We start from the raw sequence: 115,343 nt of genomic DNA, 5'->3' as shown, positions 1-115,343 counted from the left end.
TTCATTTGCACAAAAAACAATAGAAGCTACTAATATTTTAAAAGATATAAAAGCAGGCAAATCTGTTTCTTATAAAAATGCAACAATTGTTGGGGTTTTAGATTTAACGTATATGGATGATGCCATGAAAAAATTACCAAATAAAAAGAAAAGTAGTTGGTGGAGCAGCGGAAACTCATCTAACGAGATAAAAAAAATAATTGATGTAAAAGTATCTTTCATTAACTGTACTTTTAAAAATGATGTTTTGGCTTATATACCAGATGAAGATTCTGGGTACACATTTACCGCTAGTTTTGAAGAAGATGTAATTTTTAAAAACTGTAACTTTGAAAGAAAAGCAATGTTTAAATACTCTCGTTTTGAAAGAAATACCGATTTTTCTGGCACTTCTTTTAATGATGATAGTACTTTTAAATATGCAAAATTTGATAATAGCATTAATTTTTCAAACACTAAGTTTGATGAAATTGCAACTTTTAAATATGCTAATTTTAGCAAAAATGTAAGTTTTGCAGATGCTGATTTTAAAGATTCTGCAATATTTAAATACACAAAATTTAATAACGGGGTTTCCTTTAAAAACACCAATTTTAAAGAAGATTTAAATATTAAATATATGAAAGTATCTGGAGATTTTAACATTACAAACATGAAAGTTAGCTATGAAATAGACTCTAAATACACGAAAATAAATGGTAAAAGTTTCGATAAATATTTACTAGAAACCAGATAAAAAAGCAAAAAAAAATTACAAAGAAAGGTTGATAAAATTATCAGCCTTTTTTTGTGTTTATAATTTAGTAATTTAAGTTATTATCAATACAAAAAACTCAAATTTACTAAGTTTTTTCTTTGGATAAACTTTAAACTATTTATCAATAAAAATAATTAAGATGAACATAGAAAACTTTATTAAAAAATAAAAAATTTAACAATAAAAAGAAAACGCAAAAGAACAATAATTATTGAAAACCATAAAATTTAACATCAAAATATAAATTATTCTTAAAATATAAAGTCTTTTAATATGTATTTGTAAATTACAAGTAATTTTACTACTTTGCAATGTACAAATTAGAACAACCTTATGCCTACAGAAATTACAAGATTATTTGATTTTCCTAACTATCAATTAGAAACTTATAATCTTAAAAAAGCTCTTTCCACAAAATATAATGGAAAATGGAAATCTATATCTTCACAAGAATATGTAGATAAATCGAATCAATTTAGTAGAGGTTTACTAAAATTAGGTATAAAACCTAACGATAAAATAGCCATAATTTCTACATCAAACAGAACTGAATGGAATATTTGCGATATTGGTGTATTACAAACTGGCGCACAAACTGTACCTATTTATCCTACAATTAGTAAAGAAGATTATGAATACGTTTTAAATCATTCTGAATCTATTTATTGCTTTGTTTCTGATGTTACTATTCTAGAAAAATTAAATCAAATTAAAAGTAAAACCAAGCTTATAAAGGTTTTTACTTTTGATGATATAAAAGGAGAAAATAGCTGGAATGAAATTTTAACTTTAGGAGAAGATACCAGCAATCAAAATGAAGTTGAAGAAAGAAAAAACGCAGTAAAAACAGACGACTTAGCAACACTTATATACACTTCTGGCACAACAGGAAGACCAAAAGGCGTAATGCTTTCTCATAAAAATATTGTTTCTAATGTTATTTCTTCTACTAAAAGAGTTCCTTTAGAATATGGAAATTCTAAAGCTTTAAGTTTTTTACCAGTTTGTCATATTTTTGAACGTATGATTTTATATTTATATCAATATTGTGGTGTAGATATCTATTATGCAGAATCGATTGAAAAACTATCAGAAAATGCACAAGAAATTAAACCAGAAGTAATGACTGCTGTACCTAGATTATATGAAAAAATCTATGATAAAATTGTACTAAAAGGAGAAGATTTAAAAGGTATTAAAAGAAATTTATTTTTCTGGGCACTAAACCTTGGCTTAAAATATGAACCTTATGGAGCAAACGGCTGGTGGTATGAAAAACAATTATCTATTGCTCGTAAACTTATTTTTACAAAATGGCAAGCTGCTCTTGGTGGCCAGTTAAAATTAATGGTTTCTGGAAGTGCAGCTTTACAACCAAGATTAACACGTGTTTTTGCTGCTGCAGGAATGCCAATTATGGAGGGTTATGGTTTAACAGAAACCTCTCCTGTAATTTCTGTTAATGATGTAAATAATGGTGGTTTTAGAGTTGGTACTGTTGGTAAAGTTATAGAAGGTGTAGAGGTAATAATTGCAGATTCTGGTGAAATTTTAGTAAAAGGACCAAATGTAATGCAAGGTTATTATAAAGATCCAGAAAAAACAGCTACTGCTCTTAAAAATGGTTATTTTTATACGGGTGATAAAGGAGAACTTGACAAAGATGGATTCTTAAAAATTACGGGTAGAACAAAAGAAATGTTTAAAACTTCTGGTGGTAAATATGTAATTCCGCCTTTATTAGAAGGAGATTTAAAACAATCTTTATTTATAGAACAAGTAATGGTTATTGGTGAAAACGAAAAAATGCCAGCTGCTATTATTCAACCAAATTTTGAATTTATTAGAGAATGGATTCATCATAAAAACTATACAATAGGTACTTCTAATGAAGAAATTGTAACTTCGGATATTGTAATAAAACGTATTCAGCAAGAAGTTGATAAATACAATAAAAACTTTGGTAAATGGGAGCAAATAAAACGTTTTGAATTAACTGCAGATGAATGGACTATTGAAAGCGGACATTTAACGCCAACTATGAAAATGAAACGTGTTATAATTCTAAAAATATATGAAAACTTATATAATAAAATTTATAGATAGTTTAAATTTTAATTAAAAAAAACTCCCACAAGTGGGAGTTTTTTTTGCTTTAAAAACACATAATAAAACCTTCTTCTATCAACATCGTTAATGAAAAATATTAGCATTAAAAACAATCATAAATTATAAAGCAATATATATAGTTTTTAAATATCAAAACATGATCTTCTAAAATTTAAAATATTCTATTTATTTAATTATTAAGACGTTAAACTTTTAAATTTTAAAATTTTCATTATTTAAAAAAAATATTACTTTAGCAACCCCCAACGTAATTCTTTAAATTACTGCAATTTAACTTCTCAAGTTAAATATGTATTATAAATTTTATAAATAAAATTTAATAATATAAATAATAATTCTTAACATTTCTCAATTTTATAAACATGAATAGCCCCCAAACTTTGGTAAAAATGAACCATATAAAAAAAACTGCTAATAAATTAATAATAATTAGTTGTGTATTTTTTAGCTTAGCTGTTATAATTAGTTGGTTTACTAAATCCGAAGAAATTTTATATTTTTTTACTAGTGGTGCAACAATGAAGTTTAATACCGCTTTAATATTTCTACTTTTAGGTATAAACTTATTCATTTTTGATAAAAAAGAAGAAATTTACAAATCACTTTACAAGTTATTTAGTACAATTACTATTTTACTTGGTTTATTTACTTTAGTAGAATATGGTGGATTTACTTTTTTTGAAATAGACAACCTTTTTATAAAGGATTCTTTTTCTAAAGTTAATCCTGGTAGAATGTCTCCTGCAACCGCAATTTGCTCTATTTTAATCGGTATTTCTTTTTTAACCTGTAAAACGAATAACGATTTACTTATACAATTTGGTAAAAGCACTAAAGTATTAGTAACAATAATTTCATTTATTTCAATCATTTCTTATATACTTATAATACCATCAGAAAATAAATCTTTTATTTTTAGAACAATGGCAATACATACTTCTGTATTATTTTTTGCTATTTCTTTATTATTAATGTTTAAAAGAGAAAACTCAATATTTAATAGTTTATTTTTTGATAAATCTATTGGAAGTAATATTTTTAGAAAATCGCTTCCTTTAATTATTTTAATTCCTGCAGTTATTGCGAATGCCATATTATTAGCTATAAACCAAAAATGGTTAAGTATCGATTTTGGCCTAGTTACTTTCACTATTATACTAACTCCAATTTGTATTATTTATCTTTCTAAATTGTCTATAAACCTAAATTTAATTGATACAAAAAGACAATTACTTGAAAATAATTTAAAATTAAAGAACAAAAATCTTGTAGAATTTAATGAAGCACTAGATTATACTGCGATCTTTTCTATTACTAATATTGATGGAAAAATAAAATATGCAAATGATTCTTTTTGTGAAATTTCAAAATATTCTAGAGAAGAACTTATTGGTAGCTCTCATACGCTGTTAAATTCTGGCTATCATGATAATAATTTCTTTAAAAACCTTTGGCAAACAATTATTTCTGGAAAAATATGGACTGGAGATATAAAGAATAAATCTAAAGACGGTAGTTTTTACACTGTAAATACCACAATAATACCAATTAAAAATTCTAGTGGAAATATCAGTGATTTTTTAGAAATAAATAACAAGTTCACAATTTCATCATAAAAATAATGTTTTTCTTCTTTTTTTATATTTAATTTATATTTTTCAATAAAAAAAACCTATAAAATTATCTATTTAACATTTTAATTGTTTATTTTTAGTTTGCTAAAAGAAAAAGAAATGAAAAAATACTTTTCAAATAAAACTATTGAAGATTACAATTTAAAAAATTCCTTTATAGACATTTATCAAAAAGCAGTTATTGCTATTTGCTTTTTAGTGAGTTTAACAGTAATGTTAGGTTGGTTTTTAGATATAAGATTCCTTTTAAGTATTTTACCTGAAAGTGCTACAATGAAATTTAATACTGCTCTAATTTTTTTTATTGCGGGTATTAATTTAGTTATTCTTAGAGCAAATAATAAATCTTTTAAAAAAGTTTATAATTTTTTAGCTGTAACAACAATAATTATTGGAGTTATAACATTTATTGAATATTTTGATATTTCTAGCTTTAAGTTTGATAATGTTTTTGTTGAAGACAATTATTCTTTAGAAAACCCAGGAAGAATGTCTCCCGCAACTGCCTTATGTTCAATTCTATTAGGTCTTGGTTTTTTAGGTAATAGCTCTAAAATAAAGATAATTAAAAAACTAAGTGAAGATACTGTTTTGTTCGTTGCTTTAATTTCTTTAATTGCATTAGTATCTTACTTTTTAATGATTCCTTTAGAAAAAAGAACTTACTTTTTTCAATCAATGGCATTTCATACCTCAATAGTCTTTTTTATAATTTCTATACTACTAATATTAAATAATAATAGCTTATACATAATAAATTTAGCAAAAGGAAAATCTGAATCTAATAAATTTTTTAGAAAATTACTTCCAAAAATTATCTATTTCCCTATAGCATTAGGTAGTGTATTATTAGTAGCAATAAACTTAGATTTGGTAAATTCAACATTTGGAATAAGTAGTTTTATATTAATACTTATTTTTATAAATATTATTTATATTTCTCATATTTCTAAAAATTATGATGTAAGTAATATAAAGGAAAATGTTTCTAAAAACACTAATAAAAAAGATCTCCAATAATTTTAAATTAACATCCTATAATCTTAAATTAAAGCTTTTATTAAAACTATCTGTTAAGATTAAACTTTAAATTGAGTTAAATGATGATCTAAATGTTTGTAAAAAGAATTATTCCATTCAGTAATTGTTAGTTTACCAAAAGAATGAGATTCTTTTCCATCAAAATATTTTTCACCTAATTTTTGAGTTTTATTTATAAAATCTATCAAACGTTTTTTTTCTTTTTCAAATTCTCGTTCATCAGAAATTATAAATTGCGGAGCAGTTCTACTATTTTTAGAGTAAGTTTTATCAGAAACAACAGTCTTTTTAACAAACATTTTTAACATCATTTTTACAAATGCATTTGGTTTTGGGTGTTTGTCTGTATAAACCATTTCGTAAGTTACACAACAATGAGCTAACATTTGTGAAACCGACATTTTACCCCAATTTGCTTGTGTGTTTGGAGATAAATTATTTATTCGTTTAACTATTTCGTCAACAACTTCCTTTGTAAATATATTTTTCATTTTAATGTAAAATTTTAAATAACAATTCTTTTAAAATATCTTCTTGTGTTAAATTTGCTCCAACACCTTTACTTTTTACATCTGCATCTCTTAAAAAAGCAATTACTTGCGCAACTTTGCGCATTGGGTAATTTCTACCAGCTAAAAAATATTCATCTACAAAATAAGGATTTACACCTAAAGCTCTAGCAACAGAATTTTTAGATTTATCTTTTAAACCATGAAATAATAAAAGTTGCGTAAAAAAACTATTTAACAAAGAAATCGTCATAACTGTTGGGTTATTCTTCGGATTTTCAGAAAAATAGTTAATAATTCTGTTCGATTTTAAAACGTTCTTCTCTCCTACTGCTTTTCGCAATTCAAAGTTATTAAAGTCTTTAGAAATTCCAATATTGTCTTCAATATGTTTGTCATCAATAATGGTTTCTTTTGGCAGAATAATCATTAATTTATCTAACTCATTCGATATTTTACTTAAATCAGTTCCTAAAAACTCCACTAACATTTGTGATGCTTTAGGTTCTATTTGATATTTTTTGCCACTTAAAACTCTTCGAATCCAATCTGAAACCTGATTTTCATACAACTTTTTACTTTCATAAATTAAACCAGATTTTACAATTGCTTTGTGTAATTTTTTACGTTTATCAAGTTTTTTATATTTATAATTTATAACTAAAACCGTTGTTGGTTGCGGATTTTCTGCATAAGACAACAATTTTTCTATGCTTCTACTTAAATCTTGTGCCTCTTTTATAATTAAAACCTGTCTTTCTGCCATCATAGGATAACGCTTTGCAGACGAAACAATATCTTCTACACTTGCATCTCTACCATACATTATTTGCTGATTAAAGCCTTTTTCTGCTTCATCAAGAACATTTTCTTCTATATAATCAGAAATTTTATCAATATAATAAGGCTCATCACCCATTAAAAAATAAATAGGTTTTAAGTTACCATTTTTAATATCTGAAACAATGTTTCTTATTTCGTTCATTTTCTTACTTTTGATTGATGATTAAACTCAACCTACCAACGTATAATTTCAAACTCAAAAGTAAAGAAAATAAGACGCTTATTTTTGATAAATTGAGAAAAAAATATATGGTTTTAACGCCAGAAGAATGGGTTCGTCAGCATTATGTTTCTTTTTTAATTGAAGAAAAAAACTACCCAACCTCTTTAATCGCTTTAGAAAAACAGTTAACAATTAACAATCGTAAAAAGAGAACAGATATTTTAGTTTTTAATACGGATGGAAATCCTGAAATTATTGTGGAATGTAAAGCGCCTTCAATTAAAATTACACAAGATACTTTTGATCAAATTGCGCGCTATAATTTAAAATTAAAAGCCAATTTTCTGATTGTAACAAATGGTTTAGAGCATTTTTACTGTAAAATGGATTTCGAAAATGAAACCTATATTTTTTTAAAAGAAATACCAGATTATAAATAACAAATCTTTCCTTTTTTATTAAGAAATAATTATCAGTAAACTAATTTTTAAACTGTAAATTCGCATCCTTGAAAACAGCAATTGTCATATTAAATTGGAATGGAAAAAAATTGTTAGAACAGTTTTTACCATCTATCGTAAAATTTAGCTCAGATGAAGCAGAAATTTACGTGGCCGACAATGCTTCGGATGATGATTCTATTTCTTATATAAAAAACGCTTTTCCATCAGTAAAAATTGTTAAAAACATAGAAAACGGTGGTTATGCACAAGGATATAATGATGCTTTAAAAAAAATTGATGCAGATATTTATTGTCTCATAAATTCGGATGTAGAAGTTACACAAAATTGGCTCTCTCCTATTTTAGATGTTTTTAAGTCTGATGAAAATACAGCTATTATTCAGCCAAAAATATTAGATTTTAAAGACAAAACTAAATTTGAATACGCTGGTGCAGCAGGCGGATTTATTGATTTATATGGTTATCCTTATTGCAGAGGTCGTGTTTTTAATGATTTAGAAAAAGACAGCAATCAGTATAATGATATTTCAGAAATATTTTGGGCATCTGGTGCTTGTTTATTTATCCGTTCTAAAATCTATTGTAAATTAAATGGTTTTGATGAAGATTATTTTGCACATCAAGAAGAAATAGATTTATGCTGGCGAACTCAAAATATTGGTTACAAAGTAAAATATGTTGGATCTTCAACTGTTTATCATGTTGGTGGCGCAACTTTACAAGAAACAAATCCGCAGAAAACATTTTTAAATTTTAGAAATAGTTTGTTAAATGTGGTGAAAAACGTGCCTAAAAAATGGTTTTTGTTTGTAGTTTTTTCACGTTTACTTTTAGACGGAATTGCAGGAATCAAATTTATTTTAGAACTAAGACCAATACATACTTGGGCAATTGTAAAAGCACATTTTAGTTTTTACAAAAACTTTTTTAAATTCTTAAAAAAGAGAAAAGTACTTCAAAAAAAATCTGATTATAATCTACACACAAGTATTGTTTGGCAGTATTTTGTTATGGGTAGAAAAAAATTTACAGATTTAAAGTAACTAATTTTAATTTGCTCTCAATACAATTCTACAAAAAAACTGAATCAATTAAACTAACAAATTAATTTACTTTCATACTTTTAAATTTACAGAGTAAACCTAAAGTATATCTAAACTTCCTTTTCCTTCTCTAATTACTTCTGGATAATCATCTGTTAAATCAATAATTGTAGAAGCGTAATTATCACCATAACCACCATCAATAACAACATCTACCAAATGATTCCATTTTTCAAAAATCAATTCTGGATCTGTTGTATATTCTAAAACATCATCATCATCCCTAATTGATGTAGACACAATTGGGTTTCCTAAACTTGTAACAAGTGCTCTAGCAATATTGTTATCAGGAATACGAATACCAACAGTTTTTTTATTTTTAAAAGACTTTGGTAAATTATTACTTCCTGGTAAAATAAAAGTATAAGGCCCCGGTAAGGCACGTTTTAAAAGCTTAAAAGTTGGCGAATCTATTTGCTTAACATAATCTGATAAATGACTTAAATCGTTACAAACAAAAGAAAAATTAGCTTTGTCTAATTTTATACCTTTCATCTGTGCTATTTTTTCTAAGGCTTTAGTATTCGTTATATCGCATCCTAAACCATAAACAGTATCGGTAGGATAAATAATTAATCCTCCTTTTTTTAAAATTTTAACAACTTTATCTATTTGTCTTTGATTTGGGTTGTCATTGTATAATTTAACAAATTCTGCCATAGTATAAAAATACAAAAAAACTCAACTTGAAGTATACAAGTTGAGTTATATTTTTGGGAAGCTACAAATATTAAGTCTTATCTACTAACCTAAATCCTTCTCCATGAATGTTTAAAATCTCAACATTCTCATCTGCTTTTAAATATTTTCTAAGTTTAGCAATGTAAACATCCATACTTCTAGAAGTAAAATAATTATCGTCTCTCCATATTTTTGTAAGCGCTAACTCTCTTGGCATTAAATCATTTTTATGAATAGCCAACATACGTAACAATTTACTTTCTTTAGGTGACAATTTAACAGGCTCACCATCTTTACCATCAGATAAATGACGTAATTTAGAATTAAAGAAAAGAGAACCTATATTAAATTCAAATTCTTCTGATTCTTTAGATTGATCGCTATCTTTTCTTTGTAAAATTGCTTTAATTTTGTGCAATAATACTTCAGAATCAAAAGGTTTATTTAAATAATCATCTGCACCAACAGCATATCCTTTTAAAACATCTTCTTTTAATGTTTTAGCCGTTAAAAAAATAATTGGCACTTCTTTATTTGTTACTCTAATGTCTTGTGCTAAAGAAAAACCATCTTTTCTTGGCATCATAACATCTAAGATACATAAGTCATAATCACTGTTTTTAAACATAATTAAACCTTCTATACCATCTTTAGCGTGTGTTACATTATAATCGTTTAACGCTAAATAATCTTTTAAAACTGTTCCGAAATTCGGATCGTCTTCTACTAATAAAATCTTTTTACTTCCCATTTTGTATACTTTTATATTAAAGGTAATTTTACTGTGAATATACTTCCTTCTCCTTTTTCACTTTCAACAAAAACTGTTCCATGATGTTTTTCTACAATTTCTTTTACATAAGCTAAGCCCAATCCATGACCTTTTACATCATGTATATTTCCTTTTTGCTCTCTATAAAATTTGTCAAAAACAAGTTTTTGTACACTTTTTGTCATTCCTATTCCGTTGTCTTTTATTTTAAAAATAAAAAACTTATTTGTACTTTCTGTGTAAACATCAATCTTCGGACTTTTTTCTGAAGAATATTTTATGGCATTTTCTAACATGTTAACAATAACATTTGTTAAATGAAATTCATTACCAGAAATCTCTGTAGTAATTGCCTCAAAATGTGTTTCTACAATTCCGTTTTTGTTATTAATTAACAAACTAACATGACTAATTGCGTCTTCAATTATTTCGTGAACATCAACAATATCCTTACTAAGTTCTAATTGATTTTTTTCTAACCTAGAAATACGTAACACATTTTCTACTTGCGTATGCATTCTCTTATTTTCATCACGAATCATTTGCACGTATCTCAAAACTTTTTCTTCATCATTTAGAATCTTAGGATTTCTTATAGAATCTAAAGCTAAATTAATGGTTGCTATTGGAGTTTTAAACTCATGCGTCATATTATTAATAAAATCAGTTTTAATTTCTGATATTTTTTTCTGCTGAAGTAATTGATATAATGAACTTGAAAATGCAACAATTATTATAAAAATAAAGAACAAAGACAACAATAATATATTAGAAAGACCAGATAAAATATGATCATTTTTAGTTGGGAATGTTATATATAATAAATATTCTGGTTCATCATTAGAATCAAAAAATAATGGAAACGAATAACTATCTTTCTTATTAATTGTATAATAACCAGATTTTAAATTAATTGCTAAACCATCTCTACCATAAACACCATATTTAAAATCTAAATCGATGTTTCTTTTCTTTAACTCTTCTTTTATTGTTTCGTTAAGCTCCCTATTACTTAATCTTTTATGAATAGGATTTATTCTATTATAATCTTTAAACCACTCAGAAAATTGACTTTTTTCTATATTTGTTAATCGTTTAGTATATGAATAACTTTTTTCATCGGTAGCAGAAAATAAATTATCTGGACCTTTTATTAATTTAGATTGAAAAAAATCTTTTTTACCTGTAACTCTTTTAAAAATAACTGAATCGTTAGATAAAAATTCTGTAGGAATTTCAATGTTTTCTTCTAAAATGGTAGATCCAAAAGAAATTTTTTGATGATTTGTTGTGTCTATCTCTTGAAAGAAAAGACTTTTAATTTGAGCTTTATTTGCTAATACTGCAGATTCAAGAATACCCTCAAACTTTTTATCAAAAAGACTTCGTTCTTTTTCATTTATCTTTTCGGTAACACTACCCAAAGATTTTTGAACATCATTTTTAAATTGTTCCTTTTTACTTTCTACGGCATTATTAATCCAATACAATTGCACAGCTATAATCCCAATTAGGGAAAAGCTCATTAATACTACAATAAGAACAAACATTTTCTTGCCCATAAATCAAAATTAAGCTATTCAAAAATTGAAATTCAGGTTTTATACGAAATTAATGCAATTTTAAGAGTGTTTTAACAGTATCAGTAAAAATACTTAAAGGTATCTATATTTTTCTGTTAAAATATTATGAATATAATTTACTTGTTTTTTGGAATCATCAAGGTTTTCATTGCAAATTATATAGTTAGATTGCAACAATTTTTTATCGTCTTTCCATTGATTTTTCATTCTACTTAACACTTCTTCCTTTGTTGATGTATCTCTTAAAGTAACTCGTTTAATTTTCGTACTTATATCTGCATAAACTGTTATAATAAAATTACAAAAAAGATTGCTTTTACTTTCAAAAAGAATTGCATTTTCATAAATAATATATGTTTTATCTAAATTCTTGTTAACAAAATCTTTAAAATGTTTTTTTACTTCCGGATGAACAATCGCATTTAAAGTAGCTAATCTTTTTGCATCATTAAATACAATTTCAGAAATATACTTTCTGTTTAATTTTTGATTAACAAAAGCTTGGTCTCCAAACTCTTTAATCAATTTTTCTTTAATCACTTCAGATGAATTCATTAATTTCTTAGCTTCAACATCAGCAATATAAATAGCAACATTTTTAAACTTAAAAAATAAATTAGCAACTGTAGTTTTACCACTTCCAATGCCACCTGTTAAACCAACTATCATGTTTTATTTTTGAATTAGAAAATCTATTTTTGTGGGTACAATTTTAAAGCTTTTTATAAAATCTGGCTTTGTTGTTACTTTGGGTATTAAATAAGAAAGGTTATTCTTTTCTGATATTTCAAAATCGCATTCTACTGTAAATGATGCTTCAGAAACTTTAGTAAAATTAGATAAAGCAACAATAAACACAACTTCTACATTATCAGAAAGTGTGGTTAAATTAATATGATCTGGAAGGTTTTTTGTTATAAACGGTATCTTTAATCTTCCTTCTGTAAATCTTTCTACATTTCCAGAAACAGTTGCTTTTGCAGTACTAAACTTAAGATTTTTACCTTTAGTTTGCTCAACAATCTGTACTTCTTCAGAAAAATTTTCTTTTAAATCATTTAATGTTATTTTTTTTAAATTAAGAGATGTTATTTTTTTTAGTTGATCTTCTGGACCAGAAATTACTATAGAATCTGGAACTACTTTTATATCACCTAAAAGAGCATAACCAATTTGATACTTAATGTCTAAATCTGGTTTTAAAACTACTTTCTTTGATTTTAATAACCCTAAATTTAAATAAATTGTGTCTTGTAAAATTTCTTGTAATTGAATACCCGATTTTAATTGTTTTTGAATTTTAGTAAATTGATTTTTAACTAATAAATAATACTTAGAACCTTTTTTTCTTTGTAAAACAGAAGACTCTAAATTAATTGTTTTATTATAAATTTTAGACCTTAAAAGTTTAAACCCAGACGATTTAACGGCAATATCAATTTGCTTAATTGGTGTTTCTTGCAACAACTTATCTTGCTGTATATTTATATAATTTACAGGACAAGTAATTACAGTAGAATATTCTTTTGAAAAGGTAATTAACAACCAAATAAAAAAAGAAGCAATTAAAAAGCCTATAAATGTTTTTGGTATTTTTTGGGTAGTTTTCACCTTATTTTTTTTATTGCAATCTAGTAAAAAGATACAAAACAAAAAAAGTGAGCTTCAACTAAAAAGAAAAAGCTCACTTTAATTATATTAATTAGTAAAATTATTTAATAGCAGGTGCTAAATATTTTTTACTTAATTCCATAGAAATAGCAGAACGTTCAAACTTAATTTTACCAGCTCCAGTTTCTATCGTTACAGTATTATCAGTATTATTTATTTCTACAATTTTACCATGTATACCGCTAGAAGTAACCACTTTTGTTCCTTTTTTAATTTCTGCTTGAAAAGCTTTCTCTTTCTTTTGACGATTCATTTGTGGTCTTATCATAAAAAAATATAAAACCCCTATCATTGCTACAAAAGGTAACATTGAAGCTAAACTACCGGTATCGAATTGTAATCCTATTGTTGAAAACATATATTTATTTACTTTTTGGTGTAACCATCCCTTTAATTGTTAACATTTCTCTACCTGCTTCTGTATTGGTAGTTAATGTAACTGTTTTTTGTTGTCTGTTTGGTTTACCGTTTGTGTTAAACTTTACTTGAACATCTCCAGTTTCGCCTGGTTTAATTGCTCCTTTTGGCCAAACAGGAATTGTACAACCACAAGTTGCTTGTGCATTAGTAATTACTAAATCTGTTTTACCCGTGTTGGTAACTTTAAAAACAGTTTCTACAATATCTCCTTCATTTACAGTACCAAAATCAAATTCTGATTTATCAAAAGAAATAGATGCTACTCCTTTTTTAATTTCTAAATCTCTAGATTTTGCATTGTCAACATTTTCTTTGTTAATTTTTTTTGCTGCATTATCTGCATTTTTACAAGCTGTAAAAAAACTTGCTGACAAAACAAAAGCTAACAAAATTGTTATTTTTCTCATGATGTTTAAAATTTTTTGTAAAAATACTAAATTAATTATCTAAAACAATATTTTATAGTAAGCCTCTTCCTATTTTAACAATTCTTTTATTATTTATAAATTCTTTAGAAATTTTATCTAAAACTCCGTTTATAAAGTAACTACTTTTTTCTGTAGAATAATCTTTAGCTATTTCTATATACTCATTTATAGTTACTCTTGTTGGTATAGACGGAAAACTAATAAACTCAGTAATTGCCATTTTTATTAAAATCATATCAATATCTGCAATTCTATCAGTTTCCCAATTAGGCGTTTTATCTGTAATATCTTGTTCGTAGGTTTGTTGTTTTAAAACCGTTTTCTTAAATAAAGCAGAAACAAAATCTTCATCATCTTTATCTTTATACAAACTACCTACAACAAAGATTCCAATCTCTTTAAATTTACTTAAAGACTTTACTACCCAAGTATTTACAAAAGGAATATCATCTACCCAAGAAATCATTTTGTCTTCGTAATACTCTGCCAACTTTTCATTAGGAGCAATAATTTCTTTAAAGAAATCAACAACAAAAGCTTTGTCTAATTTAAAAGAACTTTCTTTTGTGTTTAAATATTTATTGTATAAATCACTTTTTTGTAATTCATCTAAAATAATTTTAACATACTCAGAATCTAATTCCCAGTTATTAAGATTATTCATCTCAATATAACTCTCTACGCTTATGCTTTCTGCAATTGCGTTAATTACTTTATTGTCTAAAAATTTAGTGTTTGGGTTTAATTCTTCTTTTGTAACAAGAATTTTCTTTTTTGATAGCGCAATTCTTTTTGCTGCTAGTTTTTGAACTTCAACTAAAAGTTGAATGTTTAAAACATACAAATCGAACATTTTTAAAATACTATGCTTTAAAAATTTATCTTCTCTAATAATATCGTCATTATTAGATTGCTGCATTGCGTATACAGATTGCATTACTTTAACTCGAATATGTCTTCTGTTAATCATTGTAAAGAACTTAAATTGTTGGCATTTTTATTGCGCTGCAAAAGTAGTATTATTTTAGTTTTACAACAGCTTTTTTAATACTTTTTTAAGAAAAAGATTCTTTTTGAAACGCGTATCTTCGTGCTTTATTTCTTAACCCAATTTTCTTTGAAAGCTCTACAATATTTAAATAAATATTTTTCTAAATACAAATGGCGATTTTTAATAGGAATTTTAATTACAGTTCTTTCTAAAATTATAGCTTTAAAAGTACCTAAACTTGTTGGTAATTCTTTAAATATTGTCGAAGATTATTTAAAAGGAACTACTACTGATTTAGACATTGTAAAACATGAGCTTTTTATAAATATTTTACTCATAATTGGGGTTGCGTTTTTTAGTGGGTTTTTAACTTTTTTAATGAGACAAACTATTATTGTTACTTCTCGTTTAATTGAGTTCGATTTAAAAAATGAAATCTATCAGCAATATCAAAAATTATCGCTTAATTTTTATAAAAACAATAGAACTGGCGATTTAATGAACAGAATTAGCGAAGATGTTACAAAGGTTAGAATGTATGTTGGCCCTTCTGTAATGTACACCACCAATATGATTGTACTGTTTGCTGTTTGTTTTGCAGAAATGGTAAAAATTGATTTAAAACTTACCTTATACACTTTATTACCTTTTCCTTTACTTTCTTTTTCTGTATTCTTTTTAAGTAAAATTATACACAAAAGAAGCACAATTGTACAACAAAATCTATCAAAATTAACAACATTTACGCAAGAACTTTTTTCGGGAATTGATGTTGTAAAATCTTATGGAATAGAAAAATCGATGACCAAAGATTTTGATAAAATTTCTAATGATAACAAAGAAAAAAACATCCATTTAGAAAAGGCAAATGCACTATTTTTTCCATCAATAGTTTTATTAATTGGTATTAGTAATATAATTGTGGTTTATGTTGGTGGTTTACAATACATAAACGGAACTATAAAATCTGGAACTATTCTAGAATTTCTATTATATGTAAATTATCTTACTTGGCCAGTTGCAATTGTTGGCTGGGTAACCTCAATGATTCAGCAAGCTGATGCTTCTCAAGCAAGAATAAATGAATTTTTAAATCAAGTACCAGAAATTAAAAACGAAAACGATTCTCACACAGATATTTACGGTAAAATAACTTTTAAAGACGTAACATTTACTTATGATGATACAGATATTACAGCTTTAAAAAACATCAATTTTACAGTAAATCCAGGCGAAACACTAGCAATTTTAGGAAAAACGGGTTCTGGTAAATCCACAATTATCGAATTAATAACAAGATTGTACGACACTCAAAAAGGTATTATTTTGTTAGATGATAAACCAATTAAAGAAGCCAATTTATATGATGTTAGGCGTCAAATAGGTTTTGTTCCTCAAGATCCTTTTTTATTTTCTGATACAATTGAAAATAATATTAAATTTGGAAAAGAAGATGCTACTGAACAAGAAATTATTGAAGCAGCTAAAAATGCAGTTGTGCATGATAATATTATAGATTTTGCTAACGGATACAAAACCATTCTTGGAGAACGTGGTGTAACTTTATCTGGCGGACAAAAACAACGTGTTTCTATTGCGAGAGCAATTATTAAAAACCCTAAAATATTAATTTTTGATGATTGTTTATCTGCTGTAGACACAGAAACTGAAGAAAAAATACTATCTAATTTAGAAAAAGTTTCTAAAAACAAAACCACTCTTATTATTAGTCACAGAGTTTCATCAGCAAAAAATGCAGATAAAATTATTGTATTAGATGCTGGTAAAATCATACAACAAGGAACTCACAATCAATTAATAACAGTTAGTGGTTATTACAAAGATTTATACGATCAACAACTTTTAGAAAAAGAAATGTAATCTTTAACATTGCTACCTAAAATATTTTATTAGATTTGTAGGTATAACAAACAATTTATAACAACTATTTAAAAGAATTATGGCAGAGAGAGTTGAACAGGAAGAAATTTTTTCACAAGTATTAAGAGCAGGAAGAAGAACCTATTTTTTTGACGTTAGAGCAACAAAAGCAGATGATTATTACTTAACTGTTACCGAAAGCAAAAAATTTACGCACGATGATGGAACTTTTCATTATCAAAAACACAAAATTTACTTATACAAAGAAGATTTTACAGATTTTCACCAAATGTTAAGCAAAGCTACAGATTACATTCTTAACGAAAAAGGAAACGAAGTAATTAGCGAGCGCCATCAAAAAGATTTTAAGAAAGAAGAAACTACAGAACAAACTAAATCTACAGACAGTTTTACAGATATTTCTTTTGATGATATTTAAAGATAAAAAACATTTAATATTTGATTTTTAGTTTGTTAAAAACTAAGACAAATAAAACAATTCTTAATTCAAGTTTAATATATATTTTAGAAATCGTAAACATTTAATGTTTACGATTTTTTTTATAAAACACGTTTCATTACATTACTTTTAGAAACAGTTTCTTCCCATTCTTTTGTAGCATTACTGTCTTTTGTAATTCCGCCACCAATAAAAAGAGATGCTTTATTTTTGTTGATATTCATACATCTTAAATTCACAAACAACGAAGAATTTTGAATGTTAACTGTTGAATTTTCAATATTTAATTCCCCTAAAAAACCGGTATAAAAACTTCTTTTATAATATTCGTTTTCTAAAATAAATTTTTTCGCTTTTTCTCTTGGCAAACCACAAACAGCCGGCGTTGGATGCAATGCTCTTACCAACGTTTTTAAGTTTGATTTTTCATTTAAAACTCCTGTAACTTTTGTTTTTAAATGCAACAAACTACCAGCTTTTACAGTTTCTGTTTTATCAATTTTTAAATTTGATGAAATGTCTGTTAATTGATTTTTTATAAAATCTGTAACTAACTGTTGTTCTTCTAATTCCTTATTTTTCCAAACAACATTTTCGGTATTTTCATACACTTGAGTACCTGCTAAAGACATGGTTGTAAATACTGAATTTTCAATATTTAAAAGCGTTTCTGGCGTTGCGCCAAGCCATAAACCAACCTTTGGATGAAACCAAACATACGCAAATGCATTACTATAATTCTGCAATAATTTCTGATAAATTTCAAGCAAGTTAAAATCAGAAATTTCTACTTCTTCAGTTCTTGAAATTACTACTTTTTTAAAATCATTTTTTTTGATTTCTTTAATCGTTTTTTCAACTAATTTTATATGATTTTCTTTGGAAGCTTCATCCGCCGAAAAAGTTTTTTCATCAGTAATAAAAGTATCTAAAGAAAGTTTTTCTGTAATAAATTCAGATTTTTTAAATGGAAATAAAATTGCTTTTTGCTCGCTATCAAAAGGTGCAAAAACAAAACCAGATTCGGCAAAATTATCAGTAAAAAAAAGAGTTTCATCACGCATAAAAAAACCAGAAATAGTAAATGAATTTGGTTTTCTATATACCACAAAAGGTTTCGCCTCTTTATAAAAAGCAGTAATATTATTAAAAATTTTCAAGCTATTTTTTGTCTAAAATAATGTTGGTAAGTTTACAAATAGAAATTAAATTATCTTCTTCGTCGATAATTTTAATTTCCCATAAATGTGTTGTTTTTCCTTGATGAATTGGTTTTGCAATACCAAAAACAAATCCTTCTTTTTTACTTTTTACATGGTTAATACTTAACTCAATTCCTTTAACAATCTTCGTTTTTGTGTCTACAAAAAGCGCAGAAGCACAACTACCAACCGTTTCTGCTAAAGCTGCAGTTGCGCCGCCATGTAGAATTCCGTAAGGTTGATGAACCTTCGAATTTACAGGCATTTTTGCTGTAACATAATCAGTACCAACATCTACAAACTCAATATTTAGAGTTTCCATTAAGGTATTTTTGTTAAGATTGTTTAAAATTTCTAGGGTTTTTATTTTATCCATTAACAAGAAGTTTAAAAAGTAAAAATACGCATTATTTTTTTGTATTTTTGCATCAATATTTTGATTGATTTTTATGTATAAAATACGCATTATTTTAGATACCAAAGAAGACGTTATTAGAACTATTTTGGTTGACGAGAGCATTAATTTAGAAGATTTACACACAACAATTGCAGCTTCTTTTGGTTTTGAAGGACACGAAATGGCTTCTTTCTACAGAACTGATGATGAATGGAATCAAGGTGAAGAAATTCCGTTATTTAACATGGCAGAAGCTGGCGAAGAAATTTCTATGCAAACTTGTTTTGTTGATGAAGTTTTACCCCAAGAAAACAGTAAACTTATTTATGTTTACGATTTCTTAAAGATGTGGACCTTTTATGTAGATGTTGTAGAAATTTCATCAGAAAAAAATGAAAACCTACCTCAAACAATTTTATCTTTTGGTGAAATGCCAGAAAAAGAACCTAAAAAAGAATTTGTTGCAGAAAAATTAGAAGACGAGTTTGGCGATGAAGACATCGATGATTTTGATGATTATGATTTTAATGAATATTAAATAATTTTAAATTTATAAAAAGCTTAAGCGTTTATCAACTAATTTGATAAACGCTTTTTTTATCCAAAGAAAAAGAATCTCAAAAAAGCAACTTTTTAAAACTTTACAGAAATTATTTATTGATAATTAAAAAACTTTCAACTATAATTTTAATGAATAAATCAAAATTATTAATCGTAACAAAAAGTGATAATTAATAAATGATAACATATTTTTACGTAACAAAATTGTAAATTGGTCGTCTAAACTCTATAACCGACTAAAACAATTTCTTTGGAAACAATCTTATCTCTCAAAAATCTCGATAAAAAATACGGTAAAGTTCATGCAGTTAACAACCTTTCTTTTGATATTCAAAAAGGAAATGTTTACGGAATTTTAGGCCCTAATGGTAGTGGAAAATCTACAACTTTAGGTATTATTTTAAATGTTGTAAACAGAACTTCAGGAGAATTTTCTTGGTTTAAAGGACAATTATCTACACACGAAGCTTTAAAAAAAGTTGGCGCAATTATAGAACGCCCAAACTTTTATCCCTACATGACTGCAACTCAAAATTTAGCATTGATTTGTAAAATAAAAGGAATATCAACAGAGAAAATTGATGAAAAATTAGCAACGGTTAATCTTTTTGAGAGAAGACATAGTAAATTTAGTACATTCTCTTTAGGAATGAAACAACGTTTAGCAATTGCTTCTGCATTGTTAAATGATCCAGAAATTTTAATTTTAGATGAACCAACTAATGGTCTAGACCCGCAAGGAATTCACGAAATTCGTCAAATTATAAAATCGATAGCAGCAAACGGAACAACAATTTTATTGGCTTCTCATCTTTTAGATGAAGTTGAAAAAGTATGTTCTCACGTTGTTGTTATTAGAAAAGGAATAAAATTATATAGTGGTCGTGTTGATGAAATGACAGCATCTAATGGTTTGTTTGAGTTAAAAGTTGATGAAAAAGAAGATGAATTAATTAAATTATTAGAAAACCATGAAGCAATTGGTAAAATTACCAAAGATCATGAAACACTAATTACAACTTTAAATAACAATATTTCATCCGCAGAAATAAATGCTTATTTATTTAAAAATGGAGTTGTTTTATCTCATTTGGTAAAACGTAAACCTAGTTTAGAGCAACAATTTTTAGATTTAACCAACAACAATTAATCAACAAAAATCTTTACTAGTTTTTTACATCAATTTATAAAAGTTAAAAAACTATAAAATATTTTACCAAAACATAAAACGCCATGTTTAGACTTCTTACTATAGAATTTCATAAATTAAAATACAATAAAGCCAGTAAAGTGTTATCAATTATTTACTTTGGCTTGCTAACGTCAATCGCATTAATTGCTGCTATAAAGTTTGAATTCGGGGATTTTAAATTGCATTTAGCAGAAGCTGGAATTTTCAATTTTCCTTATATATGGCACTTTAACACCTATATTGCTGCCATTTTAAAATTCTTTTTATTGTTAGTAATTGTTTCCATGATGTCTAACGAATATAGTTACAAAACCTTAAAACAAAATTTAATTGATGGTTTAAGTAAAAAGGAATTTATCTTATCAAAATTTTACACTGTAATTACTTTTGCTTTAATTTCTACAATTTTTGTTTTCGTAGTTTCTTTAGTTCTAGGTTTAGTTTATTCTGATTATAATGAATTAGCAATTATTTTTTCTGATTTAGATTATTTATTAGCATTTTTTATAAAATTAGTTGGCTTTTTCTCTTTTGGATTATTCTTAGGAATTCTTGTAAAACGTTCTGCTTTTGCTGTTGGAGCAATGTTTATTTGGTTAATTGCAGAAAGTATGTTTAAAGGCTATTTATATTGGGTTTTTAAAGATGCAGAAAACACAGGAGATAAAGTAGATGGAGTTATGCAATTTTTACCTCTAGAATCTATGACTAATTTAATAAAAGAACCTTTTTCTAGATTAGGCGCAGTAAGATCTGCAGCCAATACAATGGGTGAAACTTTTACTAAAAGTTATGCGGTAGAATTCTCAACTATTTTAATCGTTTCTTTTTGGACTTTTATCTTTATTTACCTGTCTTACGCTTTGTTAAAAAAGAGAGATTTGTAATACTTTTTAAATATATTTGATGTTTTTATAATAAACATTAATAAATGAGAAAAATATTACTCTTTTTACCACTAATCTTTACATTAAATATATTTTCTCAAAAAGAAGCTAATTTTTGGTATTTTGGTGCAAATGCAGCATTAGATTTTAATTCTGGCCAACCTGTTCCTGTTGATGGAAGCCTTTTAAATACTGTTGAAGGTTGTTCTTCTTTTTCTAATGCAGATGGAGAATTATTATTTTATGTTGGTGCACCTTCCCCAACCACTAACAACCTAACAATTTGGAACAGAAATAATGAACCAATGCAAAACGGAGTTAGCATTCAAGGTGATGCTTCAAGCTCTCAAGCAGCATTAACAATTCCGGCGCCTGGTAACCCAAATTTATATTACCTTTTTGTTGTTGGTGCCGCATCTAGCGGAAATCAAGGTTTTTGGTATTATACAATTGATATGACCAAAAATAATAATTTAGGTGATGTAGTTAGTGGACCAAGAGATTTATCTGATGGTCTTATTGATTTTTGGTCTGAAAAAGTTACAGCAGTTAGAGGAAAAAACTGCAATGAATATTGGGTAATTTCTTTAGTTAGTAACACCTTTTATTCTTATAAAGTAAATAGTTCTGGGGTAGATTATAATAATCCTATTAAAAGTAATATTAGTAACTTTTTCAATAATGATTCTAGAGGATATTTAAAAGTTTCACCAAATGGCACAAAAATAGTTGCTGCAAATATGTCTGCAGGTTCTTTTTTATTAGACTTTAATGATGAAACAGGTATTGTAAGTAATATTAAAAAGCTAAATGTAGATGGTGATGGATATGGAGTAGAATTTTCAAGAAATAGTGAAAGAGTATATATATCTACAGGTCAAGTTTCTAATTCAATAGAAAACTTATTTCAATTTGATTTAACACAACCTTCAATAGATGCAATAAATGATTCAAGATATTTAGTTCATTCATATAATAATGCAAGAGGCGCCTTACAACTAGGGCCAGATGGTAAAATATATTGGACAAGTAATGGTTCTGAAAGAATAAATGTTATTAAAAACCCTAACGAATTAGGTGCTAATTGTGATTATTCTCATAGATCTGTTTTAATTACAACTCCTGGTTCTGGAGTAACTGCAAGTCAAGGTTTACCTCCTTTTATTTCCTCTTTATTATTACCTGTAAAAGTTACAGAAACTTCTAGCGGCAATAGTATAAACGACGAAATATTACAATTATGTACAGGACAAAATAAAGAAATAACATCAGAAAAAATTGTGGGTTCTGAAATTACTTATGAATGGAGTTTTATAAAAGACACTAACTCAACCATAATTTCTACCGAACCAAATTTACAACTAACAAATATTAATTTGGAAGATACAGGTAACTACACTCTTACTGTTAAATTAAAAGATGAATGCGATAATTTTACACAATATACAGCATCATTTCAAATAGAAGTTTTTGAATCTCTAACTGCAAATAAACCAAATGATATAAATTTTTGTGATTCTGATAATGATGGTTTTAATGAGTTTGATTTAGAAACTACAATAAATTCACAAGTTTTAAATGGACAAAATGCTTTAATATCAAATATATCTTATTACAATTCTTTTGAAAATGCTATAGATTTAGTAAACCCTATAACTTTACCTTATAAAAACCCTACAGCTTTTAGTAAAGAAACAATTTATGTTAGAATTCATAATAATCAAGCAATTAACACCTGTTTTGAAATTACAAATTTCGAATTGAATGTTTACGGAGAACCAATTATCCAGGATCCTACAGAGTATAGAGTTTGCGACAACACATCAATAGGTACAGATACAGACGGAATTGTTAATGATTTTATTTTATCAAATAAAAATTCAGAAATTCTTGGCAGCTTAGATCCAACAAAATACAGTATTTCTTATCACACAACACTTAACGGTGCTCAAACTAGTTCTTTAATAGATGTTATAGATAAAACAACCAATTACACAAATATAAAAGCAAATTCACAACCTATTTTTGTTCGTGTAGAAAACAATAGTAGCTCTACTTGTTTTAATGCTAGTAAAAGTTTTAATTTAGAAATAAGTCCGTTGCCAATTATCAATAGTAAAGTAGAATTAAAACAATGCGATAATGATACAGATGGTTTTTCTAACTTTAATCTTTACCAAGCTGCAACAAGTATATCAACAGATTATCAAAATGAATCCTTTACTTTCTACCCTACTTTAGCCGATGCGAATGCAGGTTCAAATGCATATTCTATTGATGAAACTACAACTTTTAGAAATAGAACTCAAAATACAGACACAGTTTGGGCACGTGCTAAAACTTCTTTTGGTTGTTACAGAATTTCAGAAGTTTTATTAACAGTTTCTACTACAGGAATCCCAGAAACATTTCAATATTCTTTTACTGAATGTGATGATTTCTTAGATTCTGATGGAAATTATACTATTTCAAATTCTGATACTGATGGAATTACAAATTTCGATTTTAGTTCTGTTAATGAAGAAGTAATTAAATTATTTCCTATTGGTCAGCAGATCACTATAACTTATTACAGAAATGAATCAGACGCATTAGCAGAAAAAGATCCAATTATAAATACAAGTAAATACAGAAATATCGGGTATTCAACTACTCAAAAAATATTTATTCGTGTAGATAGTGATTTAAACAATGATTGTTTAGGACTAGGACCTCACATAACCCTAAATGTAGATACCGTTCCTAAGGCAAACTCAGTACAAAATCTTGAAGAATGTGATAATATTAAAGATGGTAGTACTTCAAACGGAATTGTACAAAACTTTAATTTAGAAAGCCAAACTGCAACAATTTTAGGAACTCAAAATCCAGCAGATTTTACAGTTACATATCATGATTCTGCCGCAAATGCAAATTCTGGAAACGATCCTCTTTCATCTCCTTTTACAAATTCTGTAAGAGATTTACAAACCATTTATGTTAGAGTCACAAACAACTCAACTAGCTGTTTTACAGACCACATAACCTTTAATTTAATTGTAAATCCTTTACCAATTGCCAATTTTGTAGACGATTTAAACGTTTGTGATAATGATATAGATAATTCTGCTAGAAATGGATTTTCTAGTAGTATTGATTTAGAAAGTCAAACCTCAGGAATTTTAGGAACTCAAGATCCAAAAATTTATTCTGTAACGTATCACAATTCACTTGCAGAAGCACAAAATGGAAATTCACCTTTAGTTTCACCATATACTAATTTAACACCTTATCGAGAAACAATTTATGTACGTGTTTATAATGCTGATGCACAATGTGCAAATGGAATTTCTAATTTTGATGTAATTGTAAATCCGGAACCAACTTTCGAAACAATTTCTAATCTTTCTGAATGTGATAATAATGATGATTTTGATGATGCAAATAACATTATTCAAACCATCGATTTAGACGGGAAAATTCCTGAAATTTTAGGCGCTTCTCAAGATCCAGATGATTTTAATGTAACTTTTCATTCATCAAAAGCAAATGCAACATCTGGAAATTTGCCAATTTCATCTCCTTACGAAAACTCATCAGCAACAGAAACAATTTATGTTCGCATACAAAACAAAAAAACTGGCTGTATAAATGATGATGCCTTTTTTGATGTAATTGTAAATCCATTACCAGATTTTACGGTAACAACTCCGCAAATTTTGTGTTTAAACAATTTACCACTTAATATTTTTGTAGAAAATCAGAAAGGTACTTACGAATATGTTTGGAAATATCAAAACGGAGATACTGTTAGCACAGAAGACAATGTTAATATTTCCGTTGCGGGAACTTACACTGTAACTGCTACAACTACTAACGGAACTTTCTGTTCTAGAACAGAAACAATTGTTATAAACGAATCAAATATTGCAACTTTAGAAAATAGTTTTATCACCATTATTGATGAATCTAATAATATTGGTAGCGAAAGCAATTTATCTATAGCAATTAACACAATTGACAATGATTTAGGTCCTGGTGATTATCAATTTGCAATTGAAAACACAGATGAAAATACGAGAATTCCTTTTGCTGGTTTTCAAGACGATCCTCTTTTTGAAAACCTAGAAGGCGGAATTTATAAAATAATTGTAAACGATAAAAACGGATGCTCTCCAGACACAACTTTGTTAGTTTCTGTAATTCAGTTTCCAAAATTCTTTACGCCAAATGCTGACGGAGATAATGACACTTGGATTGTAAGAGGTGTAAACAAAACTTTTTATCCAACTAGCAGCATCAATATTTTTAACAGGTTTGGAAAATTAGTAGCTCAGTTACCAATTGACAGCCAAAGTTGGGACGGAACTTATGGAGGAAAAACGCTTTCTTCGGATGATTACTGGTTTAATGTTACGCTAATTCCTGCGGATACAACAAAACCAACCATCAACAAAAAAGGACATTTTTCTTTAATCAGAAAGTAAAAACACGCTTTTAAATCATAAATAAATACGGATACTTTTTTAGAAAGTATCCGTATTTTTGTAAAATGGAATTTAAGTTAGAATCAAAATTTTCTCCAACAGGAGATCAACCAGAAGCAATAAAACAACTTAAAGAAGGAGTTTTATCGGGCGAGAAATTTCAAACATTATTAGGTGTAACAGGGTCAGGAAAAACTTTTACAGTAGCAAATCTTGTTAAAGAAGTAAATAAACCAACCTTAGTTTTAGCACACAATAAAACGTTGGCTGCTCAACTTTACTCAGAATTCAAGCAATTTTTTCCTAAAAATGCAGTAGAATATTTTGTTTCTTACTATGATTATTATCAACCAGAAGCATACATCCCTGTTACAGGAACTTATATAGAAAAAGATTTATCTATTAATGATGATATTGAACGATTACGAATTAGAGCAACCTCTTCTCTACTTTCTGGCAGAAGAGATGTTTTAATTGTTGCATCCGTTTCTTGTTTATACGGAATTGGAAATCCCGTAGAATTCAAGAAAAATGTAATTCCTATTGAAGTAAATCAGCAAATTGCAAGAACAAAATTTTTACATCAATTAGTGCAAAGTTTGTACTCTAGAACCGAAGTAGAAATTAAAAGCGGAACCTTTAAAGTAAAAGGAGATGTCGTTACTATTTATCCATCTTATGGAGACTACGGCTATAGAGTTCACTTTTTTGGAGATGAAATTGAAGAAATAGAATCTTTCGATTTAGAAAACAATACAGTTATCGAAAGCTTTAATGAACTTACTATTTATCCTGCAAATTTGTTTGTAACTTCTCCGGATGTTTTACAAAATGCCATTCATCAAATTCAAGAAGATATGATGAAACAGGTAGATTATTTTAAAGAAATTGGCAAACATTTAGAAGCAAAACGTTTAAAAGAAAGAACTGAATTCGATCTTGAAATGATTCGTGAATTAGGTTATTGTTCTGGTATTGAAAATTATTCTCGTTATTTAGACGGTCGTCAACCAGGTACAAGACCATTCTGTTTATTAGACTATTTTCCTGATGATTATTTAATGGTTATTGATGAAAGCCATGTAACAGTTCCGCAAACTCATGCAATGTATGGTGGCGACAGAAGTAGAAAAGAAAACTTGGTAGAATATGGTTTTCGTTTACCTGCTGCTATGGACAATCGTCCTTTAAAGTTTGATGAATTTGAAGCAATACAAAATCAAACTATTTTTGTTTCTGCAACTCCAGCAGATTACGAATTGCAAAAAACAGAAGGCGTTTTTGTAGAGCAAATTATTAGACCAACAGGATTATTAGATCCAATAATTGAAATTAGACCAAGTTTAAATCAAATTGATGATTTAATTGAAGAAATTCAAATTAGAGTAGAAAAAGACGAACGAACTTTAGTGACGACTTTAACCAAAAGAATGGCAGAAGAGTTAACTAAATATTTAGCAAGAGTAGATATTCGTTGTCGTTATATTCATTCTGATGTTGATACTTTAGAACGCGTAGAAATTATGCAAGATTTGCGTAAAGGTTTGTTTGATGTTTTAATTGGAGTAAACCTTTTAAGAGAAGGTTTAGATTTACCAGAAGTTTCTTTGGTTGCAATTTTAGATGCTGATAAAGAAGGTTTTTTAAGAAGTCACCGCTCAATTACTCAAACAGTTGGTAGAGCTGCAAGAAATGTAAATGGTTTGGCAATTTTATATGCTGATAAAATGACGAACAGCATGCAAAAAACCATCGACGAAACAGAACGTAGAAGAGAAAAACAAATAGCTTATAATACAAAAAACAACATTACACCTACTCAAATCAATAAAAAAATTGATGATACTTTATCTAGAAGCGCCGTTTCTAGTTATCATTACGACAATGCAAAACAAATTGCAGCAGAGCAAGATTTACAATATTTACCTAAAGAAGAAATTGAAAAACGTATAAGAGACAAACGTAAACAAATGGAAGCTGCAGCTAAAGATTTAGATTTTATTGTAGCAGCAAAACTGCGAGATGAAATTACTACTTTAAAAGAAAGTTTGTAAGTTTTTAATTATAAATAATACTAAACTAATTACATAAACCAGATCAATAGCAAGTGCATAAAGAACATAAAATCTAAAAAAACATGAAATTTAACAGCATTATAGAAACCATAGGTAACACACCAACAGTAAAATTATCTAAATTATTTCCGAATGCAAATGTTTGGATAAAACTAGAAAAATCAAATCCTGGAGGAAGCATTAAAGATCGAATTGCCTTAGCAATGATAGAAGATGCAGAACAAAAAAAACTAATTACTAAAGATACAGAAATTATTGAACCTACTTCTGGAAATACAGGTATTGGTTTAGCAATGATTGCTGCTATAAAAGGATATAAATTAACATTAGTAATGCCAGAATCTATGTCTGTAGAACGAAGAGCATTAATGACAGCTTATGGCGCAAATATTGTTTTAACTCCAAAAGAATTAGGCTTAGGTGGCACAATAGCAAAAGCAAATGAAATGGTGGCTAAAAATAAAAATGCTTGGATGCCTTCTCAATTTACAAACCCTGCTAACCCGGCAATACATCGTAAAACCACAGCTTTAGAAGTAATAAATGATTTCCCAGAAGGATTAGATTATTTAATTACAGGTGTTGGTACTGGTGGTCATATTACAGGAATGACAGAAGTTTTAAAAGAAAAATATCCTTCTTTAAAAGTATTTGCTGTAGAGCCTAATGATTCTGCAGTAATTTCTGGAGACAAATCAGGACCTCATCCTTTGCAAGGTATTGGACCAGGCTTTATTCCCGAAACTTTTAATATTAAAATTATAGACGGGGCAATCAGAATTACAAAAGAAGAAGCTTTTTCTGAAGTTAAAAACATAGCAAAATCCGAAGGTATTTTAGTTGGTATTTCTACAGGTGCATCTTTAGCTGCTGTTAGAAAACAATTGCAAACTTTAAAAGGAGATGAAACTATCTTAACCATAAATTATGACACTGGTGAACGTTACATTTCTATTGAAGGATTATTGTCATAAAAATTTAGGTAATAGTATTGATTAAAATTTCTAATCTATTTCTATAACTAACTCCTAATAAACAAACTTAAGCAAGAGCTACAATAAAGTTTATAACTTTTATTGTAGCTCTTTTAACATCAAATATTAATCTATAAGCGACATAACTTGATTCAATTTATTGCCATAAATAATAAAAATTAAACTAGTTAATACCACAACAAATGTTTATATAACTTTTTTAAATAAGTACTTTTTACATGTTAATCAAGTGCTAAAAATTTTAATAAAACCTATATAACTTGACCAAGGGCAACCATTTTTGTAAATTTGCACAATGAATGTAAGCAATCAAAAACTACATAACTTTAGAATATTTATTTTTATTGATTTCAAAAATCAAATTAAAAAAAATCTCTCCACGTAAACATTTACCATAAATTGCTTTTTAAATTTTTAGTTTAAAAATTTAGACACTTTAATTAGAACATCTTTTTACAAGTTACATATTTAAATACTAATTATAAATAAATAACTTAGTAACAAAAGATATACATCTAAAAAAAATTCAATAATATTTAATAATAAAAAAAATGAAAATACTAGTAATTGGCGCAGGAAATATGGGGTTAACATATGCCCAAGGAATGTCTAAATCAAGATTATTAAAGAAAAAAAATATCATGGTTTTAGATAATTCAGTAGAAAAACAAGAAGCGTTAAATGAAATCTCACACTTTGATGCTTTTAAAGAACTAGAAGACTGCGTACCTAAAGCAGATATTATATTTATTGCGGTAAAACCATATCATGCAGAAAATCTATTTAAAGCCTTAAAACCATACACAAAACCAGGTCAAGTAATTGTATCTATTATGGCTGGTGTTCATATTGAGAACATTAAAAAATATTCTGGTTTAACAAAAATAGTTAGAGCAATGCCAAATCTACCTGCTCAAATTGGTAAAGGCCTAACCTCTTATGTAACATCAGAAGAAGTTTCTAGAATAGAAAAGCTAACAGTAGAAAGCTTGTTAGATACTACAGGAAAATCTATGGAAGTAAGCAACGAGAAATTAATTGATGCTTCTACAGGTATTTCTGGAAGCGGACCAGCTTATGTTTTTTACTTTATGCAAAGTATGATGGAAGCTGCGTTAAAAATGGGCTTTTCTAAAAATGATTCTACTGTTCTCGTAAGTCAAACTTTTATTGGTGCTGTAGAACTTTTTAATCAATCTAATTTATCACCAAATTCTTGGATGGAAAAAGTAGCATCTAAAGGTGGTACAACTCGTGCTGCTTTAGATTCTATGCAAGATAATAATGTAAATGAATTAATTAAAGAAGCCGCTTTTGCAGCGTTTAACAGAGCCATAGAACTTGGTAAAGAAAACTAGCAATAATTTTATTCTATATTATATTTTCTAATCAACAATAAAGTTAATTTATAATTTAAATTATAACATTTAGAAAATAAGCTAGTAAGTATACTAACCGTTTTATGTGTGTTTCAATGCACAATGGCACAAACCGATAATTTACAATGGTTAGACCTTCAATTATCTAACTATCAATATCCGTATAATGTTTCTTCTTTGGATTTAAAAATATTACCGCACCAACACTTTTAATTATTGGTACAAGAGATAGAACAGCACTTGGCAAGCCACTTGTTTCTGATGAAGTTAGAAAGACCATGGGACTTTATAATGAGTTAGGGAAACGAACTCAAAAAGAAATTCTAAATGCACAACTAGTAGAATTAAAAAATGTAGGTCATTTACCTCACATAGAAAAATTTGATAGTTTTATTAAACCATTAATTAAGTTTATTAAAGAATAAATATCATTTTAATATTTCTGTTTCTTAATTGCTAAGTTTAGTACTAAATGAGTTTTCAAAATAGTAATTTTGTAGCAATTTAAAAGATATCCTAAAAGCAGTAATTTTTATACATTTTGTACAAAAATTACTGCTTTTTACTGATATAAAAAATAGTAGTATTCAAAAAAATAACTTTTATGATTAATTTTATCCTCATATTTTAATTGATTCCTTGATTACACTTATTTATTAATAAATTGCTTTGGCAATTTTTATAAGCAGTTTTGTTTTCAAAATAAAGAAATAAATTTTACAGAAGTAAAAGACTTAACATCCTATTAAAACACACTTAAAACTTTCCATTTAAGCTAACAATTTAAAAGTTAATGGTGATAAAATTCAAGAAATAAAAAAAATAAAAAAACGCCTTACCAAAGTAAGACGTCTCTCTATACATAATAAACTAAAAATTAAGAAGCTTCTAAAACCTCTTGTACTTTATCTGCAGCTTCTTGAAATTCTGTAGCAGAAATAATTTCCATACCAGAATTATCAATTAATTCTTTTGCCTCTTTAGCATTTGTACCTTGTAATCTACAAATAATTGGCACATTAATTTTGTCTCCCATACTTACGTAGGCATCCACAACACCTTGTGCAACTCTATCGCAACGTACAATACCTCCAAAAATATTTACTAAAATTGCTTTTACAGCTGGGTCTTTTAAAATAATTCCAAAAGCAGTTTCAACTCTTGCAGCATCAGCAGTACCACCAACATCTAAAAAGTTAGCAGGTTCTCCTCCAGATTCTTTAATTAAATCCATAGTACCCATTGCTAAACCAGCACCATTAACCATACAACCAACATTACCGTCTAAATCTACATAGTTTAAACCAGCAGCTTTTGCTTCAACTTCAATTGGGTTTTCTTCACGTAAATCGCGCATTGCTGCATAATCTTTATGTCTAAATAATGCATTTTCATCTAAAGAAACTTTAGCATCAACTGCCATAATTTTATCATCAGAAGTTTTTAACACAGGATTAATTTCAAACATAGAAGAGTCTGAACCAATGTAAGCTCTATATAAATTAGTAACAAATTTTGTCATTTCTTTAAAAGCTGCACCAGATAAACCTAAGTTAAAAGCTATTTTACGCGCTTGAAAAGGCATGATACCTAATAAAGGATCAATTTCTTCTGTAAAAATTAAATGCGGAGTTTCTTCTGCAACAGTTTCAATATCCATTCCACCTTCTGTAGAATACATAATCATATTTTTACCAGTTGCTCTGTTTAAAAGTACAGATATATAATATTCATCTGGCTCAGAAGCTCCAGGATAATATACATCCTCACAAATTAAAACTTGGTTTACTTTTTTACCTTCAGCAGAAGTTTGTGGTGTAATTAACATCATACCAATAATCTCATCAGAGATTCTTTCTACATCTGCTAAGTTTTTTGCCAACTTAACTCCTCCTCCTTTTCCTCGTCCACCTGCATGAACTTGAGCTTTAACAACGTGCCAACCTGTTCCTGTTTCTTCGGTTAACTGTTTTGCTGCTTCTACAGCTTCTTTAGCATTACTTGCTACAATTCCTCTTTGAATTCTAACGCCAAAGCTGCTTAAAATTTCTTTTCCTTGATATTCATGTAAATTCATCTGTATCCCATTTAAAAACGCTCAAAAATACAAATTCAAAGGCAAAAGTTATACATTATTTAATAAAATAATTAGAAACACAAAACATGTTGCGCTTTCCTTAATTATTATAGGATTAAAAATACTTATGTTTTGTAAAAAAAATCTTTTTAAGAAATAATTAACATACCCAATCTGTAACACTTTAAATTTTGAAGTGTCTTTACCTATGTAGATACATTATTTTTTGATTTTTAAAAGTAATATAATAAATTTCAAGAATTTGTTTTTACACTAACAATCAACCAAAACAAAATGATAAAAAAGTTAGTATTACTAGTCTTAGTTGCTGCATTTTCAATTAAAATATCGGCACAAAACAATCAAAATAGAAAAAAAATTAAAGCTACAAGAGTCACTAAAACTCCTAAAATAGATGGAATTTTAAATGATGATGCATGGAAAAATGCAGAAATAATGACAGACTTTGTAGAATTAAGACCAGATAATGGAAAAATTGTTTCTGACGAATATCAAACAGTTGTAAAAGTTATGTATGATGATGATGCAATTTATATTTCTGGTCAAATGAATGACCCAGATCCAGCAGGAATTCCTAAAGAATTTGCAGTAAGAGATAATTTTAGCATTGCAGATTTCTTATTGGTAACAATAAACCCAAATGACGATGGTCAAAATCCTTTTGAATTTTTAGTTCAAGTTACAGGAAATCAAGGTGACGCAAAAGTATCTAACGGAAATGAAGATTTTAACTGGAGTGCAGTTTGGGAAAGTGCTGTTTCTACAGATGATAAAGGCTGGAATGTTGAAATGAAAATTCCTTACCGTGCTTTGCGTTTTGCAAATAGACCTATACAATCTTGGGGATTTAACTTTCACAGAAGACTTGAAAAACTAAATGCACAACATACTTGGACGCATATTGACAATTCGGTTGGAAGATGGACACAATATGATGGTTTAATTGAAGATTTTAAAGACATTAAACCACCAACAAGATTAAATTTCTATCCATATGCATCTGCAACTACAACATCTTATGAAGGAAAAACAGATTCTGACTGGAGTGTTGGAATGGACATTAAATACGGTTTAACAGATAATTTTACACTAGACGCAACTTTAATTCCTGATTTTAGTCAAGTAGGTTTTGATGATGTTGAACTAAATTTAGGTCCGTTTGAACAACAATTTACAGAACAAAGACAATTTTTTACAGAAGGAACAGAACTTTTTTCCATTGGTAATCTTTTTTATTCTAGAAGAATTGGTGGCTCACCAATAGATCAATTTAATGTTTCTGAATCTTTAGCTGCAGATGAAGAAATAATCGATTACCCAGGCAAAGTAAATATGTTGAATGCCGTTAAAATTTCTGGAAGAACAAAAGGCGGATTAGGAATTGGTTTTTTTAATGCAATTACAGAAACCACAAATGCAACCATCAAAAATAATTCTACAGGAGAAACTAGAGAAGAAGTTATTAATCCTTTTACAAATTATAACATTTTAGTATTAGATCAACAATTTAATCAAAATTCAACTATTTCTCTTATAAATACAAATGTTACTCGAGACGGAGGTTTTAGAGACGCCAATGTTACGGCATTAGATTGGCATTTAGAAACAAAAGACAGTAAATACAATGCAGATGGATCTGTAAGAATGAGTAACATTTCTGATGATATTTACAATCCAAATACTGGTTATACTTTTGATAATAGCTTTGGATATAATTCTGGACATTGGAATTGGGAAATTGGTTACAATTTTGAAAACAAAGATTTTAATCCTAATGATTTTGGAATACTTTTTAGCAACAATCAACAAACAATTTATAATAGTGCTGGTTGGCGAACTTTACAATCAACAAAAAGATTTAACTATACATATTTCAATTTTTATCAGCAATTAAATTTTCAGCATTATTCTGGAACTTACACTGGCTATAATGCTGGTTTTGGTTATGATGCACAAACTAAAAGTCGTTTTTCTTATGGTGCAAATTTAAATTACGGAACAGAAGAAAAAGATTTTTTTGAACCAAGACAAGGCTCTACAAGCGGAATCTATTTTTTACAACCAGAAAATAAAAATGTAAATTTCTATATTTCTACAAATTCTCAAAAGAAACTTGAATTAAATGTAGACGGTTACTACACAGGTTACAGTAACAATCCAAAAACTGGGTATGGTTTTAGTTTTGCTCCTAGATATCGATTTACAAATCAGCTTTCTTTAAGATATAATTTAAATTTTAACAAAACTAATAGCGACCAAGGATATGTGGATAAAGTTGATACCAACATTATTTTTGGTATGAGAGATCGTAAAAGCTACACAAATACCATTTCTGGTAGTTACAGTTTTAGCACTAAATCTTCATTATCTTTAAGTTTTAGACATTATTGGAGTTCTGCTAAATATAATAATTATTACAATTTAAACAGCGATGGAGAATTAGATATTAACAACTCATACACAGGCGATAACGTAAACTTTAATAGCTGGAATTTAGACTTAAATTACATCTGGCAATTTGCACCAGGAAGTCAGTTAATTGCGTTTTATAGAAATTCAATTTTTAATTCTGATACAAATTCTAATTTAAATTTTAAAGACAACTTAGACAATTTGTTTGATCAATCTCAAAGTCATACTTTTTCTGTAAGATTTGTGTATTTTATAGATTATAATAAAATAAAAAATATCTTTTAATACACAATAATTATAATATAAACGGATATACTTTACAAAGTATATCCGTTTTTTTATACTTTAGTGCCAGATAAATTTCTTATGATTACTACAAAAAATATCCATAAATATTATGGCGAAGTTCAGGTTTTAAAAGGACTGGATTTACACATTAAAAAAGGTGAAATTGTAGCTATTGTTGGTCCTTCTGGAGCAGGAAAAACAACTTTGCTACAAATTTTAGGTACTTTAGATAAACCTTTAAAAGAACAAGATTTCGAATTATCTATCAATAATATTTCTCTAAAAGATCTTTCTGATAAAGAATTGTCAAATTTTAGAAACAATCAAATTGGTTTTATCTTTCAATTTCATCAATTATTACCAGAATTTTCTGCCTTAGAAAACGTTTGTATTCCTGCATTTATCGGAAAAAAATCTAAAAAAGAAGCAGAAACGAGAGCAAAAGAGCTTTTAGAATTTTTAGGATTATCACACAGAATTCATCATAAACCCAATGAACTTTCTGGTGGAGAACAACAAAGAGTTGCCGTTGCAAGAGCATTGATAAACAACCCTTCTGTTATTTTGGCTGATGAACCTAGTGGAAACCTTGACAGTGAATCTGCTAAAAACTTACATGAATTATTTTTTAAATTACGCGATGAATTTGGCCAAACCTTCGTATTAGTAACTCATAATGAAGAATTAGCAAACATGGCAGATAGAAAACTAACAATGATTGATGGTAAAATAATTTAATACAATTTGAAGAAACTCACTCTCTTTTTACTTATAATTATTACACTCACCTCTTGTGCAACAATCTTAAATGGAAAGAAAACTGTAGTCAAAATTTCTGCAGATAAAGAGAGTAAAATTGTATTTGAAAAAGACACTATATCTATCAATAAAAAAGAAATAATTATATACCCTAATCGCTCTAAAAAGCCTTTAAAAATTATAGTTTTAAAAGATAGTTTAAGTCAAGATTTTTATTTTAATCGAAAATTATCAAGTCTATTTGCTCTTAATGTATTAAATAATTATGGAATTGGAATACTTGTAGACTTAACAAATAACAAACGTTTTACTTATAGACATAATTTACATTTTATTACAGATACAATTTCGAATAAAATACTATTAAGTAATAAAAAAGTAACTGTTTTACCTAAAAATAGTTTTCTTCTTTACACCTCTCCTCTACAATTTTTAGACTTGTTTTCTATACCAATGTTTACATTAGGTACTGAATACTTTATTAAAAATAATATTAGTTTAAGTGCAGAATTTGGGTATAAAATCAAAAATGCAACATCAAGCTATGAACATACTTCATACTTAAAAGACAATGCATTTACATATCGATTTGAAACAAAACTCTACAACGTTATAAACTTAACAAACAATGTACATTTAAACGAATATGTATCTCTAGAGTTTCGTAAAATTAAGAGTCAGTATAATGATTACATAGATTATACAGAAATAAATAATTCTGACATAGAGAATTACATTACAGATGATTTTGGCACGAAAAAAGATGTAACAATTATTAATTTAAAATATGGTCTTTTGGTTCCTTTGGGAGAAAGATTCTATTTTGATTTTTATTCAGGGTTTGGAATAAGAATTAAAAAATTTAACCATATAAATCTAGAATATAATAAGTCTATCCATCATATTAATTTTTCTGATTCTTTATCTTTATTTGATTTTAGAGAATTTAAAAGTTATGATAAAAAATCCTTCTTAAATTATTCATTAGGTTTTAAATTCGGAATCAAACTATAGAAAAATGAAAAAATCAGAACTCAAAGAATTTTTAGATGAAAAAGTAATTTTATACAATAATCCTAAATTTATTGAGTCTGATCCAATTCAAATTCCACATCAATTTTCTAAAAAAGAAGACATTGAAATCGCTGCATTTTTAACGGCTACAATTTCCTGGGGAAATAGAACAATGATTATTAAAAACGCCTTTAAAATGATGGAATTGCTAGACAATTCACCTCATGATTTTGTTTTAAACCATAAAGAAAAAGATTTAGAAGCATTTCAAAATTTTGTACATAGAACTTTTAATTATATCGATTTTAAACAGTTTATAAAATCACTACAAAACATTTACCAAAATCATGGCTGATTAGAAAATACACTTTCAATTAAAGACAATTCTACTAATTACCAAACAGCAATTCATCAATTTAAAAACATCTTTTTTGAGATTGAGCATCAACAAAGAACTCAAAAACATGTTTCTGACCCATTAAAAAATTCGGCTGCGAAACGTATAAATATGTTTTTACGATGGATGGTTAGAGACGACAAAACTGGTGTAGATTTTGGAATTTGGCAATCTCACAATCCAGCAAATTTATCTTGTCCTTTAGATGTACATTCTGGCAATGTGGCAAGAAAATTAAAACTGCTTTAAGAACACAAAACGATTGGAAAGCACTTTCTGAATTAGATAAAAACTTACGAAAATTAGACAAAAAAGATCCTGTAAAATATGATTTTGCTTTATTTGGATTAGGAGTTTTTGAGAAATTTTAGGGAAAATTTAATTTCCAAAAGTAAAAAAACTAGACAAAAAATAATGCTTTTTAAAATTTTTATTTGAAAATTTAATTAAAAATTTCTAAAGATTAGACACCTATTTACAAAGTTAATTCTATAAAAATTCCCTATTTTTGAATCAAATAGAAATACCATAAATGCAATTTAAAAACCCAGAAGTATTATACTTTTTAGCATTACTAATTATCCCTATTTTGGTGCATCTTTTTCAACTACAAAAGTTTGTAAAAGTGCCATTTACAAATGTTGCTTTTTTACAAAAATTAGTACAAGAAACACGTAAGAGTTCTCGCATAAAAAAGTGGTTAATTTTATGTGCAAGATTACTTTTATTTTCAGCGATAATTTTTGCTTTTTCGCAACCCTATTTAAGTCAAAAAAACACAACTCAAGATCAACATACCTTCATCTATTTAGACAATTCATTAAGTACAAATACAGAAGGAGAAAAAGGGAATTTACTACAAATATCAGCACAAGAAATTATAGAAAATGCCTCAAAAAAAGACATCTATTCTTTGCAAACAAATGATCATTTTTACAAAAATATTCCATATTCAGAATTAAAAAATGAGCTACTAAAAGTAAAAAATACATCAAAAAAATTAGCATTTAGCAATATTTTATTAAAAATAAGCAACACCAAAGAAAATAAAACAAACACTTCACATAAAAACATATTAATATCTGATTTTCAGAATAATTACAATTACAAGTTTACAAATGTAACACCTACTTTTTCAGCAATAAAACTAGAAGCTAGCACAAAAAATAATATTTCTATAGACAGCGTTTTTATAAGTAATAGAAACACCAATAATTTTACTGTTAATGTAGTTATTAAAAATCAAGGGAAAGAAAAAAACAACGTTCCTATTGCAATTTTTAACGGCACAAAACTAATCAGTAAACAGTCCTACTCTATTAAAAAGGACAGCAAAGAAATTGTACCTTTTGTTATTCAAAATCAAGCTGATTTTTTAGGCAAAATACACACAACTTTTAGCGACACTTTCTCATTTGATAATACTTTTTATTTTAGTTTAAATTCTACTAAAAAAATAAACATTTTAAGCATCGGAAATGAGGCTAATTTCTTATCAAAAATCTACACAGAAGATGAGTTTAATTTCACTCAAACTTCTTTGCAAAATGTGAATTATAATTCCATTCAAAAACAACAATTAATCATCTTAAATGAACTAGAAAAAATACCCGAAACTTTATCAAAAAGCATTTTAGATTTTTGTAATAAAGGAGGTAATATTGTAATCATCCCGAATGAGAATTCTGAAATTAAAACCTATAATAATTTTCTAGAAAAAATTTCAAGCTCAAAAATTTCTTCCAAAATTTCTGACACTTTAAAAATTACAACTATAAATTATGAGCATCCATTATTTAAAAATGTGTTCCAAAATAAAGTAAGTAATTTTCAATATCCAAACACGCAAAGTCACTTCCCTATTGTATCAAAAAATAGTAGTAAAATTGTTTCTTTTGAAAATAATTCATCTTTTATAAGTCAGATTAAAAACACCAATAACAACAAAATTTATTTATTTTCTAGTGCCATAAATAAGAACAATAGCAACTTTCTAAACTCACCTTTAATTGTGCCCGTTTTTTATAATTTTGGAAAAATGAGCTTTCAACAGTCAAAATTATATTACTATTTAGACGATGAAAATAAAATTGATATTGAAACAAGTTTAGATAAAGATGAAATTTTAAACATTTCAAATTTAGAATCCTCATTTATTCCCGAGCAACAAACATCTCAAAACAAAGTAAGTATTTTCACTAAAGAGCAACCTTATAATACAGGTTTTTATTATATCCTAAGAAAAAAAGACACGATTCAAACACTCGCATTTAATACTCCTAAAGAAGAAAGTTTATTAAATTTTATAAACTTAAATTCCTTAGAAGAAAATAACAGCAAAATCAGTTTTTCTACTTCTATTTCTGATGTTTTTAACGATTTGAATAAAAATAATAAAGTTCATTGGCTTTGGAAATGGTTTTTATCGTTGGCAATTGTATCTTTGCTTTTAGAAATTTTGATTTTAAAATTCTATAAACCATGAGTACGCTTCTTAAAAACGCAACTATTATAGATGCAAACAGTCCTTATCACAACCAAAAAAAGGATATTTTAATTAGTGATGGAAAGCTTGAAAAAATAGCCAATTCTATTCCACAAAAAGATAATTATACTGTTATAGATCTTGAAAACTTGCATGTTTCTTCTGGCTGGTTTGATACAAGTGTTTCACTTGGAGAACCTGGTTTTGAAGAAAGAGAAACCATAAAACATGGTTTACAGGTTGCAGCAAAAAGCGGGTTTACATCAATTGCTGTTAATGCAAACACAGATCCTGTAATTGATTCTAAATCTGATGTTGAATTTTTAATCAGTAAAGCTTTTAATTCACCTACAAAATTGTATCCTATTGCTGCTTTAACAAAAGAAAGTAAAGGTGTAGAAATTTCTGAAATGTACGACATGCAACAATCTGGAGCGATTGCTTTTGGAGATTACAACAAACCAATTGAGAATGATAATTTGATGAAAATTGCACTTTTATACGCGCAAAATTTTGATGGTTTGGTTTTAAGTTTTCCTAAAAATAATTCAATTGCTGGAGACGGAATTGCAAATGAAGGAATTAACAGCACAAAATTAGGACTTAAAGGAAATCCTGCTTTAGCTGAACATATTCAAATTGCAAGAGATTTATTTTTACTAGAATATACTGGAGGAAAATTACACATTCCAACAATTTCTACAGCTAAATCGATGAACTTAATAAAAGAAGCAAAAAAGAAAGGTTTAAAAGTAACTTGTAGTGCATCTGTACATCATTTAACTTTAACAGATTATGAATTACACAGCTTTGACAGTAACTTTAAAACAAACCCACCTTTAAGAACAAAAGACGACGTAAAAGCTTTACAAAAAGGTGTTGAAACAGGAGTGATTGACATCATTACTTCTGACCACAACCCAATAGATATTGAACATAAAAAAGTAGAATTTAGCGAAGCAAAAGAAGGTACTATTGGATTAGAATCTGCATTTGGGGCTGTAAATTCAATTTTAGATTTAGAAGATTTAATCAACTGTTTTACAACAAAACCAAAAACAATTTTCGGAATTGAAAACCATTCAATTCAAGAAGGAAATATTGCAGATATTACACTTTTCAATCCAGAAACTGAAACTATTTTTACTCACAAAAACATTTTATCAACTTCTAAAAACAGTGCTTTTATCAACAAAAAACTAAAAGGAGAAGTATATGGTATTTTTGCCAATAATCAATTAACATTAAATAAATAACAATGGAAAACTATACTGTAAAAGAAGGTAAAACAGCTGCAATTATTAGTTATTTTACTATTTTAGGTACCATTATTGCTTTTTTTATGAATAGTAATAAAAAGAATTCATTTACAAGTTTTCACATCAGACAAATGATAGGAATTTTTCTACTATCAATGATTAACAAATATATTATTTATGATTTTTTAGGAAATACCGTAGGTTATGTGGTGTTCTTATTTATTGTTGTACTTTGGGTTATTGGTTTTATTGGCGTTTTAAAAGGCGAAGAAAAACTAGTGCCTTTTGTTGGTCAACAATTTCAAACTTGGTTTCAAAACATATAAATTACCAAAATTAACTATGAGCTTAGATTACATTTCAAGAGAACCAAAAATAAAAACAGAAAATCCACCATTATTAATTTTATTACATGGTTACGGAAGCAATAAAGAAGATTTATTTTCTTTTGCTGAAGAATTACCAGACGAATTATTAATTATAAGTGCACAAGCGCCTTATGAAATGGGGTATGGAGGTTACGCTTGGTTTTCTATTAATATGGATTCTGCAAAAGGTAAATTTTATGATATTGATGAAGCAAAACAATCTGTAGATAAAATTGCTATTTTTATTGATGAAATAAAAGAAAAATACAAGACAAATCCTGATAAAACATTTTTACTAGGTTTTAGCCAAGGTGCAAGTTTAAGTTATGCTATAAGTTTTTTATATCCAAATAAAGTACAAAATGTAATTGCTTTAAGTGGATTTATAGTTACCGAAATGTTACCAAAATCTATTAGTAAAGATATTACTACCAAATATTATTCTTCTCATGGTTCTGTAGACCAAGTAATACCTGTAGAATGGGCAAGAAAAAGCAAACCTTTCTTAGATAAATTAGGTTTAGAAAACGTGTACTCAGAATACCCTGTTGGACATGGAGTTGCTCCTCAAAATTTTTATAGTTTTAAAACTTGGATTGAAGAAAACTTATAAATAATATCTTTTTATTTTATAAAAGATGAATTTAGAAACTATAAAATATTTAGCTTACGAGAAAGAACTTCCACAAGCAGGAAAACATATAATTGGTCAAACAAGAAACAATAATATAATAGTTTACCAAGCTTTTAATCTAAATATCTCAAAATGGGCCATCGAAAATCAAAAATTTGGTGGTAGCCATTATAAGTTTTCTAGAATGTCTTGGATAAAGCCTAATTTTCTTTGGATGATGTATAGAGCCGGATGGGCAAAAAAAGAACATCAACAAAAAATCTTAGCGATAGAAATTTCTAAAAGTAATTTTGAAGTTTTATTAGAAGAAGCTGTTCATTCTGACTTTAAGGAAGAAATTTACGTAACAAAAGAAAATTGGAAATCTCAATTAGCAAAATCTAAAGTAAGATTACAATGGGATCCTGATCATGGTCCTGATGGAGAAAAGTTAGAAAGACGAGCTATTCAAATTGGTATTAAAGGGGATTTACTTGAGAAATTTGGAAAAGAATGGATAATTTCAATTGAAGATATTACAGCATTTGCTCACGAACAAAAAACAATACTAGATTCTAAAAAACGAGAAAATCTACATGTTATAAAAGAGCAACCTATTATTATTGAAAACAAAAATATTATTGACAAGCTACAATTAAGTAAACTATAATAAAAAGGATAAATTAAATCAAAAAGATAAACGATTAAACTATTCTAATTTTTTAAATTATTATTCAAAATTTCTACAAATTGAGTACTTGTAAATGGTTTTGGAATAACACCTTTAAAACCAATTTTAAGATAACCTTTAACATCCTCAACAGAACTATTACCTGTTAATGCTAAAATAGGAGTTTCTGAATTAAATTCTCGATACGTTTCTTTCTGCTTAACCAAACTTGTTCCAGATAGATTTGGCATATTAATATCTAATAAAACTAAATTAAATTTTTCTTTTTGCAACTCAGACAGTGCTTCTATTCCGTCTTTTACCAATGTTAAATTAGCCTTCTCCTTATTTAAAATATGAGCCACAATCGTTCTATTTAAAAAGTTATCATCAGCAACTAAAATTTTACTGCCATTAATATAATTTTTATCTAAAACCTCTTCTAAATTTTCATTAACAATTATTGAATCATCAATTTGAAAAGGAATATCGACTTGAAAAACTGTACCAACATCAATTTTACTACTTACAGAAATTGTGCCGTTCATAGCAGAAACCAAACGTTTTACAATTGCCAAACCTAACCCCGCACCTTTATGAACTCGATTATCATTTAATTCATTTTGTTGATACTCTTCAAAAACTGTTGCTGCTTGGCTTTCGGTCATTCCTCTACCAGTATCTGTAACCTTAAAAGAAATTTTTACATTTTTTTTATCCGAAGAAATTACATTTACTTGAGTTGTAACTGCTCCTTTTTGGGTAAATTTTATAGAATTATTAATTAAATTGGTAAGTATTTGCAACAATCTAACATCATCTCCAAAAACAAATTTTGGTAGTTTTTTTGAGCAAGAAAATTCTAAACTTATATCTAAATCTCTATGACTACTTTTATAATTATTTCTAAGTTGCTCTACCAATAAAGTTAAATTTACAGGCGTATTACTTAATTGTAATTTACCTGCTTCTACTCTTGATAAATCTAAAATATCATCAACAATTACTTTTAAATTTTTACCAGAAATTGTTAAATATTTTAAATGTTCTTTTACATTTTTAGAAACTTCTTCTTCATTAATTAACTCTGTATAACCAAGAATAACATTTAAAGGATTTCTTACCTCATGACTCATCATCGCTAAAAAGCGAGACTTCTCTTCATTGGCTTTATCTGCTATTTTTCTTAATCTATCTAATTCAATATTTTTTTCGTGCAACTCTCTTTTTAAGAAAAAAAGATCATTTCTATTTTGATTTAATTGTGCTGCATATTTGTAAACATTTGTTCTATTGTGCACTAACACAGAAACCTCTTTTTCGGTCTTCAACAACTCAACATCAACATTATATTCTTTTTCATCAGAAACGATAATCATACCTTCAATTAAAAAAGGATCATTAATTATAAGTGCTTCTAATGTACCTTCTAAAAACGGACATCCTGAATATATAGATTGGTTTACTTCAAATTCATTAATAGCAAATTTTCCAGAAATAATATCTGTAAGAATACCAATATGATTTGTTCTTAATTCAATAAAAAAATGTTCAATTTTTGAGATTGCCAATTGATTTTAGTTTAGAGTTTGTTTTGCAAGTTCTTTAAATGCATCTTCTACATTTTCGTTATCTTTTGCACTTGTAATGAGATCTACAGAAATAGAAATTGATTTTTTAAGTTGTTCAATTTCATCTACAGATACCAAATCTTTTTTATTTCCTACAACTGTTATATTTTTTAAACCAGAAAGTTGCTTTACTACTTCAACTTGATTTTTTATACTTTTATAAGTTTCTTCTCTACTTAAATCGAATACAAACATTGCTGCACTTGCACCTAAAAAATAAGCTTTAGGTACTTTTTCGTCATCGCTTGTACCTGCCACATCCCAAATTAACAACTTAATTTCTTCTTTATCAATTTGTATAATTTTAGAACTGACTCGTACACCAATTGTACTAATATATTCTTCGGAAAATTCGTTAAGCACAAACCTTCTTATTAAAGAGGTTTTTCCTACACCAAAATTTCCTACTAATAAAACCTTTTTTGCGATCATTAATGGGGATTTCTATAAATTTTACTCGTTTTTTATAAGGTACTTTTTAATGACTTTATTAAGTCTTACTTCATCTACAAGATACGTTCTATCTCTTAAAATAACTTCTGCAAGATTGTTAATATCATCTAATAATTCATCTTCAAATTCAGGACTTATAACACCTGAAGTTGCGGTTGCAATGTAAATAGTTTTAAAATTTTGAATGGATAATTGAAAGTTTTCGAACTTAATATCTTCTATATCTTGACCTTCTTGAGAAAATGAGTCTTTAGCAAAAGATTTAATAGCGGTTAACATCCCAGAAACCATATCTTTATCTGCAATATTACCTCTAGAATAATTACCAGCAAGTAGACCTGAATCTTTATTAATAACAAAAACTTCTTCTATTATAGGTTCAAAAACTTCTTGCAAAACATCGTCTGCGTCTGTTCTTTTTCCTTTAAATAGCCGTTTAATAATTTGAGAAATAGAGAACTTATCGTTAATTGTTTCATTAATGCTCTCTGTTAGTTTGGTAATTTCTGCAATAATAAATTTCTTAACCAACTTACCCATAATTGGGTAAAGAGCTTCTACTACTTCATCTTGAGAGTCTCTAATTTGAACTTTAATAGTTTCTGTAATAGTATCGCCAAAATATTTAGGAAAATTTTCTTTTAAATCTTCTATTTTCTCATCAACTACAGGATCTACTTTTATCTTAAACTTTTCTCGTTCAAGATATTCTTCTTTTAATAAATTAAAGTCTTTTCTATCATCAGCTAAAAGAAGTTCTTTGAGTAACTCAAAACGATTGTCTTTATTATCTACAGTCGTTTTCTCCATCTATTCTTGCAACATCAATGCTATTTTCTCTAAGGCTTTACCAAGTTTTTTTCTATCTGCTTTTTCATCATCTAAATCTGCTAATCTTTTATCTAGATCTTCATTTAAATCTTGAAATTTATGATCCATTAAGCTTTCTAAATCAGACAGCTTATTTTCTAGCTGAATTACAGATTCTGCTAAATTACTTCTTGTTTGATTTTCTAATGCTTTTAATTTATCATAAACATCTGCAAACTCTGTATTATATTGTTGAATATTTTCACCAAATATAAGATCTCTTACTGCCGCTATTCTACTATCAACTTGTTGGTTTTTTATTTCAACTTCGTTGTCTTGTTGAGGGTTTTTTCCCATAAATTTTAACGTTAAATTAGTAATTGTAAACTATTAGTTACGAAAACTATAGCCTTATATACAAATATACATTAAAAAACAATCTATAAAAACCTAAACACTTATTTTTAAGCCATCATAAGCTAAATAAACATTTTTTGGTAAAGTTTCTGAAACTTTAGAGTGAAAACCTAATTTATGGCTTATGTGTGTAAAATATGTTTTTTTAGGCTTTATTTCTTTTACAAAATCTAATGCATCTTGTAAATTAAAGTGCGTAGGATGTTCTTCATGCCTTAATGCATTTACAACTAAAACATCTAAGTTTTTAAGTTTTTCTTTTTCTGACTTTAAAATTGACTTTACATCTGTTAAATAAGCAAAGTCTTGAATTCTATAAGCTAGTACAGGCAAATTACCATGCATAACGTGAATAGGAATTACCTGGACATCATCAAGAATAAAAGGTATTTTGTTAACAATATTAGATTGTACACTTGGTGCACCAGGATATCTATTTTCTTTACTAAAAATATAATCAAAACGCTGCTCTAAACTTTGTAATGTTTTCTCACTTAAATAAATTGGCATTTCTCCTATTTTGTAACAAAAAGGCCGTAAATCGTCTATACCAGCAGTATGATCTGAATGTTCGTGCGTAAATAAAACACCATTAATTAATTGTACATTTTCTCGCAACATTTGCTGCCTAAAATCTGGTCCACAATCAATTACATATGAAACTTCATTCCAAGAAATCATTATTGAAGAACGTAATCGCTTGTCTTTTTGGTCTTTAGACAAACAAACTGGGTCGTTACTTGCAATCATTGGTATTCCTTGAGAAGTTCCCGTACCTAAAAAAGTAATCTGTAAGAGTTTTTTATCTTTTTTCATTTAAACAAAAGTAAGATAAAAATTGACTGATAGTATTCTTATTCCTTACATTTGTTTAGACTAAAAACATTCATATATGGCAATTTCTTTAAGAGGAGATCAAGAAATTAGTAGTGTACCAACTATTAAAAGCAAAGCTTTAAGAATAAATTTAAACAGAGATATTTACGGAACATTTGCCGAAATTGGAGCAGGACAAGAAACTGCTCGTAATTTTTTTAGATCTGGCGCTGCTTCTGGTACAATTGCAAAGGCAATGAGTGCTTATGATAAAGATTTTTCTGATGCTATTTATGGTATGGAAGAAGATAAACGCTACGTTACACAACCTCGTTTACACACAATGCTTCGACATGAAATAGATTTAATAGAAGATCGATTAAGTAGACAAAAACATCCTGAAAAATTATTTTTTAGTTATGCAAATACTGTAACTACAATCGATTTTGCTAGACAATTTAAAGGTCATGGTTGGGTAGGAATTCGTTTTCAATTAGATCCACTAGAAGGTTATAATGAAATTGTTTTGCATTTACGTTTTAAAGAAACAGATGCTCGTTTACAACAAGAAACTCTTGGTGCTTTAGGTGTTAACCTAATTTATGGTGCTTTTTATTTAAATGATAGTCCTAAAGAATTGATAAAATCTTTTTATGACAATTTAGGAAATCATCAAATAGAAATTGATATGGTTAATTTCTCTGGACCACGTTTTATGTACGTAGACAATAGATTAATGAGTTTACAATTACTTAAAAATGGCATGACAAATGCAGTAATGTTTGGTGCTGATGGAAATAATTTATTACCAGCACAAGTACTTTATAAAAAGAACATTTTAGCTTTGCGTGGTAGTTTTAGACCTGTTACTAAAGTAAATATGGACATGTTTGAACTTTCTAAAAAAATGTTTTTAGAAGATAATAAAGTTGAAGAAAAAAAGACCCAAATTATATTTGAAATTACCCTAAGCAATTTAACAGAAGAAGGTAAAATTAACGAAAGAGATTTTCTTGACAGAGCCGAATTATTGTGTTCTTTAGGGCAAAATGTAATGATTACCAACTTTCAACAATACTTTAAATTAGTTGAATATTTTAGCGAATTTACAAAAGAAAGAATGGCTTTAGCAATGGGCGTATTTAATCTTATTCAAATTTTTGACGAAAAATATTATCGAGATTTAAGTGGTGGTATTTTAGAAGCATTTGGTAAACTTTTTTATAGAGATTTAAAAGTATATATGTATCCTTATAAAGATCCAGAAACTGGAGAATACATAAATAGCGACAACTTAAAAGTACATCCACGAATGAAAGAATTATACAAGTACTTTAAGCATAATGGTAAACTTGCAGATATAAAAGACTTTAACAAAGAACACTTAGAAATCTTTTCTAGAACTGTTTTAAAAATGATTATGGATGGCGAAAAAGGTTGGGAAGATATGTTACCAGCCGGAATTGCAGATACCATAAAACAAAAACGTTTATTTGGTTATTCTAGAGCAAGAGCTACTAGAAAATAAATTTAAAAGCAAATTACAATTAAACCTTTTAACCTTTTTTCTGTCTAACTATAAAATGAAGTTTTTTGACTGAAGAAATTACTTTTATTGCAGAACTTAAAAACGGTAAAACTAAAGAAAAAGCGTTTCGTGTATTGATTACTCAATACAAAGAACGCTTATATTGGCACATTCGTAAAATTGTAATTTCGCATGATGATGCAGATGATGTTTTACAAAATACTTTTATAAAAATTTTTAAAAATATAGATAAATTTAACGAGCAAAGTAAACTCTATTCTTGGATGTACAGAATTGCTACAAATGAAGCTATTACCTTTATCAATAAAAGAGCCAAGGATAGAAGTGTAGATATTTCTGATTATCAACATCAATTAGCCTCTACTCTAGAAAGTGATGTGTATTTTTCTGGTGATGAAATTAAAGTTATTTTACAAAAAGCAATTGCAACTTTACCACAAAAACAGCAACTTGTTTTTAACATGAAATATTTTGATGAATTAAAGTATAACGAAATATCAGAAATTTTAGAAACTTCTGTAGGAGCCTTAAAAGCATCTTATTTTCATGCAGTTAAAAAAATTGAAAATTATATAAAATCAGAAACTAATTAAACCTTTTTATAAATTAAAGGTCTAACTAACAATGGAAAGAGAAATTAAAAATAACGTAAATTACATCAGTAAAAAAACTGGCAAGAAAACTGGTTTTTCAACTCCTACAGACTATTTTAATAATTTGGAAGATGTTATTGCTACAAAAATATCCGAAGAAAACCTTAACAAAGAAATAGGTTTTAAAGTTCCTGACACTTATTTTAATAACTTAGAAGATACCATTTTAGCAAAAGTATCGTCAGAAAAAGAAACGAAAATTATTTCTTTTAAAGACAGACTTTTAAAAATGATTCCTTACGCTGCAGCAGCTTCTATTGTATTATTTATTGGGTTAAATTCTTTTGTCTTTAATACTGATAAAGAACTTACTTTAGACTCTCTTACAGATACTGAAATTGAATATTGGTTAGATGCCAATACATTAAACACAAACGACATTAGTATTGTTTTAGAAGATGATCTTTTAGATGAAAATGATTTCTACTTTACAACTCTTAATGATGAAACTATTGAAGATTATATTAATTCTATAGACAATATAGCTTTATTAAATGAAATAAATTAAAAATATTACAAAGATGAAAAAATTAATAGCTTTTATAAGTATCTGTTTTTTTTGTATTCTTTCTTTTTCTGCTCAAGAAAAAAAAGGTGGTAAAGAAAAAATTATAGCACTTAAAATATCTTACTTAACAGAACAATTAAACTTAACACCAGCAGAAGCTCAAAAATTTTGGCCAATTTATAATGCTTATAGCGAAGAGCAACATGATTTAAGAAATAAGCAGCGAAACGAGTTAAAAAAAGCACTTAAAAATAGTGATGAAATTGAAGCTTTAAATGAAAGTGATGCAGAAAAGTTAATAACATTAAAATTAACGATAGACAAAAAATTATATGAGTCTCAAAAAGACTTTATCAACGATGTAAAACAAGTAATTTCTTATAAAAAAATTATAAAATTACATGTTGCAGAAATGGAATTTGGCAGAAAATTAATGTCTAAATACAGACACAAAAAAAATTAGAATTCTAATAAACTTTTAAACCAAAAAAAGTATTGGTTTTAACTTATAAATTATAAACTTTTAATTGCATTTTTTTTGAACTTTTTTAATAAAAAACATTGCAGAAATCAAAAATGATATTATATTTGCAACCGCTTACCAATAATGCGAAAGTAGCTCAGTTGGTAGAGCGTCAGCCTTCCAAGCTGAATGTCGCCGGTTCGAACCCGGTCTTTCGCTCAAAAAAGACTTTACTTAATTGTAAAGTCTTTTTTATTTTTACAAATTCTTTAATTTATCACCAAAAAGCAATAACAAAATAATAGGAATTGCAAGCATAATAACTAATTGACTATTAGTTGTAAATAAAATAGGATTTAATATAAGTGTTAAAATAAACCCACCGATAGTTCCTCCTAAATGTGCAGCGTGTCCAATATTACCTACTTGTTTTTTCATACCATAAATAGAATATAATAAGTATCCTACAGCAAAAACATATCCAGGAATCGGAATTGCAAAAAACAATAACAATTGCATATCTGGAAATAACAAAATAGAAGAATATACAATTCCAGAAACTGCACCAGAAGCACCTACTGCACTATAATAAGGTTCGTCTTTATGATAATGTAATGTATATAAACTACCTGCTAATAAACTTCCAAAATAAATAATTAAGAAACTAATAGTTCCTAAAAAGTTAGTTACAAAACCACCAAACATATAAAGCGCATACATATTAAACCCAAGATGCATCCAATCTACATGTAAAAAACCAGAAGATAACATTCTAATTTTTTCTTTACCTAAAACTCTACCTACTTGAAATTTATATTTATCTAAAAAAGAATAATCATCAAAACCTTTCATAGAAAACAAAACGTTGGCGATAATTATTACTAAAACTATGGGATTTGAACCTTGCATCATGTTGCAAAAATAACAAAATCTCTTTGTATTATTTACCCTTTCTTTTTAATTTAAAATATAGATATTTGCATCTAAAATAAAACGTATGCAATTTTTAGCCTTTGCTATTACTTATCCTTTTATCTGGTTACTTTCTAGATTACCAATGCGCATTTTATATGCATTCTCAGATTTCTTTTACTTTTTAATTTACTATGTAATCGGCTATAGAAAAAAAGTAGTTTTAGAAAATTTAAAACTGGCTTTTCCAAAAAAATCCGAAGAAGAGAGAATTAAAATAGCTAAAGGTTTTTTTAAACATTTAACAGATCTAATTATGGAAAGTGTAAAAGCTTTTTCTATTTCTGATAAAGAAATTTCTAAACGTTATACTTACAAAAATCCTGAGTTAGTAAACAACTTTGTACAACAAGGAAGGAGTATTGCATTAGTTGCTGCACATCAAGCAAATTGGGAATGGTCTATAAGTTTACCATTAGTTTTAGAAGGTAATATTTTGGGTGCTTATACAAGATTAGGCAATTCTTATTTTGAAAAAGTAGTTAGAAATTCTAGAGAAAAATTTGGTATTCTAGGATACAAAACAAGTGAAACCGTAAGAGGAATGCAAAAGAATTTTTCGGAAAAAATGCAAGGTTCGTACGTATTATTAAGCGATCAATCTCCACAAGTACATAAAACATTTTACTGGAATGAATTTTTTGGAGTTAACGTTCCTATTCATACGGGTGCAGAAATGCTTTCTAAACGATTTAATTTAGTGGTCATAAATTACATCACTAGAAAAGTAAAAAGAGGTTATTATGAAACGGAATTTCAACTAATAACAGCTTCTCCAAAAGAGTTTGAGGATTATGAAATTACAGATAAATATATCAGCTTAACAGAAAAGAATATTAACCAACAACCTGAGCTTTATTTATGGTCTCATAAGAGATTTAAACACAGAAACAAATTTGAAGAATGGAAAAAAATAAAGGCTTCTAAACAGAAAACCAACTCTTAACCAACTCTTTTTCTATTGGTTCTACAGATTTATGTGCGTAATCATTCTTAATGGAATCGTAAGAATAATCTTGAGACCAATTTTCTATATTTTCTGATAATTCTTGTAGAGAATTACAAATAAAATCGAGTTCAGCATTTGTTACTGTTGGATGTAAAGACAAACGAATCCAACCTGGTTTTTGCGTATTACAACCGTGTAAAATTTCATCTTTTATTCTGTTTGATGTTGCTTGATCTACATTTAGTAAAAAATGTCCATACGTTCCTGCACAAGAACAACCTCCTCTAGTCTGAATTCCGAAACGATCGTTTAATAATTTTACAACTAAATTAAAATGATACTTTTCAAAATAGAAAGAAAAAATACTTAATCGTTCTTTATGATTTGGCGCTAATATTTTTACGTCTGATAAATTTTCTAAAGTAGCAAACATCACTTTATTAATTTCATCTTCTCTTTTTTTGATGTTCTCTACACCCATTTTGTTTTTCAACTGAATAGCCAAAGCAATCTTAATAGTTTGTAAAAAACCGGGCGTTCCACCATCTTCTCTAGTTTCAACATCATCAAAATAATCATGTTGTCCCCAAGGATTTGTATAACTTACAGTTCCTCCTCCAGGATTATCTGGCACTGTATTTTTATATAATTTCTTATTAAAAATTAAAACTCCAGCACTTCCTGGTCCTCCTAAAAATTTATGCGGAGAAAAGAAAATTGCATCTAAATATTCTTCCTCAATTTCTGGATGCATATTAATATCAACATAAGGTGCACAACAAGCAAAATCTACAAAACATAAGCCATTATATTCATGAATTAATTTTGCAACTTTATGATAATCAGTTTTTATACCTGTAACATTAGAACACGCAGTAATTGACGCGATTTTTATAATTCTATTTTCATGTTTTTGAATACATTTTTCAAAGCTTTCTAAACATACTAAACCTTCTTCGTTACAAGGAACAACCTCTACATCTGCAATTGTTTCTAGCCAAGAAGTTTGATTAGAATGATGTTCCATATGAGATACAAAAACAATCGGTTTTAAACCCTCTGGAATAGTTGTGTAATTTTTTAAACTTTCTGATACTTTTAACCCCAAAATTCTTTGAAACTTATTCACAACACCTGTCATTCCAGAACCTGTGGTAATTAAAACATCGTTCGAATTTGCATTTACATGACGTTTTATAATATTCCTAGCTTCATGATACGCAAGCGTCATTGCAGCGCCTGTTGTAGAAGTTTCTGTATGCGTATTTGCAACAAAAGGTCCTAATTCATTACAAATTTTTTCTTCAATTGACCTGTACAATCTACCACTTGCAGTCCAATCTGCATAGATTATTTTCTGCTCTCCATAAGGAGATGTAAATGTTTGATTTACACCAATAGTTTGTTGTCTAAACTGAGAAAAAAATTGTTCTAAATTCATTGTTTACCTTTAAAAAATATTAAATCTACCTCCAAAAAGAATTGTTCTTTCAAAAAAGGTAAAAGATTGTGTTGCTTTATCATCAGTACTAATTGTAGTTCTAACATCTGGCAGATTTATATATCCTAATTTTAAATCAGATTGTATAAAAAAATATTTAAAAAATGTTAGATTTAATCCTACAACTGCTGATGCTCCCCAACCTGCCAAATGAAATTCATCATGCCTGTCTTGCCCTAATAATGTTACGTCAGATCTTGGATATAAAATTCCTGTACCAAAACCTTCCGTAAGATTTACTTGAAAATTTTTATGGTTCAAACCAAATAAATGGCTAATATCATCAAATCTTCTAAACTCAACATTTACATAATTTAAACCATCTGTATGTTCTAACTTTAAAAAACCTTCTAACAACTCAATATCATCATTGTTATAAATTTTATCAAAAGTAGTTCCTGAATTTATTTCTCCATCAATTTTAACAGTTTGACCTGCATCCATTACATATTTCATGTGATCTACACCTATTGAAATCGTATAATTTTCCTTTAGAAAATAACCAATTCTATAATTATTTTGCGGAATTGTAATTCTTCCTGGATTTAAATAATCATTAAAACTAAACGGAGTTTGTCTGTCGTGTGCTGTTACATCATGTAACGTAAAATCGTAATTATTTCCTGTAAAATGAATATCAGAATTGGAATAATTAGCCCTATTCCATCCCCAATAGACAAAGAATTTTCCTTTATTAGTTATTTTTTCTGATTTTTCTTCTTGTGAAAAAGAAAAGACGCTCATTAACAAAAATGAAACTATGATTGCTTTTGTTTTCAAAATATTATGCTATTATTGCTTTAATTTCCTTGATAAATCTAACCGCTAAATCATCTGCTGCTTGTTGTGATTTTGCTTCTGTATAAATTCTAATAATTGGTTCTGTGTTCGATTTTCTTAAATGAATCCATTCATCAGCAAAATCGATTTTTACGCCATCAATTGTATTTACATCTTCATTTTTATAGGTTGATGCCATGGTTTCTAAAATTTCATCAACATTAATTTCTGGCGTTAATTGAATTTTATTTTTACTCATAAAATAACTTGGATATGAATCTCTCAAGGTTTTACAAGATACTTTTTGATGTGCTAAATGCGATAAAAACAAAGCAACTCCAACAAGAGAATCACGCCCATAATGTGACGCAGGATAAATGATTCCTCCATTTCCTTCACCGCCAATTACAGTATTTGTTTCTTTCATTTTTATTACCACATTAACTTCACCAACTGCAGATGCAGTATAGGTTCCGCCATGTTTTTCTGTAACATCTCTTAACGCTCTAGAAGATGATAAGTTAGAAACTGTGTTTCCGCCTTTTAATCGTCCTAAAACATAATCTGCACAAGCAACCAACGTATATTCTTCGCCAAACATAGAACCATCTTCAGAAACTAAAGCCAATCTATCTACATCTGGATCAACCACAATTCCTAAATCTGCTTTTTCTTTAACTACCAATTCAGAAATAGCTGTTAAGTGTTCTTTTAAAGGTTCTGGATTGTGAGGAAACTCGCCATTTGGTGTACAATATAATTCAACACATTCAACACCTAATTTTTTTAACAAAGCAGGAATAAAAATTCCTCCAGTAGAATTTACACCATCAACAACTACTTTAAATTTTGCTTTTTTAATGGCTTTTACATCCACTAAATCAAGATTTAAAACTTCTTTAATATGTTTTTTTAGGTATTTTTTATTCTTTTTATAAGAACCTAAATCATCAACTTCTGCAAACTCAAAATCTTCACTTTCTGCTAAAGCAAGAATTTGCTCACCTTCTTCTCCATTTAAAAATTCTCCTTTTTCGTTTAATAATTTTAAGGCATTCCATTGTTTTGGATTATGAGAAGCAGTTAAAATAATACCTCCATCAGCATTTTCTAAAGGCACAGCAACTTCAACAGTTGGCGTTGTTGATAAACCTAAATCAACTACATTAATACCTAAACCAACTAAAGTATTTGCTACCAAACTAGAAATCATTTTACCAGAAATACGAGCATCTCTACCAATTACAACTGTAATTTTTTCTTTGTTTGGGTTTCTACTTTTTATAAAAGCTCCATAAGCTGAAGCAAATTTTACAGCATCTATAGGTGTTAAATTATCGGCAGTTTTTCCACCAATTGTACCTCTAATTCCTGATATTGATTTTATTAATGTCATTGTCTTTATTTAAGCGAACAAATATAAAATTTTTCAATTGATTAAAATTGATTCTAACCTTATAAGTACTTTTTTATTGAATATTGCTTTCTTTTATTTAAGTCAAATCGCAATACCAAAAACTAGTATCGTGGTTTGCTCCTTCTTTTTTAGCTTGATAACAATTATCATCGTCATCGTCATGCAAGGTGTAAGAACGTAGCGTTTTTTCTCCAACAGTAAAATCAATTGGTTTTTTAAAAATAGGTCCATCAAAAACAAAGGTGTGAAACTCTCCATTTTCGCCACAAACATCTACATTTTCTGGTAAGTCTTTTATAAACTGTTCGTCAATAATTCTACCAACAAACTCCTCGCCTAATAACTTAGCATTTACACAAACAGTAATTGCTTTAAAGCCCAAATCTAGAAATTCTTGTAGTATTTCTTTTGTATCTTTTTTCCAAAGCGGATAAACTCCTTTAATATTAACTTCTGCTAATTTGGTATCTCTATACGCTTTTAAATCTTCTAAAAAGATATCACCAAAAATAGTATGCGAATATTCTTGTTCTACTAAAGAATCCATCGCTTTTTTCATGATTTCGGAATACAAATCCATCGTAACATCCGCAGGAAATTCTATAGTTTTTAGATTGATTCCTATTGATGCTGCTTGCTTCGATAACAATTCATTTCTAAGACCATGCATAGAAACTCTATCAAAATTTTTATTGACTGTGGTTACTAATAAATCTACATTATAATCTGAATCTTGTAAAACTTTATAAAGCGCCAATGCAGAATCCTTACCAGAACTCCAATTAAAATATGTTTTTTTCATCGTACTTTATTGTATAAAAAAATCCTACTTAGCGTAGGATTTTAAATTTTCTATTTTCTTTTCTGATTTAAAGAAACTGGTTTTTCTTGCTTTACAACTGGCGTACCATGTAAATCATAATCTCCAGCATCATGAATTTTAATATCAATAAATTCACCAATTTTAATATAATGTTCTTTCGCATCAACGACAACGTCATTATCTACATCTGGCGAATCATATTCTGTTCTTCCGTAGAAAAACTCTCCATCTTTTCTATCAAACAGACATCTAAACGTTTTACCAATTTTTTCTTGATTCAATTCCCAAGAAATTTGAGATTGAGTTTCCATAATTTCATTAACTCTTTTAAACTTCACATCCGCAGGAACATCGTCTTCTAAAACATACGCACCTGTATTTTCTTCGTGCGAATATTCAAAAACTCCTAAACGTTCAAAACGCATTTCTTCTACCCAATCTTTTAATTCTTGAAACATTTCTTCTGTTTCTCCAGGATAACCAACAATTAAAGTAGTTCTAATACCCATTTCTGGAACCGTTTCTCTAAATTTATGAATTAACGCGGTTGTTTTTTCATGCGTCGTTCCACGTTTCATCGATTTTAATAACTCGGTATTAATGTGTTGCAACGGAATATCTAAATAATTACACACTTTAGGCTCGCGTTTCATCACATCTAAAACATCCATCGGGAAACCTGTTGGAAAAGCATAATGCATTCTAATCCATTCAATTCCATCAACTTTTGCCAACGCTTCTAACAAATCTGCCAAGGCTCTTTTCTTATAAATATCTAAACCATAATATGTTAAATCTTGTGCAATTAACATTACTTCTTTAATTCCTTTTTCGGCTAATTTTGTAGCTTCTGTAACGATATCTTCAATAGGCGTAGAAACATGTTTTCCTCTCATTAAAGGAATTGCGCAAAAAGAACATGGTCTATCGCAACCTTCAGCAATTTTTAAATATGCATAATGTTTTGGCGTTGTTGTTAAACGTTCTCCAATTAATTCGTGTTTATAATCTGCTTCTAAAACCTTTAATAAATTAGGTAAATCGTGTGTACCAAAATATTGATCTACATTCGGAATTTCACTTTCTAAATCTGGTTTATAACGTTCACTTAAACAACCAGAAACAAAAACTTTATCAATTTCACCAGCTTCTTTTCTTTTTGCATAATGTAAAATAGTATCAATACTTTCTTCTTTTGCTTTACCAATAAATCCGCAAGTATTGATTACCACTATATTTCCATCATCATTTTCATCTTCATGAACAACCTCTTTTCCATTGGCTTTTAATTGCCCCATTAATACTTCAGAATCGTAAATATTCTTAGAACAACCTAAAGTAACAACGTTAATTTTATTTTTTTTGATGGTTTTTGTACGCATATTTGTGGCTTTTCGCCTTTAGCTAATTCGCTTTTGGCTGTAAATCTTAATTAATTTTTGTTTCAATTTAATAAAATTAAAACGAGTGCAAAAATAACCTTTTCATTATGATTTTATTACTTTCTTTACTGATATTTTTTTTATCGTATTTTTACTTTAAATAACTGATTCTCAAATGGTATTTTTTAAACCTTTAAAAAAAAGAGAAGTCTTATAGTACAAATATCTTATAAATGAATTCAACCAAAATATATTCGTTATTACTTTTATTTTTTTTCACATTTTCTTTTTGTTCAAAAAAAGATATTGAAGAAGAAATTATAGAAGAACCACAAACAGCAGAAATCTACTTTCCTTCTATAACAACAAATATTTGGGAAACAATACTACCTGAGGAATTAAATTGGAATCTTACCAAAATTGAAGATTTAAAAACATTTTTATCAGAAAAAAACACCAAAAGTTTTATGGTGCTTTACAACGGAAAAATTGTGATGGAAGAATATTTTAACAATCACACGGCAACTTCTAATTGGTATAGGGCAAGTGCGGGCAAAACATTAACTTCTACAGTTTCCGGAATTGCACAAGACGAAAATCTATTACATATAAATGATAAAGTTTCTGATTATTTAGGAACTGGTTGGACAAGCGCTACTTTGGATAAAGAAAACCTAATTACCTGCAAAAACCTTTTGTCTATGACTTCTGGCTTAGACGATAGTTTAGGTGATGCTGTTTCTCCAGATAATTTAAAATATGTTGCTGATGCAGGAACTCGTTGGGCGTATCATAATGTGTATGTAAAAATGCAAGATGTTGTTGCAAACGCAAGCAATACAACTTGGTCTAACTACTTTAATACAAAATTACGAGATAAAATTGACATGAATGGAGTTTGGACAGATGTAGGAAGTTTAAGTGTTTATTGGAGCACAACAAGATCTATGGCGCGTTTTGGGTTGTTAATTTCGGCAAACGGAAAATGGGAAAACACACAAATTGTTTCTGAAAGCTTTTTAAATGAAGCTACAAATACTTCTCAAAATATTAATACTTCTTACGGATATTATTGGTGGTTAAACGGAAAACCGAATTATCATTTACCACAAAGTCAGTATCAATTTAATGGCGAATTAATACCAAATGCTCCTGCTGATATGTTATGTGCTTTGGGAAAAAATGACCAGAAAATTTACGTTGTTCCAAGTAAAAAACTAATAATTATTAGAATGGGAGAAGCCGCAGAAGACTCTAATTTTGCATTGTCTAATTTTGATAATGAGTTGTGGGAAAAGATGAATGACGTAATTGAATAGAATTGTTTCTTACATAAATATGATTAAAAAAAGGTAGCTATACTTTGCCTTTTCTCCTTTTAAAAAGGTAACTTAACTATTAAGTTTATAGAAAGTTACATAAACATGTTAAAGTTGCCAATAATTATTGAAAAAGAAAAATATTAATGAATCTACGCCTTCTACTACTTCAATATATTTTACAGGAATTTTAAACTAGTCTGAAATATCAATTACAACTCCGTATTTGAGACTGTTCCGTCTAATTTTGTAACCGCTAAAAGAATTTTCTTTATTCTCCTTTTTATCTAAATCTAGTGATTATAAAGGTTTATGTTTGGGTAATTTTATAACCATGATTTACGTAAGTTTCTATGCGAACTGTCACATCGAGTGAAATTCTTTTTTCAAGAATTTTGTATCGAGATGTTTTGAATTAAAAGAAAAAGTTCTCGATACAATTTTTTCGTGCCTCAAAAATCACTCGAACTGACAAGTAGTAAGCATTTCTACTTTTAACTTATAAAATTATTATCTATATTCTATTTAAAAAAAGAATCTACAAACTCATGTTTGTTAAAAACTTGTAAATCGTCTATTCCTTCTCCTACTCCAATATATTTTACAGGAATTTTAAACTGGTCTGAAATTCCAATTACAACTCCGCCTTTTGCTGTTCCGTCTAATTTTGTAACTGCTAAAGAAGTAACTTCAGTTGCTAATGTAAATTGTTTTGCTTGTTCAAATGCATTCTGACCTGTAGAACCATCTAAAACTAATAAAACATCATGTGGCGCATCTGCTACCACTTTTTGCATCACACGTTTAATCTTCGTTAACTCGTTCATTAAGTTCACTTTATTATGCAAACGACCAGCAGTATCAATAATTACAACATCGGCATTTTGAGTAACGGCAGATGTTAAGGTATCAAAAGCTACAGAAGCAGGATCAGAACCCATTTCTTGACGAATAATTGGCACATTTGTTCTATCTGCCCAAACTTGTAACTGATCTATTGCTGCGGCTCTAAAAGTATCTGCGGCTCCTAAAACTACTTTTAATCCTTGTTTTTTAAACTGACTTGCCAACTTACCAATTGTGGTAGTTTTACCAACGCCGTTTACACCAACAACCATTATTACATACGGTTTTTTGTTTGCAGGAATTGTAAAATCGGTTTCGTTACCAACATTAGTTTCAGATAAAAGACCTGCAATTTCTTCGCGTAGAATTCTATTTAATTCGTCTGTACCAACATATTTATCTTTAGCAACTCTTTCTTCTATTCTGGTAATAATTTTTAGTGTTGTATTTACACCAACATCTGATGCTACTAAAATTTCTTCTAAATTATCTAAAACATCATCATCTACTTTAGATTTTCCTGCAACTGCTTTCGATAATTTACCAAAGAAACTTTCTTTCGATTTTTCTAAACCTTTATCTAAGGTTTCTTTTTTTTCTTTCGAAAATATTTTTTTAAAAAAACTCATAATCTGTTTTTATATGCTAAACGAACTACCTTAAAAAGTATGCCATTTATTAGGTTTGGTCAATTTGTCATTTAAGAAGTCGCGTTAATGATTGAAATGGCATCCTTTTTTTAGATACGAAAAAAAAAAGATATAACCTTTCGACTTCGCTCAAGATAAATTCTAAGCACGACCTTTAGGTAACGCCCAAAAATACGCAATTATTATCCATAAAAAAAGCTACTTTCTAAATTAGAAAGTAGCTTAAAATATTTTATATAGTAAATATTACTTTTTTGCTAAAAATTCATTTACTTTTTCTGGTATAATAATCGTTTCCACAAATGTATAAGCTCCAGATTTTGGAGATTTAACCATTTTTATAGCTTTAGTTAATCTTTTTGAAGATGTTTGTAACGATGCAACTGTTTTTTTTGCCATTGTCTAAATGTTTTTAATCTATATGCTCTTTTCTGAGTTCTAGATGTTTTAATTATTTAATTTCTTTGTGAACAGTCATTTTCTTTAAGATAGGATTGAATTTTTTAATTTCCATTCTATCTGGAGTGTTCTTTTTGTTCTTTGTAGTTATATATCTAGAAGTACCTCTTTCTCCTGAAGCTTTGTGCTCTGTACACTCTAAAATTACTTGAACTCTGTTTCCTTTTTTTGCCATCTCTGTATGTTTTTAATAGCTTTAGATTATTTTGTTAAAAATCCGTTAGCTTTCGCTTCTTTAATAACTGCAGAAATTCCTTTCTTGTTAATATTTTTTAAAGCTGAAGCAGATATTTTTAATGTAATCCATTTATCTTCTTCTGGAATATAAAAACGCTTGGTCATTAGATTAGCGTCAAATGTTCTCTTTGTTCTATTCATAGCATGAGAAACATTGTTCCCAACCATTGCTTTTTTCCCTGTTAATTCACAAACTCTAGACATTATCTTGACAGTATTTTTATTGTTATCTCTAAACGAGGTGCAAATCTACAATTAATTCTAATTGTGAGCAAAATAATTTTATTAATTTTTTAATATTTCTTTTAGAAGCATCTCTAACGACTTATTTACCGTTTTTTCAATGACTCTTTCTCTTGGTTGCCCAAAGTTAAACTCTTCTACGTAAACACCTGTATCTGTTGCTAATGCAATAAAAACAACACCCACACTTTTATCTGTAAGGTCTGTTGTTGGCCCAGCGTTTCCTGTTACTGCAATTGCATAATTTGTTTTTAACTTTTGTTTTGCTCCTTTTGCCATTGCCAAAGCAACCTCTTTACTAACCACAGAATACTTTTCTATCGTTTCTTTTGAAACATTTAGCAAACTATTTTTAACTTCTGATGAATAGGCTACAATACTACCTTTATAATAGGTAGAAGCTCCAGGAACTGAAACTATTGTTGACGCAATTTTTCCGCCAGTTAAACTTTCTGCTGTAGAAATCGTTTTTCCTTTTTCTGCAAGCAACTCTCCTATTCTTTTTTCTATCGTACCATTATCATCCAAACCTGTTATAATTTCTGGAATTAATGCATAAACTTCTGCTACTTTTTCATTTAACTCTTTTTCAAGAATTTCTTTTGTATCGCCTTTGGCGGATAAACGCAAACGAACTTTACCAAATGATGGCAAATACGCTAACTTTATATAGGATGGTAAATTGTTTTCAAAATTTTCTATTCTTTCTGCAATCATACTTTCACCTGCTCCATACGTCATAATTGTTTTATGAATGATAAAAGGCAACTTAAATTGTTTTTGAATTCTTGGTAAAACTTCATTGGTAATTAAACCTTTCATTTCATAAGGAACACCTGGTAGCGATATAAAGACAGTATTATTTTCATAAAACCACATTCCTGGCGCTGTACCAAAATTATTCTTTAATAAAGTAGCTTTTGATGGCAATTGCGCTTGATATCTTTGAACCTCATTAAATGGATGATCTAGTTTTTTGAACATCTCTTTTATATGTGCTATTACTTCTGGATATTCTATGAGCTTATCATCATTAAAATACTCGGCAATTGTTTTTTTGGTGATATCATCTTTTGTAGGACCTAAACCTCCTGTTAAAATTACAATATCTACTCTTTCTTGCGCTTCTTTTAAAGCATTTAAAATATGTTGTTTATCATCTTGAATGGAAGTTATTTGATAAACTGAAACTCCGATTTTATTTAATTCTATCCCAATAAATTGAGAATTTGTATCTACAATTTGACCAATAAGAATTTCATCTCCTATCGTTATTATTTCTGCTTTCATAGATTTATTTAAACCTTGATTATTCTACTAATATTTTATATTTCCGTTTTTCCTATTTGATCTATTAAACTATCATTTATAGGATTTTTATGCTCCCAAGTTTTCTCTAAATATTTATACAATAAATAACATCCTAAAAGACCAAATGGCATTGCAATTAACCCTAAAATATAATCGTTTAAGGTATTAGAAAAACTTTCGATTATAATTAATATAACTGTAGCGAAAATTATACTGACTGCGTAATAGACTACAATTCCTAGAATTGCATAACCCCACTGACTTTTATTATATTCTTCTGCTAATTTGTAAAACTTTTTTCCAAGCCAATAGATTAATATTAATCCTAACATATTTTTTATTTTATTAAGGTTGAAAGTTAAATATACCCAACTTTAATCTTCACCAATTTTATCTACTTCATTTTTTAATTTCTTTTTTTTACTCCAAATAAAATTTAAAATTTTAAATAAAAATACAACAAAAACAAAACCAGCAATTGACGACTTAAAGGATAAATTAGTTATTTCAAACTCATTGATAATTATTTCAGTAAAAAACCTGATATATAATAAATACAAAATACTACCCAAGAAAAATGAAGCAATACCTAAAAAACCACAAAGCCATTTATATTTATTATGATTTTCTGCAAGTCTATAAAAATAAAAACCTACATAAAATAAAAAAATATAACTAAGAAGTTTTATTGCCAATTTTAATTTACTTTACTCTAATATTAAAAGCTTCCTTACCTTCTATTACACCTTTTAATGTATCGTTTTCCACAACTCTACCAACTCCTGCTGGTGTTCCTGTAAAAATAATATCTCCTTTTTTTAAGGTGAAATATTGAGAAACATAAGCAATCAGCTCATCAGTTTTCCATAACATAGCATTTGTATTTCCATCTTGAACAATTTCATCATTCTTAAATAATTGAAACTTTAAATTATCTAAATCAAATTCTTCCTTCGGATAAAATTCTCCTACAACTGCACTTCCATCAAAAGCTTTTGCTTTTTCCCAAGGCAAACCTTTTTCTTTGCATTTTGCTTGCACATCTCTTGCTGTAAAATCGATTCCTAAACCAATTTCATCATAATATTTATGAGCAAATTTTGCATCAATATGTTTACCTACTTTATTTATTTTCACCAAAACTTCTACTTCATAATGAACATCATCAGAAAATGGCGGAATAAAAAACGGATTTTTTCTTGGTAAAATAGCAGAATCTGGCTTCAAAAAAACAACAGGATTTTCTGGTCTTTCGTTTGCTAATTCTTCTATGTGTTTTGCGTAATTGCGCCCAATACAAATTATTTTCATAAGCCCCTTTTAATTTCCCCGAAGGGGAAAACACTCTTCTCTTTATCGTTACGAAAAAACAATTATGTATTTTACTACTAAATTATTTTTTTTCGGAAATATATTTTATTCAAACGGTTTTTAACACAACAGTTTCTTCCCTTCGGGAAGATTAAGATGGGCTATTACTCTCCCGCTTCCGGAAAAACAATGGCTCTATTTCCTGAAACAATTATTTGATGATTTAAATGGTTTTTCACCGCTCTTGCTAACACCAATTTTTCGATATCTGCACCAATCCTCTTTAAAGTTGTTGGCGTACTTTCGTGCGTTACAGGTTTTACATCTTGCTCAATAATTGGCCCTTCATCTAAGTCTTCTGTTGCATAATGTGCTGTAGCACCAATTAACTTCACACCTCTTTCGTATGCTTTTTTATAAGGGTTTGCTCCTTGAAAAGCAGGTAAAAAAGAATGGTGAATATTGATAATTTTCTCTGGATAATGATTGATAAAATCCGAAGACAAAATTTGCATATATCTAGCCATAATTATCAAATCGATTTCATTAGCATCTAACAAATCAATTACCTGAGATTCTTGCGCCAACTTCGTTTCCTTAGTAACCGGTAAATAATGAAAAGGGACATTAAACATTTCTGCAATATATCTTAACTTATCATGATTACTAATAATCATTTTTACATTACAGGCCAATCGTCCTTCTTTAGAACGCTCTAGCAAATCATATAAATTATGACTTGTATGCGAAACCATAATGGCAACATTTTGCTTTTTATCATCATAATTTACAGACCAATCTATCTTTAAAGGAGTTGCCAATTCTAAAAAACTACTTTCTAACTCACTTTTAGAAAGTGTGGTTCCATCCGCATTTAAACGAATTCGCATAAAATAGGTGTTCTCAATCGCATTTACATATTGCTGTGAACTTACTATATTGAATCCTTTTTCATAAAAGAAACTGGTAATTTTTGCTACCAATCCTTTTTGATCTGGACATTTTATTAAAAAAGATACTACTTGTGATTTCATTTTACTTAATTACAAATTATAAATTTAAAATTACGAATTTTTGAAGTTTTCATAATTTTAAATTAAAAAAAAGGTTTCAACCGGGCTAAACCTAATAACTGATTACTAAAACCTCTATGGAATCCATCTTTTTGGAAAGTTAGGTTTTCTCTTTTCTAAAAAAGCATCTCTACCTTCTTTTGCTTCTTCAGTCATATACGCTAAACGTGTTGCCTCACCTGCAAAAACTTGTTGACCAACCATTCCGTCATCTGTTAAATTCATTGCAAATTTTAACATTTTTATGGATGTTGGCGATTTCGCTAAAATTTCTTGCGCCCATTCATAAGCAGTAGATTCTAATTCATCATGCGGAATAACTGCATTTACCATTCCCATTTCGTATGCTTCTTGCGCAGAATAATTTCTTCCTAAAAAGAAAATTTCTCTAGCTTTTTTCTGACCAACCATTTTTGCCAAATAAGCAGAACCATAACCACCGTCAAAAGAAGTTACATCTGCATCTGTTTGTTTAAAAATTGCGTGCTCTTTAGACGCTAACGTTAAATCGCAAACTACATGTAAACTATGTCCACCACCAACTGCCCAACCAGGAACCACAGCAATTACTGCTTTTGGCATAAAACGAATTAAACGTTGAACTTCTAAAATATTTAATCTGTGATAACCATCTTCACCAACATAACCTTGATGACCTCTTGCTTTTTGATCTCCACCAGAACAGAAAGAATACACGCCATCTTTTGTACTTGGTCCTTCGGCAGACAATAAAACCACACCAATATTAACATCTTCTCCAGCATCATAAAAAGCATCATACAACTCTTTTGTTGTTTTTGGACGAAAAGCATTTCTAACATTTGGCCTGTTAAAAGCTATCCTTGCAACTCCATTACACTTTTTATAGGTAATATCTTCATATTCTTTAACAGTTTTCCATTCGGGTTGTATCATAATTTTGTATTTTGTACGTTCTTTTAACAGAACAAAAGATCATTGCTTGCAAAAATAAACATTCTAACTTATGATTAAGAAATCACTCACATTATTATTTATACTTTTTTGTTTCTGCGGATATTCTCAAAAAATAATTCAGAAAAACTTAGAATCAACTTTTTTAGATTCTGATAGAAGCATCAGCATTTATATTCCTGAAGGATATGAAAAAGACAGCATTAAAAATTATCCTTTAGCAATTGTATTAGATGAAGATTATATGTTTGACATTTATGTTGGCAACTCCATTTTATTTTCAAAAAAAGACAAAGCACCAAAACAAATTGTTGTTGGTGTTTCTATGAAAGATACCAAAGGTGCTGATGTTTCATTTAATAGAAACACTGGGGAATTAACTGCTAGTGCACAAAATTTCTACACTTTTATAAGAGATGAAGTGTTGTTTTATATGGAAAGCACTTACAGAACATCGCCATTTATCACTTTGGTTGGCCAAGGTTATTCCGCCAATTTAATCTCACACTTTTTACAAGAGGACACTGCTTTTATCAATTCTTTTATTTGTATAAATCCTAGTTTTTCTGATTTTATTGGTGGCGAATTACAATCTTACAATCTACCAAAATTTGGACGAGAAGACAATACATTTTATTTTTACACAAATAATTCCACATCATTTTCTCCCGAAAAGCAAAATAAAATTAATCAAGTTCAAAAAGGATTATCTACCTTAGGCATTAAAAACTTTAACGTTAATAACGATGTTATTACTACTTCTAGCTCAATTTCTGCTATGAGCGAGGCAATACCTAGAGCACTTACAAAAGTTTTTGAAGTCTATTCTGGAATCACAAAAGAAGAATATGATAAATACATTAAAGAACTAGCTCCTTTAGATGCAATTTCTTATTTAGAAAATAAATACCTAGAAATTGAATTTCTTTTTGGTACTAATTTAGGAATTAGAGAAAGCGACATTTACGCTATTGAAAACATAATTATTGAAAAAGAAAATGGAGATCGTTTGCGCGATTTTGGTAAAATGATTTTAAAAATATTTCCATCTTCTCCTTTAGGCGATTATTACATCGGTAAATATTACGAAACAGGAAAAATGATTAAAAAAGCAATAAGACAATACAAAATTGGTTACGGTAAAATGGATCCATCAGACCCAAATGCAGATGCTTATTATGAAAATATTTTAAGACTTGGTGGGCAGTAAAATAGTTGACAGTATTTAGCCTATTAAAATGACTGAATACTGCAACCGAATACTGATACTGTAAACCGAACACTATAAAAGCTCTATTCTGTCTTCTTTAATAAGAATAAGCTTTTGTTTATATAAGTTTCCAACAGCTTTTTTAAATGCTTTTTTACTCATTTTCATATGAAAACGAATAGAATCAGGAGAACTTTTATCTGTTAATAATAAAAAACCTTCCCTACTATTTTTTAGTTTTACAAGTACTTTTTCTACATCAGAATTTATGACATTTCTAAAACCTTGTGGCCTTAAAGAAACATCGATTTTACCATCTTCTCTAATATTTTTGATATAACCAACAACTTCCATGTTTTCTTCTAACTCTTGAAAAACTTCACTTCTAAAAAGTAAACCATCAAATTCTTCATTAATTAAAACTGTATAACCTAAATTAGTTTCAGTCTCAATTATCAACTGCACTTTATCTCCTTCTTTCAAATTCATTTCTACTTCTTCGAAATCGTCGTGTTCTTGTATATCCATTATTGTATATATTTAAAATATGCTGTTAAAATTAAATCATTTTCTGCACTTGGTGTAAAAATTTCTAAAATTTTTGGTTTTTCTGATGTTTTATAGAAACCTTTCAATTCTTCTGTTACACTTTCGGATGAAAATGCTTTCTGATACTCAAACTCATACATTTTACACAAATGTTCTGCAGTTAAACAATGTGGCGTTTCAAAAAATGACAATGCATTGGTTAATTTTGGTCCGGGTAAAATTTTAAAAATTCCACCGCCAGAATTATTAATTAAAATAATTCTAAAATTTGATGGAATATTAGTATTCCAAAGTGCATTAGAATCGTAAAAAAAGCTGATATCACCCGTAATAAAAACCGTCTGATTTTTGTTTGCAAAAGCTGCTCCTATTGCTGTACTTGTGCTGCCATCAATTCCGCTTGTTCCTCTATTACAAAAAATAGTGTTTGTTTTATCAATCGTAAATAACTGCGCATATCTAATAATAGCACTGTTACTAATTTGCAACTGAGAATTCTTTGGAATACTTTCTAAAATTTGTTCAAAAACTTTAAAATCTGAATGTACTGTTTTTGATAAATATTGTTGATGTTTTACTCGTTTTTCATCACGAAGTTGCAACCATTTTTGCTGATAATTACTTTCCTTTTTTAATATTAATTTGTTGAAATTAGAAAAGAAATCTACTGGTTTTGTTTGTATAAATTCTGATAAACAAAAGAATGTATTTACTGCTTTACGTTCATCAATATTCCAATGATGTTTTGGTTGTTGTTTTCTTAAAAATTGTTTTATTTTTTTAGAAACAATCATTCCTCCAAATGTGATAAGAATTTCTGGTTTTAAATCTTGCAACTGACTTTCTTCCAAAGAAAAAATAAGCTGATCTATTGAATTTACAGCATTTTTATGATATAAATTTGAGGTTGTTTCTGTTAATATTAAAACAGATTTATCATCAGCATAAAAATCTATTAATTTGTGTAAACCTTCATCAGGATAATTTACTCCCACTAAAATCATTTTCTTTTCAGCTGCATTCCAAATTTTAGAAAAATTATCATAATTTATATGAGAATTATCTAAAGAACTTAAAGAAATATGAGGGAAATGAAATTCTTGCAATTCTGCGACCGTTTCATACAAAGGCTCATCAAAAGGAACATTTATATGCACAGGTCCTTTTTGTGAGGTTGCTATTTGTAAAGCTTCGCCAATTAATTGAGAATTGCGTGTTTTAAACTTTTCATTTTCTACCAAATTTGCAGAAAACAAAATATGATTTTCAAACACATTTTCTTGACGAATTGTTTGTCCGTCGCCAATATCAATTAAATGTTTTGGTCTGTCTGCAGAAATTACAACTAACGGAATATTGCTATAAAAAGCTTCTGCAATTGCAGGATAATAATTTAACAAAGCAGAACCAGAAGTACAAACAATTGCCACTGGTTTTTTGGTTTGTTGCGCAATACCCAAAGCAAAAAAAGCAGCACAACGCTCATCTACAACACTTAATGTTTCAATTTCTGTATGGTTAGAAAAACCAATTGTAAGTGGCGCATTTCGTGAACCTGGAGAAATAACAACCGTATCAATATGAAATTGATGACAAGCCGAAATTACCATTTGTGCTAAAGGTTTCTGTGGAAAAGCCCCTTTTAATTCCCCCATTTCGTCTGCGCTAAATGCAGGCTTAGAGGAAAAACCGTTTATGTTATTTATTTTGCGCAAAAAATCTTTTCTTTTGAGAAAAAAACTCCAAACTTTATAAATTTGGAGTTCTATATTTTTAATATTCGTTAAAAACGAGCAATTCTTTTAAATGTTGCTTTTAGCTTGCAAACAAATCTAGCCCTGATTGAGCGGTCTGTTTGAGCTCTTTTTTGCCTTTTTTAGCAAAAAAAGCGAGTAGCGAAAGCAGGAAATAGCTTCTAATAAATATTTCCATACCTCAATTCCTGCAACAGTTCCTTCCTTTTGGGAAGGTTAGGATGGGCTTCTTTTTAGTTTCCTTTTTTGTAATCTTCTAAAAATTTAGCCAAACCACTATCTGTTAAAGGGTGTTTTAACAAACCTTCTATTGCACTTAAAGGTCCCGTCATAACATCCGCGCCTAATTTTGCACAATTAATAATGTGCATTGTATGACGCACAGAAGCTGCTAAAATTTCAGTTTCGAAACCGTAGTTATCATAAATTAAACGAATTTCTTCAATTAAATTCATTCCGTCTGTAGAAATATCGTCTAAACGACCAATAAACGGAGAAACATAGGTTGCACCTGCTTTTGCTGCCAATAAAGCCTGACCAGCAGAAAACACTAAGGTTACGTTTGTTTTAATTCCTTTAGAAGAGAAATATTTACACGCTTTTACACCATCCTTTATCATTGGTAATTTTACCACAATTTGCGGATTTAAAGCAGCTAAAGCTTCACCTTCTTTTACCATTCCGTCGAAATCTGTAGCAATTACTTCTGCAGAAACATCGCCATCAACTAACTCACAAATTGCTTTGTAATGATTGATAATATTAGCTTCGCCAGTAATGCCTTCTTTAGCCATTAAAGACGGATTTGTAGTTACACCATCTAAAATTCCTAAAGCTTGTGCTTCTTTAATTTGCTCTAAATTTGCAGTATCTATGAAAAATTTCATCTTGAAAAGAGTTATTATATTAGTTAATAATTAATCTTACAAAGATAAAACAAAGATAACTAAGACATAAAATAATACTAATAAGTTTTTAACTAGTAATTAAAAAGTAGTATTTTTAAACTTTATTAAACTTTAAAGGTCTAATTATAACAAAAGATTAAAAAAAGCTAAACCATTAATAATAAAATAATTATGAAATTTTACAGATATATTATAACTCTTTTTTTTATATCTACTTTATTTTCTTGTGATGAAACAATTTTAATTACAGGAATTGAAGGTGAAATTATTTGCGATGTTTCTGAAATTGAGGTTTCTGCTTCAGACAATATTGTTATTGCTGATGATGAATCTCCTGTTTTTTGGCAAGGTACTTACACAGATAATTCTGTAAAAATTAGTTACACTAAAAATGCGGGCACAGATGGTGAAACAGAAACTTTAGCTTTTGTGTTTAATAAAAAAGACGGCTGTTTACAAATAGATCGTTGCTATAAATACTATTATGGTTCTGTTGCAGATATTTCTGCTGTTACAGAAATGCAAGTTTTTGAGTTTAAAATGAAAGATTGGGAAATTGACAAAAAATTTACTGGTCAATTAGTTTATAAAGATCATCATGACAAACAAACATATACAATTAATTTTTGGGTAGAATTTACTGAAGAAAATTATGAAGTAGAAGATACAAATTACACTTATTTTTCTGATTGTTTTGACAATCAATTACCAATTGACATCGACTTAAATAAAGATGGAATTACAGATTATAGCATAATTTCAGAAGAAAAATTTGACTTAGGAAATGTACCAAACTTTGCCTACAACAATATTAAATTAATTTCTGTTGATGAGTCTATAAACGAAATACATTCTCCTAAAAAAAGCTCAATACCTTACACAGTAATCTTTGAGCCTCCTTTTACATCCGAAGACACAAAAAAATATGACGCTAATAAATTTGATTCTGAAGAAGTAAAAAATTCTCTTGATGTTTTTTATGAATTTGCTGCTCCGTATGAAAGCTATAACTTTTTTCTACAAAATAACTTAACATATAAAAAAGAGTTATCAAACAATAAAGATGATTACTATATTGTAAAAATGGCTATTGATGAAAATAGTTATTACGGTTGGATAAAAATAGAGTTTAGCGCAACAGAATGCTACATTGCTGTAGTAGATACTTATTTAGAATCTATACCTAATAAACATATAAGTGTAGACTAAAGTTTATAATGATTCATTAATATTTTCTGATACATTTTATCTGGCAAAACACGTTTTAAAACGATAGAGAATTTCTCCATAAATCCACCAACTTTATAATGTATTTTGGGGTTTTCTGTATTGATGATTTTATAAACCGTTTTTGCCATTTCTAAAGGATTCATTCCGCCTTTAACATGCGCATTCATCAAATCTAAATTTGCTTGATAATTTTCTTTATAAGCAGAGTTTTCAAAAACTGGCGTGTGATATCGTCCTGCAGCAATATTTGTTGCAAAATCTCCAGGAGCGACATTTATAACTTTAATTCCAAAGTTTTTAACCTCCATACTTATAGCTTCTGTAACCAATTCTAAAGCTCCTTTTGTAGCAGAATATAATCCTCTATAAGGTAAACCCATATAACCAGCAATTGAAGTTACATTTAAAATCATTCCAGATTTTTGTGTTCTCATTTGTGGCAAAACAGCCTTCATTACATCAACAGCACCAAAAAGATTGGTATTAAAAACGGCTCTCATTTCATCCGTTGGCGTATCTTCAATTGGGCCCGTAATTCCCATTCCTGCATTATTAATTAAAACATCTAACCTTCCTTGTTTTTTGATGATATAAGCAACAGCACTTTCAATGGTTTCTACTTTTAGAACATCCAAAGCAATAAGTTCAAAAGAAAAATTTTCTGCATTTTTAGGATTTCTACTTGTTCCAAAAACTTTGTAGCCTTTTTCTTGTAAAAAAGTTGCGATTGATTTTCCTATTCCAGATGAAGCACCAGTAACTAAAATTACTTTAGACATAAAATTAAGTTCTTATTATAAGAGTACGAAGTAACAAAAAATAAATGTAAAGAAAATGAAGAAATCTAAATTTAGTAAAATTCCAGACGAAACTTTAGCGCATAAAAAAAGGCAAGCTACCTACATCACACTGCTACAACCTAATACCCTTGCTGTGTTCCCACCCTGGGGGATTCAAAGGGAGCTAGTTGTGTAGGACTTGCCTCTGCAAATTTACAACAGATTTTTATTATATCACTTAAAAAATTATTAAATTTTTTGTAACACTTTTAACTCACTGAATACTAATAAGATGTTTTTTAGTTTTAATCTTTTAATAAAAATAAAAACTTTAAAAAATGAAAATCATATATTTGTATCACTAACTAATTTAAACACAAAATGGAAAATCAAACGAATAGTAAAAGTATTATTTTAAACTACGGATTAATTCTAGGAGTTATAAGCATACTTCCTGGACTTATAAAATATGCAATGGGAGGTAATTATCTAGAAAACGACTGGATTTCTAGTGTTTTAAGCCTTGTTTTAACTGTAGCTTTTATAGTATTAGGAATAAAAAAATTTAAATCTGAAAATGAAGGTTTTTTATCTTGGGGACAAGGTGTAAAAGTTGGTTTAGGAATCGTTTTAATTAGTATGATTATTTCAATAGTATATTTACTACTTTTTACTAATTTCATAGAACCAGATTTTAAAAACAAAGTAATAGAATCATCAATAGTTAAATGGGAAGATGCAGGTATGTCTAGCGATCAAATAGAAATGTCTACAAAAATGACTAAGGATTATTTTGAATTATCTTTATATGGTAGTATTGTAGTTATGAGTTTATTTTTAGGATTCGTAATTTCTGCAATTACTGCTGCAATTATGAAAAAAACTGAAGAAGATACTTATTAAATTTATAGTTTAAAGTTTTTAAAGTAACAAATTTGAAAGTATTTCTTCAAGACTTTTTAACTTTACAACTTGTAACTTTACAACAAAAAATATGGATATCTCGGTAGTAATACCACTTCTTAACGAAGATGAATCTTTAATAGAATTACACGATTGGATTGCAAAAGTTATGCAATCCAATCGTTATTTATATGAAATTATTTTTATTGATGATGGCTGCAAAGACAATTCTTGGAATGTAATTGAGCAATTGTCTGCAAAAAACAAGAACGTAAAAGGAATTCGTTTTCAAAAAAATTATGGAAAAAGTCAGGCTTTAGATGCCGGCTTTCAACTAGCAAAAGGCAATGTAGTAATTACTATGGATGCCGATTTACAAGACAATCCAGAAGAAATACCAGATTTATATAACTTAATTATTGATGAAGATTTCGATTTAATTTCTGGCTGGAAAAAGAAAAGATACGATAATATTATCACTAAAAATATCCCTTCAAAATTATTTAATGCTGCCGCAAGAAAAACATCAGGATTAAAATTACACGATTTTAACTGCGGATTAAAAGCCTACAAAAACGAAGTTATAAAAACCGTAAAAGTAAGTGGCGAAATGCACAGGTACATTCCTGTTTTAGCTAAAAATGAAGGTTTTACAAAAATTGGCGAACAAGTTGTAAAACATCAAGCAAGAAAATATGGAGTAACAAAATTTGGTATAGACCGTTTTATAAACGGTTTTTTAGACTTAATTACAATTTCCTTTTTATCAAAATTTGGCAAAAGACCGATGCACATTTTTGGGCTTTGGGGTACTTTTATGTTTTTATTTGGAACAACATCTGCATTTTATATTGGCGCCTACAAACTTTATAAATTGTATAATGGTTCAAAAACTATTTTAGTTACAGACAACCCTTGGTTTTACATTGCATTAACCTCTATGATTTTAGGAACTTTACTTTTTTTAGCTGGTTTTATTGGCGAACTCATTATAAAAACAAAAAGCGACGAAAAACACTACACAATTAAAGAAAAACTTAATTTCTAAATAGTATATTTGTTCACCTAATTTAGTAACCAAAATTTAATTCTCTATGGAAGATATTTTAAACAAAGCAAAACAATGGCTAACATCAACTTTTGACGCCGAAACTCAATCAGAAATACAAGATATCATTAACAACAATCCAAGTGATTTAGCAGACAGATTCTACAAAAACATGGAATTCGGAACTGGTGGAATGCGTGGAGTTATGGGTGCAGGAACCAACAGAATTAACAAATACACATTAGGTAGAGCAACACAAGGATTATCTAATTATCTAATAGAAAACGTAAAAAAAGAAGAATTAAAAGTTGTAATTGCTTTTGATTGTAGACATAACAGTAAAAAATTCGCAAAAGTAGTTGCAGATGTTTTATCTGCAAATAATATTAAAGTATTTCTTTTTGAAGATTTACGTCCAACTCCAGAACTATCATATGCAGTTCGTCATTTAGGTTGTGATGCAGGTATTGTTTTAACTGCTTCTCATAATCCACCAGAATACAATGGTTATAAAGTATATTGGGCAGATGGTGGCCAAATTGTTCCTCCTCATGATGGCGGAATTATTGCAAAAGTAAATGACTTAGATTTTTCTGAAATTAAATTTGATGCAAATGAAAGTTTAATAGAAGTAATAGGTAAAGATGTAGATAGAGATTTTATTGAAGCATCTGTTAAAAATGGTTCTTTATCTGATAGAATTAATAGAGATAACTTAAAAATTGTATTTACTTCTTTACATGGTACTTCTATTGTTTCTGTACCAGATGCATTAGCAAAAGCAGGTTATACAGATATACATATTGTTGAAGAACAAAGAGTACCAAATGGAGATTTTCCTACTGTAAAATCTCCAAATCCAGAAGAACCAGAAGCTTTAAAAATGGCTACTGATTTAGCTAATAAGATTAATGCTGATATTGTAATTGGTACAGATCCTGACTGTGACAGATTAGGTGTTGCTGTTAGAGACCTTGATGGAAACATGAAGTTATTAAACGGAAATCAAACCATGGTTGTAATGACAAATTTTTTAATAAAAAAATGGAATGATGAAGGTGAAATTAATGGTAAACAATTTGTTGGTTCCACAATAGTTTCTACAGAATTAGTAAATAAAGTTGCTGAAACTTATAATGTTGAAACCAAAGTTGGTTTAACAGGCTTTAAATGGATTGCTAAAATGGTAAGAGATTTTCCAGAGCTTGATTTTATTGGTGGTGGAGAAGAAAGTTTTGGTTATATGGTTGGTGATTTTGTTCGCGATAAAGATGCTGTAACTGCTACTCTTTTAGCTTGTGAAGTGGCTGCGTATGCAAAACAACACGGAAGCTCTTTCTATGAAGAATTATTAAACATTTATGTTAAAAATAGTTTTTATAAAGAGCATTTAATTTCAATCACCAAAAAAGGAATGGACGGTGCTGCAGAAATTCAACAAATGTTAAGCGATATGCGTAACAATCCTTTAACTGAAATTGATGGAGAAAAAGTAGAGTCTCTTTCTGATTATGATGCATCAACTAAGAAAAATATTATAACTGGCGAAGTAACAGAAATTGATTTACCAAAATCGAATGTGTTAATTTATCAAACAGCAAACGGAACAAGAATCGCTGCAAGACCAAGTGGAACAGAACCTAAAATTAAATTCTACTTTAGTGTAAACACTCCTTTGGACGCAATAGAAAATGCAAAAACTGTTGAAGCTGAATTGGATGCTAAAATTCAAAGAATTATTAAGGAAATGAAATTGAATTAATGAATCATTTTAAAGACATTTTAAGATACGAGAAGAAATACAGAAAATTTACCCTTTTAAATATTATCTTCAATATTTTCTATGCTATTTTTAATGTCTTATCAGTTTTAGCTTTTATTCCTGTTTTAGGAATACTTTTTGGAACGGATAAAAAAGTAGTTACAAAACCTACTTATGAAGGATTTACTAGAATTGGCGGTTTTTTAAAAGACAGTTTTTATCATTTTATTTCTGAGAAAATAGAAAATGAAGGACAAATAAACACACTTTTCTTTATTTGTTTATTAGCACTTTCTATGTTCTTTTTAAAGAATTTATTTAGATATTTAGCTTCTTACGTAATTACTTTTTTAAGAACAGGAATTGTAAAGGATATAAGGGATAAACTCTACAATAAAATTGTAGAGTTGCCTATCTCCTACTTCACCGAAAAAAGAAAAGGAGATATTATTGCTCGTATGACTTCGGATGTTCAAGAAGTTGAAATTTCTATTCTAACATCTATAGAAACCATAGTAAGAGAGCCTTTAACAGTTGTGATTGCCATTTCTATCATGCTCTTTATGAGTTTGAAATTAACACTTTTTGTTTTTATTTTATTACCAGTTTCTGGATTTATTATTTCATCAATCAGCAAAAAATTAAAAGCAAAATCTATAAAAGCTCAAAAAGAAACAGGAACTTTTTTATCATTTATAGAAGAAACTTTAACAGGTTTAAGAGTGATAAAAGGTTTTAATTCTGAGAAAATTATTGAACGCAAATTCAATACCTCAACAGAAACCTTTAGATCTTTAATGACAAGTGTTTTTCACAGACAAACTTTGGCATCACCAATGAGTGAATTTTTAGGTTCTGCTACTATTATTGCTATTCTTTGGTATGGAGGAACAGAAGTTTTATCGAATACAAGTTCTCTGCAACCAGATGAATTTATGGGATATATTGTTTTGTTTTATACGGTTTTAAACCCTATTAAATTAATTACAACATCTTATTATAACATTCAAAAAGGAGAAGCTTCTGCAGAAAGAATTATGCAAATTTTAAATACTGAAAACAGTATTAAAGACAAACCTAATGCATTTATCAAAAAAGATTTTAAAAACGAAATTTGCTTTAATAACATTTCATTCAAATACAAAAATGATTATGTTTTAAAAGATTTTTCTTTAACCATTAAAAAAGGACAAACTGTTGCTTTAGTTGGGCAATCTGGAAGTGGAAAATCTACCTTAGCAAACTTAATTACGCGTTTTTATGATGTAAATAAAGGCTCTATTTCTATTGATGGAATAGAAATTAAAGACATCACAAAAAAATCTTTAAGAGGTTTAATGGGCATTGTTACTCAAGAATCTATTTTATTTAATGACACAGTAAAAAATAATATTAAATTAGGTACTGAAAACGCATCTGAAGAACAGATTAAAGAAGCTTCTGAAATTGCAAATGCTTATGAATTTATTAAAGATTTACCTCTAAAATTTAATACTAATATTGGTGATTCTGGAAACTCTCTTTCTGGTGGACAAAAACAACGTTTATCTATTGCAAGAGCAGTTTTAAAAAATCCACCAATTATGATTTTAGATGAAGCAACTTCTGCTTTAGACACAGAATCTGAACAATTGGTGCAAGTTGCTCTAGAAAAAATGATGCAAAACAGAACTTCTTTAGTCATAGCTCACAGACTTTCTACAATTCAAAAAGCTGATATTATTGCAGTTATGAAAAAAGGGAAAATAGTTGAACAAGGTAGACATGAAGAATTGCTTGCAAAAAAAGGCGAATATTTTAAACTAGTTTCTATGCAATCTTTTTAACAATAGCATTTAGTAGTTTTAAACACTAATAAAATAAAAAAACTTCAAATAATTCTTATGATTATTTGAAGTTTTTTTTATGTTAACAGTAACCACAATTAATTACAAAATAAGTTCTCTATACAATTTTTTACCAAAAATCACTCGAACTGACATTGCAATAATTTATATTATATCAGATTAATCAACATTATTTCAACTTAATAATTAAATCATCGGCATTTACCATCGTTCCTGCTTTTAAAACTATTTTATTTATCGTTCCGTTTTCATTTGCTGTAATGGTAGTTTCCATTTTCATAGCTTCAATTATAAATAACGGCTGATTTTTCACAATATCTTCTCCGTTTTTCACTAAAATCGTTGACAACAAACCTTGTAATGGAGCACCAATTTGTGTTGCATCACTTTTATCTACTTTTACATTGCTAACTGTTTCAACCTTAATAGAATTATCTTTAACTTGTACAATTCTACCTTGTCCATTTACTTTAAAATGCACAGTAACCATTCCTTCAGAATTTGGTTTTCCTACATAATCTAAAGTTACCAATAATGTTTTTCCTTTGTCAATATCAACGGTAATCTCCTCTCCTATTTCCATGCCATAAAAGAAGTTTTTGGTTGGAAGATTCGTTAAATTATCATATTTTAAATGATTATTATACGCATCTGTAAATACTTTTGGATATAATTTATAGGATAAAAAATCGGTAAAATCAATCTTTCTTCCTAAATCATTTTCAAATATTTTTCTGAATTCAGCATATTCTTTGTCAAAATCTGTTGGTGGAATATGAGCATTTGGTCTATCTGTAAAAGGAATTTGATCTTTTAAAATTAACTTCTGTAATTTCTTTGGAAACCCATTTACAGGCTGACCTAATTCGCCTTTAAAAAAACTAGCAACAGATTGCGGAAAAGAAATGGTGTCACCTCTTTCTAAAACATCTGTTACCGTTAAATTGTTGCTAACTAAATATTGCGCCATATCACCAACAACTTTAGAGCTTGGCGTAACTTTTACAATATTTCCAAACAATGTATTAACTTCTGCATACATTTTTGTAATTTCATGAAAACGATCTTCTAAACCTAAAGATTGCGCTTGTGGTTTTAAATTAGAATATTGTCCGCCAGGTATTTCATGCTGAAAAACTTCTCCAGAACCCGATTTTAATCCTGATTCAAAAGGATAATAATACTCTCTTACGGTTTCCCAATAATTAGAATACACATTTAATGAATTAATATTTATCGGATTTTCACGCTCATGAAACTTCATCATTTCTACAATAGAATTAAAATTTGGTTGAGAAGTTAAACCAGACAATCCGCCTAAAGCAACATCAACAACGTCAACTCCAGCTTCAATTGCTTTTAAATACGTAGCAGACTGAATTGATGATGTATCATGCGTATGTAAATGAACAGGAATGTTTAATTCGGCTTTTAATGCACCCACTAATTCTGATGCTGCATAAGGTTTTAATAAACCTGCCATGTCTTTAATTCCTAAAATATGAGCGCCAGAGCTTTCTATTTCTTTTGCTAAATCAACATAATATTTTAAGTTGTATTTGGTGTTTTTTACATCTAAAATATCACCTGTATAACAAATTGAACCTTCTGCCAAACCTTGCGTTTTTGTACGAACATGTTCTATACAAGGCGCAATAGATTTCATCCAGTTTAAAGAATCAAAAACTCTAAATAAATCAACGCCATTTTCCCAAGATTGTTCTACAAACTTACCAATTAAATTATCTGAATATGCTTTATAACCAACGCCATTAGAACCTCTAATTAACATTTGCAGCAAAACATTTGGCATTTTTGCTCTTAACAATTGCAAGCGTTCCCACGGATTTTCTTGTAAGAATCGTAAGCAAACATCAAAAGTTGCGCCTCCCCAAACTTCCATACTAAAAATATCAGGATTATTTTTTACATATCCTTCAGCAACTTTTAGCATATCAAAAGTTCGCATTCTGGTTGCTAATAAACTTTGATGCGCATCACGCATTGTAGTATCTGTATAATGTATTTTTTTCTCATTTTTTAACCACTGAGAAAATTTATCCGGACCTAATTCTGTTAATAGATCTTTTGTTCCTTTTGGAAATCTTGCATCAGCATCAAATTTAGGAATTCTTGGTTTTATAAATGTTTTAGTTGCATCAAATTTCTTAACATCAGGATTACCGTTTACAGTAATATCTGCCAAATAAGTAATTACTTTATTAGCTCTATTTCTTGGCGCTTTAAAAATAAATAAATCAGGATTTGATTTGATAAAATTAACAGTAATTGCTCCTTTTTTAAAAGTATCGTGTTTTAAAATATTATCTAAAAAAGGCATATTTGTTTTTACACCTCGTATTCTAAACTCGCTTAAAGCTCTTCTAATTTTTCTTGATGCTCCATCTAAAGTTCTACTATTTGCCGTAACTTTTACTAACATGGAATCAAAAAACGGGGAAATTTTAACACCTTGATACACACTTCCTGCATCCAGTCGAATTCCAAATCCAGAAGCACTTCTGTAAGTAGAAATCGTACCGAAATCTGGTTTAAAATCATTTTGCGGATCTTCTGTAGTGATTCTACATTGCAATGCGTAACCGTTAATTTTGATTGATTTTTGATTAGCAATTTTTATTTGTTGATCAGATAATTTATATCCGCCAGCAATAAATAATTGTGTTTTTACCAAATCAATATTTGTAACAACTTCTGTAACCGTATGTTCTACTTGAATTCTAGGATTTACTTCTATAAAATAAATAGAACCATCATCATCAACCAAAAACTCTACAGTACCAATATTATTATAATTTACAGCTTTACAAATAGTAATTGCATAGTTGTATAAATCATTTTTTGTTTCTTCTTTTAATCCGTAAGACGGCGCAAATTCTATTACTTTTTGATAACGACGTTGCACCGAACAATCTCTCTCAAATAAATGAACCGTATTGCCGTAATTATCTGCAACAATTTGAATTTCTATATGCTTCGGATTTTCTACAAATTTTTCTAAAAAAACAGTATCATCACCAAAAGCATTTAAGGCTTCTCTTTTACTTTCTCCGTAAGCTTTTTTTAATTCTTCTTCTTCTCTAATAACTCGCATTCCTCGTCCTCCACCACCAGAAGCCGCTTTTAGCATTAAAGGATAACCAATAATATTGGCTTCAAAAAGCGCAATTTCTAAACTTTCTAAAGGCTTTTGATTACTTCTAATAATAGGAATATCGTTTTCAATGGCTACTTTTTTAGCAGCAATTTTATCACCAAGAGATTTTAAAACAGATACTTTTGGACCTACAAAAATGATATTATTATCTTCACATTTCTGTGCAAATTCTGCATTTTCTGATAAAAAACCATAACCGGGGTGAATTGCATCTACATTATTTTCTAAGGCTACTTTTATAATAGCATTAATGTCTAAATACGGTTTTAGAGGTTGGTTGTCTTCACCAATTTGATAAGATTCATCGGCTTTGTATCTATGTAAAGAATATCGATCTTCGTATGTAAAAATACCAACCGTTTTTACACTAATTTCTGAACATGCTCTAAATATTCTTATTGCAATTTCTCCTCTATTTGCTACAAGTACTTTCTTTATTTTCATTTTTTTTTGAGTGTGATTAATTAGTACAAATCCTCAATAAATATATGAAATTAGCAATAAAAAAAGGTTTTATTTTAGAAAAATAGTTAAAAAAGGATGATTATTTTTTATTTTGATATTTTAAAAGCATTTCACCCATTTTGGCATGAATTAAATTTAATGCTTTTAAAGGTCTTAGCATTACTTTAAAACTGGTTATTTTGCCTTCATCATTCCAAGAAATCATATCGATTCCGTTTACGAGAATACCGTCAATCTCAACTTCAAACTCTAACAACGTTTCCGTTTCGTTTACAACCTCTCTAACATATTTAAAAGTATCATTAAAAAAAACCACAAAAGCTGCAGATAAATACATAAATGTAAGTTGTTTTCCTTTTTGTGGCGTATGTACAACAGGCGAATGAAAAACAACATCATCGGCTAAAATCTCTAATAATTTTGTTCTATCTTGATTAAAAATTACTGTATGCCAAGTTTCTAAATTTGCATTCATTTAAGATTGTTTTAACCCTAAAGATAAACCTTTTTCAATCATAAATTGATAAGATGCTTCGTGTTCATTCGGAATTTTGCCGTCTAAAATAGCTTCTTTTATAGCTTCTTTAATTTGACCAATTTCTCTACAAGGTTTTAAACTAAAGGCTTTCATAATTTCTTCTCCAGTAACAGGAGGTTGAAAATTACGAACTTTATCTTTCTCTTCTACCTCAATTATTTTAGCTCTTACTAACTCAAAATTTTGATGATAACGTTTAAATTTCTTCGGATTTTTAGTTGTAATATCTGCTTCGCACAAAGTCATTAAGGAATTGATATCATCTCCAGCATCAAAAACCAAACGTCTTACAGCAGAATCTGTAACTTCACTTGCTAAAACTATTGGACGAGAACTTAGCAACACCATTTTCTGAACAAATTTCATTTTGTTATTCAAGGGCATTTTTAACTTTTTAAATAACTTGTAAACCATTTTTGAACCTACAAATTCATGTGCATGAAACGTCCAACCCACTTTTTTACTAAACTTTTTTGTAGGTGCTTTTCCAATATCATGCAATAAAGCAGCCCAACGCAACCAAACATCATTGGTATTTTGAGCAATATTATCTACAACTTCTAGCGTATGATAAAAATTATCCTTATGTTTTTGACCTTCAACCTCTTCTACTCCTTTTAAGGCAACTAATTCTGGCAATATTTGAGGCAATAAACCTGTTTTCTCTAAAAGTAAAAAACCTATAGATGGTTTTGCTGATGATATTATTTTATTTAATTCATCAACAATTCTTTCTCTTGTTATAATCTTAAGTCGATTAGCATTTTTGCTTATGGATAAAAGTGAATCTTGTTCAATTTTAAAATTTAATTGTGTAGCAAAACGAATAGCTCTCATCATTCTTAAAGGATCATCAGAATAGGTAATATCTGGATCTAAAGGCGTTTTTATAATCTTATTTTTTAAATCTTCAATTCCGTTAAAAGGATCTAATAATTCACCAAATTTTTCTTCATTTAAACTGATTGCTAATGCATTTATGGTAAAATCTCTTCTATTTTGATCGTCTTGTAAAGTACCTTCAGAAACTTCTGGGTTTCTACTTTCTTCAGAATACGATTCTTTTCTAGCTCCAACAAACTCAATTTCTATATCTTTATAACGTAACATTGCTGTACCGTAAGTTTTAAAAACTTGAACTTTTGGTTTATTTGGTAATAATTTTGCTACTTTTTCTGCTAATTTAATTCCGCTTCCAATAGCAACAACATCTATATCTTTTGCTGTTCCTCTTTTTAAGAAATAATCGCGTACAAAACCACCAATTACATAACTTTTAATTCCTAATTGTTTTGACGCGTTAGATATTACACTAAAAATTTCTGATGAAACTGCTTCTGTATACTTCATATTTTTTACTAATCGCTAATTCGTAAATAATTAATCATTAAGACTGAATTCCTTTAATTTTATATAAAAAAAGGACTTTAAATTTAGAATAATTATAAACTTTAAAATTCTATGCTATTATATTTTCTTATTTTAAGAAAAAAAACAAATTTATTGTTTTCTCTACTTTTAATCATCAATTGATAAAAGAAAATTGCAATAACATTTGTATTTTTGTTTGAACCTCTTAAATAGAATTTAAATGATTATAGTTAAAATTATTGGCGGACTTGGCGGTCAAATGTTTCAATATGCTTATGCAAAAAACTTAGAACAAAGAGGTTACAAAGTAAAAATAGATATTTCTAAATCTAAAAGATTTAAATTACATGGCGGTTATCAATTAAATAAATTTAAAATTGATTTAAAAACCACTACGAACGTTTCTAATTTTCAATCAGAATTAGGTTTAAGAAAGTTTTTAAAAGAAAAAAGTTTACTTTTTAATGAGACTTTTTTAAACATTCCTAAAAACGAATATGTAAAAGGAAGGTTTCAAACAGAAAAATATTTTAAAGAAATAAGAGCAATTTTATTAGAACAATTTGTAATTAAAGAAAAACATTCAAATTCAACAGTTGCTTTTTCAGAAGAAATAAAATCAAAAGAAAACTCATGTTCTTTACATGTTAGACGAGGCGATTTTATTTCTGATAGAAAAACAAATAGCATTCACGGAACTTGTGGTTTGCATTATTATTCTGAAGCTATAAAATTAATAAATAAAAAATATAGTAACACTCATTTTTATGTTTTTTCTGATGATTTAAATTGGGCAAAACAAAGTATTAAAATAGAAAATGTAACTTATATAGATCACGAAGTAATACCTCATGAAGATATGCATTTAATGAGTTTATGCAAACACAATATTACTGCAAACAGTAGTTTTTCTTGGTGGGGAGCTTGGTTAAACACAAATAAAGATAAAACTGTAATTGCACCAAAAACATGGTTTACAGAAAGTGAAAACGAAGTCGCTTGCGAAAGTTGGATAAAACTTTAGAATTATACTAGAAATTCTTTATCAATAAAGTAATACAAGATTTATATATTTTGTTTTTTGTGCTCGTTTTTGGCTTAAAATTATGTAACCAAAACAATTCAAAAATGTACATTTGCATTTTTATTTAAAGAATATGTATAAAAAAATTCCAAATTATATAAAGTACATCTTTACAAATATTTTTTTCCTATTTGTTTTTAATATATTATTTAGAGTAATCTTCTATGTTTTTTTTGTAAACTTAGACGATATTACAAAATCAGAAATACAAAAAGCACTATTTTTAGGTATACGTTTTGATTTAAAATTAGCTATTCTTACTTTTTTTCCATTAGCAATTATTGTTTTAATTACTAATTATCGTTTTTTTGAAAAGACAGTTTACAAAAAAATAGCAACAATTTATTTAATATTATCCTACTTAATTTTAACGCTCTTTTATATATTTGATTTAGGTTATTATGAATATTTAGGAATTCGTTTAGATGCTTCTTCACTGCGATTTTTAGGGAATTTAAAAATTTCTAGTCAAGTATTGGCAGAAAGCTACCCGGTTTACAAAGGTCTTTTTGCATTGCTTATTTTAGGTTTTATCATCTATAAATTTGCGGGTTTTCTTTATAATTCATTCATTAAAATAACTATAAAAAACACTAAAAAAATAAAAACGATACATTTTATTGTAACTTTTTTATTATTATCTTTTGGTATTTACAATAGTGTAAATCATTATCCTTTAAGATGGAGTGAAGCTTTTTTCTCTAAAAAAAACACAGTAAATCAGTTTGCCTTAAACCCCGTTTTATATTTTTTTGATAGCTTTAAATTTAGAAGTGAAGGTGTAGATATTGAGAAATTTAAAACTTACTACCCAGTAATTGCAAAACATTTAAACTTACCAAAAGACACTATTAATTTTGCAAAAAAAGTAACTTTTAAAGACCATTATAAAGAAAAACCAAATGTTGTTTATGTAATGTTAGAGTCTACCGGAACTGCAACTTTAAGTAACTATGGAAATCCTTTAAATAGTTCACCAAAAATAGATTCAATAATCAAAAAGAGTTTAAGTTTTTCTAAATTTTATGTTCATAAACCAGGAACTGCAGGTAGCGTTTTTGCAAGTATAACCGGCTTACCAGATATTGAAGACGTAAAAACGGCTTCTAGAAACCCAATGATTATAGACCAACGCATTATTTTTGATCAATATAAAGATTATGAAAAACTATATTTTATTGGCGGTTCTGCCAATTGGGCTAATATTAGAGGCGTTTTTCAATCGAACATAAAAGACTTAATAATCTATGAAGAAGGTGGTTTTGAAGAAGAAAACCGAGCTGATGTTTGGGGAATTGATGATTATGATTTATTTAAAGAGTCTGATAAAAAATTAAAACAATTACATAAAAAAGGAAAACCATTTGTTGCGTACATTCAAACTGCAACAAATCACATGCCTTTTACTGTGCCAGATAAAAAAGAAAGTTATACACCTATTTTAGAAAGTGAAATTACTGAAGAAACAGTTTTAAAAGGTGGTTTTAGATCTTTAGACCAATTAAATGCAATGCGTTATTTAGATTTTAATGTTGCTCGTTTTTTAGAAAGAGCCAAAGAAGCTGGTTATTATGATAATACTATTTTTGTGTTTTTTGGCGATCATAGAGGAGGTATGAAAAAGCTAAATTTCTTAGACAATAATGAAGACGATTTAGGAATACAAGTACATCATGTTCCGTTTTTTATTAATGCTCCAAAATATATAAAACCTCAAGTTGTAGATAAGTACGCAAAATTAATAGATATTTTTCCTACAGCAACAAGTTTAGCAAAAGTAGATTATACCAATTATACTTTAGGAAGAGATTTATTAGATAGTACAACTGTAAACACTGCAGCATTTGTATACATACAAAGTAAAGGAGAAAAAGCTGTTGGTCTAATAAAAGATGGTTATTACTACGAAAAAACTAACATATCAAAAAAAGCAAGTTTATTTAGTTTAGATGTAAATAAAATTAAAGATATTAAACTAGAAAAACCAGCTATTACTACAAAAATGGATAGCCTTTTATCAGCTTATTATCACACCACAAAATATTTATATTTTAATAATAAAAAAGTTACTAAACCTGTTGTTAATATAAAATAGTTATTAATTTAAATAAAAGTGTTTTTAAGGTAAATTAATCATATTTATTTTGAAGCCAATTTTTGATATATTTCAGCTTATCATCAGGACATTGATCTAAACTTTGCATACAAAGAAATAGTTTATCTTGATCTTTATTAGCTCGTTTTAATTTACTTTTAATCCACCAAAAAGGTTTTTTATAATTCTGAAAATAAACTAATTGAAAATCATTTTTTAAAACATAAGTATTGTTTTGAATTTCTAAATGATTTGCCAAAGATTGATTGGTATATTGTTCTGGATGCCTAAAACGATGTTTTACATTTAGTTCTAAGATCTCTGGATATTTTTTATAATAATTATCATACGTAGAAACCCTTAACGGTGCTATTGTATGATCTAAACGAACATATTTTTTAAAACCTAAAATTTTAGCAATATTCTGCTGTCCTTTTTTAAAACCCCAAATATTTTCTTTACTTTCTTTTCCTAAAAATTTGTAAAGCTGTTTTTGAAGTTTTTTATACCAAATGTTTTCATAAAAATTAGTCCAAAACCCTCTAATAATAGGTTTTCCATCAATAAAAAAATCAGAAACTTTGGCTTCCCTTAGTAAAAAGAAATCATCGTTTAAGTACAAAAAATGTTCAGAAAGATTAGGAATTTTATATAATAAAGATTCTATAGGAAAACAATTAAAAGTAGGTAAATAGTGATAAAAACCTTCAAAAATAGTTTTATGATCTACAACAAAAACGGTTGGATATTCTTTTTGCGCCTTCTCTTTATCCTTTAAAAAATCTGGAGTTTGGTTATCTGTAACAATATAAATATTTCTTACAAATTTGGCATATTTTAAAATCGATTTTACAGAATATTCTATTTCATTAACTTGATCAAAACGCATTCTAACAGCCTTACTATTTATTGAACTCTTATTTTCAATATAGTTTTCCATTTTTTGTCGATGCTTAGGGTCATTTCCATCTACCCAAGCAATAACTGCATCAACTACCAAGTTTTCATTATTCTGCATTTAGTTTATTTTTCTATTTAACAGCCACAATTTAATATATCTTGTTAAAACTCCATAAGCTTGAGTTTTAGCTACTAAAAAACCTGCAAAACCATCTAAAAAACCAAGACGTATAAAATAATGAATAAAAAAACGTGCAGAAGGTTTAATCATAACATGATAAATATTTACTTTATCTCCTCTTTTATGTAATTCTTTTGCTCTAATTGCTGCATAATGATTCATTTTAGAAATATAATGATCATAATTTCTATAAGAGAAATGATCTATTTTATTTTTAAAAAAACCTAATTTTCCTGTTGTAGTAATTTTTTCATGAACATGCCCACTATATCTACAATGATCTTTTAAAAATAACCGAATTACTTTATCTCTCTGAAAACCACTATAATCAACTCGTTTATCACAAAAATAAAAAGTTCTTCTAACATAAAAACCCACACATTCATTTGGATTTTTAACAGCTTCTAAAATTTCTTTTTCAACAGCTAAAGTAACTCTTTCATCTGCATCTAAAATATAAATCCAAGGATGTTTTGCTTGTTCTATTGCAAAGTTTTTTTGAGAAGAAAAATCATCAAACTTTCGCTTGATGATTTTTACATTGTATTTTTCTGATAAAGTTACTGTATTATCTGTACTAAAAGAATCTATAATGATAATTTCATCAGCAAAACTTACAGATTTAATAGCTTCTTCTATATGAATTTCTTCATTTAAAGTAGGTATAATTGCAGTAATCTTTGTCATAGTTTTTTTAAATCTTAAACTGCAACGTCATACTCACGTAATGCGTCGTTTAAAGAAGTTTTTTTGTTGGTACTTTCTTTTCTTTTCCCAATAATTAAAGCACAAGGCACATTGTATTCTCCTGCTGCAAATTTCTTGGTATAACTTCCTGGAATTACTACCGATCTTGCAGGTACAACTCCTTTCATTTCTATAGGAGTATCGCCAGTTACATCAATAATTTTAGTACTCATTGTTAACACAACATTTGCTCCTAAAACAGCTTCTTTTTCTACTCTTACACCTTCTACAACAATACATCTAGAGCCAATAAAAGCACCATCTTCTATAATTACAGGCGCAGCTTGTAATGGTTCTAAAACACCACCAATTCCTACTCCACCAGATAAATGTACATTTTTACCAATTTGCGCACAAGAACCAACTGTAGCCCAAGTATCAACCATGGTTCCTTCATCTACATAAGCACCAATATTTACATAACTTGGCATTAAAATAGTACCTGGAGAAAGATAAGATCCTTTACGAGCAGATGCACCAGGAACTACACGAACTCCTTGTGCAGCATAATCTGTTTTTAAAGGCATTTTATCGTGATATTCAAAAATACCAGCTTCTAAAGTTTCCATTTTTTGAATAGGAAAATACAACACAACTGCTTTTTTAACCCATTCATTTACTTGCCATCCACCTTCAATTGGTTGTGCAACTCTTAATTCTCCTTTATCTAATAAATCAATTACTTTTCTAATGGTATCAATCGTGTTTTGTTCTTTTAATAACTCACGATTTTCCCAAGCTGATTCTATAATTTTTCTAATTTTTTCCATCTTAATAAATTCATTTTTGCAAATATAAATTTATCTACAAAAACTAATAGCGAAGATACATTTTTTAAACAGATATTCCTCCTTTGTTTAAAATACAAAAGCGTTTTCTATCTAACTTATTGATAATATTCTCATTAATTTATCTTATTAAAACTATAAACTTTATTTTTGCAAAAAAAGTATACAAATTGGGAAGAATTTTAGCGATTGATTTTGGAAAAAAAAGAACAGGAATTGCAGTTACAGACGAATTGCAAATTATTGCTTCTGGTTTAACAACTGTTAATACGGATGAAATTTTCGCGTTTTTAAAAGAATACATTTCTAAAGAAAAGGTAGAGCTTTTTATCGTTGGAAAGCCAAAACAGATGAATAATACGGATAGTGAAAGTGAAGCTTTGATACTGCCGTTTCTAGAAAAATTATCCAAAGAAATACCACAAATTAAAGTAAAAAGGGTCGATGAACGTTTTACTTCTAAAATGGCTTTTCAAACCATGATTGATGGAGGTTTAAAGAAAAATCAGCGTAAAAATAAAGCATTAGTAGACGAAATTAGTGCCACAATTATTTTACAATCTTACTTATATAATAAAAATTGATATCTTTACTATGTAACTGTTAAATTGCATGTTTAAAATGTAGTATTCTTAAATACAAATTTGCTTTACAACAGCGTTTTTATTTTAAAAAAAAATCTATCCTTTTAAATACCTTTAGTTTCTTAAAACCATAGTAAGTGCATAACTTGTTAAAATTATTGATTATTAAAATTCATAATTCAAAAATTGGTAATTCGTAATTCTAAATTGTACTTTTGCAATCAATAAAAAATTAAAAATGATATTACCAATTATAGCTTATGGAGATCCTGTTCTTAGAAAAGTAGGAACAGAAATTGACAAAGATTATCCAAAATTAGAAACATTAATTGCCAACATGAAAGAAACCATGTACAATGCTTCTGGTGTTGGTTTGGCGGCCCCTCAAATTGGACTTGCAATTCGTTTATTTATTATTGATGCTTCTCCTTTTGCTGAAGATGAAGATTTAAGTGATGAAGATAGAGCAACTTTAAAAACATTTAACAGAGTTTTTATAAATGCACAAATCGTTAAAGAAGAAGGTGAAGAATGGTCTTTTAATGAAGGCTGTTTAAGTATTCCTGATGTTCGCGAAGATGTATCTCGTCAACCAAAAATAACGATTGAATATCAAGATGAAGATTTTAACACACACACAGAAGTTTTAGAAGGACTAGCTGCTAGAGTTTTTCAACATGAATACGATCATATTGAAGGTATTTTATTTACTGATAAACTTTCTACACTTAGAAAAAGGTTATTAAAAAAGAGATTAGAAAATATTTCTAAAGGAAAAGTTAATGCAGATTACAGAATGAGGTTTCCTAATTTAAAAAAAGGTAAATAAAACTAACGTCTTTTAAATTTTACTATAAATCAAAAAAAAATGATTTATAGTAATAAATATACTTAAAAAAACAACAATTTTCAATTAAAAAAAACTCTCGATAATTATCGAAGAGACAAACAATATATAAAATATGGAATTTAATAAAATCATTTCTGTTAACGGTAAACCAGGTTTATACCAAGTAGTTTCGCAATCTAAAAATGCAATAATTGTAGAATCTTTAACAGACAAAAAACGTTTAGCAATTAACTCTACACAAAATGTTAGTTTGTTAGAAAATATTGCAATTTACACGTATGAAGAAGATGTGCCTTTATTAACTATTTTTCAATCAATGTTTGAAAAAACAGAAGGAAAAGAAGCAATTTCTCACAAGGAAAGTGGTAAAAAATTAGCTGCTTTTTTTGCTGAAATTTTACCAAATTATGATGAGGAGAGAGTGTATGCTTCTAACATTAAAAAAGTAATTCAGTGGTATAATTTATTAGTAGTTTCTGGAATGGATTTTTCTAAAACCGAAGAAACAACGACTGTAGAAGATACAGAGAAAGAGTAAATTATATAGTTGAGAGTATTCAATAGCAATAATTAGTATCAGTTTACAGCACCAAAACAGCTGTAAATAAATATACTGAATTCTTAATACTCTAAGGCTTTGAAACTTTGAAACTCTAAGAAAAAAAATGAATTCAAGAAAAGAACAATTAGCAGCTTTTAATCGTTTGTTAGATATTATGGATGATCTTCGTGAGAAGTGTCCGTGGGATAAAAAACAAACCTTAGAAAGTTTACGTCATTTAACAATTGAAGAAACGTACGAATTAGCTGATGCTATTCTTGATAACGATTTACAAGAAATAAAAAAAGAATTAGGTGATGTTTTGTTGCACATTGTTTTTTACTCAAAAATTGGAAGCGAGAAAAAAGCTTTTGATATTGCTGATGTTGCAAACGCTATTTCTGATAAATTAATTCATAGACACCCTCATATTTATGGCGATGTTGTTGTTAAAAATGAAGAAGATGTAAAACGAAATTGGGAACAACTAAAACTAAAAGAAGGAAAGAAATCTGTTTTAGAAGGTGTTCCTAAAAGTTTGCCAGCGGTTGTAAAAGCTAGTAGAATTCAAGAAAAAGTAAAAGGTGTTGGTTTCGATTGGGAAAAACCCGAACAAGTTTGGGCAAAAGTACAAGAAGAACTTACAGAATTAAACGAAGAAGTAAAAGCAGGCAATAAAGAAAATACCGAAAAAGAATTTGGTGATGTTTTATTTTCTATGATTAATTACGCTCGTTTTATTGGCGTAAATCCAGAAAATGCTTTAGAAAAAACGAATAAGAAATTTATAAATCGTTTTCAATATTTAGAACAAGAAGCTAAAAAAGAAGGCAAAGAACTATCTGAAATGTCTTTAGTAGAAATGGATATTTATTGGGAAAAATCGAAAGAATTTTTTAAATAATTTACAATAAAATAATCAAAAAAAAATCCTTCAAGTTTTAAACTTTGAAGGATTTTTTATATTAAAAAAAGTTATAATTAGCTCTTTATTTTTTCATCAGAAATTAAAGCAAAGAATTTGTCTAAATTTGGTAAAATTATAATTTTAGTTCTTCTATTTCTATCGTTGTTTTTTGAAGATTTACTTTAACATTTGTTTACTGACTCTCTAAAGCAACATACTTTTTTTTGGAAACACACGATGCTGCTACTAAAATTAGAGCTAAAATGGGGATGATTGTTTTTTTCATTATTTTCAGTTTTGTTTGTTATTATATAAAACTTGAAAGAAGTAAATACATTATACATTTAGATAAATCTTAACATTTTTTAAGTTTTAACTAAAAAACCATAATAGAAAGTCTATTATGGTTTTTTTAATTATAAAATATCTAAAATAAATCTTACTGCAACGAAGATAAACTACTTTTTATAGTTTCAATTTTTGCAATAGTATCTGCCTCTTTTTTACGTTCTAAAGCCAATACTTTTTCTGGTGCATTAGATACAAAACGCTCGTTAGAAAGCTTTTTATTTATTCCGAATAAGAAACCTTCTGCTCTTTTTAACTCTGTTTCTAATTTTTTAATTTCTGCTTCAACATCAATATTTTCTATAGAAATAGGAATAAAATACTCATTAGATTTTACTCTAAATGATGCTCCTTCTACTTTTTCTGAAACATAATTTATAGCTTCTGTATTTGTTAATTTTTGAATAACAGCATCAAATTCTTTAGAACTTTTTTCTGCATCAACAACAAATAATTCTACAGCGTCTTTAAAAGAAATATTTTTATCTTTTCTGATGGTTCTAATACCTGAAACTATATCTGTAGCGAATTCAAAATCAGCAATAATCTGAGTATCGAATTCTTTAATTTCTGGATATTTTGCAATAACTAAAGCTTCTTCTGTAGTTCTATCTGCAATATATTGCCAAATTTCTTCCGTTAAGAAAGGCATAAAAGGGTGTAAAACCTTTAAGTTATTTTCTAAAACTTCAATAATCGCATCAAAAGTCTTTTTATCAATTGGTTGTTGATATGCAGGCTTTACAATTTCTAATAACCATGAAGAAAAATCGTCATTAATTAATTTGTAAATTGCCATTAAAGCGTCTGATAAACGATATTTAGAAAAATGATCTTCAATTTCTGCCAATGTTTTTTGAAACTTAGCTTCATACCAAGTCAATCCAATTTTAGCCGTTTCTGGTTGTGGTAAGCTTGCATCAACTTCCCAACCTTTTATCAAACGGAAAGCATTCCAAATTTTATTTGCAAATCCTTTTCCTTGCTGACATAAATCTTCATCAAACATTAAATCGTTACCTGCGGCAGAACTTAATAAAAGTCCTACTCTTACTCCGTCTGCTCCATAATCGTCAATTAATTTTAATGCATCTGGCGAGTTTCCTAAAGATTTAGACATTTTACGTCTTTGCTTATCTCTAACCAAACCTGTTAAATACACATTCTGGAAAGGTTTCTCGTCTTTATATTCATAACCTGCAACAATCATTCTTGCAACCCAGAAAAATAAAATATCTGGTCCTGTAACTAAATCGTTTGTTGGATAATAATATTTAATTTCTTCGTTCTCTGGATTTCTAATTCCGTCGAAAACAGACATTGGCCACAACCAAGAAGAAAACCAAGTATCTAGTGCGTCTTCATCTTGTTTTAAATCTGATGTTTGTAAATTTGATTTTCCTGTTTTTTCTTTAGCTAAAACTAAAGCATCATCAATATTTTCTGCAACTACAAAATCCTCTTTTCCATCTCCGTAGAAAAATGCAGGAATTTGTTGTCCCCACCAAAGTTGACGAGAAATGTTCCAATCACGCACATTTTCCATCCAATGGCGGTATGTGTTTTCGAATTTCTTTGGATATAAATTGATTTCAGCATCTTCACCTAAAACAGCATCAATTGCAGGTTGTGCTAAATCTTTCATTTTTAAAAACCATTGATCAGACAATCTTGGTTCTATAACGGCTTTTGTTCTTTCTGATGTACCAACTTTATTTGTATGAACTTCAGTTTTTACTAAAATTCCTTTTTCTTCTAATTCTTTAGCAATTTCTTTACGAACTACAAATCTGTCTTTTCCTTGATAATGTAATCCAAAGGAATTTAAAGAAGCATCATCATTAAAAATATCAATAACTTCTAATTTATGCTTATCACCTAAATTCTTATCATTCTCATCGTGAGCAGGCGTCACTTTTAAACAACCTGTACCAAATTCTAAATCTACATATTCATCTTCTATAATCGGAATAATTCTTCCACAAAGCGGCACAATTGCTTTCTTTCCTTTTAAATGTGTAAAACGCTCGTCATTTGGGTTGATACAAATTGCAGTATCTCCAAAAATAGTTTCTGGACGTGTTGTTGCAATTGTTAAAGTATCTGTAGAACCTTCAATCTTATATTCTAAATAGTACAAGTTTCCTTGTCTTTCTTCGTGAATTACTTCTTCATCAGAAAGTGTCGTTTTAGCTTCAGGATCCCAGTTTACCATTCTGTAACCTCTATAAATTAAACCTTTGTTATATAAATCAACAAAAACTTTAATTACAGATTCAGACATTTCTGGATCCATTGTAAACGCAGTTCTTTCCCAATCACAAGAAGCTCCAAGTTTTTTTAATTGTTCTAAGATAATTCCTCCGTATTCATCTTTCCAATCAAAAGCATGTTGTAAAAACTCTTCTCGAGTTAAATCGCTTTTTTTAATTCCTTGTTCTTTTAACTTTGCAACAACTTTTGCTTCAGTAGCAATAGATGCGTGGTCTGTACCTGGAACCCAACAAGCATTTTTACCTAATAAACGTGCACGTCTTATTAATACATCTTGTATGGTATTATTTAACATGTGCCCCATGTGTAAAACTCCTGTTACGTTTGGCGGCGGAATTACAATTGTGTAAGGCTCTCTTTCATCTGGCGTTGAATGAAAATAGTTATTTTTCATCCAGTAATCGTACCATTTATCTTCTACTTGTTTTGCATCGTATTTAGATGGAATTGTCATACTTTGGTATCCTTTTTGATATATAGTTGGCAAAAATACAATTATCTATTTTGTAGAAAAAATAGATTGATTGATTTTTTAAAACAAAAAATAAGTTATAATTTTACACTATAAATTTCTAATTATGAAAAGCCTTACTTCTATTTTAGTTTTATTTTTAATTTCGTTTTCTATAAACGCACAAGAGTTTAAATTTGAAAAGGAAACAATTAATTATGGAAAAATTAATAAAGGTGCAGATGGTGAAAGGATTTTTACATTTACAAATATTGGCGATCAACCTATAATTATAAAAAGAATACAATCTTCTTGTGGTTGCACGGTTCCTAAAAAACCAGAAAAACCAATTATGCCTGGAGAAAAAGGCGAAATAAAAGTTTCTTACGATACAAAAAGAGTTGGTGGTTTTTCTAAATCTATTACTATTTTCTCTAACGCTACAGAAGCAATTAAAGTTCTTAGAATAAAAGGAATTATTAGCAATGGCGTATCTTTAGAAAAAGAAAAAAGTATGCTTTCTAATTCTGAAATCTAGTTTATATTTTTTTTTCTAAACGGAATTCAAATTTTAATTCTTCTCCGTTTCTATTAACAATAATTTTTATTTTCTTATTATCCTTTTCTTGAAATTTAAATATTATTTTATTTAAATTTAAATGATGAGCTGGTGTTCCATTTATTTTTAAAATAATATCATCTTTTAATAATCCTGCTTTTTCTGCTGGCGAATTTTTTAAAATACTTTTTATTTTAAAAGACGATTTAAACTTATAAGAAAAACTTGAAATATAATTTATAGAATTATTAAGGTTATATTCATTATTATTAGAATATGGCTTCAAAACTTGTTCTTCAACTAATTGTTTTCCATTATAAATTACATCTAAACCTGTCATATTATAATTAAATCCTTTAGTAAAAGAGCCATTTTTTTTAAACGTAATTTTTTTACTCGGATAATCAAACCATACTATAAATCTTTTTAAAATACCGCCACCAATACTACCATTTCTCTCCTTAAATCTTCTTGCGTTTTTTGTAGAAATTGTATCTAAAAAAGAAACAGTAGGGTTTTCAATTTCAAAATCTCCTAATTTAATTTTCGGAATTCTACTTCTATTTCCATAAATATGTCCGCTTAAACCTTCGCCTAAAATATCATTAAAAAAACGTATTGGTGTTTTTATTTCTTTTTTAGAATTTTCAAAAAGCCAAATAGCATCACTTCCTCCAGAATCTATTAATAATTTTACATCAGTTAAAACATTACTTATTGTGTCAATTTGAACTTTGGTATTTATATATGGTTTTTTCTGATAAAATTCTAAAGGGAAAACCTCACATTTTCTACATTTTTTATAAGCATAGCTTTTAGGATTATAGAAATCTATTTTTTTAGATTTATAATTTATTTTTACCACAAAATTTCTTAAAATATTGTATCCAATTATTCCGTGAATTGTAATACCCATTTTACTAGATAAATCAAAATAATCATTTAAAAGAACATAAATAGTTTCATTATTACTTGCAATATTTTTTATTTTGATATTATTTTTTCTAGATAACAAAGCACCAACTGGCTTGCCTTCTCCTAAACCTTGAAGCGAAAATTTTTCAACATCATTTAAACCAATACTATCATTTTGACTAATATTAAAAAGAATAGTTCTTGTTACACCAGAATCTAAAATAAAAGATAACTCTTTACCATTAATCACTAAAGGAATCACAATCAAATTATTAATCAACTTAAAATTAACACGTTGATGCTTTTTACTTTGATTTATAAAACGAAAACTTTCTTGAGCTTTTGCTTTTAAAAAAAAGTAAATAAAATAATTATAACTAGTTTTAATGTTCTTTTCAAAAAATAAAATTTAGATTTTAATGAAGATACAAATTAAGAAACTGATTTAAAAAGTTTTATTATAAATTTTACATTTAAAGAAACTTAATTTAAAATGCACATCTAAAAAATATTTCGCAAATTTGCATACAAATAAAGTAATTCAATATTATGCCAACAATATCTAAAAAAGGAATACAAATGCCAGAATCGCCAATTAGAAAATTGGTGCCATATGCAGAAGATGCTAAAAAAAGAGGTACAAAAGTATTTCATTTAAATATCGGTCAACCAGATATTAAAACACCACAAGTTGCTTTAGATGCTGTAAAAAACAATAATATTACAACATTATCTTATGCACGTTCTGAAGGTTCTGAAGAATACAGAACTAAACTTGCCAATTACTATAAAAACCATAATATTAATGTTAATGTAAATAATATTGTAATAACAACCGGTGGTTCTGAAGCCTTACTTTTTTCTATAGGAAGTATTACAGACCCTGGTGATGAAATTATAATTCCAGAACCTTTTTATGCAAATTACAACGGATTTTCTACTGCTTCTGGAGTTACTGTAGTTCCTGTAATTTCTTCTATTGATAATAATTTTGCTTTACCCAAAATTGAAGATTTTGAAAAACTTATCACAAAAAAAACAAAAGCAATTTTAATTTGTAATCCAGGAAATCCGACAGGATATTTATACTCTAAAGAAGAAATTGAAAAACTAAAACAAATTGTTTTAAAGCACGATTTATATTTAATTGCCGATGAAGTTTATAGAGAATTTACCTACGATGGTTTACAACACACTTCTATATTATCTATAGAAGGCTTAGAGCAAAATGCTATTGTAATAGACTCTGTTTCTAAACGTTACAGCATGTGTGGCGCAAGAATTGGTTGTATTGTTTCTAGAAACGAAGAATTTATTAAAACTGCTATTAAATTTGCACAAGCTAGGTTAAGCCCGCCAACATATGCATTAATTGCTAGTGAAGCAGCTTTAGAAACACCACAAAGTTATTTTGATGAAGTAATTGAAGAATATGTAGAAAGAAGAAATACATTAATTACAGAATTAAAAAAAATTGAAGGTATAAAAGTTGCCAATCCAAAAGGTGCTTTTTATTGTGTTGTAGAATTACCTGTTATAGATTCTGATGATTTTGCGCAATGGCTTTTAGAAGAATTTAGTGATAATAATGAAACCGTAATGGTTGCGCCCGCAAGCGGATTTTATTCTACTGCTGGCGAAGGTAAAAAGCAGATAAGAATTGCATACGTTTTAAATAAAAAAGACTTAATTAGATCTGTAGAAATTTTAGCTAAAGCTTTAAAACAATACAATTCATAAACTTATTTTTGAACAAATTCGGTTTATATAAATCGTATACATTCAAATAAAAAATATTTTTTTTTGAACATTCAACAAAACAAATCTTTAAAAAATTATAATACGTTTGGTATTTCTGTAAATGCCAAACGTTTTATTTCTATTGATTCTGTATATCAATTACAACAACTTTTAAAAGTTGAAAAAGACCTTTTTTTAATTTCTGGCGGAAGTAATATGTTGCTTACAAAAGATATTAAAGAGTTGGTTGTTCACATTAATATTAAAGGAATTTCTATTGATAAAGAAAATGAAAACGAAGTTTTTATTACGGTAAATGCTGGCGAAAGTTGGCACGAATTTGTAGTTTGGTGTGTTGAAAATAATTATGGCGGAATTGAAAACTTATCTTTAATTCCTGGTAATGTTGGTACTTGCCCTATTCAAAATATTGGTGCGTATGGCGTTGAAGTAAAAGACACAATTACAAAAGTTGAAGCACTAGAAATTGAAACTGGTAAATTAGTTTCTTTTTCAAATGATGAATGTAATTTTGGATATAGAAATTCTATTTTTAAAAACGAAGTAAAAGGGAAATATATTATTACTTCTGTTAGTTTTAAATTAACTAAAAATAAGCATCAACTAAACACTTCTTACGGTGCAATTGATGTTGAATTAGCATCCAAAGAAATAGAAAAGCCTACTTTAAAAAACATTTCTGATGCTGTAATTACTATCAGAAAATCGAAACTTCCAGATCCGAAAAAAATAGGAAATAGTGGTAGTTTTTTTAAAAACCCTGTAGTTTCTAAAAAACAGTTTTTAAAAATAAAAGAAGCAAATTCAAAAGTACCTTTTTATGAAATAAAACCTTTAGGCGACTCTAAAGGTGACGTTGAATATAAAATTCCTGCAGGTTGGTTAATTGAACAAGCTGGTTTTAAAGGAAAACGTTTTGGCAATTATGGTGTTCACGAAAAACAAGCATTGGTTTTGGTAAATTATGGCAATGCCACCGGATTAGAAATTTATCAGCTTGCTGAAAAAATAAAACAGACAATTCTTCAAAAATTTGGTATTTCTTTAGAAATTGAAGTAAATATTATCCTTTAAAAAACTCATCAGAAAATCTGATTAAAGCTTTATTTATAATTTACTATTATGATAAATTTATAAATAGAATTCTAAACTTATAAGAAATTAAACTAAGTTAAATTTATTTTTTCGGATAAAATACCCACATATTAAGGTAATTTATATGAAGTATTATTGTTGATTTTTTTGCTATTTTGATATTCTAAACACACAATAGTTTATAAGTTGAATTATTCAAATACTTCTAGAATGAAAAACAAGTTTTTACTAAGTACTTTATTATTATCGATTGTGATTTCTTTTACAGGATTCTCTCAAAAGAAAAAGCAACCAAATGTATTATTTATTGCCGTAGATGATTTACGTGCAGATCTTGGAACTTATGGTTCTGATGTTGTAATATCTCCTAATATTGATAAGTTGGCAAGTGAAGGAATTCAATTTAACAAAGCCTATGTTCAGCAATCTATTTGTGGGCCTTCTCGTGCAAGTATTTTAACTGGATCTCGTCCAGAAACAATTAATGTTATCGATTTATTTCAAGATTTTAGAGCAAACAGACCAAGTATTGTTACGTTACCTCAGCATTTTAAAGAGAATGGATATGAAACTGTTTATCTTGGTAAAGTTTTTCACGGAAAATATAACGACCAAGAATTGTCTTGGAGTAGAAAACCTACTATAGTAAAATTAAATGATAATATTCCTGAAACTTCTGGTGGTTATGCACTTGCAGAAAGCCAATTAATGTATTTAAAAAACAAGATTGCTTTAGAAGCTAAATATGGCGAAAAACTTATTCGTGAAAACTGGTTAGATAAAGGACCGGCTTTAGAATCTGCAGATGTACCAGATGAAACTTATGAAGACGGACATAACACACTTTCTGCTATTGCAACCTTAAATGAAATGGTTAAAAAAGACGACAAACCTTGGTTTCTTGCTTTAGGATTTAAAAAACCGCATTTAGATTGGATTGCTCCAAAAAAATATTGGGATTTATATGATGAAACAAAAATTCCTATTGCTACAAATGTAAATCCGCCAAAAGATGGTGCTGCAATGGGTTTATCTGAATCTTTAGAATTACGTGTTTCTGCTGATATACCTAAAACTGGAGAATTTAGTGTAGAATTACAGCAAAAATTACGTCACGGATATTATGCGTGTATTAGTTATATTGATGCTCAGGTCGGTAAAATGATTCAAGCTTTAAAAGATTCTGGAGAGTATGAAAATACAATTATCGTTTTTTGGTCTGATCATGGATTTAATCTTGGAGAAATGGGTTATTGGGGAAAAGCTACAAATTATGAAATTGCAACGAGAGTTCCTTTTATTATTTCTGCACCAGGAATTACTGATAAAACAAAAGGGCAAAAATCTGATGCGTTGGTAGAATTACTAGATTTATATCCTACTTTATGTGATTTAGCTGGTTTAGATAAACCAAGTAATTTAGAAGGTAAAAGTTTATTGAAAAATTTAAAAAAGCCAAAAACAAAATCTCAAAAACCTGCATTTAGTTTATTCCCAACTCCGGCATTAAGAGAATGGGCAGCAAGACCATTTACACCTCCTTTTAGAACTACTTTTTTTAAACCTTTAATTGTTAAAATTGAGAATAAAATTAAAGCTCAAATGGGAGAAAAATGGGATAAAAAAACTTTTGAACAATTTGTTATGGGCTATGCAATGAGAACAGATGATTATAGAATTGTAATTTGGAAAGATAGAAGAAAACCTAAAGAAACACCTTTATTTATAGAACTTTATGACCATAGAACAAACTCAGATGAATCTGTAAATGTTGCAGCTCAAAATCCTGAATTGGTAAAAAGACTTGTTAATCAATTTAATAAGATTTACTAGAAAATAATTAGTACAAAAAAAAAGTCCAAAACTATTAAATATAGTTTTGGCTTTTTTTTGGGGACTAAATTTAGAAATAAAATACGTAGAAAAATAGCTTTAATTTTCTACGGATTTCATTTCTAATTTACTAGTTTTTAATATTATAAATAAAACTTAAACCTAAAATATTCTTAGTATCAGGAAAATCTACATTTAGCTCTTTCTCAAATCGATAAAACAAACCTACTTTACCAATATTCTTAATTTTATAATCTGTGCCTAGCGTTAACCTATATTTATTAAAACCATTTTCTTCTCCTTCTTGAAAACGATTAAATATTTCTGCAGAAAATTTAGGGTCTAAACTCCAGTTATTAAAATTGTATTCTACAGATGTTTTAAAACGAATATTCTGATTTACATAATCTCCTTCATCCGCAGAAACACCTAACTCATTTTTGTTTTGATAACGTAATCGATATCCAAGGTTAAAATTATTTATTTTATGTTTATAAGCTGCATCAAACTGAAATCTAAAATGATCTTCATAACCTTGTATGTTTCCTGTGTTATCATTTTCTCTTATATATCTAATTCCTGCGCCTAATTTAAAATTATTAAACAGTTGATAATCTGCATTTAATTGTGTAAAAAAATTATCGGTTTCAGAAAAATTTTCTTTTAATCTAAATTGTTCTTCTAGACCAAAACTCCATTTTTTATTAAGCTTATACTCTACTCCTATTGTGCTCCAGGATGCCCAATCTGTTTCTCCTTCTGATTGTGCTAAATTTACACTCGTAAATAACACAATATTTAATAGTACTAATTTTAAAAATAACTGGTTGGTTTTATTGCTTTTCATCTTTAAAAAATTATATATTTATCTGTTTATTTTCATAATAATAAATAGTAAGCGTAGCAACATCTTTTAAGAAATCTACATTACCAACTGATATTGAATTAATAGTTATTCCTGTTCTGTTTTCTAAATCATTTTTTAGCAAATTGTAATTTTCTGGTTTAATATTCTCAATATTTTCATAAACAATAGTTTTAGAAACTACTTGTTTTAGAGCCCAATATTTTTCTATAAAAACTAGAACAACAACAATAATTGCATTTGCAGAAAGAATTTCTGCATAACTCATTTTTTTATTTGCTAATGAATTGATGATAGATACACCAATTACAACAAACAAATAAGTCATTTCTTTAATATCAACAGGATTAGTTCTGTAACGAATTATGCCAAAAATGGCAAAAAGACCTAATGCCATACCAATATCCATTTCATATTTTTTTAATGTAAAACATAGAAAAAACACAATAATGCTTATTAAATAGTAGGTAAAAACGTAATCTTTTCTTTTTGAATTTGGGTAATAAATAAATCTAATTATTAAAGTTAAAAATATAAAGTTTAGTGTAAATCTAAACATCATTTTAAAAAAGTCTTGGTCGAATAGTGGTATATCTAAAAATTCCATAAATTATTGAGCTATTATATTATTAATTTTGATTAATTTTTTTTTGAAAATATTATATTTTAAATCTTTGTAAAGACTTATCATTCCTATACAATACTTGCTAATGCTATAAGGGTTTTGCCTTAATGCTTTTAAGGCTTTTACGATTTCTGATTTTCTATTAAACCGTTCTTGCTTTAATTCTACAATTACTAGATTCTTAAAGTTTTTTTCTACTTCATTCATTTTATAAGAAAGATTTAAATCTAAAGTAACTCGTTCTTTCTCTTTAAGGTTTACCAACGTAATTCTATTAAAACCGTTCCATAAACTTGGTTTTAAATTATATTCTTTGTCTGTAGTTGATGTTATAAAATCTAAGGAAGTATTCGTTAAATCTAGTTCGAAATCATTAACTCTTATTCTCGATTTATTGGTTTCTCCTTTACCATTTTTTTGTTTTATTTCTAGAAAACAAAGATTAGATTCTACATATTTACGTTGTCTTATTTTAGTTCTATTAACTTTGCCGTTATGATGATCGTTATAAAATTTATTTTCAATAGTATCAAAATACAAAGATGAATAAGTCATTATTCTATCACTTTTAATTTCTAAAACTTTATAATCGCTATTTAAATTTTCTAGCATTAGAACCAATTGAGTTTTATTAATTACAAACTTTGTATCTGTTCTTTTCATTAAAGCAACACTATTCATTTCTTCTAAAGAAATGGGTAAAAATTCTGCTATTAATTTTTCAATATTTCTTTGCATACATAAAATTGATTTTAATATTAAATTATTGTTACTAAATTGTTACTTTAATTTAGATGCTGTTTACCTTAAAAACTTGTTGTTGTTTTGTTAAAAAAAACCTAATAAAAAACCATTTTAAATAAATTAAGAGCTGTAAAAAATATCTTTAAAAAACTTATGTAATATTTATTCTAAAAAAAGGCTCCATCAAATAAATGATGAAGCCAATTAACCAAACTCAACTAAAATGTTTTATATAATTTATTAATTTAAATAAGAAGTTACAACAGATTTACGAGATGTTGCATGTGCTTTTAATGTACTTACAGCCGATTGAAAATCTGAACTTGAATTTAAAAATGTATAACCACTAACTTCTGATGTTGCATATTCTTCTACTAAAGAAGCATAATTAGTGTATAATGCTTGAATTGTAGTTTCATTAAAAGCACCATTTATAACCTCTTCTACATAAGCATCATATTTTGCTTTATATACATCATCTTGATATAAATAACCTATTAAAGGCCATTGAGAAGAACTTAATCCAGAGAAATTTAAAGCTAAAGAACCACCTTGATTTCCTGTTTGTAGAGCTTCATTATTATCCCAAGGAATCCAATTTAATTTGCTTGTTGCAGGATTGTTGTACAAAAAGTAATTATGTGTCATTCTACCATAAGTATCCCAATTTTGGATAACCGTATTAACTGCTAAATATTTTATAAAAACATCTGTATCAAAAACTGTTTCTAAATTAGTTCTCCAAGTTTCTGCATCCGAAGTTCTAGAACCATCATGCAAAATTGTTAGTAAATTTTGTACATCAGTAAAATCTGCTTCATCTTCATTATTTTTTTTCACATATTCATCTTCATCAAAAGTTCCATTTGCAAAAGATGCAGCATCTCCATCTGGTTTGTATAAATTTCCATTATCATCAGAAAATTGATCATCTAAAACAGTGTCATCTACTTCTTCTACCAAAGTGTACAAACCAAAATATTGTGGTCCATTACCGTTATCAACATAAACAGTATAAAAAGCTGTATGAGAAACTGCTAAACCAGCATTTCTAAAAATATCTGCAGCAACTTTTTCTCTTAAGTTAGATTTGTCATTGTAATTATTTTTAAGACTTAATTTCTTAAATCCGTAGAAACGTTGATTTTCAATTTGTGGATAATCATCTTCAAACTCATCAAAATCTAATTTAAATGATAGTTTTAAAATTCCACTAGACCAAGAACTTACTAAACTTGAATTTCCTTTAAAACGAACACCAACTTTATACCATTCTTTACCATTATAAAAAACTTCACTTGGTACAAAAATTGGATCTTCATCATCATTTGAAAAACTTCCTCTACGAGAGCCAAAAGCACCATACATAGATGTCATATCTGATAACATACTTTGCCAATTACTTTCTGTAATTACAATATCTAATCTTTTTACAGCATTATCTTCAAATACTTCATCAAAATTTGGATCTGCGTCTTTACTATGAGTTTCGGTTGTCCAATCTGTAGCTTCAAAATCTGTATCATCTATATCAACAACAATTTCTTCTTCTTCTGCCGCTGCATCAACATCAGATATATCATCACTAGAACAAGATAAAAACGAGGTAACTATTAATGCAGAAAACATTATGGTTTTTAGATTTTTCATTGTTTTATTTTAAATTGTTATTATTTAATTTCTTGGTCTTTCATTTCTTTCTGGTTTTGGCGCATTTTTTAATTCTTCTTTAGAAATAAAACCATCATCATTTGTATCTATTTTAGAAAAACTTTGTGATAAAGGGCCTTTTGCTTCACTTTTAGAAATTTTACCATCTTTATTAGCATCCATTTCTGTAAAAATAGTTTCTAAATTTGGGCGTTCTCCACCTTTTCTTTGTCCTGATCTTTCTGTTCTTTCTTCTTTAGCATCTGCTGTAGATTTACAAGAAATTGTTAAGGTTGCTATTGTTAATAAACTTGCTATAATAATTGTACTTCGTTTCATGTTATTTTACTTTAAATTAATTTATTTGTTATGTTTTATAAGAGTTTAGATGCTCGTATTTTTAAAAACTTGTGTTGGTCTTTGTTAAAAAAAACTTAATAAAAAAAGTTTATTAAAATTTTTATTGAATCAAAAAAAACCCCATCAAATTAATGATGGAGCAAATCAACCAAACTCAAAATAAAAAAATTTCTATTCTTCTTTTAATGTTTTAATATCTGCAATTAATTGAGCTACAGAATTCTTATTTAAACCATTATAAATACCTCTTATATGTTTATTTGTATCAATTAACACAAAATTTTCTGTGTGTAAAAAATCATCAATTCCTTTAGGTTCTCCTAAATCTTCTTCAACAAAATAAAATTTTCTACCTAAATCGTAAATTTCTTTTTTATCACCTGTAACCAAATGCCAATTTTTTCCAACACCTTTTTCTATTGCGTATTTCTTTAATTGTAGTACAGAATCTATTGACGGAGTTACAGAATGTGAAAGCATTAAAACATTAGTATCATCTTTAAATGCTTCTTGCACTAAAGTCATATTTTTTGTCATCATGGGGCAAATTCCTGGGCAGGTTGTAAAAAAGAAATCTGTCACATAAATTTTATTCTCAAATGTTTTTTGAGTGATGTTTTTTCCATATTGATTTGTTAAACTAAAATCAGGAATTTTATGAAATGTTTTTAATTCATCGCTTTTAACATCTATCCATTTTGGTGTAAAAGAAGCTTCATTATAATAAGGAAGTGCATCAACTCTGCTTGTAACATCATCAGTTTTTACTTTTTTACAACTTAAAAAGAGTAAAATCCCTAGTAATAAAAAACTATTTTGTTTTATTTTCTTCAACTTTTTCATTTTTTAATTGATAACATAAAGTAGCGCGACTCATACCAAATGTTCTACCATTTTTTGCTTCGTAATTCACATAAATCTTTCCGTTTTGTAACCAAGCTCTTTGCAATCCATTTTCTTTACCATTTAGTAAATTTCTTTCTTTAGATAAGCTTCCGTCTGGAAACCATTGACGTTCAACTCCTTGTTTTTCGCCATTCTTATACGTACTTTCTAAAGCTAAAACCCCATTCATCCACCAAGCTTTATAACTATCTACAAGTACATTTTGATTGTAATGTGTTTCTAATTTCAACACTCCGTTTTCAAACCAAACTTTATAAACTCCTTGCTTTTTTCCATTAAAAAAACCAGTCTTTTCTTTTAGAGAATCATTTGAATAATATTTAACAGCAAACCCATTATACAATTTATTTTTATAATACCAATTGCCTTCATTACCATTTAAAACCAAGCTATCTTTATGAACAATATTGGCAGCATCAATTACTATTTTTTCTGATTGATCACTTTCTACATCGTTATTATTAGTTGTAGTATTACAACCAATAATAAAAATCAATAAAAATAACTTAACTGTTTTCATATTTAATATCCTTTATATGGACCTGCAAATGCAATATAAGAACCTGTTGTTGAGTATAATTCATTAATAATATGATAATGATATTCTTCTACTCCACCTGTATATTGAGTGGTAGTTATATGACCGCCTGAAGTATCTAAATCTTCTGGATATGTTCCTGTAGTATTACATTTTCTACCGTAAAGAAAAACGCCATCTAATAAAATACCAACTAAATTATCATCATCATTAGAAAAAGCTTTTGGCTCTAAATGATAATGATAAACTCCAGGCCCAATATGAGCTCCTGTCCAATCTAAACTTCCTGCAGCAGAACTTAAAGCTCCATTTCCTTCTTGATCATTAAATATTGATGCTCCACTTACAGCAATACCAATAGTATTTAACTCTGTGCTAACTGAACTACCTGTTAAATTAGGCGTTGCATCTACAGTAATAGTAGTAGCATTATTATTACTAGTCATTAATGATGGAGTTGTACTTACATCGGGTTCATCTTTGTATAATGAACTACTTGAACCCCAATACACACTTTCGTGATTTGGTAAACCTGTTGTTTCTATCGTTACTTTTGTACCTCCGCTAGATAAATAAATATCTGTTGCTTCTGTATTAAATTGAGCAAAAGCTGCATGTAATTCTGTAACGACAGTATCATCAGTAGCTGTTGTATCTGTATCCGTTAAACTTTCTGAGCTACATGAAACTAATCCTATAAATAATATCGATAAAAGTGTTGCTTTCTTAATAAATTGATTTTTCATTTTATGGTTATTTTTTGGTTTGTATTATTTTAGATGCCCATTTTTATAAAAACTTGTGCTGTTAACATAACTTTAACCAAACTAAAAAAAGCCTTGCTAACGAATTAGCAAGGCTTTTTTTTATGAATTTACCACAACAAAAGAATTATCTTGGTGGCGGTGGAGGCATTCCTCCTTCTCTTGGTGGTGGACCTTGACTTTGACCTTGATTACTTCCTCTTATAGCTTTATTAATAATTTTATCAAATTTTTCTTGTTGTTCTTTATTACAAATTTTTCTTACAGACTTAAAGAAACGAAAAACTTCTATTTCTTTTTTTGCTTGTATCGAACCAATTACCGTGCTTAAAGAATCGAAATTAATAGTTTCATTAGAAAAAGAATTGAACAATATATCTTTATTCCTTCTTATTTCATTTTCAAAACTCATCATGTTTTCTTTGTGAGCATTGTCTAAATTTATAAATTGATCTTTTTGATTATCAGAAAACTGAAGCTCTTCAATTAAAAAATTTCTTTCTTGTTGAGCCCCTAGATTTTGATGTGGTTTGTTAATCAACATAAAAATTAAAACACCATTCAATACAATTAAAAGTATTAATAGAATTGGAAGTAATTTTGTTTTCATAATCTCTAATTTAATAATGAAGTAGTTTCTGATTGTAAAGAATACTCTTGTGCAAAGGATTCTAAACTTGAATTAGAAGTATTTTTCTGTGATGAAAATGCATACAAAATTGCGCTTGCATTTAACAACAAAACGAATGCTAAAGTAGCCATTTGAAATTGCGGAGTAAACCAAGCAAAAAGGCTGGTTTTCTCTTCTTTCTGATTCTTTAATTGCTGAAGTACTTTATGCTTAAAAAAGTGATTTACTTTTACTTCTTCAATAGCATCTAAAGTATTAAAAGTAGCTTCAACTTGCTGATTTATATGTTCTTTATTTTTCATTTTTAATCAATTTTTAAAAACAATTACAACTATTTAGATGCAAGAAAGTATAAAAACTTGCGTTACTTTCTATTTTTTTTACTAAATAATTTATGATTTATCATTTTTATAAAAATTTTCTAATTTTACTTGTAACCCTTTTTTTGCTCTAAACAATATAGATTCTACAGATGATAAACTTTTACCTGTAATTTCTACAATTTCTTGATAACTTTTTCCATCAATTTTAGCCAATGTAAAAATTACTCTTTGATTTTCTGGCAACGTATGTATCGCTTTAAAAATAGTTGCTGATTTTTCTTTGTTTTCTAATAAAATACCTGGATGATCGAACTCTGTAAAATAACTCGTTTTATCTATTGGAATTTCATTTCCCATAATTGTTTGCATAAACGCAAAACGTTTTTTTGTATTCTTTTTTCTGATGAATTCTAGAGATTTATTGGTAGCAATTCTATAAATCCAAGTAGAGAGTTTAGAGTCTCCTTTAAAACTAGAAATCGATTTAAAAACTTCTAAAAAAACTTCTTGCGCAATATCTTCTGCATCTTCTCTATTAGGCACAAAAGAAATACAAGTACCAAAAACTTTCTGCTGATAATCATCTAAAAGTTGACTATATGCAGTTTGTTTTCCAGCCCTTAAATCCTTAATAAAACTTTTTTCTTCCAATGGATAATTTATCTGGGGTAAACATACAAAAAAAGACTGCTTGGTAAAACAGTCTTCTTTTAAAAAATGTATTTTTATAATTTATTTTGTCATAGTAACTACTCGTTGTGGCAAAGGTGCTTCATAATTAGCTTTTCCAAGAGCTTCTACTATTTCTTGTCTAGTATCCCAATATACTTCCCAATAATTTTCACAATTTACATAAGGTAAAGCTAATAACTCAACACTATTAACACCTAAATTATTTACAGCAACTCTTGGTGCTAATGCGCCTTCTTGTAAAATATATTTATCATTTTTTAAAACATCTAATACAATTTGTTTTGCTTTTGCAATATCAGAACCATATCTAATTGCAAACGGCATATCTATACGTAAGTTACCTATTTTAGTTAAATTGGTTATTTTATTAGAAGTAATTGAAGAGTTTGGAATGATTTCAGTTTCATTCTGAAACGTTTCTATAACGGTAACAAAAACAGATATTTCTTTTACAAAACCAAATGCACCATTTGTTTTAATTAAGTCTCCAACTCTAAATGGTTTAAAAATAAGTAACATAATTCCAGATGCAATATGTCCTAAAGAACCGTTAAAAGCTGCACCAATTCCTAGACCAACACCAGCTAATAAAGCTGCGAATGAAGCCACAGGGAAACCAACGATTCCTGATATAGAAACAATTAATAATAGTTTTAAAAGAAAACCAATTGTAGTTAATAAAAATGGTTGTAAAGTTTCATCTAATTTTGTTTTCTCAAACATTTTAGAAATACCTTTCATAATCATTCTAATAATCCAAAGCCCTATAACTAAAGCAGCAATTGCACCAATTAATTGAAGCCCCCAATCTCCTAAACCTGAAGAAATTGAATTGTAAAAATTTTTTAAAGATTCTGTAGTTGTTTCCATTATATATTATTTTTTAAACATTTATACTCTGTAATTTCGACACATACTTTTTTAAAAAGTCACTTTGCAAAATATTTACAGTAGAATTTTTTAAGAGAAAATAAGAATATGTATCTTTGCTTTATAATTACTTTTTATGAAATTATTATTGCTTACTTTAGGTTTATTATTACTTGCGGTTGCTGGAATTGCTATTAAAATTTGGGCAAAAAAAGACGGTAAATTTGCAGGTACTTGTGCTAGTCAAAACCCTGCGTTAAATAAAAGTGGAGAGTCTTGTGGTTTTTGTGGAAAAACTCCAGATAAATTTGATACTTGCTCTGAACCACAACATAATTAATCTGTTTAAATAAGTATGATTTTATCTGTAATTTTCTACGCCTTTGTAGTATGTGCAGTAATTCAGTTAACTTATTTATTTACTTTTTCTAGTTTTCTTTTTAAACCAAAAAGAAGTAGAAAAACTAAAATAGAAATTCCTGTTTCTGTAATTATCTTAGTTAAAAATCAGAGCGAAAAACTTCTAAAATTAATTCCTTTAATTTTAGAGCAATCTTATGAAACATTCGAAATTGTTATAATAAACAATGCTTCTTCAGATGATACCAATGATATTATTGAATTATTTTCAAAAAAACATACAAATATAAAAGTTGTACAAGTAGAAAACAACGAAGCTTTTTGGGCAAGTAAAAAATACGCCTTAACTTTAGGTATTAAAGCGTCTAAATACGATCATTTGTTATTTACAAATGCCAATTGCAATCCTGTTTCTAAAGATTGGATTTCTGAAATGAGTAAAAAATTTACTTCTAAAAAAGAAATTATATTAGGGTATAGAAAGTATAAAAAAGAAAAATCTATCTTCAATATTTTTGTACGTTTTGATAATTTATTAACTGCAATTAAATGCTTCGGATTTGCAAAAATGAATTCACCTTTTATGGCTTTTGAAGGAAATTATGCATATGATAAACCAACTTTTTTTAAAGTTAATGGTTTTATAAATCATATGAAAATTAATTTTGCCGAAGCAGATTTGTTTATTAAAGACGCTTCTCAAAAAGAAAATACAACTTTTTGTATTTCAGAAAGTAGCTTTACAGAAAAGGATACACCAAAATCATTTTCTAAATGGTTTTCTGATAAAAAAGATACAGCATTCATCAGAAAAAAATATATGTTTAAGCATCGTTTTTTATTAAATACATTTGCTTTCACTAAGATTCTTTTTTACATTTTAGCAACCATTTTATTTTTTACATATCCTTACCAAATAACACTATCAATAGTATTGTTTTATTGTTTGGTCTATTATATAATAATAGGTATCTCTGCAAAGAAACTTAAAGAACCTCAAATTATATTTTTCTTACCTTTTTTAGAAATTGGTTTATTATTGATTCAAATTACTATATTTATATCTAATTTGAATTCAAAACCATCTCATTGGAAATAAACGATAAAAAACTTGAACAAAATATATCTAAAGCTAAAGAAGGAAACCAAGCAGCATTTAGATATTTGTTAGAGACTTTTTGGCCTGTAGTATATAATTATCAATTAAAACGCACAAAAAGTGAAAATGATTCTGAGGATATTACGATTCAGACTTTCTCTAAAGCTTTTGATAAAATACATACTTTTGATGAAAATTACGTTTTTAAAACATGGTTAATTGCCATTTCTAAAAATGTACATATCGATTTATTACGCAAAAAAAATACTTCAATTTCTATTGAAACTACAAAAGAACAAGAAGAAAAAGTGTATTTAGTTGTTGATGAAAATCCTACTCCAGAAGATAAAATTATTGGAGAACAAAATTTAGCTAAGCTGTTAAAAGACATTAAAAAACTTAAACCTAAATATCAAGAAGTTATTCAATTACGATATTTTCAGGAACTTAGCTATAAAGAAATTTCTAAACAAATTAACGAACCAATGAGTAATGTAAAAGTAAAACTTTTACGAGCAAAAAAATTGTTGGCAGAAATTATAAAGAGAAATTAAGTACAAAAATACTATTCTTTTATTTTCTGATAAAAAACTCAAATATTGTTTTTTATCACATTGGCTTTAAAATTTATCTTTTGATGAAATAAAATTTGAAATCAGAAATAAAAGAAATTGAACAATCAGTTGAAATATCAGAAGAATAAAAAAAGCTATCTTTTTGAGATTAAAACTTACTTATCAGAAAAAAGTAAATCAATCTGAATTCTACACCTTTTAACATTTTTCATTCCTTTTTTTCTTCGTAAATTTGCTTTTCAATTACGATATAAAATGGCAATAGAATCTGTAATACTTCCTACTGAGAAACAAAAAAAACCAAAATGGTTACGTGTAAAATTACCTGTTGGTAAAAAATATACAGAACTTAGAACTTTGGTTGATAAATATAAGCTAAATACTATTTGTACAAGCGGAAGTTGCCCAAACATGGGAGAATGTTGGGGTGAAGGAACTGCAACATTTATGATTCTTGGTAATATTTGCACGCGTTCTTGTGGATTTTGTGGTGTAAAAACCGGAAGACCAGAAACTGTAGAATGGGATGAACCAGAAAAAGTTGCTCGCTCTATAAAATTAATGAGCATTAAACATGCTGTAATTACTTCTGTAGATAGAGATGATTTAAAAGATGGTGGTTCTATTATTTGGGCAGAAACTGTAGAAGCTATCCGAAGAGCAAATCCAACTACAACTTTAGAAACTTTAATTCCTGATTTTCAAGGAAACACAACTCAAATTGATAGAATTATAGAAGTTCATCCAGAAGTAGTTTCTCATAATATGGAAACTGTTAGAAGGTTAACTCGAGAAGTTAGAATTCAGGCAAAATACGATAGAAGTTTAGGTGTTTTAAAATACCTAAAAGAAAAAGGGATGCGTACAAAAACAGGTTTAATGCTTGGTTTAGGAGAAACGGAAGAAGAAGTTATACAAACAATGAAAGACTTACAAGGTGTAAATTTAGATATTTTAACAATTGGTCAATATTTACAACCTACCAAAAAACATTTACCTGTAAATGATTTTATCACTCCAGAACAGTTTAAAAAATACGAAACTATTGGTTTAGAAATGGGCTTTATGTATGTAGAAAGTGGCGCTTTAGTAAGATCTTCTTACAAGGCACATAAACATGCAGTTTAAAAATTAGCATTTTCTTTTAATTAGAAAATAATATTTATTAAATATAAAAACCATCTCATTTGAGATGGTTTTTATATTATAGACTAAATCTATATTTTAGTAATTTCTATATTTTTTTGTTTCCTCAAAAACATTTTCTAAAATTCGTTGTTCTACTTGATTGAAATTGATATTTCTACGTTTCATAACAATTTCTGCAACTTCAAAAACTTTATCGGTTTTATATTCTGTGAAGCCAGATGCGCCACCCCAACTAAAAGAAGGAACAAAATTTCTTGGAAATCCGCTTCCATAAATATTTGCTGAAACTCCAATAACTGTTCCTGTATTAAACATGGTGTTAATTCCGCATTTAGAATGATCTCCCATCATTAATCCACAAAATTGTAAACCAGTTTTTGTAAAACGACCAGTTTCATAATTCCATAGTTTTACTTCAGCATAATTATTTTTTAGATTAGAATTATTTGTATCTGCACCTAAATTGCACCATTCTCCTAAAACTGAATTTCCTAAATATCCTTCATGACCTTTACTCGAATATCCGAATAAAACAGAATTACTTATCTCTCCACCAACTTTACAATAAGGTCCTAAAGTAGTTGCTCCGTAGACTTTTGCACCCATTTTTAAAACAGAATGTTCGCACATTGCTAAAGCGCCTCTAACAACGCAACCTTCCATAATAACTGCATCTTTTCCAACATAAATTGGACCATTAGTTGCATTTAAAGTTGCAAAAGTAATTTCTGCGCCTTCTTCTATAAAGATGTTTTCTTTGTTTAAGAATCGAGTTCCTTCAGGAATTGGTTGAGATGTTCTACCTTCTGTTATCAAATCGAAATCTTGCTGAATAGCAACATTATTTAATGAAAAAATATCCCACGTATTTTTAATTTGAAGAAGCTCTTCATCAAATTCAATTTGTTTATACTCTTCAAAATTAACTTCTTCCTGAGAATCCGAAGTAAAAAAAGCAATTACATCTTCACCTTTAAAAATAGCTTCATTTTCTGATAAATTTTTAATTTTTTCTACCAAACTCTTTGTTGGACAAAAAGATGCGTTTATCAGAATATTTTGTTCCAACTCAACCATTGGATATTTTTCTTCTAAATATTCTTCTGTAACTGTCGTAGTTGTTGAGCCTAAATAATTTTCCCATTTTTCTCTAATGGTTAAAATACCTACTCTTAAATCTGC

General features: G+C 28.1%; 108 protein-coding genes, 1 tRNA gene, 1 other RNA gene and 2 pseudogenes (2 of these 112 running past the window's edge). 52 read left to right on the top strand and 60 right to left on the bottom strand.

Features of this window, described 5'->3' with window-relative positions; genetic code table 11:
* The 4 genes from BLT70_RS05330 to BLT70_RS05315 form a co-directional block, all read left to right on the top strand.
* On the top strand, window positions 1–736 hold the 3' portion of the coding sequence (locus BLT70_RS05330) for a pentapeptide repeat-containing protein (protein WP_091892371.1). It extends 50 nt beyond the left edge of the window; only the last 736 of its 786 coding nucleotides appear in the window; the start codon falls outside the window, past its left edge; the stop codon is at window positions 734–736.
* 354 nt (window positions 737–1,090) lie between these two features.
* Entirely contained in the window at window positions 1,091–2,863 is a 1,773-nt protein-coding gene (locus BLT70_RS05325) for a long-chain fatty acid--CoA ligase (protein WP_091892370.1), read from the top strand.
* A 413-nt stretch (window positions 2,864–3,276) separates the two neighbouring features.
* Window positions 3,277–4,503 carry a PAS domain-containing protein gene (locus BLT70_RS17315; RefSeq protein WP_197678381.1) on the top strand — a complete coding sequence of 409 codons (1,227 nt, stop codon included), beginning with the start codon at window positions 3,277–3,279 and terminating at the stop codon, window positions 4,501–4,503.
* 117 nt (window positions 4,504–4,620) lie between these two features.
* Entirely contained in the window at window positions 4,621–5,541 is a 921-nt protein-coding gene (locus BLT70_RS05315) for a hypothetical protein (RefSeq protein WP_091892368.1), read from the top strand.
* A 59-nt stretch (window positions 5,542–5,600) separates the two neighbouring features.
* On the opposite strand, the gene BLT70_RS05310 is transcribed toward BLT70_RS05315, so the two are convergent.
* Both BLT70_RS05310 and holA read right to left on the bottom strand, forming a co-directional pair.
* A complete protein-coding gene (locus tag BLT70_RS05310) occupies window positions 5,601–6,053 on the bottom strand; it encodes a DUF1569 domain-containing protein (RefSeq protein ID WP_091892366.1) in 453 nt (150 codons plus the stop codon).
* 1 nt (window position 6,054) lies between these two features.
* The gene (holA, locus tag BLT70_RS05305) at window positions 6,055–7,056 is read right to left on the bottom strand and encodes a DNA polymerase III subunit delta (protein ID WP_091892365.1); all 1,002 of its coding nucleotides are present in this window, start codon (window positions 7,054–7,056) and stop codon (window positions 6,055–6,057) included.
* A 17-nt stretch (window positions 7,057–7,073) separates the two neighbouring features.
* Here holA and BLT70_RS05300 point away from each other — a divergent pair, with 17 nt between their 5' ends.
* Window positions 7,074–7,517 (top strand): type I restriction enzyme HsdR N-terminal domain-containing protein, encoded by a 444-nt coding sequence (locus BLT70_RS05300; RefSeq protein WP_091892364.1) that lies wholly within the window; start codon window positions 7,074–7,076, stop codon window positions 7,515–7,517.
* A gap of 68 nt (window positions 7,518–7,585) precedes the next feature.
* Window positions 7,586–8,584 (top strand): glycosyltransferase family 2 protein, encoded by a 999-nt coding sequence (locus BLT70_RS05295; protein WP_091892362.1) that lies wholly within the window; start codon window positions 7,586–7,588, stop codon window positions 8,582–8,584.
* A gap of 99 nt (window positions 8,585–8,683) precedes the next feature.
* Here BLT70_RS05295 and BLT70_RS05290 read toward each other — a convergent pair whose 3' ends face one another.
* From BLT70_RS05290 to nusB, 8 genes are all read right to left on the bottom strand, one after another.
* A complete protein-coding gene (locus tag BLT70_RS05290) occupies window positions 8,684–9,304 on the bottom strand; it encodes an L-threonylcarbamoyladenylate synthase (protein WP_091892360.1) in 621 nt (206 codons plus the stop codon).
* 70 nt (window positions 9,305–9,374) lie between these two features.
* The gene (locus BLT70_RS05285) at window positions 9,375–10,076 is read right to left on the bottom strand and encodes a response regulator transcription factor (protein ID WP_091892358.1); all 702 of its coding nucleotides are present in this window, start codon (window positions 10,074–10,076) and stop codon (window positions 9,375–9,377) included.
* Between the two features lie 11 nt (window positions 10,077–10,087).
* Window positions 10,088–11,623, bottom strand: coding sequence for a sensor histidine kinase (locus BLT70_RS05280; protein ID WP_368086345.1), 1,536 nt, complete (start codon window positions 11,621–11,623; stop codon window positions 10,088–10,090).
* A gap of 129 nt (window positions 11,624–11,752) precedes the next feature.
* Complete coding sequence (gene coaE / locus BLT70_RS05275) at window positions 11,753–12,349, bottom strand: dephospho-CoA kinase (protein ID WP_091892355.1); 597 nt, start codon at window positions 12,347–12,349, stop codon at window positions 11,753–11,755.
* A 3-nt stretch (window positions 12,350–12,352) separates the two neighbouring features.
* The gene (locus BLT70_RS05270; RefSeq protein WP_091892353.1) at window positions 12,353–13,291 is read right to left on the bottom strand and encodes a CdaR family protein; all 939 of its coding nucleotides are present in this window, start codon (window positions 13,289–13,291) and stop codon (window positions 12,353–12,355) included.
* Between the two features lie 100 nt (window positions 13,292–13,391).
* Window positions 13,392–13,709 (bottom strand): preprotein translocase subunit YajC, encoded by a 318-nt coding sequence (gene yajC, locus BLT70_RS05265; protein WP_091892351.1) that lies wholly within the window; start codon window positions 13,707–13,709, stop codon window positions 13,392–13,394.
* A gap of 4 nt (window positions 13,710–13,713) precedes the next feature.
* Entirely contained in the window at window positions 13,714–14,178 is a 465-nt protein-coding gene (locus BLT70_RS05260; RefSeq protein WP_091892348.1) for a DUF1573 domain-containing protein, read from the bottom strand.
* A gap of 52 nt (window positions 14,179–14,230) precedes the next feature.
* On the bottom strand, window positions 14,231–15,169 hold the full coding sequence (nusB, locus tag BLT70_RS05255; RefSeq protein WP_091892346.1) for a transcription antitermination factor NusB: 939 nt from the start codon (window positions 15,167–15,169) through the stop codon (window positions 14,231–14,233).
* A 147-nt stretch (window positions 15,170–15,316) separates the two neighbouring features.
* Here nusB and BLT70_RS05250 point away from each other — a divergent pair, with 147 nt between their 5' ends.
* Together BLT70_RS05250 and BLT70_RS05245 are read left to right on the top strand one after the other, a co-directional pair.
* Window positions 15,317–17,071 carry an ABC transporter ATP-binding protein gene (locus BLT70_RS05250; RefSeq protein WP_091892344.1) on the top strand — a complete coding sequence of 585 codons (1,755 nt, stop codon included), beginning with the start codon at window positions 15,317–15,319 and terminating at the stop codon, window positions 17,069–17,071.
* 79 nt (window positions 17,072–17,150) lie between these two features.
* Window positions 17,151–17,510: a PUR family DNA/RNA-binding protein gene (locus tag BLT70_RS05245; RefSeq protein ID WP_091892342.1), complete on the top strand. Its 360-nt coding sequence runs from the start codon at window positions 17,151–17,153 to the stop codon at window positions 17,508–17,510.
* 122 nt (window positions 17,511–17,632) lie between these two features.
* Here BLT70_RS05245 and BLT70_RS05240 read toward each other — a convergent pair whose 3' ends face one another.
* Both BLT70_RS05240 and BLT70_RS05235 read right to left on the bottom strand, forming a co-directional pair.
* Window positions 17,633–18,691 carry a chorismate-binding protein gene (locus tag BLT70_RS05240; protein WP_231962824.1) on the bottom strand — a complete coding sequence of 353 codons (1,059 nt, stop codon included), beginning with the start codon at window positions 18,689–18,691 and terminating at the stop codon, window positions 17,633–17,635.
* A gap of 1 nt (window position 18,692) precedes the next feature.
* Window positions 18,693–19,109: a PaaI family thioesterase gene (locus BLT70_RS05235; protein ID WP_091897424.1), complete on the bottom strand. Its 417-nt coding sequence runs from the start codon at window positions 19,107–19,109 to the stop codon at window positions 18,693–18,695.
* A 73-nt stretch (window positions 19,110–19,182) separates the two neighbouring features.
* Between BLT70_RS05235 and BLT70_RS05230 the strand changes: the two genes are divergently transcribed.
* The 8 genes and pseudogenes from BLT70_RS05230 to BLT70_RS05195 form a co-directional block, all read left to right on the top strand.
* On the top strand, window positions 19,183–19,668 hold the full coding sequence (locus BLT70_RS05230; RefSeq protein WP_091892340.1) for a hypothetical protein: 486 nt from the start codon (window positions 19,183–19,185) through the stop codon (window positions 19,666–19,668).
* A 273-nt stretch (window positions 19,669–19,941) separates the two neighbouring features.
* A complete protein-coding gene (locus BLT70_RS05225; protein WP_091892338.1) occupies window positions 19,942–20,841 on the top strand; it encodes an ABC transporter ATP-binding protein in 900 nt (299 codons plus the stop codon).
* A gap of 83 nt (window positions 20,842–20,924) precedes the next feature.
* Entirely contained in the window at window positions 20,925–21,770 is an 846-nt protein-coding gene (locus tag BLT70_RS05220) for an ABC transporter permease (RefSeq protein ID WP_091892336.1), read from the top strand.
* Window positions 21,771–21,814: 44 nt separating this feature from the next.
* A complete protein-coding gene (locus BLT70_RS05215) occupies window positions 21,815–26,236 on the top strand; it encodes a T9SS type B sorting domain-containing protein (RefSeq protein WP_091892333.1) in 4,422 nt (1,473 codons plus the stop codon).
* Between the two features lie 65 nt (window positions 26,237–26,301).
* Window positions 26,302–28,290, top strand: coding sequence for an excinuclease ABC subunit UvrB (uvrB, locus tag BLT70_RS05210; protein ID WP_091892332.1), 1,989 nt, complete (start codon window positions 26,302–26,304; stop codon window positions 28,288–28,290).
* 83 nt (window positions 28,291–28,373) lie between these two features.
* Window positions 28,374–29,285, top strand: coding sequence for a cysteine synthase A (gene cysK / locus BLT70_RS05205; protein ID WP_091892330.1), 912 nt, complete (start codon window positions 28,374–28,376; stop codon window positions 29,283–29,285).
* Between the two features lie 572 nt (window positions 29,286–29,857).
* On the top strand, window positions 29,858–30,664 hold the full coding sequence (proC, locus tag BLT70_RS05200; protein WP_091892328.1) for a pyrroline-5-carboxylate reductase: 807 nt from the start codon (window positions 29,858–29,860) through the stop codon (window positions 30,662–30,664).
* Between the two features lie 203 nt (window positions 30,665–30,867).
* Window positions 30,868–31,110: pseudogene (locus BLT70_RS05195) on the top strand (alpha/beta fold hydrolase); the annotation flags it as partial.
* 452 nt (window positions 31,111–31,562) lie between these two features.
* Here the strand turns inward: BLT70_RS05195 and sucC are convergent.
* Window positions 31,563–32,762 carry an ADP-forming succinate--CoA ligase subunit beta gene (gene sucC, locus BLT70_RS05190; RefSeq protein WP_091892325.1) on the bottom strand — a complete coding sequence of 400 codons (1,200 nt, stop codon included), beginning with the start codon at window positions 32,760–32,762 and terminating at the stop codon, window positions 31,563–31,565.
* Window positions 32,763–33,056: 294 nt separating this feature from the next.
* Here sucC and BLT70_RS05185 point away from each other — a divergent pair, with 294 nt between their 5' ends.
* The 9 genes and pseudogenes from BLT70_RS05185 to BLT70_RS05145 all read left to right on the top strand — a co-directional run bounded on the left by BLT70_RS05185 (window position 33,057) and on the right by BLT70_RS05145 (window position 43,048).
* On the top strand, window positions 33,057–35,480 hold the full coding sequence (locus BLT70_RS05185) for a DUF5916 domain-containing protein (RefSeq protein ID WP_091892323.1): 2,424 nt from the start codon (window positions 33,057–33,059) through the stop codon (window positions 35,478–35,480).
* 81 nt (window positions 35,481–35,561) lie between these two features.
* Window positions 35,562–36,221 (top strand): ABC transporter ATP-binding protein, encoded by a 660-nt coding sequence (locus tag BLT70_RS05180; protein WP_091892321.1) that lies wholly within the window; start codon window positions 35,562–35,564, stop codon window positions 36,219–36,221.
* A 6-nt stretch (window positions 36,222–36,227) separates the two neighbouring features.
* Complete coding sequence (locus BLT70_RS05175) at window positions 36,228–37,256, top strand: hypothetical protein (protein WP_091892319.1); 1,029 nt, start codon at window positions 36,228–36,230, stop codon at window positions 37,254–37,256.
* Window positions 37,257–37,260: 4 nt separating this feature from the next.
* Window positions 37,261–38,024, top strand: a pseudogene (locus BLT70_RS05170) (TIGR02757 family protein).
* A 161-nt stretch (window positions 38,025–38,185) separates the two neighbouring features.
* A complete protein-coding gene (locus BLT70_RS05165) occupies window positions 38,186–40,138 on the top strand; it encodes a BatA domain-containing protein (protein ID WP_091892317.1) in 1,953 nt (650 codons plus the stop codon).
* Window positions 40,135–41,394, top strand: coding sequence for a dihydroorotase family protein (locus BLT70_RS05160; RefSeq protein ID WP_091892315.1), 1,260 nt, complete (start codon window positions 40,135–40,137; stop codon window positions 41,392–41,394). The genes BLT70_RS05165 and BLT70_RS05160 overlap by 4 nt, the downstream gene beginning before the upstream one ends.
* A gap of 2 nt (window positions 41,395–41,396) precedes the next feature.
* Entirely contained in the window at window positions 41,397–41,723 is a 327-nt protein-coding gene (locus BLT70_RS05155) for a hypothetical protein (RefSeq protein ID WP_091892313.1), read from the top strand.
* A gap of 16 nt (window positions 41,724–41,739) precedes the next feature.
* A complete protein-coding gene (locus tag BLT70_RS05150; protein ID WP_091892311.1) occupies window positions 41,740–42,378 on the top strand; it encodes an alpha/beta hydrolase in 639 nt (212 codons plus the stop codon).
* A 25-nt stretch (window positions 42,379–42,403) separates the two neighbouring features.
* Window positions 42,404–43,048 (top strand): DUF4291 domain-containing protein, encoded by a 645-nt coding sequence (locus BLT70_RS05145; RefSeq protein WP_091892310.1) that lies wholly within the window; start codon window positions 42,404–42,406, stop codon window positions 43,046–43,048.
* Between the two features lie 44 nt (window positions 43,049–43,092).
* Here the strand turns inward: BLT70_RS05145 and BLT70_RS05140 are convergent, their stop codons facing one another.
* From BLT70_RS05140 to BLT70_RS05120, 5 genes are all read right to left on the bottom strand, one after another.
* Entirely contained in the window at window positions 43,093–44,619 is a 1,527-nt protein-coding gene (locus BLT70_RS05140; RefSeq protein WP_091892308.1) for an ATP-binding protein, read from the bottom strand.
* Window positions 44,620–44,625: 6 nt separating this feature from the next.
* Window positions 44,626–45,111: a Rab family GTPase gene (locus BLT70_RS05135; RefSeq protein ID WP_091892306.1), complete on the bottom strand. Its 486-nt coding sequence runs from the start codon at window positions 45,109–45,111 to the stop codon at window positions 44,626–44,628.
* A 21-nt stretch (window positions 45,112–45,132) separates the two neighbouring features.
* Window positions 45,133–45,942, bottom strand: a complete 810-nt coding sequence (locus tag BLT70_RS05130; RefSeq protein ID WP_091892304.1) for a hypothetical protein — start codon at window positions 45,940–45,942, stop codon at window positions 45,133–45,135.
* Complete coding sequence (locus tag BLT70_RS05125) at window positions 45,943–46,299, bottom strand: hypothetical protein (protein WP_091892302.1); 357 nt, start codon at window positions 46,297–46,299, stop codon at window positions 45,943–45,945.
* A 93-nt stretch (window positions 46,300–46,392) separates the two neighbouring features.
* Complete coding sequence (locus BLT70_RS05120; RefSeq protein ID WP_091892300.1) at window positions 46,393–47,175, bottom strand: MBL fold metallo-hydrolase; 783 nt, start codon at window positions 47,173–47,175, stop codon at window positions 46,393–46,395.
* Between the two features lie 76 nt (window positions 47,176–47,251).
* On the opposite strand from BLT70_RS05120, the gene BLT70_RS05115 reads away from it, so the two are divergent.
* The 5 genes from BLT70_RS05115 to BLT70_RS05095 all read left to right on the top strand — a co-directional run bounded on the left by BLT70_RS05115 (window position 47,252) and on the right by BLT70_RS05095 (window position 50,567).
* Window positions 47,252–48,703, top strand: coding sequence for a nicotinate-nucleotide adenylyltransferase (locus BLT70_RS05115; protein WP_091892298.1), 1,452 nt, complete (start codon window positions 47,252–47,254; stop codon window positions 48,701–48,703).
* Window positions 48,704–48,768: 65 nt separating this feature from the next.
* On the top strand, window positions 48,769–49,317 hold the full coding sequence (locus BLT70_RS05110; protein WP_091892296.1) for an RNA polymerase sigma factor: 549 nt from the start codon (window positions 48,769–48,771) through the stop codon (window positions 49,315–49,317).
* Between the two features lie 31 nt (window positions 49,318–49,348).
* A complete protein-coding gene (locus BLT70_RS05105) occupies window positions 49,349–49,885 on the top strand; it encodes a hypothetical protein (RefSeq protein ID WP_091892295.1) in 537 nt (178 codons plus the stop codon).
* Window positions 49,886–49,898: 13 nt separating this feature from the next.
* Window positions 49,899–50,348 carry a hypothetical protein gene (locus tag BLT70_RS05100; protein WP_091892293.1) on the top strand — a complete coding sequence of 150 codons (450 nt, stop codon included), beginning with the start codon at window positions 49,899–49,901 and terminating at the stop codon, window positions 50,346–50,348.
* Window positions 50,349–50,494: 146 nt separating this feature from the next.
* Window positions 50,495–50,567 (top strand) — tRNA-Gly (locus BLT70_RS05095).
* A 39-nt stretch (window positions 50,568–50,606) separates the two neighbouring features.
* On the opposite strand, the gene BLT70_RS05090 is transcribed toward BLT70_RS05095, so the two are convergent.
* Entirely contained in the window at window positions 50,607–51,257 is a 651-nt protein-coding gene (locus BLT70_RS05090; RefSeq protein ID WP_172824445.1) for a rhomboid family intramembrane serine protease, read from the bottom strand.
* Between the two features lie 88 nt (window positions 51,258–51,345).
* Between BLT70_RS05090 and BLT70_RS05085 the strand changes: the two genes are divergently transcribed.
* Complete coding sequence (locus tag BLT70_RS05085; protein WP_091892289.1) at window positions 51,346–52,266, top strand: lysophospholipid acyltransferase family protein; 921 nt, start codon at window positions 51,346–51,348, stop codon at window positions 52,264–52,266.
* Here BLT70_RS05085 and BLT70_RS05080 read toward each other — a convergent pair.
* The 5 genes from BLT70_RS05080 to rimO all read right to left on the bottom strand — a co-directional run bounded on the left by BLT70_RS05080 (window position 52,244) and on the right by rimO (window position 58,172).
* Window positions 52,244–53,710 (bottom strand): aminotransferase class V-fold PLP-dependent enzyme, encoded by a 1,467-nt coding sequence (locus BLT70_RS05080; protein WP_091892287.1) that lies wholly within the window; start codon window positions 53,708–53,710, stop codon window positions 52,244–52,246. The two genes, BLT70_RS05085 and BLT70_RS05080, sit on opposite strands and share 23 nt — an antisense overlap.
* A gap of 9 nt (window positions 53,711–53,719) precedes the next feature.
* Entirely contained in the window at window positions 53,720–54,514 is a 795-nt protein-coding gene (locus BLT70_RS05075) for a hypothetical protein (RefSeq protein ID WP_091892285.1), read from the bottom strand.
* 40 nt (window positions 54,515–54,554) lie between these two features.
* A complete protein-coding gene (glmM, locus tag BLT70_RS05070; protein ID WP_091892283.1) occupies window positions 54,555–55,946 on the bottom strand; it encodes a phosphoglucosamine mutase in 1,392 nt (463 codons plus the stop codon).
* 97 nt (window positions 55,947–56,043) lie between these two features.
* Window positions 56,044–56,769: a diphthine--ammonia ligase gene (locus tag BLT70_RS05065; RefSeq protein WP_091892281.1), complete on the bottom strand. Its 726-nt coding sequence runs from the start codon at window positions 56,767–56,769 to the stop codon at window positions 56,044–56,046.
* Window positions 56,770–56,819: 50 nt separating this feature from the next.
* Window positions 56,820–58,172 carry a 30S ribosomal protein S12 methylthiotransferase RimO gene (rimO, locus tag BLT70_RS05060; RefSeq protein WP_091892279.1) on the bottom strand — a complete coding sequence of 451 codons (1,353 nt, stop codon included), beginning with the start codon at window positions 58,170–58,172 and terminating at the stop codon, window positions 56,820–56,822.
* A 233-nt stretch (window positions 58,173–58,405) separates the two neighbouring features.
* Here rimO and BLT70_RS05055 point away from each other — a divergent pair, with 233 nt between their 5' ends.
* Window positions 58,406–59,491, top strand: coding sequence for a serine hydrolase (locus tag BLT70_RS05055; RefSeq protein ID WP_091892277.1), 1,086 nt, complete (start codon window positions 58,406–58,408; stop codon window positions 59,489–59,491).
* 521 nt (window positions 59,492–60,012) lie between these two features.
* On the opposite strand, the gene ftsY is transcribed toward BLT70_RS05055, so the two are convergent.
* The 10 genes from ftsY to BLT70_RS05005 all read right to left on the bottom strand — a co-directional run bounded on the left by ftsY (window position 60,013) and on the right by BLT70_RS05005 (window position 66,536).
* Window positions 60,013–60,966, bottom strand: a complete 954-nt coding sequence (gene ftsY, locus BLT70_RS05050; RefSeq protein WP_091892275.1) for a signal recognition particle-docking protein FtsY — start codon at window positions 60,964–60,966, stop codon at window positions 60,013–60,015.
* A 267-nt stretch (window positions 60,967–61,233) separates the two neighbouring features.
* Window positions 61,234–61,386: a DUF4295 domain-containing protein gene (locus tag BLT70_RS05045; RefSeq protein WP_091892273.1), complete on the bottom strand. Its 153-nt coding sequence runs from the start codon at window positions 61,384–61,386 to the stop codon at window positions 61,234–61,236.
* 52 nt (window positions 61,387–61,438) lie between these two features.
* A complete protein-coding gene (gene rpmG / locus BLT70_RS05040; protein ID WP_026775116.1) occupies window positions 61,439–61,621 on the bottom strand; it encodes a 50S ribosomal protein L33 in 183 nt (60 codons plus the stop codon).
* A gap of 26 nt (window positions 61,622–61,647) precedes the next feature.
* On the bottom strand, window positions 61,648–61,887 hold the full coding sequence (gene rpmB / locus BLT70_RS05035) for a 50S ribosomal protein L28 (RefSeq protein ID WP_091892271.1): 240 nt from the start codon (window positions 61,885–61,887) through the stop codon (window positions 61,648–61,650).
* A gap of 81 nt (window positions 61,888–61,968) precedes the next feature.
* Complete coding sequence (locus BLT70_RS05030; RefSeq protein ID WP_091892269.1) at window positions 61,969–63,216, bottom strand: competence/damage-inducible protein A; 1,248 nt, start codon at window positions 63,214–63,216, stop codon at window positions 61,969–61,971.
* Between the two features lie 35 nt (window positions 63,217–63,251).
* On the bottom strand, window positions 63,252–63,569 hold the full coding sequence (locus tag BLT70_RS05025; protein WP_091892267.1) for a hypothetical protein: 318 nt from the start codon (window positions 63,567–63,569) through the stop codon (window positions 63,252–63,254).
* A 42-nt stretch (window positions 63,570–63,611) separates the two neighbouring features.
* Window positions 63,612–63,932: a hypothetical protein gene (locus BLT70_RS05020; RefSeq protein ID WP_091892265.1), complete on the bottom strand. Its 321-nt coding sequence runs from the start codon at window positions 63,930–63,932 to the stop codon at window positions 63,612–63,614.
* A gap of 7 nt (window positions 63,933–63,939) precedes the next feature.
* On the bottom strand, window positions 63,940–64,548 hold the full coding sequence (locus tag BLT70_RS05015; protein WP_091892263.1) for a fumarylacetoacetate hydrolase family protein: 609 nt from the start codon (window positions 64,546–64,548) through the stop codon (window positions 63,940–63,942).
* A gap of 164 nt (window positions 64,549–64,712) precedes the next feature.
* Window positions 64,713–65,582 carry a formyltetrahydrofolate deformylase gene (gene purU, locus BLT70_RS05010; RefSeq protein WP_091892261.1) on the bottom strand — a complete coding sequence of 290 codons (870 nt, stop codon included), beginning with the start codon at window positions 65,580–65,582 and terminating at the stop codon, window positions 64,713–64,715.
* Between the two features lie 114 nt (window positions 65,583–65,696).
* Window positions 65,697–66,536: a 1,4-dihydroxy-2-naphthoyl-CoA synthase gene (locus BLT70_RS05005; RefSeq protein ID WP_091892259.1), complete on the bottom strand. Its 840-nt coding sequence runs from the start codon at window positions 66,534–66,536 to the stop codon at window positions 65,697–65,699.
* Window positions 66,537–66,606: 70 nt separating this feature from the next.
* Here BLT70_RS05005 and BLT70_RS05000 point away from each other — a divergent pair, with 70 nt between their 5' ends.
* Entirely contained in the window at window positions 66,607–67,764 is a 1,158-nt protein-coding gene (locus BLT70_RS05000; protein ID WP_091892257.1) for an alpha/beta hydrolase-fold protein, read from the top strand.
* A 72-nt stretch (window positions 67,765–67,836) separates the two neighbouring features.
* Here the strand turns inward: BLT70_RS05000 and BLT70_RS04995 are convergent, their stop codons facing one another.
* The 3 genes from BLT70_RS04995 to fsa all read right to left on the bottom strand — a co-directional run bounded on the left by BLT70_RS04995 (window position 67,837) and on the right by fsa (window position 70,954).
* Entirely contained in the window at window positions 67,837–68,292 is a 456-nt protein-coding gene (locus BLT70_RS04995; protein ID WP_091892255.1) for a DNA-binding protein, read from the bottom strand.
* Entirely contained in the window at window positions 68,292–69,968 is a 1,677-nt protein-coding gene (gene menD / locus BLT70_RS04990; protein ID WP_091897421.1) for a 2-succinyl-5-enolpyruvyl-6-hydroxy-3-cyclohexene-1-carboxylic-acid synthase, read from the bottom strand. Before menD ends, BLT70_RS04995 begins: the two co-directional genes overlap by 1 nt.
* A 332-nt stretch (window positions 69,969–70,300) precedes the next feature.
* Window positions 70,301–70,954 carry a fructose-6-phosphate aldolase gene (gene fsa, locus BLT70_RS04985; RefSeq protein ID WP_091892253.1) on the bottom strand — a complete coding sequence of 218 codons (654 nt, stop codon included), beginning with the start codon at window positions 70,952–70,954 and terminating at the stop codon, window positions 70,301–70,303.
* A 192-nt stretch (window positions 70,955–71,146) separates the two neighbouring features.
* Here fsa and BLT70_RS04980 point away from each other — a divergent pair, with 192 nt between their 5' ends.
* Window positions 71,147–72,184 carry a hypothetical protein gene (locus tag BLT70_RS04980; protein WP_091892251.1) on the top strand — a complete coding sequence of 346 codons (1,038 nt, stop codon included), beginning with the start codon at window positions 71,147–71,149 and terminating at the stop codon, window positions 72,182–72,184.
* Here BLT70_RS04980 and BLT70_RS04975 read toward each other — a convergent pair.
* Together BLT70_RS04975 and ffs are read right to left on the bottom strand one after the other, a co-directional pair.
* On the bottom strand, window positions 72,181–72,984 hold the full coding sequence (locus tag BLT70_RS04975) for an SDR family oxidoreductase (RefSeq protein WP_091892249.1): 804 nt from the start codon (window positions 72,982–72,984) through the stop codon (window positions 72,181–72,183). The genes BLT70_RS04980 and BLT70_RS04975 overlap by 4 nt on opposite strands.
* 106 nt (window positions 72,985–73,090) lie before the next feature.
* Window positions 73,091–73,189: signal recognition particle sRNA small type (gene ffs / locus BLT70_RS04970), an RNA gene on the bottom strand.
* Window positions 73,190–73,365: 176 nt separating this feature from the next.
* Between ffs and BLT70_RS04965 the strand changes: the two genes are divergently transcribed.
* The 4 genes from BLT70_RS04965 (at window position 73,366) to BLT70_RS04950 (ending at window position 78,523) form a co-directional block, all read left to right on the top strand.
* Window positions 73,366–73,887: a DUF4199 domain-containing protein gene (locus BLT70_RS04965; RefSeq protein ID WP_091892247.1), complete on the top strand. Its 522-nt coding sequence runs from the start codon at window positions 73,366–73,368 to the stop codon at window positions 73,885–73,887.
* A 91-nt stretch (window positions 73,888–73,978) separates the two neighbouring features.
* On the top strand, window positions 73,979–74,935 hold the full coding sequence (locus BLT70_RS04960) for a glycosyltransferase family 2 protein (protein ID WP_091892245.1): 957 nt from the start codon (window positions 73,979–73,981) through the stop codon (window positions 74,933–74,935).
* A gap of 46 nt (window positions 74,936–74,981) precedes the next feature.
* A complete protein-coding gene (locus BLT70_RS04955; RefSeq protein ID WP_091892243.1) occupies window positions 74,982–76,697 on the top strand; it encodes a phospho-sugar mutase in 1,716 nt (571 codons plus the stop codon).
* A complete protein-coding gene (locus BLT70_RS04950; protein ID WP_091892241.1) occupies window positions 76,697–78,523 on the top strand; it encodes an ABC transporter ATP-binding protein in 1,827 nt (608 codons plus the stop codon). The genes BLT70_RS04955 and BLT70_RS04950 overlap by 1 nt, the downstream gene beginning before the upstream one ends.
* A gap of 190 nt (window positions 78,524–78,713) precedes the next feature.
* Here BLT70_RS04950 and BLT70_RS04945 read toward each other — a convergent pair whose 3' ends face one another.
* The 3 genes from BLT70_RS04945 to BLT70_RS04935 form a co-directional block, all read right to left on the bottom strand.
* On the bottom strand, window positions 78,714–82,166 hold the full coding sequence (locus BLT70_RS04945; RefSeq protein WP_091892239.1) for a pyruvate carboxylase: 3,453 nt from the start codon (window positions 82,164–82,166) through the stop codon (window positions 78,714–78,716).
* A 100-nt stretch (window positions 82,167–82,266) separates the two neighbouring features.
* Window positions 82,267–82,662 (bottom strand): nuclear transport factor 2 family protein, encoded by a 396-nt coding sequence (locus BLT70_RS04940; protein ID WP_091892237.1) that lies wholly within the window; start codon window positions 82,660–82,662, stop codon window positions 82,267–82,269.
* Complete coding sequence (locus BLT70_RS04935) at window positions 82,663–84,075, bottom strand: CCA tRNA nucleotidyltransferase (RefSeq protein ID WP_091892235.1); 1,413 nt, start codon at window positions 84,073–84,075, stop codon at window positions 82,663–82,665.
* A gap of 241 nt (window positions 84,076–84,316) precedes the next feature.
* On the opposite strand from BLT70_RS04935, the gene BLT70_RS04930 reads away from it, so the two are divergent.
* Both BLT70_RS04930 and BLT70_RS04925 read left to right on the top strand, forming a co-directional pair.
* Complete coding sequence (locus BLT70_RS04930) at window positions 84,317–85,120, top strand: alpha-1,2-fucosyltransferase (protein WP_091892233.1); 804 nt, start codon at window positions 84,317–84,319, stop codon at window positions 85,118–85,120.
* A 133-nt stretch (window positions 85,121–85,253) separates the two neighbouring features.
* The gene (locus BLT70_RS04925; protein WP_091892231.1) at window positions 85,254–87,275 is read left to right on the top strand and encodes an LTA synthase family protein; all 2,022 of its coding nucleotides are present in this window, start codon (window positions 85,254–85,256) and stop codon (window positions 87,273–87,275) included.
* A gap of 34 nt (window positions 87,276–87,309) precedes the next feature.
* Here the strand turns inward: BLT70_RS04925 and BLT70_RS04920 are convergent, their stop codons facing one another.
* From BLT70_RS04920 to BLT70_RS04910, 3 genes are read right to left on the bottom strand one after another with little or no spacing between them, the layout of a single operon-like run.
* Window positions 87,310–88,293 carry a Stealth CR1 domain-containing protein gene (locus BLT70_RS04920; protein ID WP_091892229.1) on the bottom strand — a complete coding sequence of 328 codons (984 nt, stop codon included), beginning with the start codon at window positions 88,291–88,293 and terminating at the stop codon, window positions 87,310–87,312.
* Window positions 88,294–89,043: a glycosyltransferase family 2 protein gene (locus BLT70_RS04915; protein ID WP_091892227.1), complete on the bottom strand. Its 750-nt coding sequence runs from the start codon at window positions 89,041–89,043 to the stop codon at window positions 88,294–88,296. It abuts the gene before it with no gap.
* Between the two features lie 14 nt (window positions 89,044–89,057).
* Entirely contained in the window at window positions 89,058–89,873 is an 816-nt protein-coding gene (locus tag BLT70_RS04910) for a 2,3,4,5-tetrahydropyridine-2,6-dicarboxylate N-succinyltransferase (RefSeq protein WP_091892225.1), read from the bottom strand.
* A gap of 188 nt (window positions 89,874–90,061) precedes the next feature.
* On the opposite strand from BLT70_RS04910, the gene ruvX reads away from it, so the two are divergent.
* The 4 genes from ruvX to mazG all read left to right on the top strand — a co-directional run bounded on the left by ruvX (window position 90,062) and on the right by mazG (window position 92,770).
* Window positions 90,062–90,475 carry a Holliday junction resolvase RuvX gene (gene ruvX / locus BLT70_RS04905; RefSeq protein WP_091892224.1) on the top strand — a complete coding sequence of 138 codons (414 nt, stop codon included), beginning with the start codon at window positions 90,062–90,064 and terminating at the stop codon, window positions 90,473–90,475.
* A gap of 238 nt (window positions 90,476–90,713) precedes the next feature.
* Window positions 90,714–91,304, top strand: a complete 591-nt coding sequence (gene def / locus BLT70_RS04900) for a peptide deformylase (protein WP_091892222.1) — start codon at window positions 90,714–90,716, stop codon at window positions 91,302–91,304.
* Between the two features lie 133 nt (window positions 91,305–91,437).
* Entirely contained in the window at window positions 91,438–91,863 is a 426-nt protein-coding gene (locus tag BLT70_RS04895) for a DUF5606 domain-containing protein (protein ID WP_091892220.1), read from the top strand.
* Window positions 91,864–91,990: 127 nt separating this feature from the next.
* Window positions 91,991–92,770, top strand: a complete 780-nt coding sequence (gene mazG, locus BLT70_RS04890) for a nucleoside triphosphate pyrophosphohydrolase (protein WP_091892218.1) — start codon at window positions 91,991–91,993, stop codon at window positions 92,768–92,770.
* A 442-nt stretch (window positions 92,771–93,212) separates the two neighbouring features.
* Here mazG and BLT70_RS04885 read toward each other — a convergent pair whose 3' ends face one another.
* Window positions 93,213–95,849, bottom strand: coding sequence for a valine--tRNA ligase (locus BLT70_RS04885; RefSeq protein WP_091892216.1), 2,637 nt, complete (start codon window positions 95,847–95,849; stop codon window positions 93,213–93,215).
* 124 nt (window positions 95,850–95,973) lie between these two features.
* Here BLT70_RS04885 and BLT70_RS04880 point away from each other — a divergent pair, with 124 nt between their 5' ends.
* Window positions 95,974–96,384: a DUF1573 domain-containing protein gene (locus BLT70_RS04880; protein WP_091892214.1), complete on the top strand. Its 411-nt coding sequence runs from the start codon at window positions 95,974–95,976 to the stop codon at window positions 96,382–96,384.
* A gap of 1 nt (window position 96,385) precedes the next feature.
* Here BLT70_RS04880 and BLT70_RS04875 read toward each other — a convergent pair whose 3' ends face one another.
* Entirely contained in the window at window positions 96,386–97,600 is a 1,215-nt protein-coding gene (locus BLT70_RS04875; RefSeq protein ID WP_231962822.1) for an aspartyl protease family protein, read from the bottom strand.
* A 269-nt stretch (window positions 97,601–97,869) separates the two neighbouring features.
* On the opposite strand from BLT70_RS04875, the gene BLT70_RS04870 reads away from it, so the two are divergent.
* The 3 genes from BLT70_RS04870 to BLT70_RS04860 all read left to right on the top strand — a co-directional run bounded on the left by BLT70_RS04870 (window position 97,870) and on the right by BLT70_RS04860 (window position 102,009).
* Window positions 97,870–99,060, top strand: coding sequence for a pyridoxal phosphate-dependent aminotransferase (locus tag BLT70_RS04870; RefSeq protein ID WP_091892210.1), 1,191 nt, complete (start codon window positions 97,870–97,872; stop codon window positions 99,058–99,060).
* Between the two features lie 63 nt (window positions 99,061–99,123).
* Window positions 99,124–100,155 (top strand): UDP-N-acetylmuramate dehydrogenase, encoded by a 1,032-nt coding sequence (murB, locus tag BLT70_RS04865; protein WP_091892208.1) that lies wholly within the window; start codon window positions 99,124–99,126, stop codon window positions 100,153–100,155.
* A gap of 231 nt (window positions 100,156–100,386) precedes the next feature.
* Window positions 100,387–102,009 carry a sulfatase gene (locus BLT70_RS04860; RefSeq protein WP_091897418.1) on the top strand — a complete coding sequence of 541 codons (1,623 nt, stop codon included), beginning with the start codon at window positions 100,387–100,389 and terminating at the stop codon, window positions 102,007–102,009.
* Window positions 102,010–102,139: 130 nt separating this feature from the next.
* On the opposite strand, the gene BLT70_RS04855 is transcribed toward BLT70_RS04860, so the two are convergent.
* The 12 genes from BLT70_RS04855 to BLT70_RS04800 all read right to left on the bottom strand — a co-directional run bounded on the left by BLT70_RS04855 (window position 102,140) and on the right by BLT70_RS04800 (window position 110,978).
* Window positions 102,140–102,856 carry a DUF2490 domain-containing protein gene (locus tag BLT70_RS04855; protein ID WP_091892206.1) on the bottom strand — a complete coding sequence of 239 codons (717 nt, stop codon included), beginning with the start codon at window positions 102,854–102,856 and terminating at the stop codon, window positions 102,140–102,142.
* A gap of 10 nt (window positions 102,857–102,866) precedes the next feature.
* Window positions 102,867–103,433, bottom strand: coding sequence for a DUF4956 domain-containing protein (locus BLT70_RS04850; RefSeq protein WP_231962820.1), 567 nt, complete (start codon window positions 103,431–103,433; stop codon window positions 102,867–102,869).
* 51 nt (window positions 103,434–103,484) lie between these two features.
* Window positions 103,485–104,237 carry a polyphosphate polymerase domain-containing protein gene (locus tag BLT70_RS04845; RefSeq protein ID WP_091892202.1) on the bottom strand — a complete coding sequence of 251 codons (753 nt, stop codon included), beginning with the start codon at window positions 104,235–104,237 and terminating at the stop codon, window positions 103,485–103,487.
* Window positions 104,238–104,483: 246 nt separating this feature from the next.
* On the bottom strand, window positions 104,484–105,893 hold the full coding sequence (locus tag BLT70_RS04840) for a CotH kinase family protein (protein ID WP_091892200.1): 1,410 nt from the start codon (window positions 105,891–105,893) through the stop codon (window positions 104,484–104,486).
* A gap of 24 nt (window positions 105,894–105,917) precedes the next feature.
* Complete coding sequence (locus BLT70_RS04835) at window positions 105,918–106,232, bottom strand: EF-hand domain-containing protein (protein ID WP_091892198.1); 315 nt, start codon at window positions 106,230–106,232, stop codon at window positions 105,918–105,920.
* Window positions 106,233–106,424: 192 nt separating this feature from the next.
* Window positions 106,425–107,096: an SCO family protein gene (locus BLT70_RS04830; RefSeq protein WP_091892196.1), complete on the bottom strand. Its 672-nt coding sequence runs from the start codon at window positions 107,094–107,096 to the stop codon at window positions 106,425–106,427.
* On the bottom strand, window positions 107,065–107,679 hold the full coding sequence (locus tag BLT70_RS04825; RefSeq protein ID WP_091892194.1) for a toxin-antitoxin system YwqK family antitoxin: 615 nt from the start codon (window positions 107,677–107,679) through the stop codon (window positions 107,065–107,067). Before BLT70_RS04825 ends, BLT70_RS04830 begins: the two co-directional genes overlap by 32 nt.
* 2 nt (window positions 107,680–107,681) lie before the next feature.
* Window positions 107,682–108,443 carry a YHYH protein gene (locus tag BLT70_RS04820; RefSeq protein ID WP_091892192.1) on the bottom strand — a complete coding sequence of 254 codons (762 nt, stop codon included), beginning with the start codon at window positions 108,441–108,443 and terminating at the stop codon, window positions 107,682–107,684.
* 145 nt (window positions 108,444–108,588) lie between these two features.
* Window positions 108,589–109,071 (bottom strand): hypothetical protein, encoded by a 483-nt coding sequence (locus BLT70_RS04815; protein ID WP_091892190.1) that lies wholly within the window; start codon window positions 109,069–109,071, stop codon window positions 108,589–108,591.
* A gap of 5 nt (window positions 109,072–109,076) precedes the next feature.
* The gene (locus tag BLT70_RS04810) at window positions 109,077–109,394 is read right to left on the bottom strand and encodes a hypothetical protein (RefSeq protein ID WP_091892188.1); all 318 of its coding nucleotides are present in this window, start codon (window positions 109,392–109,394) and stop codon (window positions 109,077–109,079) included.
* A 90-nt stretch (window positions 109,395–109,484) separates the two neighbouring features.
* A complete protein-coding gene (locus tag BLT70_RS04805; RefSeq protein ID WP_091892186.1) occupies window positions 109,485–110,066 on the bottom strand; it encodes an RNA polymerase sigma factor in 582 nt (193 codons plus the stop codon).
* A gap of 81 nt (window positions 110,067–110,147) precedes the next feature.
* Window positions 110,148–110,978 carry a mechanosensitive ion channel family protein gene (locus BLT70_RS04800; RefSeq protein ID WP_091892184.1) on the bottom strand — a complete coding sequence of 277 codons (831 nt, stop codon included), beginning with the start codon at window positions 110,976–110,978 and terminating at the stop codon, window positions 110,148–110,150.
* 136 nt (window positions 110,979–111,114) lie between these two features.
* Between BLT70_RS04800 and BLT70_RS04795 the strand changes: the two genes are divergently transcribed.
* The 4 genes from BLT70_RS04795 to lipA all read left to right on the top strand — a co-directional run bounded on the left by BLT70_RS04795 (window position 111,115) and on the right by lipA (window position 114,140).
* Window positions 111,115–111,318, top strand: a complete 204-nt coding sequence (locus BLT70_RS04795) for a membrane or secreted protein (protein ID WP_091892182.1) — start codon at window positions 111,115–111,117, stop codon at window positions 111,316–111,318.
* Window positions 111,319–111,333: 15 nt separating this feature from the next.
* Window positions 111,334–112,437: a glycosyltransferase gene (locus BLT70_RS04790; protein ID WP_091892180.1), complete on the top strand. Its 1,104-nt coding sequence runs from the start codon at window positions 111,334–111,336 to the stop codon at window positions 112,435–112,437.
* Window positions 112,428–112,991, top strand: a complete 564-nt coding sequence (locus BLT70_RS04785) for an RNA polymerase sigma factor (RefSeq protein WP_091892178.1) — start codon at window positions 112,428–112,430, stop codon at window positions 112,989–112,991. Before BLT70_RS04790 ends, BLT70_RS04785 begins: the two co-directional genes overlap by 10 nt.
* Before the next feature lie 276 nt (window positions 112,992–113,267).
* Window positions 113,268–114,140 (top strand): lipoyl synthase, encoded by an 873-nt coding sequence (gene lipA, locus BLT70_RS04780; protein ID WP_091892176.1) that lies wholly within the window; start codon window positions 113,268–113,270, stop codon window positions 114,138–114,140.
* A gap of 96 nt (window positions 114,141–114,236) precedes the next feature.
* Here lipA and BLT70_RS04775 read toward each other — a convergent pair whose 3' ends face one another.
* On the bottom strand, window positions 114,237–115,343 hold the 3' portion of the coding sequence (locus tag BLT70_RS04775; RefSeq protein ID WP_091892174.1) for a GlmU family protein. The gene runs 69 nt beyond the window's last position; the window shows 1,107 of its 1,176 coding nt (coding positions 70–1,176); its start codon lies beyond the right edge, outside the window; it ends in the stop codon at window positions 114,237–114,239.

The sequence above is a fragment of the Polaribacter sp. KT25b genome (assembly GCF_900105145.1).
Taxonomy (GTDB): domain Bacteria; phylum Bacteroidota; class Bacteroidia; order Flavobacteriales; family Flavobacteriaceae; genus Polaribacter.
The sequence above is the reverse complement of the archived record's forward strand: the minus strand, read 5'-3'. Positions and strand labels throughout refer to the sequence as shown.

What these genes read in the sequence shown, in the direction of transcription:
- BLT70_RS04945 (WP_091892239.1), bottom strand. Translation starts at nt 82,166, where the DNA reads ATGAAAATAAAGAAAGTACTTGTAGCAAATAGAGGAGAAATTGCAATA.
- BLT70_RS05160 (WP_091892315.1), top strand. Translation starts at nt 40,135, where the DNA reads ATGAGTACGCTTCTTAAAAACGCAACTATTATAGATGCAAACAGTCCT.
- holA (WP_091892365.1), bottom strand. Translation starts at nt 7,056, where the DNA reads ATGAACGAAATAAGAAACATTGTTTCAGATATTAAAAATGGTAACTTA.
- BLT70_RS04980 (WP_091892251.1), top strand. Translation starts at nt 71,147, where the DNA reads ATGAAATTTTACAGATATATTATAACTCTTTTTTTTATATCTACTTTA.
- BLT70_RS05300 (WP_091892364.1), top strand. Translation starts at nt 7,074, where the DNA reads ATGATTAAACTCAACCTACCAACGTATAATTTCAAACTCAAAAGTAAA.
- BLT70_RS04975 (WP_091892249.1), bottom strand. Translation starts at nt 72,984, where the DNA reads ATGTCTAAAGTAATTTTAGTTACTGGTGCTTCATCTGGAATAGGAAAA.
- rpmB (WP_091892271.1), bottom strand. Translation starts at nt 61,887, where the DNA reads ATGTCTAGAGTTTGTGAATTAACAGGGAAAAAAGCAATGGTTGGGAAC.
- BLT70_RS04930 (WP_091892233.1), top strand. Translation starts at nt 84,317, where the DNA reads ATGATTATAGTTAAAATTATTGGCGGACTTGGCGGTCAAATGTTTCAA.
- def (WP_091892222.1), top strand. Translation starts at nt 90,714, where the DNA reads ATGATATTACCAATTATAGCTTATGGAGATCCTGTTCTTAGAAAAGTA.
- BLT70_RS04955 (WP_091892243.1), top strand. Translation starts at nt 74,982, where the DNA reads ATGGAAGATATTTTAAACAAAGCAAAACAATGGCTAACATCAACTTTT.
- BLT70_RS04965 (WP_091892247.1), top strand. Translation starts at nt 73,366, where the DNA reads ATGGAAAATCAAACGAATAGTAAAAGTATTATTTTAAACTACGGATTA.
- BLT70_RS04885 (WP_091892216.1), bottom strand. Translation starts at nt 95,849, where the DNA reads ATGACAATTCCATCTAAATACGATGCAAAACAAGTAGAAGATAAATGG.
- BLT70_RS05220 (WP_091892336.1), top strand. Translation starts at nt 20,925, where the DNA reads ATGTTTAGACTTCTTACTATAGAATTTCATAAATTAAAATACAATAAA.
- BLT70_RS05080 (WP_091892287.1), bottom strand. Translation starts at nt 53,710, where the DNA reads ATGAATTTAGAACAATTTTTTTCTCAGTTTAGACAACAAACTATTGGT.
- ftsY (WP_091892275.1), bottom strand. Translation starts at nt 60,966, where the DNA reads ATGAGTTTTTTTAAAAAAATATTTTCGAAAGAAAAAAAAGAAACCTTA.
- BLT70_RS05245 (WP_091892342.1), top strand. Translation starts at nt 17,151, where the DNA reads ATGGCAGAGAGAGTTGAACAGGAAGAAATTTTTTCACAAGTATTAAGA.
- BLT70_RS05185 (WP_091892323.1), top strand. Translation starts at nt 33,057, where the DNA reads ATGATAAAAAAGTTAGTATTACTAGTCTTAGTTGCTGCATTTTCAATT.
- BLT70_RS04810 (WP_091892188.1), bottom strand. Translation starts at nt 109,394, where the DNA reads ATGAAAAATAAAGAACATATAAATCAGCAAGTTGAAGCTACTTTTAAT.
- BLT70_RS04800 (WP_091892184.1), bottom strand. Translation starts at nt 110,978, where the DNA reads ATGGAAACAACTACAGAATCTTTAAAAAATTTTTACAATTCAATTTCT.
- fsa (WP_091892253.1), bottom strand. Translation starts at nt 70,954, where the DNA reads ATGAAATTTTTCATAGATACTGCAAATTTAGAGCAAATTAAAGAAGCA.
- BLT70_RS04835 (WP_091892198.1), bottom strand. Translation starts at nt 106,232, where the DNA reads ATGAAACGAAGTACAATTATTATAGCAAGTTTATTAACAATAGCAACC.
- glmM (WP_091892283.1), bottom strand. Translation starts at nt 55,946, where the DNA reads ATGACATTAATAAAATCAATATCAGGAATTAGAGGTACAATTGGTGGA.
- BLT70_RS04840 (WP_091892200.1), bottom strand. Translation starts at nt 105,893, where the DNA reads ATGAAAAATCTAAAAACCATAATGTTTTCTGCATTAATAGTTACCTCG.
- BLT70_RS04935 (WP_091892235.1), bottom strand. Translation starts at nt 84,075, where the DNA reads ATGAAGTATACAGAAGCAGTTTCATCAGAAATTTTTAGTGTAATATCT.
- BLT70_RS04850 (WP_231962820.1), bottom strand. Translation starts at nt 103,433, where the DNA reads ATGTTTAGATTTACACTAAACTTTATATTTTTAACTTTAATAATTAGA.
- BLT70_RS05290 (WP_091892360.1), bottom strand. Translation starts at nt 9,304, where the DNA reads ATGGCAGAATTTGTTAAATTATACAATGACAACCCAAATCAAAGACAA.
- BLT70_RS05105 (WP_091892295.1), top strand. Translation starts at nt 49,349, where the DNA reads ATGGAAAGAGAAATTAAAAATAACGTAAATTACATCAGTAAAAAAACT.
- BLT70_RS04870 (WP_091892210.1), top strand. Translation starts at nt 97,870, where the DNA reads ATGCCAACAATATCTAAAAAAGGAATACAAATGCCAGAATCGCCAATT.
- BLT70_RS05000 (WP_091892257.1), top strand. Translation starts at nt 66,607, where the DNA reads ATGATTAAGAAATCACTCACATTATTATTTATACTTTTTTGTTTCTGC.
- mazG (WP_091892218.1), top strand. Translation starts at nt 91,991, where the DNA reads ATGAATTCAAGAAAAGAACAATTAGCAGCTTTTAATCGTTTGTTAGAT.
- BLT70_RS04895 (WP_091892220.1), top strand. Translation starts at nt 91,438, where the DNA reads ATGGAATTTAATAAAATCATTTCTGTTAACGGTAAACCAGGTTTATAC.
- uvrB (WP_091892332.1), top strand. Translation starts at nt 26,302, where the DNA reads ATGGAATTTAAGTTAGAATCAAAATTTTCTCCAACAGGAGATCAACCA.
- BLT70_RS05230 (WP_091892340.1), top strand. Translation starts at nt 19,183, where the DNA reads ATGTATAAAATACGCATTATTTTAGATACCAAAGAAGACGTTATTAGA.
- BLT70_RS05075 (WP_091892285.1), bottom strand. Translation starts at nt 54,514, where the DNA reads ATGAGCGTCTTTTCTTTTTCACAAGAAGAAAAATCAGAAAAAATAACT.
- BLT70_RS05120 (WP_091892300.1), bottom strand. Translation starts at nt 47,175, where the DNA reads ATGAAAAAAGATAAAAAACTCTTACAGATTACTTTTTTAGGTACGGGA.
- lipA (WP_091892176.1), top strand. Translation starts at nt 113,268, where the DNA reads ATGGCAATAGAATCTGTAATACTTCCTACTGAGAAACAAAAAAAACCA.
- cysK (WP_091892330.1), top strand. Translation starts at nt 28,374, where the DNA reads ATGAAATTTAACAGCATTATAGAAACCATAGGTAACACACCAACAGTA.
- BLT70_RS04790 (WP_091892180.1), top strand. Translation starts at nt 111,334, where the DNA reads ATGATTTTATCTGTAATTTTCTACGCCTTTGTAGTATGTGCAGTAATT.
- BLT70_RS04820 (WP_091892192.1), bottom strand. Translation starts at nt 108,443, where the DNA reads ATGAAAAATCAATTTATTAAGAAAGCAACACTTTTATCGATATTATTT.
- rimO (WP_091892279.1), bottom strand. Translation starts at nt 58,172, where the DNA reads ATGCGTACAAAAACCATCAAAAAAAATAAAATTAACGTTGTTACTTTA.
- BLT70_RS05100 (WP_091892293.1), top strand. Translation starts at nt 49,899, where the DNA reads ATGAAAAAATTAATAGCTTTTATAAGTATCTGTTTTTTTTGTATTCTT.
- yajC (WP_091892351.1), bottom strand. Translation starts at nt 13,709, where the DNA reads ATGTTTTCAACAATAGGATTACAATTCGATACCGGTAGTTTAGCTTCA.
- nusB (WP_091892346.1), bottom strand. Translation starts at nt 15,169, where the DNA reads ATGATTAACAGAAGACATATTCGAGTTAAAGTAATGCAATCTGTATAC.
- BLT70_RS05030 (WP_091892269.1), bottom strand. Translation starts at nt 63,216, where the DNA reads ATGAAAGCAGAAATAATAACGATAGGAGATGAAATTCTTATTGGTCAA.
- BLT70_RS05115 (WP_091892298.1), top strand. Translation starts at nt 47,252, where the DNA reads ATGGCAATTTCTTTAAGAGGAGATCAAGAAATTAGTAGTGTACCAACT.
- proC (WP_091892328.1), top strand. Translation starts at nt 29,858, where the DNA reads ATGAAAATACTAGTAATTGGCGCAGGAAATATGGGGTTAACATATGCC.
- menD (WP_091897421.1), bottom strand. Translation starts at nt 69,968, where the DNA reads ATGGGGGAATTAAAAGGGGCTTTTCCACAGAAACCTTTAGCACAAATG.
- BLT70_RS05055 (WP_091892277.1), top strand. Translation starts at nt 58,406, where the DNA reads ATGAATTCAACCAAAATATATTCGTTATTACTTTTATTTTTTTTCACA.
- BLT70_RS05045 (WP_091892273.1), bottom strand. Translation starts at nt 61,386, where the DNA reads ATGGCAAAAAAAACAGTTGCATCGTTACAAACATCTTCAAAAAGATTA.
- BLT70_RS05155 (WP_091892313.1), top strand. Translation starts at nt 41,397, where the DNA reads ATGGAAAACTATACTGTAAAAGAAGGTAAAACAGCTGCAATTATTAGT.
- rpmG (WP_026775116.1), bottom strand. Translation starts at nt 61,621, where the DNA reads ATGGCAAAAAAAGGAAACAGAGTTCAAGTAATTTTAGAGTGTACAGAG.
- BLT70_RS04995 (WP_091892255.1), bottom strand. Translation starts at nt 68,292, where the DNA reads ATGGATATACAAGAACACGACGATTTCGAAGAAGTAGAAATGAATTTG.
- BLT70_RS05130 (WP_091892304.1), bottom strand. Translation starts at nt 45,942, where the DNA reads ATGGAGAAAACGACTGTAGATAATAAAGACAATCGTTTTGAGTTACTC.
- BLT70_RS04910 (WP_091892225.1), bottom strand. Translation starts at nt 89,873, where the DNA reads ATGGAAAAAATTAGAAAAATTATAGAATCAGCTTGGGAAAATCGTGAG.
- BLT70_RS04830 (WP_091892196.1), bottom strand. Translation starts at nt 107,096, where the DNA reads ATGAAAAAGTTGAAGAAAATAAAACAAAATAGTTTTTTATTACTAGGG.
- BLT70_RS04925 (WP_091892231.1), top strand. Translation starts at nt 85,254, where the DNA reads ATGTATAAAAAAATTCCAAATTATATAAAGTACATCTTTACAAATATT.
- BLT70_RS04915 (WP_091892227.1), bottom strand. Translation starts at nt 89,043, where the DNA reads ATGACAAAGATTACTGCAATTATACCTACTTTAAATGAAGAAATTCAT.
- BLT70_RS17315 (WP_197678381.1), top strand. Translation starts at nt 3,277, where the DNA reads ATGAACCATATAAAAAAAACTGCTAATAAATTAATAATAATTAGTTGT.
- BLT70_RS05025 (WP_091892267.1), bottom strand. Translation starts at nt 63,569, where the DNA reads ATGTTAGGATTAATATTAATCTATTGGCTTGGAAAAAAGTTTTACAAA.
- BLT70_RS05165 (WP_091892317.1), top strand. Translation starts at nt 38,186, where the DNA reads ATGCAATTTAAAAACCCAGAAGTATTATACTTTTTAGCATTACTAATT.
- BLT70_RS05280 (WP_368086345.1), bottom strand. Translation starts at nt 11,623, where the DNA reads ATGAGCTTTTCCCTAATTGGGATTATAGCTGTGCAATTGTATTGGATT.
- BLT70_RS05235 (WP_091897424.1), bottom strand. Translation starts at nt 19,109, where the DNA reads ATGGATAAAATAAAAACCCTAGAAATTTTAAACAATCTTAACAAAAAT.
- BLT70_RS05065 (WP_091892281.1), bottom strand. Translation starts at nt 56,769, where the DNA reads ATGAAAAAAACATATTTTAATTGGAGTTCTGGTAAGGATTCTGCATTG.
- BLT70_RS05315 (WP_091892368.1), top strand. Translation starts at nt 4,621, where the DNA reads ATGAAAAAATACTTTTCAAATAAAACTATTGAAGATTACAATTTAAAA.
- BLT70_RS05310 (WP_091892366.1), bottom strand. Translation starts at nt 6,053, where the DNA reads ATGAAAAATATATTTACAAAGGAAGTTGTTGACGAAATAGTTAAACGA.
- BLT70_RS05260 (WP_091892348.1), bottom strand. Translation starts at nt 14,178, where the DNA reads ATGAGAAAAATAACAATTTTGTTAGCTTTTGTTTTGTCAGCAAGTTTT.
- BLT70_RS05125 (WP_091892302.1), bottom strand. Translation starts at nt 46,299, where the DNA reads ATGGGAAAAAACCCTCAACAAGACAACGAAGTTGAAATAAAAAACCAA.
- BLT70_RS04795 (WP_091892182.1), top strand. Translation starts at nt 111,115, where the DNA reads ATGAAATTATTATTGCTTACTTTAGGTTTATTATTACTTGCGGTTGCT.
- BLT70_RS04815 (WP_091892190.1), bottom strand. Translation starts at nt 109,071, where the DNA reads ATGAAAACAAAATTACTTCCAATTCTATTAATACTTTTAATTGTATTG.
- coaE (WP_091892355.1), bottom strand. Translation starts at nt 12,349, where the DNA reads ATGATAGTTGGTTTAACAGGTGGCATTGGAAGTGGTAAAACTACAGTT.
- BLT70_RS05085 (WP_091892289.1), top strand. Translation starts at nt 51,346, where the DNA reads ATGCAATTTTTAGCCTTTGCTATTACTTATCCTTTTATCTGGTTACTT.
- BLT70_RS04960 (WP_091892245.1), top strand. Translation starts at nt 73,979, where the DNA reads ATGGATATCTCGGTAGTAATACCACTTCTTAACGAAGATGAATCTTTA.
- BLT70_RS05285 (WP_091892358.1), bottom strand. Translation starts at nt 10,076, where the DNA reads ATGGGAAGTAAAAAGATTTTATTAGTAGAAGACGATCCGAATTTCGGA.
- BLT70_RS05135 (WP_091892306.1), bottom strand. Translation starts at nt 45,111, where the DNA reads ATGATCGCAAAAAAGGTTTTATTAGTAGGAAATTTTGGTGTAGGAAAA.
- BLT70_RS04825 (WP_091892194.1), bottom strand. Translation starts at nt 107,679, where the DNA reads ATGAAAACAGTTAAGTTATTTTTATTGATTTTTATTATTGGTTGTAAT.
- BLT70_RS04920 (WP_091892229.1), bottom strand. Translation starts at nt 88,293, where the DNA reads ATGCAGAATAATGAAAACTTGGTAGTTGATGCAGTTATTGCTTGGGTA.
- BLT70_RS04940 (WP_091892237.1), bottom strand. Translation starts at nt 82,662, where the DNA reads ATGAATGCAAATTTAGAAACTTGGCATACAGTAATTTTTAATCAAGAT.
- BLT70_RS04880 (WP_091892214.1), top strand. Translation starts at nt 95,974, where the DNA reads ATGAAAAGCCTTACTTCTATTTTAGTTTTATTTTTAATTTCGTTTTCT.
- BLT70_RS05090 (WP_172824445.1), bottom strand. Translation starts at nt 51,257, where the DNA reads ATGCAAGGTTCAAATCCCATAGTTTTAGTAATAATTATCGCCAACGTT.
- BLT70_RS04950 (WP_091892241.1), top strand. Translation starts at nt 76,697, where the DNA reads ATGAATCATTTTAAAGACATTTTAAGATACGAGAAGAAATACAGAAAA.
- BLT70_RS05150 (WP_091892311.1), top strand. Translation starts at nt 41,740, where the DNA reads ATGAGCTTAGATTACATTTCAAGAGAACCAAAAATAAAAACAGAAAAT.
- purU (WP_091892261.1), bottom strand. Translation starts at nt 65,582, where the DNA reads ATGAAATCACAAGTAGTATCTTTTTTAATAAAATGTCCAGATCAAAAA.
- BLT70_RS05180 (WP_091892321.1), top strand. Translation starts at nt 35,562, where the DNA reads ATGATTACTACAAAAAATATCCATAAATATTATGGCGAAGTTCAGGTT.
- BLT70_RS05215 (WP_091892333.1), top strand. Translation starts at nt 21,815, where the DNA reads ATGAGAAAAATATTACTCTTTTTACCACTAATCTTTACATTAAATATA.
- BLT70_RS04855 (WP_091892206.1), bottom strand. Translation starts at nt 102,856, where the DNA reads ATGAAAAGCAATAAAACCAACCAGTTATTTTTAAAATTAGTACTATTA.
- BLT70_RS05015 (WP_091892263.1), bottom strand. Translation starts at nt 64,548, where the DNA reads ATGAAAATAATTTGTATTGGGCGCAATTACGCAAAACACATAGAAGAA.
- BLT70_RS04845 (WP_091892202.1), bottom strand. Translation starts at nt 104,237, where the DNA reads ATGCAAAGAAATATTGAAAAATTAATAGCAGAATTTTTACCCATTTCT.
- BLT70_RS05005 (WP_091892259.1), bottom strand. Translation starts at nt 66,536, where the DNA reads ATGATACAACCCGAATGGAAAACTGTTAAAGAATATGAAGATATTACC.
- BLT70_RS05145 (WP_091892310.1), top strand. Translation starts at nt 42,404, where the DNA reads ATGAATTTAGAAACTATAAAATATTTAGCTTACGAGAAAGAACTTCCA.
- sucC (WP_091892325.1), bottom strand. Translation starts at nt 32,762, where the DNA reads ATGAATTTACATGAATATCAAGGAAAAGAAATTTTAAGCAGCTTTGGC.
- BLT70_RS05325 (WP_091892370.1), top strand. Translation starts at nt 1,091, where the DNA reads ATGCCTACAGAAATTACAAGATTATTTGATTTTCCTAACTATCAATTA.
- BLT70_RS04860 (WP_091897418.1), top strand. Translation starts at nt 100,387, where the DNA reads ATGAAAAACAAGTTTTTACTAAGTACTTTATTATTATCGATTGTGATT.